The 115,343-nt window shown below is 69.2% G+C and carries 92 protein-coding genes, 5 pseudogenes, 1 CRISPR repeat array and 4 riboswitches (2 of these 102 running past the window's edge); of the genes and pseudogenes, 41 read left to right on the top strand and 56 right to left on the bottom strand.

Annotation, left to right across the window (positions count from 1 at the left end):
* On the bottom strand, positions 1-717 hold the 5' portion of the coding sequence (locus tag PFX91_RS08595; protein WP_285730705.1) for a CoA-transferase subunit beta. It extends 39 nt beyond the left edge of the window; 717 of the gene's 756 nt are visible here — the first part of the coding sequence; the start codon lies at positions 715-717; its stop codon lies off the left edge, out of view.
* Complete coding sequence (locus tag PFX91_RS08590; RefSeq protein WP_285730703.1) at positions 714-1,550, bottom strand: CoA transferase subunit A; 837 nt, start codon at positions 1,548-1,550, stop codon at positions 714-716. The genes PFX91_RS08595 and PFX91_RS08590 overlap by 4 nt, the downstream gene beginning before the upstream one ends.
* Before the next feature lie 174 nt (positions 1,551-1,724).
* On the opposite strand from PFX91_RS08590, the gene PFX91_RS08585 reads away from it, so the two are divergent.
* A complete protein-coding gene (locus PFX91_RS08585) occupies positions 1,725-2,531 on the top strand; it encodes an IclR family transcriptional regulator domain-containing protein (RefSeq protein WP_285730701.1) in 807 nt (268 codons plus the stop codon).
* A 204-nt stretch (positions 2,532-2,735) separates the two neighbouring features.
* Positions 2,736-3,614 carry an aldo/keto reductase gene (locus tag PFX91_RS08580; protein WP_285730700.1) on the top strand — a complete coding sequence of 293 codons (879 nt, stop codon included), beginning with the start codon at positions 2,736-2,738 and terminating at the stop codon, positions 3,612-3,614.
* A gap of 46 nt (positions 3,615-3,660) precedes the next feature.
* Here the strand turns inward: PFX91_RS08580 and PFX91_RS08575 are convergent, their stop codons facing one another.
* Positions 3,661-4,182, bottom strand: a complete 522-nt coding sequence (locus PFX91_RS08575; RefSeq protein WP_285730699.1) for a GNAT family N-acetyltransferase — start codon at positions 4,180-4,182, stop codon at positions 3,661-3,663.
* Positions 4,183-4,809: 627 nt separating this feature from the next.
* Here PFX91_RS08575 and PFX91_RS08570 point away from each other — a divergent pair.
* The gene (locus tag PFX91_RS08570) at positions 4,810-5,544 is read left to right on the top strand and encodes a class I SAM-dependent methyltransferase (protein ID WP_285730698.1); all 735 of its coding nucleotides are present in this window, start codon (positions 4,810-4,812) and stop codon (positions 5,542-5,544) included.
* Between the two features lie 199 nt (positions 5,545-5,743).
* Entirely contained in the window at positions 5,744-5,887 is a 144-nt protein-coding gene (locus PFX91_RS08565) for a hypothetical protein (RefSeq protein WP_285730696.1), read from the top strand.
* Between the two features lie 14 nt (positions 5,888-5,901).
* Here the strand turns inward: PFX91_RS08565 and PFX91_RS08560 are convergent, their stop codons facing one another.
* Positions 5,902-6,660 carry a thioesterase II family protein gene (locus PFX91_RS08560; protein ID WP_285730695.1) on the bottom strand — a complete coding sequence of 253 codons (759 nt, stop codon included), beginning with the start codon at positions 6,658-6,660 and terminating at the stop codon, positions 5,902-5,904.
* Positions 6,661-7,322: 662 nt separating this feature from the next.
* Positions 7,323-7,589 (bottom strand): hypothetical protein, encoded by a 267-nt coding sequence (locus PFX91_RS08555; RefSeq protein ID WP_285730796.1) that lies wholly within the window; start codon positions 7,587-7,589, stop codon positions 7,323-7,325.
* Positions 7,590-7,645: 56 nt separating this feature from the next.
* Here PFX91_RS08555 and PFX91_RS08550 point away from each other — a divergent pair, with 56 nt between their 5' ends.
* Positions 7,646-8,281: a hypothetical protein gene (locus PFX91_RS08550; protein ID WP_285730795.1), complete on the top strand. Its 636-nt coding sequence runs from the start codon at positions 7,646-7,648 to the stop codon at positions 8,279-8,281.
* 289 nt (positions 8,282-8,570) lie between these two features.
* Here the strand turns inward: PFX91_RS08550 and PFX91_RS08545 are convergent, their stop codons facing one another.
* Both PFX91_RS08545 and PFX91_RS08540 read right to left on the bottom strand, forming a co-directional pair.
* Complete coding sequence (locus PFX91_RS08545; protein WP_285730693.1) at positions 8,571-9,137, bottom strand: type I-E CRISPR-associated protein Cas6/Cse3/CasE; 567 nt, start codon at positions 9,135-9,137, stop codon at positions 8,571-8,573.
* A 375-nt stretch (positions 9,138-9,512) separates the two neighbouring features.
* Complete coding sequence (locus PFX91_RS08540) at positions 9,513-10,511, bottom strand: LacI family DNA-binding transcriptional regulator (protein ID WP_285730793.1); 999 nt, start codon at positions 10,509-10,511, stop codon at positions 9,513-9,515.
* Between the two features lie 199 nt (positions 10,512-10,710).
* Between PFX91_RS08540 and PFX91_RS08535 the strand changes: the two genes are divergently transcribed.
* The 11 genes from PFX91_RS08535 to PFX91_RS08485 all read left to right on the top strand — a co-directional run bounded on the left by PFX91_RS08535 (position 10,711) and on the right by PFX91_RS08485 (position 21,953).
* A complete protein-coding gene (locus PFX91_RS08535; RefSeq protein WP_285730691.1) occupies positions 10,711-11,994 on the top strand; it encodes an extracellular solute-binding protein in 1,284 nt (427 codons plus the stop codon).
* Positions 11,991-13,007: a carbohydrate ABC transporter permease gene (locus PFX91_RS08530; RefSeq protein ID WP_285730689.1), complete on the top strand. Its 1,017-nt coding sequence runs from the start codon at positions 11,991-11,993 to the stop codon at positions 13,005-13,007. The genes PFX91_RS08535 and PFX91_RS08530 overlap by 4 nt, the downstream gene beginning before the upstream one ends.
* The gene (locus PFX91_RS08525; protein WP_285730686.1) at positions 13,004-13,912 is read left to right on the top strand and encodes a carbohydrate ABC transporter permease; all 909 of its coding nucleotides are present in this window, start codon (positions 13,004-13,006) and stop codon (positions 13,910-13,912) included. The genes PFX91_RS08530 and PFX91_RS08525 overlap by 4 nt, the downstream gene beginning before the upstream one ends.
* Positions 13,913-14,084: 172 nt before the next feature.
* The gene (gene ribA, locus PFX91_RS08520) at positions 14,085-14,714 is read left to right on the top strand and encodes a GTP cyclohydrolase II (RefSeq protein WP_285730685.1); all 630 of its coding nucleotides are present in this window, start codon (positions 14,085-14,087) and stop codon (positions 14,712-14,714) included.
* On the top strand, positions 14,707-15,411 hold the full coding sequence (locus tag PFX91_RS08515; protein ID WP_285730684.1) for a CDP-alcohol phosphatidyltransferase family protein: 705 nt from the start codon (positions 14,707-14,709) through the stop codon (positions 15,409-15,411). Before ribA ends, PFX91_RS08515 begins: the two co-directional genes overlap by 8 nt.
* Before the next feature lie 129 nt (positions 15,412-15,540).
* Positions 15,541-16,521 carry a dehydrogenase gene (locus PFX91_RS08510; RefSeq protein ID WP_285730683.1) on the top strand — a complete coding sequence of 327 codons (981 nt, stop codon included), beginning with the start codon at positions 15,541-15,543 and terminating at the stop codon, positions 16,519-16,521.
* Positions 16,522-16,604: 83 nt separating this feature from the next.
* Positions 16,605-16,988 carry a 6-pyruvoyl trahydropterin synthase family protein gene (locus PFX91_RS08505; RefSeq protein WP_285730682.1) on the top strand — a complete coding sequence of 128 codons (384 nt, stop codon included), beginning with the start codon at positions 16,605-16,607 and terminating at the stop codon, positions 16,986-16,988.
* Positions 16,985-18,058, top strand: coding sequence for a glycosyltransferase family 4 protein (locus PFX91_RS08500; protein WP_285730681.1), 1,074 nt, complete (start codon positions 16,985-16,987; stop codon positions 18,056-18,058). Before PFX91_RS08505 ends, PFX91_RS08500 begins: the two co-directional genes overlap by 4 nt.
* Complete coding sequence (locus PFX91_RS08495) at positions 18,055-18,837, top strand: class I SAM-dependent methyltransferase (RefSeq protein ID WP_285730679.1); 783 nt, start codon at positions 18,055-18,057, stop codon at positions 18,835-18,837. Before PFX91_RS08500 ends, PFX91_RS08495 begins: the two co-directional genes overlap by 4 nt.
* 103 nt (positions 18,838-18,940) lie before the next feature.
* The gene (locus PFX91_RS08490) at positions 18,941-19,903 is read left to right on the top strand and encodes a lysylphosphatidylglycerol synthase transmembrane domain-containing protein (protein ID WP_285730677.1); all 963 of its coding nucleotides are present in this window, start codon (positions 18,941-18,943) and stop codon (positions 19,901-19,903) included.
* 502 nt (positions 19,904-20,405) lie between these two features.
* Positions 20,406-21,953 carry a pectate lyase family protein gene (locus tag PFX91_RS08485; protein ID WP_502888276.1) on the top strand — a complete coding sequence of 516 codons (1,548 nt, stop codon included), beginning with the start codon at positions 20,406-20,408 and terminating at the stop codon, positions 21,951-21,953.
* Positions 21,954-22,601: 648 nt separating this feature from the next.
* Here the strand turns inward: PFX91_RS08485 and PFX91_RS08480 are convergent.
* The 10 genes from PFX91_RS08480 to PFX91_RS08435 all read right to left on the bottom strand — a co-directional run bounded on the left by PFX91_RS08480 (position 22,602) and on the right by PFX91_RS08435 (position 31,464).
* Positions 22,602-23,921, bottom strand: a complete 1,320-nt coding sequence (locus tag PFX91_RS08480) for an MFS transporter (RefSeq protein ID WP_285730675.1) — start codon at positions 23,919-23,921, stop codon at positions 22,602-22,604.
* 119 nt (positions 23,922-24,040) lie between these two features.
* Complete coding sequence (locus tag PFX91_RS08475; RefSeq protein ID WP_285730674.1) at positions 24,041-25,159, bottom strand: CaiB/BaiF CoA transferase family protein; 1,119 nt, start codon at positions 25,157-25,159, stop codon at positions 24,041-24,043.
* Between the two features lie 47 nt (positions 25,160-25,206).
* The gene (locus PFX91_RS08470; RefSeq protein ID WP_285730671.1) at positions 25,207-25,983 is read right to left on the bottom strand and encodes an SDR family NAD(P)-dependent oxidoreductase; all 777 of its coding nucleotides are present in this window, start codon (positions 25,981-25,983) and stop codon (positions 25,207-25,209) included.
* On the bottom strand, positions 25,973-26,875 hold the full coding sequence (locus PFX91_RS08465; RefSeq protein WP_285730669.1) for an enoyl-CoA hydratase/isomerase family protein: 903 nt from the start codon (positions 26,873-26,875) through the stop codon (positions 25,973-25,975). Before PFX91_RS08465 ends, PFX91_RS08470 begins: the two co-directional genes overlap by 11 nt.
* 6 nt (positions 26,876-26,881) lie before the next feature.
* On the bottom strand, positions 26,882-27,871 hold the full coding sequence (locus PFX91_RS08460) for an amidohydrolase family protein (protein WP_285730667.1): 990 nt from the start codon (positions 27,869-27,871) through the stop codon (positions 26,882-26,884).
* Between the two features lie 31 nt (positions 27,872-27,902).
* On the bottom strand, positions 27,903-29,000 hold the full coding sequence (locus PFX91_RS08455; RefSeq protein ID WP_285730666.1) for an aldo/keto reductase: 1,098 nt from the start codon (positions 28,998-29,000) through the stop codon (positions 27,903-27,905).
* Between the two features lie 70 nt (positions 29,001-29,070).
* On the bottom strand, positions 29,071-29,502 hold the full coding sequence (locus PFX91_RS08450) for an NIPSNAP family protein (RefSeq protein WP_285730665.1): 432 nt from the start codon (positions 29,500-29,502) through the stop codon (positions 29,071-29,073).
* Positions 29,499-30,167, bottom strand: coding sequence for an RraA family protein (locus tag PFX91_RS08445; protein ID WP_285730664.1), 669 nt, complete (start codon positions 30,165-30,167; stop codon positions 29,499-29,501). Before PFX91_RS08445 ends, PFX91_RS08450 begins: the two co-directional genes overlap by 4 nt.
* Positions 30,164-30,802 carry an RraA family protein gene (locus PFX91_RS08440; RefSeq protein ID WP_285730663.1) on the bottom strand — a complete coding sequence of 213 codons (639 nt, stop codon included), beginning with the start codon at positions 30,800-30,802 and terminating at the stop codon, positions 30,164-30,166. The genes PFX91_RS08445 and PFX91_RS08440 overlap by 4 nt, the downstream gene beginning before the upstream one ends.
* Positions 30,799-31,464, bottom strand: a complete 666-nt coding sequence (locus tag PFX91_RS08435; protein WP_285730662.1) for an RraA family protein — start codon at positions 31,462-31,464, stop codon at positions 30,799-30,801. The genes PFX91_RS08440 and PFX91_RS08435 overlap by 4 nt, the downstream gene beginning before the upstream one ends.
* A 379-nt stretch (positions 31,465-31,843) precedes the next feature.
* Between PFX91_RS08435 and PFX91_RS08430 the strand changes: the two genes are divergently transcribed.
* From PFX91_RS08430 to PFX91_RS08420, 3 genes are all read left to right on the top strand, one after another.
* A complete protein-coding gene (locus tag PFX91_RS08430; protein WP_285730661.1) occupies positions 31,844-32,392 on the top strand; it encodes a TRAP transporter small permease in 549 nt (182 codons plus the stop codon).
* Between the two features lie 134 nt (positions 32,393-32,526).
* Positions 32,527-33,885: a TRAP transporter large permease gene (locus tag PFX91_RS08425; RefSeq protein WP_285730660.1), complete on the top strand. Its 1,359-nt coding sequence runs from the start codon at positions 32,527-32,529 to the stop codon at positions 33,883-33,885.
* A 49-nt stretch (positions 33,886-33,934) separates the two neighbouring features.
* A complete protein-coding gene (locus PFX91_RS08420; protein ID WP_285730659.1) occupies positions 33,935-35,158 on the top strand; it encodes a cytochrome P450 in 1,224 nt (407 codons plus the stop codon).
* A 164-nt stretch (positions 35,159-35,322) separates the two neighbouring features.
* Here the strand turns inward: PFX91_RS08420 and PFX91_RS08415 are convergent, their stop codons facing one another.
* From PFX91_RS08415 to PFX91_RS08320, 20 genes and pseudogenes are all read right to left on the bottom strand, one after another.
* Positions 35,323-35,691 (bottom strand): hypothetical protein, encoded by a 369-nt coding sequence (locus PFX91_RS08415; protein WP_285730658.1) that lies wholly within the window; start codon positions 35,689-35,691, stop codon positions 35,323-35,325.
* Positions 35,688-37,880: a CoA transferase gene (locus PFX91_RS08410; RefSeq protein WP_285730656.1), complete on the bottom strand. Its 2,193-nt coding sequence runs from the start codon at positions 37,878-37,880 to the stop codon at positions 35,688-35,690. Before PFX91_RS08410 ends, PFX91_RS08415 begins: the two co-directional genes overlap by 4 nt.
* Before the next feature lie 31 nt (positions 37,881-37,911).
* Entirely contained in the window at positions 37,912-38,892 is a 981-nt protein-coding gene (locus PFX91_RS08405; RefSeq protein WP_285730655.1) for a cyclase family protein, read from the bottom strand.
* Positions 38,889-39,902, bottom strand: coding sequence for a DODA-type extradiol aromatic ring-opening family dioxygenase (locus PFX91_RS08400; RefSeq protein WP_285730654.1), 1,014 nt, complete (start codon positions 39,900-39,902; stop codon positions 38,889-38,891). Before PFX91_RS08400 ends, PFX91_RS08405 begins: the two co-directional genes overlap by 4 nt.
* Before the next feature lie 50 nt (positions 39,903-39,952).
* Positions 39,953-41,230, bottom strand: coding sequence for a Rieske 2Fe-2S domain-containing protein (locus PFX91_RS08395; RefSeq protein WP_285730652.1), 1,278 nt, complete (start codon positions 41,228-41,230; stop codon positions 39,953-39,955).
* A 42-nt stretch (positions 41,231-41,272) separates the two neighbouring features.
* Positions 41,273-42,235, bottom strand: a complete 963-nt coding sequence (locus PFX91_RS08390) for a PDR/VanB family oxidoreductase (protein WP_285730650.1) — start codon at positions 42,233-42,235, stop codon at positions 41,273-41,275.
* Between the two features lie 235 nt (positions 42,236-42,470).
* Entirely contained in the window at positions 42,471-42,950 is a 480-nt protein-coding gene (locus PFX91_RS08385; protein WP_285730648.1) for a Zn-ribbon domain-containing OB-fold protein, read from the bottom strand.
* A complete protein-coding gene (locus PFX91_RS08380) occupies positions 42,947-44,152 on the bottom strand; it encodes a thiolase family protein (RefSeq protein WP_285730646.1) in 1,206 nt (401 codons plus the stop codon). Before PFX91_RS08380 ends, PFX91_RS08385 begins: the two co-directional genes overlap by 4 nt.
* Positions 44,149-45,141: a thiolase family protein gene (locus tag PFX91_RS08375; RefSeq protein ID WP_285730645.1), complete on the bottom strand. Its 993-nt coding sequence runs from the start codon at positions 45,139-45,141 to the stop codon at positions 44,149-44,151. Before PFX91_RS08375 ends, PFX91_RS08380 begins: the two co-directional genes overlap by 4 nt.
* Complete coding sequence (locus PFX91_RS08370) at positions 45,138-45,875, bottom strand: cyclase family protein (protein ID WP_285730644.1); 738 nt, start codon at positions 45,873-45,875, stop codon at positions 45,138-45,140. The genes PFX91_RS08375 and PFX91_RS08370 overlap by 4 nt, the downstream gene beginning before the upstream one ends.
* On the bottom strand, positions 45,872-47,470 hold the full coding sequence (locus PFX91_RS08365) for a class I adenylate-forming enzyme family protein (protein ID WP_285730643.1): 1,599 nt from the start codon (positions 47,468-47,470) through the stop codon (positions 45,872-45,874). The genes PFX91_RS08370 and PFX91_RS08365 overlap by 4 nt, the downstream gene beginning before the upstream one ends.
* Positions 47,471-47,622: 152 nt before the next feature.
* On the bottom strand, positions 47,623-48,777 hold the full coding sequence (locus tag PFX91_RS08360; protein ID WP_285730642.1) for an acyl-CoA dehydrogenase family protein: 1,155 nt from the start codon (positions 48,775-48,777) through the stop codon (positions 47,623-47,625).
* Between the two features lie 83 nt (positions 48,778-48,860).
* A complete protein-coding gene (locus PFX91_RS08355) occupies positions 48,861-49,379 on the bottom strand; it encodes a hypothetical protein (protein WP_285730640.1) in 519 nt (172 codons plus the stop codon).
* Between the two features lie 22 nt (positions 49,380-49,401).
* Positions 49,402-50,664 (bottom strand): TRAP transporter substrate-binding protein DctP, encoded by a 1,263-nt coding sequence (gene dctP / locus PFX91_RS08350; RefSeq protein ID WP_285730639.1) that lies wholly within the window; start codon positions 50,662-50,664, stop codon positions 49,402-49,404.
* A 619-nt stretch (positions 50,665-51,283) separates the two neighbouring features.
* Positions 51,284-52,075: an SDR family NAD(P)-dependent oxidoreductase gene (locus PFX91_RS08345; RefSeq protein WP_285730638.1), complete on the bottom strand. Its 792-nt coding sequence runs from the start codon at positions 52,073-52,075 to the stop codon at positions 51,284-51,286.
* A 512-nt stretch (positions 52,076-52,587) separates the two neighbouring features.
* Positions 52,588-53,373, bottom strand: a complete 786-nt coding sequence (locus PFX91_RS08340) for an IclR family transcriptional regulator (protein ID WP_285730637.1) — start codon at positions 53,371-53,373, stop codon at positions 52,588-52,590.
* 93 nt (positions 53,374-53,466) lie between these two features.
* On the bottom strand, positions 53,467-54,258 hold the full coding sequence (locus tag PFX91_RS08335) for an IclR family transcriptional regulator (protein ID WP_285730636.1): 792 nt from the start codon (positions 54,256-54,258) through the stop codon (positions 53,467-53,469).
* An 805-nt stretch (positions 54,259-55,063) separates the two neighbouring features.
* Positions 55,064-55,297, bottom strand: a pseudogene (locus PFX91_RS08330) (flavodoxin-dependent (E)-4-hydroxy-3-methylbut-2-enyl-diphosphate synthase); the annotation flags it as partial.
* A 62-nt stretch (positions 55,298-55,359) separates the two neighbouring features.
* Positions 55,360-55,631: a CRISPR direct-repeat array (repeat unit 28 nt; unit sequence GGTCCATCCCCACGTGCGTGGGGCTCAC).
* Positions 55,632-56,107: 476 nt separating this feature from the next.
* Positions 56,108-57,037 (bottom strand): alpha/beta hydrolase, encoded by a 930-nt coding sequence (locus PFX91_RS08325; protein ID WP_285730635.1) that lies wholly within the window; start codon positions 57,035-57,037, stop codon positions 56,108-56,110.
* Positions 57,034-58,431 (bottom strand): flavin-containing monooxygenase, encoded by a 1,398-nt coding sequence (locus PFX91_RS08320; protein ID WP_285730633.1) that lies wholly within the window; start codon positions 58,429-58,431, stop codon positions 57,034-57,036. Before PFX91_RS08320 ends, PFX91_RS08325 begins: the two co-directional genes overlap by 4 nt.
* A gap of 104 nt (positions 58,432-58,535) precedes the next feature.
* Between PFX91_RS08320 and PFX91_RS08315 the strand changes: the two genes are divergently transcribed.
* The 5 genes from PFX91_RS08315 to PFX91_RS08295 all read left to right on the top strand — a co-directional run bounded on the left by PFX91_RS08315 (position 58,536) and on the right by PFX91_RS08295 (position 63,533).
* Positions 58,536-59,210 carry a TetR/AcrR family transcriptional regulator gene (locus PFX91_RS08315; protein ID WP_285730632.1) on the top strand — a complete coding sequence of 225 codons (675 nt, stop codon included), beginning with the start codon at positions 58,536-58,538 and terminating at the stop codon, positions 59,208-59,210.
* A 205-nt stretch (positions 59,211-59,415) separates the two neighbouring features.
* Positions 59,416-59,618: riboswitch (cobalamin riboswitch) on the top strand.
* A gap of 54 nt (positions 59,619-59,672) precedes the next feature.
* Positions 59,673-60,593: a ferredoxin-like domain-containing protein gene (locus PFX91_RS08310; protein WP_285730630.1), complete on the top strand. Its 921-nt coding sequence runs from the start codon at positions 59,673-59,675 to the stop codon at positions 60,591-60,593.
* A complete protein-coding gene (locus tag PFX91_RS08305) occupies positions 60,590-61,255 on the top strand; it encodes a precorrin-8X methylmutase (RefSeq protein WP_285730629.1) in 666 nt (221 codons plus the stop codon). The genes PFX91_RS08310 and PFX91_RS08305 overlap by 4 nt, the downstream gene beginning before the upstream one ends.
* Positions 61,252-62,766 (top strand): precorrin-2 C(20)-methyltransferase, encoded by a 1,515-nt coding sequence (locus PFX91_RS08300; protein ID WP_285730628.1) that lies wholly within the window; start codon positions 61,252-61,254, stop codon positions 62,764-62,766. The genes PFX91_RS08305 and PFX91_RS08300 overlap by 4 nt, the downstream gene beginning before the upstream one ends.
* Entirely contained in the window at positions 62,751-63,533 is a 783-nt protein-coding gene (locus tag PFX91_RS08295; RefSeq protein WP_285730627.1) for a cobalt-precorrin-4/precorrin-4 C(11)-methyltransferase, read from the top strand. Before PFX91_RS08300 ends, PFX91_RS08295 begins: the two co-directional genes overlap by 16 nt.
* Here PFX91_RS08295 and cbiE read toward each other — a convergent pair.
* Positions 63,502-64,704 (bottom strand): annotated as a pseudogene (gene cbiE, locus PFX91_RS08290) (precorrin-6y C5,15-methyltransferase (decarboxylating) subunit CbiE); the annotation flags it as partial. The gene PFX91_RS08295 and the pseudogene cbiE overlap by 32 nt on opposite strands.
* Before the next feature lie 424 nt (positions 64,705-65,128).
* Positions 65,129-65,265: riboswitch (cobalamin riboswitch) on the top strand.
* Between the two features lie 28 nt (positions 65,266-65,293).
* Here cbiE and PFX91_RS08285 point away from each other — a divergent pair.
* The 4 genes from PFX91_RS08285 to PFX91_RS08270 are packed head-to-tail and all read left to right on the top strand — an operon-like array spanning position 65,294 to position 71,413.
* A complete protein-coding gene (locus PFX91_RS08285) occupies positions 65,294-67,369 on the top strand; it encodes a VWA domain-containing protein (protein WP_285730625.1) in 2,076 nt (691 codons plus the stop codon).
* Positions 67,369-67,983: a cob(I)yrinic acid a,c-diamide adenosyltransferase gene (gene cobO, locus PFX91_RS08280; RefSeq protein WP_285730623.1), complete on the top strand. Its 615-nt coding sequence runs from the start codon at positions 67,369-67,371 to the stop codon at positions 67,981-67,983. The genes PFX91_RS08285 and cobO overlap by 1 nt, the downstream gene beginning before the upstream one ends.
* A gap of 41 nt (positions 67,984-68,024) precedes the next feature.
* Entirely contained in the window at positions 68,025-70,457 is a 2,433-nt protein-coding gene (gene cobBC, locus PFX91_RS08275) for a bifunctional hydrogenobyrinic acid a,c-diamide synthase/histidinol phosphate aminotransferase CobBC (RefSeq protein ID WP_285730791.1), read from the top strand.
* Positions 70,454-71,413, top strand: a complete 960-nt coding sequence (locus PFX91_RS08270; protein ID WP_285730622.1) for a cobalamin biosynthesis protein — start codon at positions 70,454-70,456, stop codon at positions 71,411-71,413. The genes cobBC and PFX91_RS08270 overlap by 4 nt, the downstream gene beginning before the upstream one ends.
* Positions 71,414-71,429: 16 nt before the next feature.
* Here the strand turns inward: PFX91_RS08270 and PFX91_RS08265 are convergent, their stop codons facing one another.
* The 4 genes and pseudogenes from PFX91_RS08265 to cobN all read right to left on the bottom strand — a co-directional run bounded on the left by PFX91_RS08265 (position 71,430) and on the right by cobN (position 78,042).
* Entirely contained in the window at positions 71,430-72,149 is a 720-nt protein-coding gene (locus PFX91_RS08265; protein ID WP_285730790.1) for a cobalt-precorrin-6A reductase, read from the bottom strand.
* A 159-nt stretch (positions 72,150-72,308) separates the two neighbouring features.
* Positions 72,309-73,733 (bottom strand): annotated as a pseudogene (locus PFX91_RS08260) (cobyric acid synthase); the annotation flags it as partial.
* A complete protein-coding gene (gene cobF, locus PFX91_RS08255; protein ID WP_285730621.1) occupies positions 73,730-74,455 on the bottom strand; it encodes a precorrin-6A synthase (deacetylating) in 726 nt (241 codons plus the stop codon). The gene cobF and the pseudogene PFX91_RS08260, both read right to left, overlap by 4 nt.
* Positions 74,452-78,042: a cobaltochelatase subunit CobN gene (gene cobN / locus PFX91_RS08250; protein WP_285730619.1), complete on the bottom strand. Its 3,591-nt coding sequence runs from the start codon at positions 78,040-78,042 to the stop codon at positions 74,452-74,454. Before cobN ends, cobF begins: the two co-directional genes overlap by 4 nt.
* 35 nt (positions 78,043-78,077) lie before the next feature.
* Positions 78,078-78,193: riboswitch (cobalamin riboswitch) on the bottom strand.
* Positions 78,194-78,433: 240 nt separating this feature from the next.
* Positions 78,434-78,634: riboswitch (cobalamin riboswitch) on the top strand.
* A gap of 25 nt (positions 78,635-78,659) precedes the next feature.
* Here cobN and PFX91_RS08245 point away from each other — a divergent pair.
* The 3 genes from PFX91_RS08245 to PFX91_RS08235 are packed head-to-tail and all read left to right on the top strand — an operon-like array spanning position 78,660 to position 81,867.
* On the top strand, positions 78,660-79,709 hold the full coding sequence (locus PFX91_RS08245; RefSeq protein ID WP_285730617.1) for an ABC transporter substrate-binding protein: 1,050 nt from the start codon (positions 78,660-78,662) through the stop codon (positions 79,707-79,709).
* Between the two features lie 8 nt (positions 79,710-79,717).
* Positions 79,718-80,809, top strand: coding sequence for a FecCD family ABC transporter permease (locus PFX91_RS08240; RefSeq protein WP_285730616.1), 1,092 nt, complete (start codon positions 79,718-79,720; stop codon positions 80,807-80,809).
* Positions 80,806-81,867 (top strand): FecCD family ABC transporter permease, encoded by a 1,062-nt coding sequence (locus PFX91_RS08235; protein ID WP_285730614.1) that lies wholly within the window; start codon positions 80,806-80,808, stop codon positions 81,865-81,867. The genes PFX91_RS08240 and PFX91_RS08235 overlap by 4 nt, the downstream gene beginning before the upstream one ends.
* 342 nt (positions 81,868-82,209) lie before the next feature.
* Here the strand turns inward: PFX91_RS08235 and PFX91_RS08230 are convergent, their stop codons facing one another.
* Genes PFX91_RS08230 through PFX91_RS08220 form a run of 3 tightly spaced genes read right to left on the bottom strand, consistent with a single transcriptional unit; the run spans position 82,210 to position 91,564 of the window.
* Positions 82,210-83,097 carry an SDR family oxidoreductase gene (locus tag PFX91_RS08230; protein ID WP_285730613.1) on the bottom strand — a complete coding sequence of 296 codons (888 nt, stop codon included), beginning with the start codon at positions 83,095-83,097 and terminating at the stop codon, positions 82,210-82,212.
* A 59-nt stretch (positions 83,098-83,156) separates the two neighbouring features.
* Entirely contained in the window at positions 83,157-84,359 is a 1,203-nt protein-coding gene (locus PFX91_RS08225; RefSeq protein ID WP_285730612.1) for an FAD-dependent monooxygenase, read from the bottom strand.
* Between the two features lie 5 nt (positions 84,360-84,364).
* Positions 84,365-91,564: a non-ribosomal peptide synthetase gene (locus PFX91_RS08220; protein WP_285730611.1), complete on the bottom strand. Its 7,200-nt coding sequence runs from the start codon at positions 91,562-91,564 to the stop codon at positions 84,365-84,367.
* Positions 91,565-92,928: 1,364 nt separating this feature from the next.
* On the opposite strand from PFX91_RS08220, the gene PFX91_RS08215 reads away from it, so the two are divergent.
* The 3 genes from PFX91_RS08215 (at position 92,929) to PFX91_RS08205 (ending at position 96,287) form a co-directional block, all read left to right on the top strand.
* Positions 92,929-93,393 carry a helix-turn-helix transcriptional regulator gene (locus PFX91_RS08215; protein WP_285730610.1) on the top strand — a complete coding sequence of 155 codons (465 nt, stop codon included), beginning with the start codon at positions 92,929-92,931 and terminating at the stop codon, positions 93,391-93,393.
* A 50-nt stretch (positions 93,394-93,443) separates the two neighbouring features.
* Positions 93,444-94,784 (top strand): phthiocerol/phthiodiolone dimycocerosyl transferase family protein, encoded by a 1,341-nt coding sequence (locus PFX91_RS08210; protein ID WP_285730609.1) that lies wholly within the window; start codon positions 93,444-93,446, stop codon positions 94,782-94,784.
* Between the two features lie 90 nt (positions 94,785-94,874).
* Complete coding sequence (locus tag PFX91_RS08205; RefSeq protein WP_285730608.1) at positions 94,875-96,287, top strand: amidase; 1,413 nt, start codon at positions 94,875-94,877, stop codon at positions 96,285-96,287.
* A gap of 100 nt (positions 96,288-96,387) precedes the next feature.
* Here the strand turns inward: PFX91_RS08205 and PFX91_RS08200 are convergent, their stop codons facing one another.
* Entirely contained in the window at positions 96,388-96,963 is a 576-nt protein-coding gene (locus PFX91_RS08200; protein WP_285730607.1) for a TetR/AcrR family transcriptional regulator, read from the bottom strand.
* A 54-nt stretch (positions 96,964-97,017) separates the two neighbouring features.
* The gene (locus PFX91_RS08195; protein WP_285730605.1) at positions 97,018-98,598 is read right to left on the bottom strand and encodes an MFS transporter; all 1,581 of its coding nucleotides are present in this window, start codon (positions 98,596-98,598) and stop codon (positions 97,018-97,020) included.
* A 108-nt stretch (positions 98,599-98,706) separates the two neighbouring features.
* On the opposite strand from PFX91_RS08195, the gene PFX91_RS08190 reads away from it, so the two are divergent.
* Entirely contained in the window at positions 98,707-101,460 is a 2,754-nt protein-coding gene (locus PFX91_RS08190; protein WP_285730604.1) for an AfsR/SARP family transcriptional regulator, read from the top strand.
* 240 nt (positions 101,461-101,700) lie between these two features.
* Here PFX91_RS08190 and PFX91_RS08185 read toward each other — a convergent pair whose 3' ends face one another.
* The 3 genes from PFX91_RS08185 to PFX91_RS08175 are packed head-to-tail and all read right to left on the bottom strand — an operon-like array spanning position 101,701 to position 103,846.
* On the bottom strand, positions 101,701-102,099 hold the full coding sequence (locus PFX91_RS08185) for a EutQ-related cupin domain-containing protein (protein ID WP_285730602.1): 399 nt from the start codon (positions 102,097-102,099) through the stop codon (positions 101,701-101,703).
* A gap of 35 nt (positions 102,100-102,134) precedes the next feature.
* Positions 102,135-103,328 (bottom strand): acyl-CoA dehydrogenase family protein, encoded by a 1,194-nt coding sequence (locus PFX91_RS08180; protein ID WP_285730600.1) that lies wholly within the window; start codon positions 103,326-103,328, stop codon positions 102,135-102,137.
* A 26-nt stretch (positions 103,329-103,354) separates the two neighbouring features.
* Entirely contained in the window at positions 103,355-103,846 is a 492-nt protein-coding gene (locus tag PFX91_RS08175) for a flavin reductase family protein (RefSeq protein ID WP_285730789.1), read from the bottom strand.
* A gap of 279 nt (positions 103,847-104,125) precedes the next feature.
* Here PFX91_RS08175 and PFX91_RS08170 point away from each other — a divergent pair.
* A pseudogene (locus PFX91_RS08170) lies at positions 104,126-104,548 on the top strand (transposase); the annotation flags it as partial.
* On the opposite strand, the gene PFX91_RS08165 reads toward PFX91_RS08170, so the two are convergent.
* The 4 genes from PFX91_RS08165 to PFX91_RS08150 form a co-directional block, all read right to left on the bottom strand.
* Positions 104,545-105,018, bottom strand: coding sequence for a TetR/AcrR family transcriptional regulator (locus PFX91_RS08165; RefSeq protein ID WP_285730599.1), 474 nt, complete (start codon positions 105,016-105,018; stop codon positions 104,545-104,547). The pseudogene PFX91_RS08170 and the gene PFX91_RS08165 overlap by 4 nt on opposite strands.
* Positions 105,019-105,900: 882 nt before the next feature.
* Positions 105,901-106,557, bottom strand: coding sequence for a hypothetical protein (locus tag PFX91_RS08160; RefSeq protein ID WP_285730598.1), 657 nt, complete (start codon positions 106,555-106,557; stop codon positions 105,901-105,903).
* A 100-nt stretch (positions 106,558-106,657) separates the two neighbouring features.
* The gene (locus PFX91_RS08155) at positions 106,658-107,386 is read right to left on the bottom strand and encodes a creatininase family protein (RefSeq protein WP_285730597.1); all 729 of its coding nucleotides are present in this window, start codon (positions 107,384-107,386) and stop codon (positions 106,658-106,660) included.
* 36 nt (positions 107,387-107,422) lie between these two features.
* Entirely contained in the window at positions 107,423-107,944 is a 522-nt protein-coding gene (locus PFX91_RS08150) for an acyl-CoA-like ligand-binding transcription factor (protein WP_285730596.1), read from the bottom strand.
* Between the two features lie 276 nt (positions 107,945-108,220).
* Here PFX91_RS08150 and PFX91_RS08145 point away from each other — a divergent pair, with 276 nt between their 5' ends.
* From PFX91_RS08145 to bla, 3 genes and pseudogenes are all read left to right on the top strand, one after another.
* Positions 108,221-109,771 carry an MFS transporter gene (locus PFX91_RS08145; protein WP_502888282.1) on the top strand — a complete coding sequence of 517 codons (1,551 nt, stop codon included), beginning with the start codon at positions 108,221-108,223 and terminating at the stop codon, positions 109,769-109,771.
* 108 nt (positions 109,772-109,879) lie between these two features.
* Positions 109,880-110,848: pseudogene (locus PFX91_RS08140) on the top strand (serine/threonine-protein kinase); the annotation flags it as partial.
* Between the two features lie 146 nt (positions 110,849-110,994).
* On the top strand, positions 110,995-111,933 hold the full coding sequence (bla, locus tag PFX91_RS08135) for a class A beta-lactamase (protein WP_285730595.1): 939 nt from the start codon (positions 110,995-110,997) through the stop codon (positions 111,931-111,933).
* A gap of 286 nt (positions 111,934-112,219) precedes the next feature.
* Here the strand turns inward: bla and PFX91_RS08130 are convergent, their stop codons facing one another.
* A complete protein-coding gene (locus tag PFX91_RS08130) occupies positions 112,220-113,347 on the bottom strand; it encodes an NAD(P)-dependent alcohol dehydrogenase (RefSeq protein ID WP_285730594.1) in 1,128 nt (375 codons plus the stop codon).
* A 180-nt stretch (positions 113,348-113,527) separates the two neighbouring features.
* The gene (locus PFX91_RS08125; RefSeq protein ID WP_285730593.1) at positions 113,528-114,145 is read right to left on the bottom strand and encodes a LysE/ArgO family amino acid transporter; all 618 of its coding nucleotides are present in this window, start codon (positions 114,143-114,145) and stop codon (positions 113,528-113,530) included.
* Between the two features lie 72 nt (positions 114,146-114,217).
* Here PFX91_RS08125 and PFX91_RS08120 point away from each other — a divergent pair, with 72 nt between their 5' ends.
* Together PFX91_RS08120 and PFX91_RS08115 are read left to right on the top strand one after the other, a co-directional pair.
* Entirely contained in the window at positions 114,218-115,111 is an 894-nt protein-coding gene (locus PFX91_RS08120; RefSeq protein WP_285730787.1) for a LysR family transcriptional regulator ArgP, read from the top strand.
* A gap of 147 nt (positions 115,112-115,258) precedes the next feature.
* Positions 115,259-115,343: the start of an LLM class F420-dependent oxidoreductase gene (locus PFX91_RS08115; RefSeq protein ID WP_285730592.1), read on the top strand. The gene runs 782 nt beyond the window's last position; only the first 85 of its 867 coding nucleotides appear in the window; its start codon is at positions 115,259-115,261; its stop codon lies beyond the right edge, outside the window.

Genomic DNA, 115,343 nt, shown 5'->3' with positions numbered 1-115,343 from the left:
GGTGTCGGAGGGCTCGGGGGTGACCGTGAGGCCCTCGGCCACCTTCAGGTCCCATCCGGTCGCCTCCCGGACCGTGTCCACCTCCACCCCCGGGTGCACCGCGGTCAGGACGAGTTCGCGGGTGACGGGGTCGGGTTCGAGTACTCCCAGATCGGTGATCACCCGCACCGGACCGGCTCCGCGTAGACCCAGCCGCTCGCGGTCGCCGGGCCCCGAGCCGTGACCGACCGAGGTGACGAAGTCGACCCGCTCCACGAAGGCGCGGCGGCCGTGCCGCATGATCACGCTGACCTCACGGCAGGAGGCGGCGATCTCGGGCGCACCGCCGGCCCCGGGCAGACGCACCTTGGGGGCGGTGTAGTCGCCGATGACGGTGGTGTTGATGTTGGCGTACCGGTCGATCTGGGCCGCGCCGAGGAAGCCGACGTCGATGCGTCCGGCCTGTAGCCAGTAGTTGAAGACCTCGGGGACCGAGACCACGGTGTCGGCGGTCTCGGCGAGGATCCCGTCTCCGATGGACAGCGGGAGGTGGTCGGGGACGGTGCCCAGGGTGCCGGACTCGTAGATCATCCACAGCCCCGGCGCGTGGGTGCGGCGGGCCACGTTGGCGGCGGTGCTGGGCAGTCCGATGCCCACGAAACACGACATCCGGTCACGCAGTGAACGGGCCGCGGTCACGGTCATGATCTCGTCGGAGGTCCAGGGGGTGCCGGTCACAGGTTCCTCCCGGCGGATGTGGGAGCGATGGGGGCGTCCGCGCCGGTGAGCCCACGGAGCCAGGCGGAGAAGGCCTCACGGTCACGGCCGATGGCGTCCCAGGCGCGATAGGCCTCGTTGTCGCGCTCGTAGTAGCCGTGGGCGTAGGAGGGGGCCGCTCCTCCGGGCGCGACACTGATCCGGTCCACCACACGCGAGGGCAGGACGACCTGGCCGGGAACGGGTTCGAGCTCGTCCACGACCTCCTCCACGGTGACCAGGGCCCGGTCGGCGGCCAGGACAGCCTCCTTCTGGATGCCGGTGATGCCCCACAGCTGCACGTTGCCGCCGCGGTCGGCGCGCTGGGCGTGCACGATCGTGACATCGGGGTTGAGAGCGGACACCGCGGCCAGCTCCTGCCCGCTGAAGGGACAGGTGATGGTCTTGATGTCGGGATTGTGGGTGGCCAGGTCGGTTCCGCTGTAGCCGCGCAGGATGGCGAAGGGCAGTCCGGACGCGCCCGCGACGTAGCGGTTGGCCATTCCGGCGTGGCTGTGCTCCTCGATCTCCAGGGGTACGGGCCAGGACGCGGTGACGGCGTCGCGGAAACGGTGCAGCGACCCGACCCCGGGGTTGCCTCCCCAGGAGAAGACGAGCCTGCTCGCGCAACCGGCGCCGATGAGCTGGTCGTAGACGATGTCGGGCGTCATCCGCACCAGCGTGAGGTCGCGCAGACCCTGGCGGATGATCTCGTGCCCCGCCGCCACGGGGATGAGATGGGTGAACCCTTCCAGGGCGACGGTGTCACCGTCGTGGACGAGCTCGCGTACCGCCTCACCCAGGGGCACGATCATGAGACACTCCCGTTCGAATAGCGAATATATGTTCTTATAACGAACAACTGGGTACGACGGTAGCGCCGGCACCGAGCGGGGTCAAGGAAGAGCGAGAACCGACCCTCCTGTTCGGCATGAGAACATTCCCTGGGGTCCTGGCTCTGCCCCCCGTATCCGAACCAGGAAGGCCATATGACCACCGAAGAAGAACCGGCCCGCGGCGCCCATTTCGTCCAGTCCCTGGAACGCGGACTGACGGTCATCCGCGCCTTCTCGGCCGAACGGCGCTCCATGACGCTCAGCGAGGTCGCGCGGGAGACCGACCTGACACGGGCCGCCGCCCGCCGCTTCCTGCTCACCCTGGCCGACCTGGGGTACGTGCGCACCGACGGCAGACTGTTCTCGCTCACGCCCCGCGTACTGGAACTGGGCTACGCCTACGTGGCCTCCGCCGGGCTGCCGGACGTGGCCCGGCCCCACCTGGAGGACCTGTCGGCCCGGGTGCGCGAATCCGCCTCCGTGTCGGTCCTGGAGGGCGACGACGCCCTGTACGTGGCGCGCGTGGCGACCTCACGGATCATGGCGGTGGACATCAGAGTGGGGACGCGTTTTCCGGCCTCGGCCACCTCGATGGGGCGCGTGCTGCTGGCCGGACAGGACGACGACCGTCTCGACGACTACCTGGAGCGGGTGGAGCTTCGGCCCCTGACCCGCTTCACCATCACCGACCCCGACGAACTGCGCGCCGAACTGGGACGGGTACGCGAACAGGGGTACGCCATCGTCGACCAGGAACTGGAGGAGGGCCTGCGCTCCTTGGCCGCGCCCATCCGCGACGAGTCGGGCCGGGTCATCGCGGCGGCGAACGTCTCCGCACACGCCAACCGTTCCTCGATCCAGGACGTACGCCGCGATCTGCTGCCGGCGCTGCTGGAGACCACCGCGCGCATCGAGACCGACCTGGCCTCGGTGGCACGTCGCGACACCGGCTCCGGATGAGGCACGAAAGGACGCGACCCGGGGCCCACGCCACCGGACCCGCTTCCTCCACGAAGTCCGGTCCGGCCCCGTGGCGCCTTGCGGGTGTCCCCACCTCCTGAGATCCTGCCCGCGACACCGCCGGGGACGCGCACGCGCGGCCCGCGTGCGCGTCCACCCGCACGTTCTGAGCACACGGCCCCAGCGCCGTTCGGAAGGGACACTGTGAGCGAGCACCCCACACCACAGATCGCCGAGCTGTCGGGGACCCTCCTCCTGGGCGGCGACCTGCCGGTCCACCGCCTGGGTTTCGGGGCGATGCGCATCGTCGGTGAGGGCGTCTGGGGCCCGCCTCGGGATCGGGACGAGGCGCTGGCGGTCCTGCGCCGCGCGGTCGAACTGGGCATCACCTTCATCGACACGGCCGACTCCTACGGTCCACAGATCAGCGAGCACCTGATCCGGGAGGCCCTCTACCCGTACCACGAGGACCTCGTCATCGGCACCAAGGCGGGCTTCGCTCGCACCGGGCCGGCCCAGTGGCACCGACTGGGTCGACCCGAGTACCTCAAACAGCAGGCGGAGCTGAGTCTGCGCAACCTGGGCCTGGAGCGGATCGACCTGTTCCAGCTGCACCGCATCGACCCCGAAGTGCCCCTGGCCGACCAGCTCGGCGCCCTGGTGGAGCTGCGCGAGGAGGGAAAGATCCGGCACATCGGGCTGAGTGAGGTGACGGTGGACGAGTTGTCGGCCGCACGCGCCATCACCCCGATCGCGTCGGTGCAGAACCAGTACGCGCCCTCCTTCCGCCAGGCCGAGGACGTCCTGGACCAGTGCGAGAGGGAGGGGATCGCGTTCCTGCCCTGGGCACCGGTCGGGAGGGGCGAACTGGCGGGGCCGGAGTCACCACTGGCCGCGATGGCCGCCGAGCACGGGGTCACCCCGGTGCAGTTGTCCCTCGCCTGGTTGCTGCACCGCTCGCCGGTGATGCTGCCGATTCCGGGAACGTCGCGGGTGGCGCACCTGGAGGAGAACACGGCCGCCGCCAAGGTACGTCTGTCGGAGGAGGAGACCGAGCGCATCGGCCAGTTCCTGGGGACCTGAGGGGCCGCACGTTCGCGGCCCACCGGTGGGCCGCGAACGTCCAGGGTCAGGCCGGTCGCATCCGGAACACCTGCAAAGGCATCCCGTAGTACTTCTCGGTCTCACCGACCCATTCCATGCCCAGCCTGCGCGCCACGGCGATCGCCCGCTCGTTGTCGGGGCGTGCGACCGCGAAAACCTCCTCGATCCCCTGCTTGAACGCCCAGGAGATGATGGCCCTGCTCGCCTCGGTGGCGTATCCCTGGCCCCACACGTCCGGGCGCAGTGCCCAGGACAGTTCGAAGTCCTCCTCAAAGGGTGGGAGCAGTTTGAGCGACAGTCCTCCCACCAGTTCTCCGTCCTCCTGCCTGACGATGGCCCAACGCCCCGCAGGAGGAATCAGGTTCGGTCCCGCCTCGACCCAGGCGTGCAACACCAGACGCATGGCGTCGGTGTCGTTCACCGGGCGCCATTCCGGTGTCAGCCACTCGGCGACATCGGCGGCCCCGTAGATCTCCAGAGCCGCCTCTGCGTCGTCCAGCCGCCATTCCCGGATGAGGAGTCGGTCGGTCGGCAACTCAAGGCTCATCTGTCCACCGTAACCCGGGACCCATCGCCACGACAGGGGTGGAGGGCGCCTCCTGGAGGAGGATGCCCCGAGAACGCGCGCCTCCGCGTGAATCCGAGGTCGTATCCCTTTACAGCGTGTGCCTGAGTGACTATGGTGTACGCCATACCTGGGAGCGCTCCCAATGCCCCGCTCACGAAGGAGTGACCCCCATGGTCCGCACGCCCGCGACCGCCCCACAGGTCTCACGGCGCCGCAGCCCCACCCCCTGAGCGGTGTTCCCCTCGGAGGAACCGACAGTCTCCCGGCCGTGGGAAGTCGACGGTGAGGACTCCCGACCTCCCGCCACCGGCTCCCCGCGGCCGGGGATCGACCAGGTCGGCGGAAAGGGCTCGCGGCGCCCGACTCCCGCCTGCGATGCCGACCGTCCTGGACGGGCCCCGCCCTCATGGCGGGGCCCGGTCGTGTACCGATGGCCGAAGGAGCTGTTGGGCGCAGTGGGGATGTCAGGGGAAACGCAGCCGACTTGTCGGTGCTCGGCGCAGTGAAGATGTCAGTAGCCCGCCATGTCCTTCTCCCCGTCTCCGGGCGGACGATCCTGACGAAGAACTCTGGCGGAACGGGGGCGCCCGAGGACACACTGCCGCCATGTACTCCGACGCCGATGCGGCCGCCCTCTACGACATCCTCAACCCTTGGGGTCCGAGCGATGACTTCTACCTTTCCCACATCATGGCTTCCTCGTCCGTCCTCGATGTCGGCTGCGGTACCGGCATGTTGCTGCACCGCGCCCGCGAAAGCGGGCACACCGGACGGCTCTGCGGGATCGATCCTGACAACGCCTCGCTCGACCGGGCGCGTACTCGCGACGACGTCATGTGGGTGGAGGGCCGCGCCAAGGACATGGCGTGGGAGCGAGAGTTCGAACTCACGATCATGGCCGGCAATGCCTTCCAGGTGTTCGTGACCGACGACGAACTCCGCTCCGCGCTGGCCGCGATCCGGAGGGCGCTCGCCCCCGGGGGAAGGCTGGTGTTCGGTACCCGCAACCCTTTGGTCCGCGCTTGGGAGGGCTGGACCCCGGAGCACGCCACCGATGTGGTCGATCACCGGGGACGTGCCCTGAGGGTGTCGCACCATGTGGAGTCCGTGAACGGCGACGTGGTCGCGCTCACCGAGACCACCGCCACCCGCGAAGGCGAGACCCTCCGGGTCGACACGGGCAGCCTGCGTTTCCTGGACGCGGAGGACATCGACGGGTTCCTGTACGAAGCCGGGCTGGAGGTGGAGGTTCGCTACGGCGACTGGTCACGGGCTTCTTTTACGGCCACGAGCGACGACATCGTCACAGTCGCCCGAACACGACCCGGGACGGTGCTCTGAAGCCGGCACGGCTTGCCCGAGGACTTCCTGAAGACCGACGTCTTGACCGCGCCGAGCACTGACACCTTCGCTGCGCTGAACAGGAGCGTCCTGGAGTTCGTCCGCGACCCCACCACGACGGCTCGCCCGACCACGTGGTCGCCGAGGGCGGCCGGGCCGGGGGCACCTACCGGGTGACACCGAGACCGTCCACACCCGTGTGGTGGAGGACGGTGAGGTCCTCGTGTTCGAGGCTCTGCCCGTGCGGACCGTCGTCGGGACGGCCCACTTCCAGGTGCCCCGAGCAGGCGGGGCGAGCCTGCGCACGGACGATCCCGGCCACGTCATCGCCGTCGACCCGTGAGCACCCGCTCCCCCTCACCGGACGCGGGTCAGGGCGGCGTCGACGTCCTGGACGATCCTGGCGGCCACGTCCGCCAGGCGGCCGACGAAGTAGAAGTGGTCGCCCGGCAGCAGGTGCCTGGCGACCGGTCCCTCGACGTACTCGCTCCAGGAGGTGAGCCGCCCGGGAGGAACTCCCGCATCGTCCAGGCCACCGAAGACCGACAGCGGAACGCGCAGTGGCGGGAGGGCCGGTGTGGAACGCCAGGTGTCGACCAGTTCGAGGTCGGCCCGGATCAGCGGCTCCACCTCCCGCCATTGATCGGGGTCGGAGAGCGCGCCCATGGCGACCCCGCCCGTGCGGGCGAGGCCCTGACGCAGCCGCTCCGACGGCAGCAGGTGGCGGGGCTCGTCCCGTGGGGGTCCCGGGTCCGGGCTCCAGGCCGAGACCCCGAGCCAGGCGGGCCGTGCGGGCCCCTCCGCGACCAGCAGGTGGGCCAGTTCGTAGGCCAACAGCGCGCCCATACTGTGGCCGAAGAGACCGAAGGGCCGGTCCAGTTCCGCGTCGAGGCCCTCACGCAGTCGGCGGACCAGCGCACGGGCGTCGCGGAGGGGTTCCTCCGCCGCCGAGCGACCGCGGCCGGGAGCCTCCAACAGGCACACCTCCCAGTCGGCAGGGAAGTGGCGCACCCAGGGACGGTAACCGGCCGAGGAACCACCGGCGTGGTGCAACAGGAAGATCCGGAAGCGTGGCCGGCACACGGGCCGGGGCCGGGTCAGGAAGCCCTCGTGCACTGCTCTTCTTCCTCGCTGGCCGGGTCCGGTGACGGGGCGGGCCCGTCGGAACACGACAAACTTACCAGTCGGTAGTACCGCCGGTAACACTAGGTTCCGCTCTTCCCACACCCGGTCGAGCAGGCACGACCCACCCGCCTGGGATCCACACGACTCTCCTCATGGTCGCGGGCGAACGGTCCCTCCCGGGCCTTCATCACCCGACCACCGCGCGCACCGCCGCCCGTGGGAAGCGGCGTGCGGTGGGTCGATCGAAGGGCCGTTCGCCGCGCACGGCGGGACCGGTCCCCCGGCGGGAGTGTTCACCCGTCCGTCGGTCCTGCCGGGCCTCACCGCGACCGTGCCCGTTCGGCCGCCGTCGGTCGGTCGCTCCGTGACCGGAGCGGGCTCCATACCCTTCGGCGTCCACCGGCGCACCGCAGCGTGCCGCTGATCAGGAACCGCTCGACGCGGTGGTCGGCGTCGAGCATGTGGGGGTTCGGGCCTCGAACCGGCCGGCCCCATGGTGGCCGGCGCCCAGACGGAGACGGTCGGTGCTCACACGGTGTCGGTCGGCGTGGCCGTGGCCGGACTCCTCAGTACGTCGGTGCCGTCGTCCGTCCCCGGTGTCGTCCGTCCGGCCGCGCGACGGCTCCCTGAGGTCCCTTCGCGGGGCGGCCTCCTCAGGCGGCGTCGAGGCGACCACGCAACCATCCCAGCGCGGCCGCCCCCGAACCCTGGAGCGCCTTGGCGGCTCCGTAGACCCGTCGGCGCCACGAGGGCACCACCACGTTCTCCTCCTCCGGCGGCGGGCCGGCCTCCGTGTCCTCGGCCAGGGCCACGCGTTCGCGCAGCCGTTCCCTGACCTGCTCGGGGGTGTAGGCGCGGCGTTGTCGCTCGTCGCGGGCGATCACGACACCGGTGGCCGCGACGCCCACGAAAGCGGCCACTCCAAGGGCTTTCCACCAACGCATGCGTCTAGGCTAGCGGTGTGGCGCACACGAGCATGTCCCTGAGTCAGGCGCTGGAACTCACTCGTACCGGTGATCTGTGGGTTTTTCGCGGCAGCAGCAGAGCGGACCGTGCCATCCAGATCACCACCAACAGTCCCGTCAACCATGTCGGCATGTCGATCGTGGTCGATGATCTGCCCCCGCTGATGTGGCACGCCGAACTCGGCCGCTCCCTGCCGGACATGTGGACCGGCAGACACCAGCGTGGTGTGCAGTTGCACGATCTGCGCGACGCGGTCCTTGTGTGGGGGCGCAAGTACGGTCAGCGTGCCTGGCTGCGTCAACTCGAACCGGAGGCGACCGCGCCCATGGAGGACGCCGCCCTACGCGCGGTGGCCAGGCTCGACGGCACCCCCTTCCCCTCCAGCACTCGGCTGGCCGCCCGCTGGCTGCGTGGACGTTTCCCCCTGCGGCGTCTGCCTCTGGGCGGCCGGTCTCGTGAACGCGCCCTGGAGAGCGCCTACTGCGCGGAGGTCATCGCCCTGACCTACGAGGAGATGGGTCTGCTCCCGGCGGGAAAGCACCCGGGGTACTACGACCCGGGACGTTTCTGGAGCGGCGACGACCTGCGGTTGGAGGGCGGTGCCTCTTTGGGCGGGGAGATCGGGGTGGACCTTCCCCAGGACTGACCCGGTGGCCGCCGGGCCGGTCCTTCTTCCGGTGGGGCGGAACGACCCACCGAGGAAGGGGATCGCAACGTTTCACCCCGGGAGTCAGTGTGGCCGCCGTTCACGAAGGGGCACGCCCACGAACGTGTGCCGTTCACCCCGGATTCGGTGGTGCGGGGTTCCACGGCGGCGTTCCGAAGCCGAGCCGGGTCGGCCCGGTCCGACGGTCCAGCTCCTGTGCTCGGGATCGAGCATCGAGGTGAGGTCGGGGACGAGGGCGCCGCTCGAAGGCCCCGCGTGGCACCGCGACCTACCGCTGTGCCTGCGGGCCGACCAGGAGCATTCCGGCCCCCGTGGCCCTGCCCGCACCGACACCATCCAGGCACAGTTCCTGGAGCGCCTCGCTGTCCCGCACCACGCCCTCCCCGGTGAAGTGGTACCGGGCCGGTCTACCGCCCACCCGCTTCCACTTCACCGCGATGACGTCCATCGCTCCCGCCAGCCTGTCGGCCGACCAGTTCTCGAACTCCTCCTCGGCGAGAGGGACCCGTTTGCCGCGAGGGCGCGGCGTCTGCTCGGTGGGTTCCGTCCGGTGCTGCGCCGTGGGCGCGCTGATGAGCTCCCAGCGGACGGTCTCGCCTTCGGAGAATCTGGGCAATGGGCGGATCTCGGCGGAGACGGCGCCGGGGACCTTGCCCCAGGCGGGGGCCGTGTCGGAACCGATGATCAGCGTGTTCGGTGAGGTGCGCGCCCACAGCACACGGGCGTCGGAGTCGGGGGCGGGGTCGACCGCTCTGCGTACCGCCCGCCCCATGAGCGACCACTGGTCCATGCCGGGACTGCGTCTGGGGTCGAGGTTGACGCGGGACAGGTACAAGAAGCCATCCTTACGCTGTGTCCCCGCTCGGTCGGGGCTCGTGTCGGTCCGCGGTCCGTCGCGGGCCGCCCGAAGGCGGGTCCTCACACTGTACGAGGTGTCGGCTCCTGGTCGCCCCTTCCCACCCGTGGGCGCCGGGGCGCCCCGAGCCCGCGCGGACTCCGGCGCGGGACCTGCCCGGCAGCAGGGCAGGTGAACGGTCGCACGCCCGGCTTCGTCGGGGTCTCGGCCCCCACGAAGTCGTGAGAGAACCGAGGTGGAACGGGCCACGGCACCGCCGGTCAAAGGACCTTCGGAGTCCACGACGGGTGGGTCCTGCCGGGCGTTGCGCATTCCAGGCCCCGCCCTCGTGCCCCAAGGGGGTCCGGGGTCGGCTCACCCCTCGCGCGGCGGAGCGCTGCTGCGGCGCACCACCAGGTCCGTGGCCAGGTCCAGGCGCAGGTTGGGAGGGGTACCGCCGCGCGCCAGGGTGAGCGCCATCCTGGTGGCCTCCTCGGCCATCTCGGTGAGCGGTTGACGCACGGTGGTCAGCGGCGGACCCATCCAGCGCGCCACCGGCAGGTCGTCGTAGCCGACCACGCTGAGTTCCTCGGGGATGCGTATGCCCAGTTCGCGGGCGGCCTCGTACAGGCCCATGGCCTGGAGGTCGTTGCCGGCGAAGACGGCCGTGGGCGGGTCCGGCAGTCGGAGCAGCTCCCGGCCCTGGTCGCGTCCGCTCTCGACGTGGAAGTCGCCGTAGCGGATCAGCTCGGGGTCGGGATCGAGGCCGGCGGAGTCCAGCGCCGAGGTGTAGCCGTCGATGCGGGCCTTGCTGCACAGGACGTGGCGCGGTCCGCCGATCACGCCGATGCGTCGGTGGCCGAGTTCGAGCAGGTGACGGGTGGCGACCAGGCCGCCGTTCCAGTTGGCCGAGCCCACCGAGGGCATGTTGGGGCCCGGGTCTCCCGTGGGGTCGACCACCACGAAGGGGATCCCGCGGGCGGTCAGACGGGTGCGCTGCTCGGGCGCCAGATCGGAGAAGACCAGGATCGCGGCGGTGGACTGTCGAGCGAGCACGGCCTCGACCCAGTCGTCACGAGGCGTCTGGGCACCGCCGGACTCGGTCAGCACGACGCTGAGCCCCTCGGAGCGCGCCACCCCCTCCACACCGCGGATGACCTCGATCGCCCAGGCGCTGTCGAGCTCGTGGAAGACCAGGTCGATCATGGAGGAGCGGCCCCCGCCCGGGCCCCGGCGCCGCCGGTAGCCGTGGCGACGAATCAGCTCCTCCACACGTGCCCGGGTCTCACTGGCCACGTCGGCCCGCCCGTTGAGCACCTTGGAGACCGTGGGCACCGAGACGCCTGCGGCTTCCGCAATTTTCGAGATCGTCACCGGCTCCGAGGAGGATGTCCGCGCGGAACCGGGGGTGGGGTCTGCACTCACGATGCCTGATCCTACGTGGTTATGAGGTTGTTGTGGAGTTTGGGGTGACTCAGCTCTCACCTGAGTATTGACGCTCCCCGTGTCGCAGCGTACATTCGGGCGCAAATATTTCGAAATACTCTCCGATAGTTTCGAAAGAGGAGTCACCATGAGAACCCCCCGCCTGAGCTCCCTCGCCGGAGCCGCGGCGCTCTGCCTGCTCGCCACCACCGCCTGTTCCGGCGGAGAGGGCGGTGGAGGAGGAGACGACCGCATGCACGTGTGGATGTACCAGGACTCGCTGGTCGTGGTGCAGGAAGGCGCGGTCGAACGGTTCAACGAGGCCTCCGAGACCGAGGCCGTCATCGACCAGGTGCCCGGCGACAACTACGAGGAGCGCCTGCGCACCGCGATGGGCTCCAGCGAGCAGCCGGACGTGTTCTTCAACTGGGGCGCGGGCAGCATCGAGCCCTACGTGGAACAGGACATGCTCCACCCGCTGGACGACCTGCTGGCCGAGGACCCCGAACTGGCGGAGGCCTTCATCCCCTCCATTCTGGAGTCGGGCAAGGTGGACGGTGTCCAGTACGGAATCCCCCTGCGCGGCACGCAGCCGGTCATGATCTTCTACAACAACGCCGTGTTCGAGGAGGTCGGCGTCGAGCCCCCCGAGACCTGGGAGGACATCCTGGACCTGATCGACGCCTTCACGGAGGAGGACGTCATCCCCTTCGCCCTGGCCGGAGGCGACCCCTGGACCGAACAGATGTGGTTGCAGTACCTGGTGGACCGCATCGGCGGTCCCGAGGTGTTCGCCCGTATCCACGGGGGCGACCCCGAGGGCTGGCGCGACCCGGCCGTGCTGGAGGCCGCCGAGATGGTCCAGGACCTGGTGGAGAGGGGCGCCTTCGGGGACGCCTACGCTTCGGTGAAGTACACCGAGGGCGGGGCCTCCACCCTGCTGTCCGAGGGCCGGGCCGCCATGCACCTGATGGGCTCGTGGGAGTACTCCACGCACCTGGACCAGGCGCGCGAGTTCGCCGAGAACGACCTGGGCTACGTGGAGTTCCCGCCCATCCCCGGCGGCACGGGCGATCCCGCCAACGTGGTCGGCAACCCGACCAACTACTTCTCGGTCACGGCCGAGAGCGAGCACGTGGAGGCGGCGCTGGAGTTCTTGAAGTACACGTCGCAGGAGGAGTACGTGGCCGACATGGTCGAGAACGGCGAGGTGCCCACCACCGCCAACGCCGAGGAGGCGGTGGCCGACAGCCCCAACCCCGAGTTCGCCGTCTTCCAGTACGAGATGGTGCGCGACGCTCCGCACTTCCAGTTGTCCTGGGACCAGGCGCTCCCGCCGAACGTGGCCACGCCGATGGTCACCGAGATCGAGTCCCTGTTCAACGGCCAGATCACACCCGAGCAGTTCGTCGACGCTCTGGCGGCCCTGTGACCAGCGGTACCAGCAGTCCGGTCACCGGTGGCGCCGCTCGCAGCGGTCCGGCCACCGGTGCCACCGGCACCGGGGACTCCGGCACCGGAGTCCCCGCCGGTGGCTCGCGCGGCAGGTCCGCGCGGGCCACCGGCCCCCGCACCGGACGGCCGAGTGCGGTGTGGGCGGTGCCCGGACTGCTGTACTTCGGGATCTTCGCCGCTCTGCCGATGGTGCTGGTGGCCTACCTGTCCCTGACGTCCTGGGGCGGACTGGGCTCACCGGAGTTCATCGGTCTACAGAACTGGACACGGCTCGCGAACGACCCGCTGATGCACCGGGCCGTCTGGCTGAGCCTGCTGCTGACCGTCCTGACCTGGGCGGTGCAGACGCCCATCAGCCTGCTGCTGGGCGTGTGGGCCGCCGGTCCGCAACGCAACAGGGCGGTGCTCTCGGCACTGTTCTTCCTGCCGCTGCTGTTGTCCTCCGCGGCGATCGCGATCATCTGGCGCGCCCTGCTCGACCCCAACTTCGGCCCGCTGGCCTGGCTGGGACCGGTGTTGGGGATGCCCACGGTCAACCTGCTGGGCGGCTCCCACAGCGCCTTCCTGGTGATCGTCTTCGTCAGCTCCTGGCAGTTCATCCCCCTGCACATGCTGCTCTACCAGGGCGGTGCGCGGCAGATCCCGGCATCGCTCTACCAGGCCGCGGAGATCGACGGCGCCGGACGACTTCGGGCGTTCTGGCACATCACGCTGCCGCAGTTGCGGCACACCATCACCACCTCTTCGGTGCTGATGGTGGTGGGCGCGCTGACCTACTTCGAAACGGTGCTGATCCTGACCAACGGCGGTCCCGGCACCGACACCACCATCGTCCCCTTCCTGATGTACCGGGCCGGTTTCCGCAGCTGGGAGCTGGGTTACGCCAGCGCCGTCGCGTTCACCCTGGTGGTGGTGGCGACACTGGTCGCCCTGCTGTTGGTGCGCTTCACCGGTTTCGGCTCCATGCGCAGCACCAAGGAGGGCTTGTGACCGTCCGTCTCGCCGAGAGCCCCTCCCGGCCTCCCGCCCGGCGACGCCCCGACCCTCCCCGCACCGGACCGTTCCGTAGAAGGTCCGGGCGCGACCGCCCCAACGTCCTGGCGGGGATGGGCGTCGCGCTGTGGCTGGTGATCGTGGCCCTGCCGCTGTACGCGCTGCTGATAGCCACGGTGCAGCGCGCCGAGAACTACACCTCCTCGGGGCCCTTCACCCCACCGACCGACCCGACCCTGGGCAACTACGGGAAGGCGATCGAGAACGGGCTGCTCGGCTTCGTCCTCAACACCGCGATCGTCACCGCCGCGGTGGTGGCGATCGTGGTGGCGCTGGCCTCCATGACGGGTTTCGCCATCGTGCGCTCGCGCACCCGATGGACCACGGGCGTGTTCCGCGTGTTCCTGCTGGGACTGGCGATCCCGTCGCAGGCGGTGATCGTGCCGGTGTACCTGATCATCGTGCAGCTGGGGTTGTACGACACGTTGACCGCGATCGTGCTGCCCACCGCGGCCTTCGCCCTGCCGGTGTGCGTGCTGATCCTGGTGGGGTCCATGCGTGACATCTCCGAGGAGCTGTACGAGGCCATGGCGTTGGACGGTGCGGGGTCGGTGCGCACCTTCCTACAGTTGGTGGTGCCGATGTCGCGTTCGGGGCTGAGCACCATCGCCGTGTACGCGGCGCTCCAGGCCTGGAACGGGTTCCTGTTCCCGCTGATCCTGACCCAGTCGCCGGACAAGCGGCTGATCACCATGGGACTGTTCGAGTTCCAGGGCCAGTACCGCATCGACATCCCCGGTCTGCTGGCGGCGGTGGTGCTCTCGACCGTGCCGCTGTTCCTGGTGTACCTTTTCGCGCGTCGTTCCCTGGTCCAGGGAATGATGGGGGTCGGAGGCAAGTAACTCCCCTCGTTCCTCCGGCGGTCGCCCCACTCCCCTCGTACCCGGCGGCCGCGACCGCGCACACTCCCTCGCGGTTCCCCCACGGCACTCGGTGCCCGCCCTCCGTCAGGGTTTCACTCCCCGGAAGGTGGGCACCGGGCGTGTGTGGCCGCCGTCACGCGGGAGGGGATGGATGAGCGAACAGAGCATGGACCCGGACGCCGTGGCCGAATCGGTGTTGGCGACCCGGCGTGGAACGTTCCGCATGGTCGCCTTCCGAGACCGGGGAGACGGCCAGGAACATGTGGCCCTGGTGTTCGGGGACGTCCACGAGGGCGAGGACGTACTGGTCCGCGCGCACTCGGAGTGCCTGACGGGGGACGCGTTCGCCGCCTTGCGCTGTGAGTGCGGGGACCAACTGGAGGCGGCCCTGGAGGCGGTCGTGCGTGAGGGCAGGGGCGTGCTGGTCTACCTGCGCGGCCACGAGGGGCGGGGGATCGGCCTGGTGGACAAGGTGCGCACGCTCGCCCTACAGGACCGGCTGGGTCTGGACACCGTGGACTCGGCGACCGAACTCGGCCTACCGGTGGACACGCGCGACTACGGCCCGGCGGCGCGGGCGCTGCTGTACCTGGGGGTGCGATCGGTACGACTGATGTCCAACAACCCCGACAAGCTGCGCGCGCTGGAGGAGCACGGGATCAAGGTCGTGAGCCGGGTTCCGCTGCTGATGCCCGCCCGGGCGGAGAACATCGCCTACCTGACCGCCAAACGCGACAGGCTGGGCCACGACCTGCCGCACCTGGACGGGTCACGTGGATGAGCGCCGGGTCCTGGTGGCCGGCGCGTGCGCGCAGGTCCTCGTCCTGGCCACGCTCGCGTCGACGGTGGGACTCGGTGTGGTGGGCTGGACCGCCGGCGTCCTCTACCTGGTGTCGGGGGTCACGGTGCTGGCGTGGACGGCGCGCCGAACGCGACCGCGCACGTGGGGGCCCGCCGATCTGGTGACGCTCTGTCGGGCCTTGCTCGTCGGCGCGGTGACCGCGCTGGTGGTCGACGGCGGACACGGATGGCCGGTGGTGGTACTGGCGTCGATCGCCCTGGTACTGGACCTGGTGGACGGACCGGTGGCCCGCTGCACCCGCACCGCCTCCCCCTTCGGGGCGCGCTTCGACATGGAGGTCGACGCCTTCCTGCTCCTGGTGTTGAGCGTGCACGCGGCCTCCCTCCTGGGCCCCTGGGTGATCGCGATCGGCGCGATGCGGTACGTGTTCGCACTCGCCGGTCGGGCGGCGCCATGGCTGCGGGCCCCGCTGCCGCCCAGCCGGGCTCGCAGGGTCGTGGCGGGGGCACAGGGGGCGGCCTTGGTGACGGCCTCCTCACAGGTGCTCGCCCCCTGGGGGTCGGTGGCCGTGACCGGTGGGGCGCTGGCCGCCCTGGTGTGGTCGTTCGGTCGCGACGCCGTGGGTCTGTGGCGCGCCCGCGGAGGCGTTCGGCTCCCCGCCGTCGGCGGCGGATGAGCGGGATCGGGAGAGAGGGGCCGAGCGCGCCACGTCGGAAAAGGACCTTCGTCACGCCGGCCGTCCCGTACACGGATAGGTCTTCGACGACGGCCGACGACGGTCACCGCAACATGGACGAGGGGGAGCATGAGCGGTACGGCACGCGCTTTCTGGGTGAGGTCCCCCGGTGTGGGCGAGATCCGCGAGAGCGAACTTCCCGCCCCGGAGGAGGGTCAGGTACTGGTGCGCGCCCTGTACTCGGGGGTCAGTCGGGCCACCGAGGCCCTGGTCTTCGGCGGGGGCGTACCGCCCGGCCAGCACCGGCTGATGCGGGCGCCTTTCCAAGAGGGGAGCTTCGACGGCGCGGTCAAGTACGGCTACCTCAATGTCGGCGTGGTGGAGCAGGGTCCGCCCGAGCTGGCCGGGCGCACGGTCTTCGCCCTGTATCCGCACCAGACCCGGTACGTGCTCCCCGCCGAAGCGGTGCGGTGCGTGCCCGAGGACGTCCCGGCCGAACGCGCTGTACTGGCCGGAACGGTGGAGACGGCGGTGAACGCCCTGTGGGACGCCCCTCCCCTGGTGGGCGACCGCCTGACGGTGGTCGGCGCGGGGATGGTGGGCTGCTGCGTGGCCCGGTTGGCCGCCGGGGTCCCGGGGGTCAGGGTGCAACTGGTGGACACCGATCCTGGACGGGCACGGGTGGCCGAACGGCTCGGAGTGGACTTCCGTCTCCCCGAGGAGGCCGACGAAGGGCGCGACCTCGTCTTGCACACCAGCGCCACCGGGGCCGGGTTGGAACGGGCACTGGAACTGGTCGCCGCCGAGGGCGAGGTGATCGAGCTGAGCTGGTACGGGGACCGTCGGGTCGACGTACCGCTGGGCGAGTACTTCCATTCGCGCCGCCTGACCGTGCGCTCCAGCCAGGTCGGCGCGGTCGCACCCCGAAGGAGAGGGTCGCGCACCCACGCCGACCGTCTCGACCTGGCCCTGGACCTGCTTGCCGACCCGGCCTTCGAGGTCCTCCTCACCGGCGAGAGCCCCTTCGAGGAACTGCCGTCGGTGATGCCGCGCCTGGCCGACGGCACGCTGTCCGCCCTGTGCCACCGGATCGTTTACGGGCAGGGGTGAGACACCGGGGCGCGCGGCGTCCCGTCCGCCGGGGCCCTCCTGAAGGCCCCGGCCCCATGGCACGACGACCAAGGAGCACACCCTTGTACAGTCTCACCGTCCGAGACCACATCATGATCGCCCACAGCTTCCAGGGCGAGGTGTTCGGCCCCGCCCAGCAGTTGCACGGGGCCACGTTCACCGTGGACGCCACCTTCCGCCGCCGCGAGTTGGACGAGGACAACCTCGTGGTGGACATCGGCCTGGCCACGCGGGAGCTCAAGGCCGTGCTCGCCGAACTGGACTACCGCAACCTGGACGAGGTGCCGGAGTTCGCGGGGGTCAACACCAGCACCGAGTTCCTGGCCGGCGTGATCACCGACCGGCTGGTGAAGCGGCTCGACGCGACGGCACGCGGTCTGGACGGGATCACGGTGACCCTGCACGAGTCGCACGTGGCCTGGGCCTCCCACGAACGCGACCTGTGAACACCCTCCTGCTCGTCCCGCCCGACACGGTGCCCAGTGGCGGCAACGTCTACGGCCGGCGCCTGGCCGAGGCGCTCACCGCGCTCGGTCGGCCGATGCACCGGACCACCGTGCCCGGACGGTGGCCCTGGGCCGACGCCGACGAGCGCGCCGGGCTCTCACGTGCGTTGGCGCGGGCGCCCGACGGCTCGGCGGTGATCCTGGACGGGCTCCTGTCCTGCGGTGTGCCCGAGGTGGTCCTGCCCCACGCCTCGCGCCTGCGGTTGGTGGTACTGGTGCACCTGCCCCTGGCCGAGGGCGCCGGCCTGTCCCCCACCCAGGCCCGGGACCTGGACGAGCGTGAGCGCCGGGTGCTGCACGCGGCCCGGAACGTGGTGGCCACCAGTCGGTGGTCGGCACGGCGGGTGGCCGGCCACCACGGCCTGGGCCGGGTCCACGTGGTGGAGCCGGGAGTGGACCCGGCGCCGCCCACCCCCGTCGGGGACGGCACGCGGATGCTGTGCCTGGCGGCGGTGACCCCGCACAAGGGCCACGACCTGCTGTTGTCGGCGCTGGCGGACCTGGGCGACCTGGCGTGGGAGTGCACGTGCGCGGGACCCCTGGGTGACCTGTCGGCCGGGGAGGGGGAGGCGGCCGCCTACGCCGAGCGTCTGCGGGCCCTGTGCCGCGAGTACGGACTGCGGGACCGGGTGTCCTTCCCCGGCCCGCTGCGGGGCCGGGCGTTGCGGGAGGCTTACTCCCGCGCCGACCTGCTGGTTCTGCCCTCGCGCAAGGAGACCTACGGCATGGTGGTGGCCGAGGCGTTGGCTCGCGGTGTTCCGGTGGTGGCCGGTGAGGTGGGCGGGGTCCCCGAGGCCTTGGGACACGACCCCCACGGACGAAGGCCGGGCCTGCTCGTCCCCCCGGAGGACCCCGCCGCGCTGGCCGAGGCGCTGCGCCGTTGGTTGACCGACGCGACTCTACGCGGACGGCTGCGGCGTTCGGCCCGCCTACGGCGGGAACGCTTGCGAGGATGGGAGTGCGCGGCCCGGGACATGGCCGCGATCCTGGACCGGAAGGAGCCGGGTTGAACACCACCGAAGCCGCGTCGTCCATGCCGGAGTGGCTGGCGCTGCGTGAGGAAGCGGACGCACGGGCCCGCGCCACGGAACCGCTCACGGAGCTGCGCGACCACGCTCGCGTGGTGGCCGACCTGGGGTGCGGAACGGGTTCCCTGGGACGTTGGCTCACCTCCCGCCTGCCCGGCGAGCGGAGCTGGCTGCTGCTGGACCGCGACCCGGAACTGTTGGAGCCGGCCCGGGCCTCGGTGCCCGGTGCCGAGGTGATCGCCCGACGGCTGGACCTGGAGTCGCTGCGGGCCACCGACCTGGAGGGGGTCACTCTGGTGACGGCCTCGGCACTGCTGGACGTGCTCACACGGGCGGAGGTGCGTGCCCTGACCGGAGCGGTCGCGACCCGGGGATGCCCGGCGCTGCTCTGCCTGTCGGTGGTGGGCAGGGTGGAGTTCCTGCCCGCCGACCCGCTCGACGGAGCCTTCGGGGCGGCCTTCGACGACCACCAGCGGCGGCGCGGCCGGCTGGGACCCGACGCGCCCGGTTTCGCCACGGCGGCCTTCACCCGCCTGGGCTATGAGGTGCGTTCCTATCCCAGTCCGTGGCGGTTGGGGCCCGGCGACGCGGAGCTGACCCGGGCCTGGCTGCGCGGTTGGGTGAGGGCGGCCGTGGAACAGGACGGTTCGCTACCCGGGGAGGAGTATCTGCAACACCGACTGTCGGTGTGCGCGGGAGGGAACTGGCGCGTCGTCGTCCACCACACGGACCTGCTGGCGCTGCCCCGGGCGGCCCGGTGAGCCGTACGGTGCTGAGTCGGTGCGCGCCACATGCGGGGCGCACCGACCGCGGCGCCTGGTCCCCTCCTCCGTGGGTGGGAGCGGCCCGCGAGGTCTTCGGGCGATGAAGACCGGAAGGAACGGGATCGACCGGGCCGAGAATCCCGTGCGCCGCGCGCCTTCCCGATGGTCGGCGTGGGCCAGGGCGCTGACCGGACTCGCCATCCTGGGCGTGGTCGTGTGGTGGTACCCCCGGGAGGCCTTCACCGACGCCGTCGCGGCCGTCGACGTCCGCGCGGTCCTGGCGGCGTCGGGCATCGGCGCGGTCACCACCGTGCTGTCCGCCGCCCGTTGGCGGACGGTGGCGCGCGGGGTGGGGCTGCGGTTGCCGTTACGGCGCGCGGTGGCCGACTACTACCTGGCCGTGTTCCTCAACTCGGTGCTCCCCGCCGGGGTCCTGGGAGACGTCCACCGCGCGTTCGGCCATGGCCGCTACTCCGGCGACATGGGCCGCGGGGTCCGTGCGGTGGTCCTGGAACGCACGGCCGGACAGGTGGTGTTGGCCGCCTGCGGCGTCGCGCTGCTGTTCGCCCTTCCCACCGCGCTGCCGGGTCCGGGGCTGCGCGCGGCCGGGGTGACGTTCGGAGCGGTCGCGGTGATCGCCTTGGTGTGCGCGGTGGCCCTGCGCGTGGGCGGGGCGCGCCGGTCGCGGTGGTGGCGGGCCCTACGTCGCGCCGGGGCCGAGGTCCGCGCGGGACTGCTCGCGCGCTGGCCCTCGGTGCTGTTGTTCTCGGTGGCCGCGTTGGCCGGGTACGTGACCCTGTTCCTGCTCGCCTCCCACCTGGCGGGGGTCACCGCGCCCGTGCTCCGACTGGTGCCGCCGGCGATCCTGGCGCTGTTGGTGATGAGTCTGCCGCTGAGCCTGGGCGGCTGGGGTCCGCGCGAGGCGGTCACCGCCCTGGCCTTCGGTGCGGCGGGGATGGGCGCGCAGACGGGTCTGACGGTGTCGGTGGTCTACGGCCTGCTGACCCTGGTGTCCTCCCTGCCCGGCGCGGTGGTCCTGGTGGTCCGCCTGGTGCGTGGGTGAGGAGCCAAGGCCACGGCCGGCGACGCTCCGGGCGGGAGGTGTCGGGTGGGGCCGAAAAGGTCCGGCGAGGTGGTGGAGGGGCGGGCCTTGCGGCCCGGCTCGCCACGACGCTGCTTCGGGGAGCACTTTCGCCCCTCGACGGTGCTCCCCGAAGCGGCGTCGTCGTAGGCGAGACCTCCCACACTCGCTCGCACCCTGGGCTGAACACCGACACCGCACCACGGCACTCCCCGTCCCCGGCGGGGCTCCCGATCCCTCTTCGTCCTGTCGCACGGGAGCCGACTCAAGCGGTTGCAGCCTTTGAGGTACTCGCTTCCACTTTCGACAACACACGCCTGCAAAGAGGCAGGTCAAAGGAGCAAGAAGCGGAGCGGAGATCTTTTCCGACTACAAACGTTTGCACTACCCCTCTTGACATGGAAAGCGCTTTCTCTACTCTCGGGAAGTGCAGTCCACGTTCACCTCCCAGTCAACTCTCATCCGTCATGAGGAAAGGCGAGCAGTGAGAAGATCCCTCACGCGGCGACTCGCGTCGACGCTGGCCGCCACGGCCGTGGTGGCGGCCGGCCTGGCCCTGCCGATGTCCCCGGCAGCGGCACAGACCGGCAGCGCCACGGGTTACGCGACCCAGAACGGCGGGACCACCGGCGGCGCGGGCGGGCAGACCGTACGCGCCACCACCGGAACCCAGATCCACCAGGCCCTGTGCGACCGCCCCAGCACCAGCACCCCGATCATCATCCAGGTGGAAGGGACCATCAACCACGGCAACACCTCCAAGGTGTCGGGCCCCGGTTGTGACACCGCCGACGACGTGATCGAACTCAAGAAGATCAGCAACGTCACGATCGTCGGCACCGGCAGGGGAGCCGTGTTCGACCAGCTCGGCATCCACATCCGCGAGTCCCGCAACATCATCATCCAGAACGTGACCGTCCGGAACGTCAAGAAGTCCGGCTCGCCCACGTCCAACGGTGGCGACGCCATCGGGATGGAGAAGGACGTCCGCAACGTCTGGGTCGACCACGTCACCCTGGAGGCGTCGGGTGGGGAGTCGGAGGGCTACGACGCCCTCTTCGACATGAAGAACAACACCCAGTACGTCACCCTCTCCTACAGCATCCTGCGCAACTCCGGCCGTGGCGGCCTGGTCGGGTCCAGCGAGAGCGACCGCTCCAACGGTTACGTCACCTACCACCACAACCTGTACGAGAACATCGACTCACGTGCCCCCCTGCTGCGCGGCGGCATCGGGCACATGTACAACAACCACTACTCGGGACTCTCCAAGTCCGGCATCAACTCCCGCGCCGGGGCCCGCGCGAAGGTGGAGAACAACTACTTCAAGAACTCCAGGGACGTCCTGGGCACCTTCTACACCAACGAGAGGGGCACCTGGGAGGTCCGGGGCAACGTCTTCGACAACGTGACCTGGTCCAGCCAAGGTGACAAGAACTACCCGGCCGGACCCGACCCGCGCTCCACCACGTCGGTGAGCATTCCGTACTCCTACAGCCTCGACGACGCCGGCTGCCTGGCACAGGTGCTGGGGCAGACCGCGGGCGCGAACAAGGGCAATCGGGTCTCCGACGGCAACTGCCGAGCGGACGACCCGGCCCCGGGCGACCCCGGCCCCGGTCCCGACCCGGAGCCCGGTGACCCCGGTGACCCTCCCAGCGGCACCAACCTCAGCATCGGGGCCGGCGCCGACGGCTCCAGCAAGGGCAGCGGGACCAGCTACGGCAACGTCATCGACGGCGACATGAACACCTACTGGTCGCCGAGCGGATCGACCGGTCGCATCTCGGTCAAGTGGGGTTCCAACACCACGGTGTCCACGATCAACATCCGTGAGGCGTCCGGAGCCCAGGGCAACATCGGTTCCTGGCGGGTCGTCGACAACGACAACGGCACCGTCCTGGCCACCGGCAGCGGAGCGGGGGTCATCACCTTCTCCCCGACGACACTGCGGAAGATCAACTTCGAGATCACCGGTTCGAACGGCACACCGCGCGTGGCCGAGTTCGAGACCTACGCCGGCACACCGTAGAGCGGCCGAGGTCGACACCGACCGCCCTCGGGTGACGGGTCCTTCGTGACCCGAGGGCGGTAGGGACACCACCCCCGGCACCGTGCGGGCTCGGGGAACTCGATCGTCGGTCCGATCGCCGATACCAGCCATGCCATCGTGAGAGGGCCGAGCGGTGCGGCGGTGGTATCACCAGGTCACGGAAAAAGCGGGACGGACGGGAGTGTCGTGGTCGGCGACCTCTCCTCCGCTGACGGCCGCGGGGCCGGATCCTGTCGGGTGCGCTTCAGGAGCCCGTTCCATAGGGGGCGGTGAGGACCTCGCGCGAGGTCCTCACCGCGTTCGGGCCCTGTGTGCCCCCGTGTGCTCCGGGGTGCACACACTCCTCCCCGGTCGCCCACCTCCAGAGCCCTTCTCCCTCACATGACTCCGCCGCCCACGTCAGGGACGGCGACCCTGGTGCCGTCCACGCACACGGGCCGGCGACGCCCACAGGCCGTTCAGATCCCCTCGACCCGCCCCTACGCTCGGGGACCGTTCATCGTCGGCGCTCGGCGATCGGCCGGCCGCCATCCGCAGGGTCCGGGAACGGACGATCGGGCACAGTGGCCCGGGAGTCCGAGGACACGGCCCCACGAGGCCCGTGACATGTCACAGGGGGAAGGGCCCTCAACGAGCCCCTTCCTCCTGTCCCTTCTCGGACACGCCCTCAAGGCCGGCCCGAGGTCCTCCCGTGTCCGGTCGGCTAGCGATGCACGCGAGTGCGACCACGGCGAGGGCGACGATGTAGAGGCTGATCGACCAGCCCGCCCCACCGGTGGCGGCCAGAAGCGCCGTCGCGATGAACGGGGCCAGACCACCGCCGAGGATCGAGGCGAGCTGGTAACCCACCGAGAAACCGCTGTAGCGGACCGACGGCGGGAACAGTTCGGAGAAGTAGGTCGCCATCGGTCCACCGATGGCTCCGACCAGTGTCCCGAGCCCGAGCACGCCGACGACCACCAGGGGGCGGTCTGCGGTGTCCATCAGCGCGAACAGGGGGTAGGTCGCGACGATGACGGTCACAAGGCCCACCACGATGACCCGGCGGCGACCGAACGAGTCCGCCGCACGCCCGGCTGCCACGGCCGAGACCACCGAGACGGCGAGCGCCAGGGTGACGACCCCCAACGCGAACCCCTGGGTGAGCCCCACCGTCGTGGAGAGGTAGTTGAGGACGAAGACGGCCAAGAGGAACGAGGCCGCCGAGAAGACCGTGGCGACCCCTAGGACGAAGAGCACGGAACGCATGTTGTGGCGAAGGACGGTCAGCAGCGGGAACCTCTCCGTCTCACCACGCTCGGCGACCTGCGCGAACTGGGTCGTCTCGTCCAGCCGGCTGCGCACGTAGGCGCCGACCCCGACCAGGACGATGCTGATGAGGAACGGAATCCTCCAGCCCCAGTCGTTGAACTGGTCGGTGGTCAATACCGACGAGACCAGGAAGAACACACCGGTCGCGAGGATCCCTCCGAGCGAGAGCGACGCGATGACCATCGAACCCGATGTCGCGCGCCTTTCCGGTCGGGTGTTCTCCACCACCATGACCACGGCGCCACCGATCTCACCACCGGCGGCGAAGCCCTGGGCCAGTCGCAGCAGGACCAGGAGAAGCGGGGCGAGCAGCCCGACCTGGGCGTAGGTGGGCAGCAGTCCGATGAGCGTCGTGGACAGGCCCATGAGCAGGAGCGTGATCTGCAATGTGCGCTTGCGACCGACGCGATCTCCGAAATGACCGAACACGAAACCGCCCAAGGGCCGGGCGACGAAACCGGCGGCGAACGTGGCGAACGCCGCCAGGGTACCGGCCACGGCGGAGGACTCGCTGAAGAACTGCGGGCCGAAGATCAGTGCCGCAGCCGTCCCGTAGATGGCGAAGTCGTAGAATTCGACCGTTGTTCCGATGACTCCGGCGACGACCGTTTTTCGTTGACGTTGTGTCGATGCCACGAAAACCTCTTCCTTTGCGACGGCCCTTCGTGGTTATGCGAAGGCGAACCTGGAAAGAAATTTCCATGGACTGTGAGAGGGGCGACACACAGGATTCCACTGTCCGGAACCGGTTGTCCCTATCGCAACTCAAAAGGGGCGGGATCTTTTCGCCACCGTGCGACGGCCGCCTCGATCGTCATGACCCGCTCCCCCGAGGCCGCCGGGGAGCGCTTCCCGGCGAACCTCGGAGCCGGCGCCGCCGTCACGTCCCCGTTATCGGCGTACAAGGATCCTCGCGCTCTGACGTGGGGGTCCAGGGGCGCCTCCTCGAAGGTCAGCACCGGTGTGACACATGCGTCGGTTCCCGTGAAGAGTTCGGTCCACTCCTCCCGCGACCGGGTGAGGAACCGTTCCTGGAAGATCTCCGTCAGGGCGCCCCAGTTCTTCTTCTCCGCCCGGTCGGGGAGTTCGGAGGGGACGAGGTCGAGCATGCGGACGAAAAGTTCGTAGAACCGCTCTTCGACGGCCCCTACCGCCATGAAACCACCGTCCTGACAACGATAGGTCCGGTAATACGGGGCGGCCCCGTCCGCCATGTTGTCGGCACGTTCGTCGGACCACAGTCCTTGGGACCGAAGTTCCAAGATGGGTTGCACGAGGGCGCTCACCCCATCGACGATCGATGCGTCGACGACCGTCCCCTCTTTCGTCCTCTCGCGTTGGTAAAGCGCGGACAGGACACCGAACACCAGGAACATCGAACCGCCCGCGTAATCCCCCACCAGGCTCAAGGGGGGAAGGGGTTGCTCTTTCGGTCCGATGGCGTTCAGGGCACCGGTCAGGGCCACGTAGTTGATGTCGTGGCCTGCGGTGCGCGCCAAAGGACCGTCCTGCCCCCAACCGGTCATGCGGGCGTAGACCAGGCGCCGGTTCCGTTCACGGACCACGTCCGGTCCGAGCCCGAGACGCTCCATCACTCCGGGGCGAAAACCTTCCAGCACCACGTCCGCTTCGGTGAGCAGGTCCAACGCCAGGGAGCGTGTCCGCTCGTCCTTGAGGTCGGCCGTCACGAACGTGCGTCCGCGGAGCACGTGCCCGGGCGAGCCGTAGTCCCCCAAGGGGGAGTCGTTGGCACCGCCGCGACCGATACGGACCGTGTCGGCACCAAGGTCGCTGAGCAGCATCGCGGCGTGGGGCACCGGTCCGATCGAACCGAACTCCACGATCTTCAGTCCCCTCAGGGGTGTGTCCGTCACGTCCTGCATCTCCTCGTTCTCACGTTCTCGGCGGGCGGCCGGTGCGTTCAGGCCGACGCGCCGCCGTCCACGGGAAGCACCACGCCGTTGATCATGTGGGCCTCGGCCGAGCCGAGGAACACGACGGCCTCGGCGACCTGTTCGGCCGTCGCCGGGCCGAACGACGTACGAAACCGCTTCGCGACCCGCTCCCATCCCCCTTCGGGGTACTCTCCCGCGGCCGGCATACCGGTGGAGACACCTCCGGGTGCGACCGCGTTGACGCGGACCCCCGTCTCCCACAGTTCGACGGACAGCGACTTCGTCAGCATCAACAGGCCGCCCTTCGAAGCCGAGTAGGCGACGCCGTAGGGCATGCCCTTGATGCCCGCCAGGCTGGCGACGTTGACGATGTTCCCCTTGGCGGCGACCAGGTACGGTAGCGCGGCTCTCGCCGCGGTGAAGGGTCCGACGAGGTTGACGTCGAGGACCCGCCTGAAATCGTTCGGCGAGATCTTCTCGACCTCACCCACATGCGCCATCGCTCCGACGACCGCGAGGAGGTCGATTCCCCCGGCCCACTCGGCGGCTCGGGTCACGGCCGTCTCGACACTGTCGACGTCGCCGAGGTCGCAGGACAGGGCGAGCGCCTCGCCTCCGCTCTCCCGGATCTGCTCGGCGGCCTCCTCGGCCCCGGCCTGGTCGAGGTCGAGGCAGGCGACCGACGCGCCACGGCTCGCCAGCATCCGCACCGTCGCTCGGCCGATGCCGCGGGCCGAGCCGATGACCACCGCACGCCTTCCCCGCATGGCCCGTTCCACCTTCACCGTCTCCTCATTCGCCATCGTGTCCGCCCTTTTCCTCGTTCTTCGGGACCGTTGAGCCACGGCCGGACATGAAACGTTCGACTTCGTCGATGTAACCCGAGTCCTGGACCCGTGTCCCCACGTCCATGCCCTCGTGCATGAGATGCTCGACCAGGCTCCGATCCGGCAGGGCGTTGACGGCCTTCTTGATCTGACCGGCCAGCCCTTGTGGCATCTTCGTGACACGCTCGGCGATCGACAGCGCGAAACCGTCGACCTCCTCCTCCGGTACCACCCAATTCACCAGACGGGCCCCCTCCTCGGAGTCCACGTCGATACGCTCGTCCAGCAGACATATCTGCTTGGTCCTGCGCATTCCCAGACTCCAGTGGAGTTGCATGGGGATACCGGCGTCGGGCATCGAACCGAGACTCACCGTGGCGACCTTGAACCACGCGCCGCGCCCCGCGACGATCAGGTCGGCGGCCAGAGCCAGGCCCATCCCGGCTCCGGCCGCCACACCGTTGACCGCGGCGATGATCGGTTTCGGCATGTTGGTCATCGACTCGATGACGGTACTCACCGTGCGCATGCGCTGAATCGTTCGGGAGGCGCGTCTTTCCGGTGCGTCGGCGACCTCTGTTCCGAGGTCGCCGATGTCCGTACCGGAGCAGAAGGACCTTCCGTTCCCCTTGAGCAGGACAGCCCGGATCCCACGGTCGTACGTGATCTCACTGAGAACACGGGCGAGCTCGTCCCACATCGCGAACGAAATGGCGTTGTGCAGCTGTGGTCGATCCAGGGTGAGGATCAGGATCGGACCTTTGCGCTCGATGGCCAGGCCCTCGACCGTTCCTGGTCGTCTTTCCTCGGGGTGAACGTCGATCCGGTGTGTTCGCGCCGGCTTCCCGATCTCATTCGCTTCGGCCATGTACGGTTACGCCAAACGGGAGTAGACGCGACGCGCGTTGCCCTCGAAGATCGCGTTCTTGTCCTCTTGGGACAGGCTGGGGATCGCCTCGATCACCGGCTTGAGGTCGTCGAAGGGGTTGCCGCTACCGGGGCGTTCGGTTCCGAACAGAACGCGGTCCGCTCCGACCACCTTGACCAGAAGCTCGATGGCGTCCTGCGTGTAGAGGCACGTGTCGAACCAGAGACTGCGCAACGCCTCCTCGAACGGCGGGATGTCCGCCCCGGCCTCACGCGCCTTCATGTTCGCGGCCTTCCATCGTCCCAGCTGGTAGGGGATCGATCCGCCGCCGTGGGGCACGATGATCTTCAGGCCCGGGAACTGCTGCGGAATACGACCCCGGATCAGGGACAGGACCGCGAGGCTCTCCTCGCTGATGAAGTGCTCGCTGTAGGTCTCCCGGCCGTAACAGGCGGCGGGGTGGAGCAGGGCGGGAAGGTCGTGCTTTTGGAGCTTCTCATAGAGCGGGAACCAGTACTCGTCCTCCAGCAGCGGCGAGGTGCCGGCTCCCTCACTGGGGTCGGGGTTCAGCAGCACGCCCACGAAACCCAGTTCCAGGATGCGGTCGATCTCGTCGAAGGTGTCGGTGATCGGACGGCCGGCCGCTTGGGGCAGCGCCGCGACACCGTAGATCCGATCCGGCCGCTGTCGTGCCTGTACGGCGATGGAGTCGTTGTTCAACTCCGTCCACTGGTGGACGAGTTCCGCCGAGGGGTGCGAGTGCTTCAGAACGAACGGGCGAGGTGAGGTGAGCTGGATGTCGGTGCCCACCTGGTCCATGAGTTCGAGCTGGAAGGCCAACCCGTCGAGCAACTCCTCGCGGTCGGCGGGTGCAGGCTTGGCGCCGGCTCTCCCCGACGCCTCCATCACGGTCCACCGGGCCATCAGGCTGTTACCGGCGACCGCGGGTCCCTCGCCCCGGCCCGCGACCGAGTGGGCGTGACTGTCGATGATCATCAGGTTCTCCTTCGGTTCTTGCATGGTCGATTCACCAAGCCCGGGCCGGTGGGTTCGCCGGAGCGCCCGCCCACACCTGTTCGAGTTCGGCGAGCACCTGGTCCGAGAGCGGCCCTTGTTCGGCCGCGGCGACCGCTTGTTCCATCTGTTCGATGTCGGAGAATCCTCCGAGGACGGTGACCACACCCGGTGCCGACAGAGCGAAGCGGTAGGCCAGGTCCGTGATCGAGATCCCGGCACGTTCGGCGACGGGGACGAAGGCCGCGGCCCGGCGCAGTTCACGGCCGTAGTGGCCCTCGAAGGGGAAACGCGCCTCCCACTCGGAGACGGCGGGGGGCCGGGCCCCTGCCTGGGCCGCCGAGGTCAGTACACCGGCCGCCACCGGGCTGATGATCGACACGGCGCAGTCGTTGGCCTCGGCGAAGTGGAGGAAGTGGTCGTAGTCGACGAAGTTGGCTTCGACGTCGGCCAGAAAGCCCTCCCCCTCCCGACCGGTGACCGGTGTGGGGTTGAGCAGGTTCAACGGTTGGTTGACGATGTCGACCACACCGGCGCCGATGAGCGCTCTCATCAGATCGGCGTCGTTGTCCTGCCCGCTCAGCCCGAAGTTCTTGATCAGACCTTCGTCCTTCAACGCGGCGACGGCCTCCCAGACCCCGCCCTCCCCCATGATCTCGTCGAAGGTCAGGTGGGGAAGGTCCTGCATGGCGTGGTAGGGGCCCGAGGGGTCGGGGTCCAGCGGCGCCTCACGGGAGAAGTGCACGCCGTTGTGGACGAGCAGGACGTCGATCGCGTCGCGTCGTAGCCGTTCCAGACTGGCCGTCACCGACCTGCGGACGCAGTGTCCGATCGATCGGGTCAGAAGGTGTTCGGGGGTGATGGCGACCTTGGTGGTCACCACCGCGTCCTCGCCGATGCCTTCGAGAGCATGTCCGAGGTTGACCTCCGAGCAGCCCATGCCGTAGATCGGCGAGGTGTCGAAGGAGTTGATGCCCAGTTCCAGGGCCCGTTCCACCGCTGCCCGCTGTTTCGAGGGCGTCTCGTGGATCATGAGCCCGGCGGCCGTCCCCGCGCCGAAACTGATCTCGGAGAGCTTCAGTCCCGTACGCGGAATCCGAAGGTAACGCATGTGTGGTCCATTCCTGACCTATGTCGTCCAAAGCGTGCCTGTGGTGCCCCTATCGGCGGTCACACGGTTCTCACGTGACCTCCGAGGACACGCTCGCCCATGACTCCCCGGCGCGCCGATCCGCCTCTCGCAGGGCCTGCTCCGAGTGGTCGACGGCGGCGCCTCGGACACGGAACACCTCGACGGCTCCGCCCCGCAGGCCGTCCATGCCATGGCGCAGGCGCATCCGTGCGGCGCTGTGGAAGTGGTCCTCATAGGAGTCGAAGTCCCAGAACACCTGGTGGAGCCAGACCACGCTCGGGTCGGTCTCGTCCGGGACCACCGTCACCGTCCGGGCCAAGGGGTCGGGGTCGGCGCAGATCCGCCGGGAGTACTCCTCCAGGACCTCGATGACGCTGTCCCGTCCGCCTTCCACCACCGGTATGCGGTAGACGACGCCGATGTGCTCCACCGTCTCTCCTTCCTTGGCGGGGGCACCGCCCACGCCCTCGGGGTCGGTCATGACGGCACCTCCGTCGTGCGGCTCTGGAGCGAGTGGTAGGACACCTTCCGTCGTGCCTCGCTGAGCGGCTCGCCTGCCTGGACCGCCCGCCGGATCACGTCTTCCGCCTCTTCGATCCGCCGCACCGTCTCGATGACCTCGAACTCCACGGCGGAGGGGACCACGACGATGCCGTCCGCGTCCCCCAGCAGCACGTCCCCGGGGTGGACGAGGACCCCGCTCACGGAGACGGGGACATCGACCGCGGCCAGCATGACGCGGTCCTTGCCGGTGCGCATCGTCGTCCCACGGGAGAAGATCGGGTAGCCGACCTCCAGCGCACGGTCGCTGTCGCGACAGACACCGTCGATCACGGTCCCCGCGACGCCGCGCCGATGGGCGACCGCGGTGAGGATGTCGCCCCATACCGTGGCGTCCTGACGACCACCGTTGTCGAGGACGACGACGCTTCCGGGAGGAACGTCGTCGATGTAGTCGCCGACCGTTCCCCCGCCGACCCCGACCGGTTGGTAGAGGCCCGTGAACGCGCGGCCGACCAACCTGAAATCGCGTGAGAGCGGCTTGATGCCCAGGGCCTGGCCGTTGACGCCCAGCTTGTCGAGCGCGTCAGAGACCGCGGAGGTCGAATAACGGGACAGAATCGCCATGGTCGTAGGCGTGGTCATTTCGGCTCCTTCGGCAGATTGAGCAGGTCCACGGTGGTCTCTCCTCGACGCAACGCGGTCAGGATCCGGGCTTCTTCGGCCTCACGGGCCTCCCCGTCCACGACGATGTGCTCGGCACGATCCTGAGGAAGGATCACGACACCGTCGCCGTCCGCGACGACCAGGTCACCGGAGTGAACATCGACATCGCCGATCCGCAACGATCCGTGCACGGCGCCGTCGCCGTGGGGGTCCTTGTCGGTGCCACGGATGCACAGGCCTCGGGCGTGCACCGGAAAACCGAGGTCGCGCAGGGCGCTCACGTCCCTGACGCACCCGTCGATCACCAGTCCCACCAGGCCTCGGACCTGAGCGGCCACGGCCATGACCTCGCCCCAGTACCCGGCCTCGTGGTGCCCCTCGACCGTCACCACCATGACCTGGCCCGGTTCGGCTTGGAGCAGGCCACGGTGGAGCCACAGGTTGTCGGCGGCCGGTCCGCGCACGGTGAGTGCCGGCCCACCGAAGGCCGGGGCGTCCCAGACCGGCCCGATGGCCGAGGGGAGTGCGCCGATCTTGCCGGCGGCCTCGTGCAGGGTCGCCGTTCCCAGTCGAACGGCGCGTTCAACGGTGTCGCCCTTGGCGTCCGGTCTCATCGGTTCTCTTTCTGAAGCATCGATTCGTAAGGGGTACCGAGGACCTCGGTGACCGGGTCGCCCCGCTCCAGGAGGGTGATGAGCGCGGCCTCTCGTTCCACGAGTTCCCTGGCCACGCCCGCGACCCGCTCCGCGTCGACCGCCGGGACGAACACGACCCCGCTTCCGTCGGCGACCACCCAGTCGCCCGGGTTCACGGTGATCCCGCTCACCACGATCGGTCCGTTGGTCGACACCTCGTGGACCCGTCCCCGCGCGGTACGCGGCACACCCGCACGGCCGAAGACGGCGAAGCCCAACTCCCGGGCCTCGTCGACGTCGCGCACGGCGCCGTCGGTGACCACTCCGGCTCCCCCTGCCGCTCGCGCCGCCCGGCTCAACAGGCCTCCCCAGCTGCCCATGGAGACCCGCCCCTCGTTGGCGACCACGATCACCTCCCCTGGAGCCGAACTCTCGATCGCCCGGGCTCCCAGGTGTACGCCGGCCTTCTCCTCGGGGGGGTCGCCGGCCGCGAGTCGGACCGTGACCACCCGCCCGGCCAGTCGGGCTCCCTCCCACAGAGGACGCAGATCGTCCGCGACACCGCTGTCCAGGCCCAGGCGGTCCATGGCATCGGAGATGACGCACGTATCGAGCGCATCGAACAGGCCTTCGGTGGACATACACGGCTCCTCTGCCAGGGTCGACGTCCTCTCACGCCGAGAACGATGTCGAGGAAGCCACCGGTACGTCCATCGCCTGTTCCACGGTCCGGAATCACCTCACTTGGACCGGCACGGAAACGCATTCGAGCAGTCACTCTCGATACCGGTGTTCCGCCGATTGGAATGGGCGTTGACTGGCCAGGAAACACCGCTCACTATGATCTGCAACACATGACCTGCGACACACCAGTCCCCTCTTCGGTCATCCGCTCGTCCGACGTCGTGAGGAGACCGCTGGGCGGCACCGAGACACGACCGCCAAGAGCGCGGGTCTGTTGGGGCACACCGATGTCGCCTATGGCCCATGGGGCGCGGTGCGTCCCAGGAAGGAGACCGCATGAGCGGTTCATCGGACACACCAGTGGCGCGGCGCTATCTGTTGCCGGCGATCCAGGTCCCCGCGGTCATCGTGTTGGCGCTCATGATGACGCACGTCACGGCCAACGCCTTCATGCGTGCCTTCATGAACAGCCCGATCCAGAACACGACCGAGATCACGCAGTACATCTATCTCCCGATCATCGCGCTACTCGGCTTCTTGGCGGCACAGATACGCGGAGAGCACGTCGTCGCGGACCTTTTGAGCGGGGTCATGCACGGACTGGCACGCAGGGCCGTTCTCGCGTTCGGTCACCTCCTCGTCGCGCTCATCACGTTCGGGTTCGGTTTCTACGGTTGGGGTGAGGCACGCGACGCCCACGCCATCGGACAGACCGCGGGAGTATCCGATGTTCAGGCATGGCCCGTGTACTACCTGGTCCCCCTGGTCTTCCTCACCATGTCCGTACTGGCGTTGGCGAGTGCGGTCCGCTCCTTGCGTGACGTTCAAGGAATGACCCACTCCTCGTCTCCGACAAACCGGGAATCGGAAACCAAGACCCCATGACAGAACAACTCGGAGCGATCCGCTCCCCCCAGTCCCGCCGGCGACCGCATATCCCGGAAAAGGTCCGAGAGCACACGGTCGTACTCGGCGTTCTCGGTGTCGTGCTCTGTTCCGGCATCGCGATGTTCTTACCGTTGACCCCCATCGCCATCGGCGTCGTCGCGATCGTGCAGATGATCGCCTTGTTGCTGTTGCGGGTTCCGATCGCCATCGCGATGCTCGTGCCCTCGTTCATCGGCATGTACGTCCTGCGCGGCGAGCGGACCGTGACCAGCGCCTTCAGCGCGCTTCCCTACAACGAGATCTCCAGCTGGACCCTGAGCGTCATCCCGATGTTCGTGCTCATGGGCCTGCTGCTGTGGAAGTCCGGCTTCACCGGCAGCATCTTCAACGTCGCCCGGGTGTGGCTGTCCTGGATGCCCGGCGGTCTGGCCGTGGGGACGAACCTGGCGGGCGCGGGGTTGGCGGCGGTGAGCGGCTCGACCATCAGCACCACCCACGCCATCGGACGCATGTCCATCCCGGAGATGTTGCGTGCGGGATACGACAAGCGCCTGGCCATCGGGGCCGTCATCGCTTCGGGACTTCCCGGCCAGCTCATCCCACCGAGCATCCTGTTGGTCCTCTACGCGGGGATCGCCGAGGTCCCGGTCGGCGCACAGCTGCTCGCGGGGGTCCTGCCGGGGATCCTGGTCGCGATCCTGTTCAGCCTCATGATCGTGTTCCTGGCCAAGTTCGTGCCGTCGATGACCACCGCGTCCGACGACGCGGCCACGCCCCGGACTCTGTGGCGGGAACGCTTCGCCTCCTTGCTCTCGGTCTGGCCGCTGCCTCTCATCATCTTGATCATCGTCGGCGGCATGTTCAGCGGTTACTTCACCGCGACCGAGGCCGGTGCCGTCGCGGCGTTGTGCTCCGTGGCCGTGCTCCTGGTCTGGAAGCGCGGGTCGGGTGACACCCTGCGTTCGTTGGCCGACGGTTGCGTGACGGCCATCAGTTCGGCCGGGACCGTCTTCCTGCTGCTGGTCGGGGTCGCCGCGCTGTCACGCCTGATGACGCTGACCGGGATCAGTACCCGATTCGCCGACCTGATCACCGACCTGGGGCTCGATCGCATCCAGTTCCTGCTGATCATGCTCGTGCTCTATCTGGTCCTCGGTGCTTTCATGGACCCCCTGCCCATGATGCTGCTCACGGTCCCGGTATTGATCCCGACTCTGACCGCTTTGGACATCTCCCTGATCTGGTACGGGGTGTTCGTGGTGTTCATGGGCGAACTGGCGATGATCACTCCCCCCATCGGGGTTCTGTCGATGATCATCCATTCCATCTCCCGGGACCCCGAGGTCAACCTCGGCCGGCACATCGGTTTGAAGGACGTGTTCGTCGCCGTGGCCATCTTCATGCCGATGGCCATCATCATGGCCCTGCTCTTGATCTTCTTCCCCGATATCGCCACCTTCCTGGCTGATCGCTCCACAGGGGGTGGATGACCATTCCCCTCGATCGTGAAAAATCCGAATCAGAACGGAAGAGGTATCCATGACCACCAGTACGGAACAGGCGCACACCTTTCCGGTGTCCCGCGGTTCATGCCCCATGCACCCGCCGAGCGAATACGCCGACTGGCGTAGTGAGGAAGGGGGCATTCACCGTGTTCGTCTGTGGGACGGAAGACACGCCTGGGTCGTCACCGGCTGGAAGTACGCCCGAAAGCTGCTCAGGGACAACCGGTTGTGCGCCGACCGCATGGACCCGCGTTACCCCTCCGAAAGCCCCACGCACGCCGTCAAGGGGCCCTCACGGCGCGCGTTCCGGGCCATGGACGGCGAACAGCACACGTACTACCGTCGTCTGCTCGCCGATGAGTTCTCGGTGCGTACCGCGGATCGGTTGAGGCCGCGGATCCGTGAGGTCATCGCGGAGCTGTTGGCGAACATGAAGCGGAAGGGTCGTACGGCGGACCTGTTCGAGGACTTCGCTCTACCCCTGCCGATGCAGGTGACCTGCGAGATCATCGGGGTCCCCTTCGAGGACCAGGAGCACTTCGACACCCTCGTGAACCAGATGCTGGGACGCACGGACGATCCCTCGGTCTCGGAACAGGCCGGTCACGAACTCAGCGCGTACATCCTGGAGATGATCGACACGCGTACCAAGGAGCCCACCGACGACCTGATGGGTCGTCTGGTGTCGGGGCCCTTGGCACGTGGGGAGATCAGCCGGGACGACGTGTTGGTGACCACGATCATCCTTCTGCTGGGCGGGTACGAGTCCACGGCCTCCACCCTGGCCACCGGGCTCCTGGCGCTCATGCAGAACCCGGCACAGCTGGAGCGGGCCCGGGAGAACCTGCGCAACGGTGAGAAGCGGTCCGTGATCGAGGAGCTGCTCCGCTACACCTCGGTCACCGATGTCGGATTGAACCGGTTCGCGCTCGAAGACATCGAGATCGGTGGAAAGACCATCGCCGCGAACGAGGGCGTCATCATCCACCTTCCGAGTGTCAACCGGGACCCCGCCACCTTCACCGACCCCGACACCTTGGACGTCGACCGCGGCGGCCCCGCGCACGTGGCGTTCGGTTTCGGTCCGCACCAGTGCGTGGGACAGATGCTGGCGCGGGCCGAACTGGAGGAGGCGCTCCCCGCCCTCTTGGAGGCCCTGCCGAACCTGCGTCTGGCGGTCCCCGAGGAGGAGCTCTCCTACCGCACCGGAATGCTGGTCGTGGGGGTCAACAGCCTGCCCGTGGTCTGGGACGACTGAGAGCCCCCGGTCGTTCACCCGTGGCCGTGCGGCCCGCGCCCTTGCAGAAGGGCGCGGGCCGCACGCCATCGTTTCTCCTCCGAACGAAGAAGGACCTCTGGTGAGCGGGGTCTCCGCTTCACCAGAGGTCCGTTTCGCCACCACCGTTCCGATGGTCGCGCGCCTTACCGTGCGGGGTCCTCCACGACCGCGCACTGTTCGAAGACCCAGGTCGTGAGCCCCTCCCGTTGGACGGACCGCGCCAGGTCCAGGTCCCCGGCGGCGAACGCCTCATGGAGGGCCCGGACCGCCGCCTCCAGGTCACCCTCCACCTCGTACACGGCGAGGTGGTCACCGGGTGACTCGGCCCCCCTCTCGGCGGGTGAGGAGACGGCCCGGTGGAAGGAGGCGCGCACGAACCCCTCGATGGCGCAGACCTGGGGAAGGTGACGCTCCTGGTACCAGCGACGATAGTGCGCCTCCTGGCCGGGGACCGGCCGCGACAACGTCAGGATCAGGTGACGCCCGCCCTCTGTGGATTCGTCGTGTCTCATTGCACGGCCCCCGTCTCGTAGAGCTCTTCGATCCGCGCCGGCTCATAGCCGAGTTCGAGGAGGATCTGCCTGGTGTGCTCTCCCACTCGCGGCCCCTCCACCCGGACCCGCGACCCCTTGTCCACGCTCAGGTACGGCAGGCCGCCCAGATAGGTGGAGGTACCGGCGTCCGGGTCCTCGACGGTCACGACCGATCCGTCCGCGTGCGCCTGCGGATCCCGCGCCATCTCCCTCCATCCGTCCGTCACGCACGCGCTCGCCCACACGCCCGCCGTGTGGAGGACCTCCAGGGCCTTGTCGGTGGTGAGCGCGCTGATCCTCTCCGCGATCAGATCCCGCTCACGCTCGGCCCAGTCCCGACGAGGGCCGAGTTCGTCGGCCAGGTCCAGCGCCGTGGCGAGTGCCCTCGCCATGGAGTCGGTCGGAGCGACCAGGGCGATCCATCCGTCCTCCGTCTCGTAGAGCGACTCCCAGGGGTGGAATCCCCGCCGTGTGGAATCGAGGACCTTCGCACCGACGAACCGGCCGTCCTCGCCACGGACCAGCTCGGACATCATGAACATCGCGACGTTGTAGAGGCTCACCTCGAACTCGACCGAGCCGCCACCGTGTCGCTGTTCCAGGACGCCCAGGAGCATGGCGAGTGTGCCCATCACTCCCGCCCCGTAGTCGATGACGGGGTGGCGGTACGGTGCGGGAAGGTTCCCTCGTCCCGCGAAGTTGTGCTGAAAGCCGCAGATGGCCTGCATGACCGGATCGAAGGCGGGCGCCTTGACCTTGGGTCCGCGGGAGCCGTAACCGGGAGCCTCCAAGGTGACCAGTGATCCGTCGGGGCCGCGCAGGGACGCGGGATCGACCCCCAGGCGTTCGGCCACCCCCGCCCGGAAGTTCTGGTGCACGATGTCGGCCCGGTCGCACAGTCGACGGATGACCTCGAGCCCTTCGGGGGACTTGGCGTTGACGACGATGCTCCTCTTGCCGCGGTTGGCGGCGGCGAAGAAGTGCGGCGAACCGCGGTTGGGGTCACCACCCGGAGGTTCCACCTTGATGACGTCGGTGCCCAGGTCCGAGAGCAGCTTGGAGGCGAGCGGGCCCGCCACGTAGGCGCTCAGGTCGACCACGCGGAGCCGTTCGAGCCCCGCCGACTCCCCTCCCGACCGCTTGGACGCGGCCCCGCTCGGAGCGGGCACCCTTTTCTTCACACGGATGGGCGACCCGACGCGCTCCCACCCTCCGGGGGCGTCCTCGATGATCTCGTTGGCCTTGGTCTGTTCGTCGTCCCAGACCACGCCGGGCGGTTCCACTCGCTCCACGGCGATGCCCACCTCCCGCAGCACCTTCATCACGTGCCCGTGGGGAAGTTCGGCGATTCTCGTGGCCAGCCGGTCGAAGTCCGGGAAGAAGTAGTTCCGGACCCCGCGTGCGGCGTCGCCTTGGCCCACGCCCGTGTCGTCACCGTCCCAGGGAAGGTCCAGGGCCGCGCTCACCCGCGCGAACGCCCCCGGGACCCCCATCACCAGGTGCACGAACGCACCGTCCAGGCACTCGAAGACCAGGGGCTGGACACCGCGTGGCACCCGCTTGGTGATGCCGTAGGGGTCCTGGTCCACCGAGACCCAGTCCGAGACGCACCACAGCGCGGCGCCCTGGGACAGGCGGGCCCGGAGCACCGAGCCCCTACCGGTGCTCCGGCGCTCGATCAGCGAGGCGACGACGTCGACCAGGCCCAACATCGCGGCGCCATAGGTGGGCGCCGGGAAGGCCCACGGAACCGGGCGGTCATCGTACTGCTCGAAGCAGAGTCCGCTTCGCGCCTGGGCGAGGAGGTCGTGGGCGGGCAGCCCGTGGTCGAGGGCGTCCTGCTCGAAGTCCAGCACGATCGCCTTCGGGTTGGCCTTGACGACCTCGTCCGCGCTCACGAGCGGACGGACGTCGGGGTGGGACTCGCCCCCCAGCAGGCAGACGTCGGCACGCTCCAACCAGTGCGACAGCTCTGGGACGTCGGCTCTCTCCACGTCGGCGTACCAGGCCTCATAGGCCGGATGAGCAGACGTGAAGAGGTCGGTCGGGGCCGGTTCGATGCGTACGACGCGGGCTCCCAGCCCTCCCAGCACGCCACCGGCCAGCGCGGGCGCCATTCCGGATCCCAGGTCCAGGACCACCAATTCCGACACTGATTTCAAAGACACACTCATCACCTCGACCGATCGGGACGGGCCGTCACAGCACCGCCATGGGGTTCACCGGGGACCCCACCGCGTTCTCGAACGGCAAGGGGGGCGCGCTGAGCAGGAAGGTCGCCTGGTCCAGTCGAGCGCAGTCCTTCGCGAGCTCTTCGAGGTACCAGTACTCGCCCAGGTGCAGCCCCATGTCCCGCAGCGCCAGCATGTGGAACGGGCCTTTGAGCGCCGCCCCGGTTCCGAGGGCCTCGACGGCGGTGTTGTCGACCGCGATCGCCGCCACACCACGTTCGTGCAACCACTCGGCGCACCGGAAGTCCAGCCCCGGCTGTGGCCTGGCCAGCACGGCCTCCCACGAACCGGTCCGGGCCCACTCCGCGAACAGACCCGTGCGCACGACCAGGATGTCGCCCTCCTCCACGACGACGCCCGCCGCGTCACAGGCCCTTTGGAGGTCGTCCGCCGTCACCTTGTGGTCCGCGGGCAGTGTCGTGACACCGTACGAACGCGCGATGTCCAGAAGGACCCCACGGCTCACGAAGGAATCGGCCACCGCGTCGATCGCGTGGTAGCGGGCGCCGGCGGAGGTCACCGACGAGGCCGGGCGGCCGTTGTAGAGAAGGCCGTCGTAGTAGCAGTGGGACAACGCGTCCCACTGGGTGGCCGCCTGAAGGTGCATGACGATCATGTCGTCGGTGAAGTGCGCGCCACCGCCCAGACCATTGATCTCCTGCGGATCCGACCCGGTCGCCAGCATGGTGTGCACGGGGTTGCCGCGTGTCTGTGGAGGGCGCCACGCACCGGGGGCGGGCGGCGCAGGGATCTGCGGGCCGCTCGCCCCCAACGGCAGTGACAAGGAGTGCACGATCCCGTGCTCGACGCTTCGCGCCGCGGCGGCCCGCTTGTCGGGCGTGATCAGGTTCAGCGTGCCGCGCTCGTCGTCCTCGCCCCAGCGTCCCCAGTTGGAGACCCGGGAGGCGATGGCCTCCAGCTCCCGCCGTTCCTCTTCGAGGGTGCTCACGACCAGACTCCAAAGGCCAGACCCACACCGGTGCCCGCGGGGCTCCGGTAGGCGGGGACGTAGGACACCCACTGGGTGCTCAGGTGCTCCGAGGCACCGCCCACCGTGATCCAGTTGCGGATCTCCGAGGTGCCCGAGTCCAGGCGGTGTTCGGGCAGCGAACGCAACGCTTCGGCGTCCTGGGCCCGCATCGCCTCGATCACCTGGCGGTCGATCTCCTCATCGACCACGAAGTGCGACAGTCCACCCGAGCCGACGACGGCGACCCGGCGATCACCGGGAAGGTCGGCGACCGCGTTGGCCAGGGCCACTCCCAGGTCGTAGCAGCGGGCCGAGGTGGGCTGGTTGGGCGGGAAGTAGGTGTTGAGCATGATCGGCACGGAGGGCATCGTGGCCTCGGCCCAGGGGGTGCCGGTCAGCATCGGTCCGAGCGCCCAGCCGAACGCGTGCCCGAACTCCCGGTCACCCGGCAGCCCGTTCATGCTGGCCACGTCGAACCCCTGCTTGACCAGGCTCCGCACGATGTGCAGGCCCGCGTCGGGGTCCCCGGGGTGCGCCCGGCCGTCGCAGCCGAGCCAGGTGAGGAACTCGCGGATCTTGTCGGCCCGCTCCGGGGGGACGTCGTGCGGGACCTGGCCCGCGCTCATCTGGACCTTCTGTCCCATGAAGACGGCCAGCGCCGGTTGCAGGGTCTCGTAGAAGAGCTCGCGCTGGTCGTCTCCCACGATCAGCAACAGGTCCGGCTCCAGGGCGATGAGGTCATCGCGAATACGCTGGATCGCCGCCTGGGCCTCATCCCACTTGCTCTGCCACTGTTCGGCGCCCAGCTGGTCGTCGAAACGGCCATCGGCCTGGGCGAGCAGCTCGTCGTAGGTACGGGGCGTGCCTTGGGCATCGACCAGTCCGGTGTCGGTCTGGTCCTGTTCGGCCCTGGTGGCCCACAGTTCGTGGTGGCCGGGGGCCAGCATGATCGAGTGCGAGGTGCCGATTCCGGCGACAACGGATGACATGCCATTTCTCCTTTTTTAGGGTGACATCGCTGATGCTGTCGTGGGCCCGACTAGGTCGCGACGTGGTCCGACACCATGTCCCGCCAGTCCGTACCGGGAGGAAGATCGCCCGAAGCGGCGGTGATGGCGTGGGAGGGGGTCTTGCCGCTCTGCCACTGGGAAGAGGCGCCACCGGACAGGGCGGCCTTGGCCTCCTTGAGGAGCATGCGCCGGGTCCGGGAGATGACGATGTCGGAGGCGACCAGGTTCTCTCGGGAGCGGTCGAGGATGGGGCCCATGCCGACGGCCAACGCCGCGTCCTCGGCGGTGATCCCGGGAAGTCCGGTGAACGACTCCCCTGCCCGCATCGCGGCGCGGTCCTGCGGCCAGACGTTACGGCGGCCGATCTCGCCCACGGGCGGCATCACCGGGGCCATCCCGGTCATGTTCAGGATCTCCTCGGTCAGACCCCACATGTCGAGGCGGTGCTCGTGACCGGGGCCGGTGTCGAGGCGCTGTTCGGAGTCCCACCACAGGTTGTAGAACTTCGTGTGTGTGTCATCGATCGGCACCGGGATGAAGGCCATTCCACCGGAGGGGATGAAGGTGACGAACGGGGCCGCGTAGGCGGTGATCCGCACCTGGTCCATGTCCTCGGTGCTTCCCGCGTTGGCTCGAATGGCCGCGTAGTGCAGTCCGAAGTCGGTGCGCTCCATCTCCAACCGGGGCAGCAGTCCGCGCTTCATCGCATCGGCCTCGGCCCGCATCTTGGGCGGGAACTTCTTCAGGATGTCGGTGTGGAGGATGCCCGCGTGCGCGGAGTCGAGGAGGCCTTCCAGCACCTGGACCCAGTTGCAGTCCAGGTCCACGTCCACGACCAAAGTGTGCTCGGGCTTCTCGCTCTCCCAGGAGTAGACGGGGCGCGGGGGCGCCTCGGATTCGGGGCCCAGGTAGACCCAGACGAGCCCATGGCTTTCGACGGTGGGGTAGGCGTTGGCCTTCAGACCCTTGCGCAGAGAGGAGGCCTCGGCGTTCGGGGTCTCCAGGATGGTGCCGTCGGCGCCGATCTTCCATCCGTGGTAGAGGCAGCGGATCGCGCAGTCCTCTTGATTGCCGAGCACCAGGGGGGCGCCTCGATGCGGGCACGCCTCGTCGAGGAATCCGATGGTCCCGTCGGAACCGCGAAAGGCGACGTAGTTCTCACCGAACAGACGCACCCGGATCGGGTCCGAATCCTGCATCGGCAACCGCACAGAGGGAAAGGCCGGAACCCAGTAGCGGCGTACGACCTGTCCCATCGCGGTTCCGGGGCCGACGCGGCACAACAGCTCGTTGTCTTCGTGATTCATTACCGTATCTCCTGTCTTCTCCGAGAGCACCGATGCCTGTGGTCACAGGTCGAGTTCGAGTTCCTTGGTCAAAGCACGAGAGACGCAGATCATCATGGAGGTGTTCTCGGCCTTCTCTTCTTCGTCGAGGACATCGTCGCGATGGTCGGGGATTCCGCTGAGAACCGTGGTCTCACAGCTTCCGCAGATGCCTTGTTCGCATGATGTCGTTACCGGAACGCCCGCCTCTTCGACCTTTTCGAGAATGGAGGATTCGGGCGGCACCGTGAGTTTCATACCGCTCCGACTCAGCGTCACCTCGATCGTGGAATCGGGCTGGTCGCGCTCCGTCGTGCGTGCGACGAACCGTTCCACGTGCAGACGACTTCCTTGGGGAAGGCGACCGTCGCATCGTTGTTCGAGTGCGCTGAGCAGTGATTCGGGGCCGCAACAGTAGATCAGCCCTCCGGCCTGGACCGAATCGACCAGCGTCTCCAGGTCGAGCAGTCCCGTCTCGTCGGCCGGCCGCAGCTCGACGCGCTCGCCGTACCGTTCGGTGAGGTGGTCGGCGAAGGCCATCGACTCGCGATGACGACCGCCGTAGACCAACCGCCACGTGGCGCCCTCGGCCTCGGCCCGGCTCAGCATCGGAAGGATCGGCGTGATCCCGATGCCTCCCGCGATGAAGAGGTAGCTCGGGGCCGGGTGCAGCGCGAAGTTGTTGCGCGGACCTACGATCCGGACCCGGTCGCCGACGGACAGTCGGTCGTGGACGAAGACCGATCCCCCACGGCTCTCCGGTTCGCGCAGTACGGCGATCTTGTAGTGTCGACGGTCACTTGGAGCAGAGCACAGTGAGTACTGCCTGACGATCCCGCCCTCGAGAACAAGATCGATGTGGGCTCCGGGGGCCCATTCCGGCAGGAGACCCCCGTCGGGGTGGGTGAAGGTCAGGCCTACCACGTCTTTGGCGAGGTCCTCACGACCACCGACCACGAGTTCGAGCACATTCTCCGAAGACTCCATCCTCGATTCCACCCTCCCCGTATCCGTCATTTCAGCGGTCGAACGGTGCTGCCAACGACGCTACGGAGGATCGGTGCGTTACGCCCGCGAGTGTTCAGCAGGGCGGAATCGACCTTTCGGATGGGCCTCTCCGGCCTTGGCGGCGCACCCGCCGGCACGGGGAGGGCGGACAAGGAACAAGGTGCGCCCCTGGATGGAGCACACCTTGTTCGACGCCGTTCGATACCTTCCCTCGTCAGTCCCCGGCCGGTTCGAACCAGTAGTCCGCGGCCGTCCCCGTCGGCTCGTCGGCGAAGGCCACGACGACGCGTTCACCGATCGCCAGCCTGCGGACCGCCTCCTCGCGGTCGCTCAGATCCAGGCCCTTGACATAGCCGACCAGCGCGGTGTCCGCGCCGTCGAGCGTGACATAGGCCAGGGCGTAGGGCGGGTCGGGCAGGTTGCGGAACGGCTCGTAGACGACGGTGAACATCTCGATGACGCCCTCGTTGGCCACCTTGACCCAGTCCGTGGTCGGAGTGTGGTCACGGTCCGAGTACGAGCGCGGCGGTACCAGGACCCGGCCCGAGGCGGGGTCACGCCGCCCCCAGATCTCGCCCTTGGCCAGCCCGGCCAGGAAACGGGAGGTCGTCTCCCCCAGGGCGTGGCGATAGCTCAGGTCCCACGTCTGCTCGTAGAAGGCGGGGTCCGTCCCGGATTCGGCCTGCGCGGTCATGCGATCTCCTCAAGGTCAGAACTGAGCACCATGGTCGAATAGAACTGGTGGTCCCCACCGATCGCGCTCGCGACCGCCACACGGGCGTCGGAGACCTGGTGGGCACCTGCGCGGTTGAGAACCTGGTTGGCCGCCTCGGCCACCCGCACCGCTCCGGTCACCGCGATGGCGTTGGTGCACAGCACACCACCGGAGGGGTTGACGATCGTGCCGGGAGCGCCCAAGGCGAACTCGCCCTCGGCCAGGTGCTTGGGCGCCTGCCCCTTCTCGGCCAGGCCCGCGGCCTCGATGACGTGGAGTTCCACACTGGAGAAGGGGGCGTAGACCTCCGCGACGTCGATCTGCGAACGCGGATCGGTGATGCCAGCCTGCCGGTAAGCATGCCAGAACGCCTCTCCCAGGGCATCGGCGTCGGCGTGGTCGGAGACCACCTTGGGGCCGACCCGGTCGCCCATCCAGTAGGTCTCCGTGTTCTGTCCGAGCCCCCGGATCCACGCGGGCCGCAGACCGTGGGCCTTGGCGTAGCGCTCCGACACCAGGACCAGACCCGCCGCCCCGGTCGACGCCGGACACGCGTCGCCCAGCTTGATCGGCCAGGCCAGATCACGGCTCGCCAGGACCTCGTCGACCGTCACGGGCTTGCGCAGGTGGGCGTACGGGTTCAGCGCGGCGTGCGCGCGGTTCTTGACCGAGACCAGCGCCATGTCCCGTTCATCGCTGTCGTACAGGTGCATGTAACGAGCGGCCGACATGGCCAACATGGTGATGGTGTTCAGCGGAACGGGGCGCTCATAGCCCACGTCCCACATCTTGTTGAGCACCGACTGCGCCGAACCCGACTCCGACACCCGGTCCGCGCCGGCCACGAGCACGACGTCGAACATGCCCGAGGCGATGTGCGTCCAGGCCGTGATCACCGCGCTCATCCCGGTGGCACCACCGTTGTTGACCCGCATGAAGGGTTTGCCGGACGCCCCGACCGCCTCCACGCACCAACGCTCACCGTTGCCGACGCCGATCAGCGCGTCGGGGGCCAGGGGGAAGACGAACGCGTCGACTTCGTCGATCGGGATCCCGGCGTCGGCCAGGGCCAGATCGGAGCCCTCACGGACCAACTCGGGGAAGGTCACGTCGGTGCGGGTGGTGACGAATTTCGTCTGTCCCGAACCGAGTACGCCCACTGCTGGAATCTTCGACATCATCGCTCCTGCTCGCCGCTGAACACCATCACCGTCGCGCCCTGTCCCGCGAAACCGTGCAACCCCACGGCCGCGGCGTGGGAGGCCTCTCCCTTGCCGACCGCGTCGAGCGCGGCGAGCATCCGGCCCAGACCCGAGACGTGGGCGGGGGCCGGTCGTTCACGGAGGGAGCCCGAAGGGTTGACCCTGGCCGTGGCGGGCAGGTCCAAGGCCTCGGCCGCCCGCCGCACCGCCGGTTCACTGGCCGCCGCGATCTCGACCACGTCCCACGTCCGCGCTCGGGGTACACCCGAGATCTGTTCGATCTGAGCGAGTGCCTGTCGCAGCGGCGTGTTCTCGGTGAGGTCGCGGCTTCCCATGTCGTACTGGTCCGTCGACCAGCCCGCTCCCCTGATCCACGCGATCGGGCCCTCCGGGCCGACCTGGTCGGCCGTGGCCAGGACCGCCGCGTAGACGGCGTCCGCGTCGGCCGGCAGGTCCTCGGCGCCCAGAGGCCAACTCACCGGATCCTCCACCGGTGCGTCGGGGGTGTACCACCGCGATGCCTGGAGGGAGGCCGCGATGGTGTCGTTCATACCCACCGCGCGCAGGACGAAGGGCTCGGCGCTCACCGACTGCGAGTGCGCCAAGGACACGGACTCGCTCGGCTTGGACCAGCCGATGACCAGGACGTTCGATCCCTGGCCGGAGAGAAGACGCATCCAGCCGTAGACCAGGGCGTGGTCGCCCGAGGAGGCGATCATGGTGACGTCACGGCCCACTCCACCGGCCGGTCCGGCCGAGGGCATGCACGAGATCACCCGACCGTCGATCTGGTCCTGGCCCGACATCACCACGCCTTCGAGGGTGGAGTGGTCGAGCCCGGCCTTTTTCAGGACGGTGGAACTACAGGCGAAGATCATCTCCTCCAGACTCATGTGATCCTCGCGCGGTGCCACTAACTCGTGCGTGGCCAGGACGGCGATCGGGGCCGGTGCGGTTCTCGTGGTCATGGGGCATCACTTTTCGGGTCGATGGGCTGGTCGAGTAGGGCGTAGGCCCGCACGGGACTTCCCGAGGAGCCTTCGATGGGCAGGGGTGCGGCGCTGAAGAACGGCACGTCGAACGGCAGTGCGTCCAGGCCGCGAAGGTTCTCGATCACGTAGATCGGTGGGTCCGCCCGCAGGAAGTTCATGTGCGCGGGAGCACCGGGGACGTGGGGCGCGTCGATGCTCGGCGCGTCGATACCGACACAGCGCACGCCCTGGGCCCTCAGATAGGCGGCCGCGTCCTCGGACAGACCCATCGAATGGCCGTAGTAGCGCCGGGGGTCGGTGTCCAGCACATCGGACCAGCCGGTGTGCAACAGGACGATGTCGCGCAACGCCCGCCCCTGCGGTATCGCACCGACCAGGTCCTCCCGGTCCAACACCACGCGTGGACCGCGGTGGGTTCGAAGGTCCAGGCGACTGGCGGGGCCCACGCAGCGGGTCAGGTCCACACCCGCGGCGTCGGGGCGATCCCGGCCCGCGTGATAGGGCGCGTCGATGTGGGTCCCCGTGTGCCCGGAGATCACCACCTGTTCGTTGACGAACGACACGCGTCCGAAGTCCTCGTTGTCCCCCATCCATCGCTCGGTCATCCGGTGCGTCAACGTGCCGGACAGCACGAGAGGACTCCGCGGATGCATCGGATGATGGGACATCCCTTCCGACAGCGGCAGACTCAAATCGATGACATGTCTCATGCCGTCCCTCCCTCGAACAACGCGGTCAGATCGGAGCGACGCACTTTGCCGGTGCCGGTCCGGGGCAGCTCGTCTTCGGTGGTGGCGAAGAAGTCCACCGGGACCGCGTAGGAGGCGAGCCGCTCGCGGCAGTGGGCCCGCAGACCCTCGACATCGGCCTCGCCGTCCCAGACGATGACGGCGACCGGGAGCTCACCCCGTGAGGCGTCGGGTCTGCCCACCACGTGGGCGTGTCGAACGCCCTGGTATCCCAGGAGGACGTCCTCCACGCTCTGGGGTGAGACGTTGATGCCGCCGACCTTCAACATCTCCTTGAGCCGGCCGGCGTAGACGATCCTCCCGTCGGTCAGATGACCGAGATCCCCGGTGTCGAACCAGCCCTCGTCGGTGAACGCCGCGCGGGTCGCCGACTCGTCGCGGAAGTAGCCCGAGGTGACCCGGCCGCGGACCAGGATCGAGCCCACGGTCCCTGGTTCGACCTCCTCACCGGTCTCCGGTTCGACGATCCTGACCTCGAACCCCGGCAACAGCCCGCCCTGTGTCGTCGAACGCTCCTCCAGCGACGCGTGGGCGTCCGTCACGGCGCAGTTCCCGTAGGTCTCGGTCAGCCCGTACACGTTCGCGATCTGCGGTACGAGCTCCGCCGTCATACGGATGACCTCCGGGGGGCCGATGGTCAGTCCGGTGCGCAGACTGGGAAGCGAGGTCCCCAGACGCTCGCGCGCGTCGAGCAGGGCCCTGGTCATGTGGGCCATGCCGTAGTACACCGAGCACTGTTCGCGATCGATCAGCCGGACGGCCTCGGTCGGGTCGAAGCGCTCCTGGACGACCAGGGCCACCCCGTGCGTCAGCGCCGCCATGAGGGCGTTGGCCGAACCGAAGCTGAAGAACAGGGGGATGCCCAACCAGAGCCGGTCCTCGGGCGTCAGGTGTTGGCGCTCACCGATCTCCCAGCCGTTGTCGATGAGGTCACCGTGGTGCAACATGACGCCCTTGGGCGCGGCGGTGCTCCCGGACGTGTACAGGATCGCCGCGAGGTCGGAGGCACTCGGCCGCCGCTCCGACAGGTCCCGCACCGATGTGGCGGCCAGGTCCCGCCAGGCGACCTCGCCCTTGGCGGGCTCACCGATGACGACCACCTCGCGCACCGAGTCGACCTGTTCGGCCACCGCCCGAAGCACCGGTGCCAGTTCTTTGCCGAACAGGGTCTGGGCGACCACGATCACGCGCGCTTCGGAGTGCTTCAGGACGTAGGCGAAGTCCTGGGGCTTGTACCACGTGCTCAGACCCATGAACACGGCGCCGATGGAGGCGCAGGCCAGATCGGTGATGATCCACTCCGCGGAGTTCGCCCCGACCATCGCCACACGCTCACCATGGCCGACCCCCAGGTCCACCAGACCCGCCGCGACCGCGCGCACCCGCCGGTCGAGTTCGGACCAGGAGAAGCGTTGGTCGCCGCACACCAAAGCCTCTCCGTCGGGCCGCACGCGGGCCTGTTCCGCGACGAGATCCCCGATCGTGCGTGCCCGCGGACGTTCGACTCCGCCGATGTGCCCCTGTGACGTCGTGACGCCACCCTCGCCCGTGCTCATTCTGGCCTTTCTCCCCGCCTTCGAAAGCGATGGATCGATCGTCGCCGGTGCGGCGAGCGGCATCAACGCTTCGTTCCCGTCAGTGGAATCGTGCTCGTTCGGGTCGCACCCAGAAACCGCGATGCTCGACGTCGACCGCGGTTCCCGGCGTTCTACAGCGAACGTGCGATGGTCTCCTTCTGGATTTCGGTGGTCCCCGCGTACAGGCGGTGCAGCCTGCTTCCCTTGTAAAGCTGCGCGATCGGCATCTCGTCCATGAATCCCGAGCCTCCGAACAATTGCAGGGCGTCATCGATGACGCGTCCGGCCATCTCCGGGATCCACACCTTCAACATGGCGCCGTCGCTCATCGTGAAACGGTCGGCCCGGTACTTGCGGATTCCTTCATGAAGAAAGGCTCGACCGACCTCGATCTGGGTCTTCATGTCAGCGAGCACGAACTTCGTGTTCTGGAAGTCGAAGAGCGATTTTCCGAACATCTCGCGGGTCTTGGCGTGTTCGAGGGCCAATTCCATCGCCAGGTCCGCCTCGCCCAAGGCACGGGCCGCCATCTGCAACCGGTCCAGGGCGAAGGTGGACATCATCAGTTCCATCCCGCGCCCTTCGCCGAGCAGGAGGTTCTCGGCCGGCACCCGCACGTCGTCGAAGTACAGTTCGGCGAGGTCATAGGCGGGATAGCCCATCGTCTTCATCCGCACACGTGACAGTCCCGCGGGTTGTCCCTCCACCAGGAACATGCTCACGCCCGCGCCTCGCCGGGTGGGGTCGGTCTTGGCGGCCAGGTAGATCAGCTCGGCCTTGTTCCCGTTGCTGATGAAGGTCTTCGAACCGTTCAGGACGTACTCGTCGCCGTCACGTACCGCGTGCGTGCGCATGGCCAAGGCGTCACTACCGGCTTCCGGCTCGGTGACGGCGAACGCCGGGGTCAGGTCACCGGACATGATCCCCTTGGCCAGGCGGTGTTTGTGCTCCTCGGAGCCACCGCTCATCAACACGTGGGTCGCGCCGGGGTCGGCGGTGATCGAACTGCCGACGATCGCTCCGGCCGGGGACCTGCCCAGTTCGTAGGAGAGCACGACGCCGAACAGCGCCGACATCCCAGGGCCCCCGTACCGTTCGTCGATGTTGGCCCCGAGAACACCCGCCTCACCCGCGCGGCGCCAGAACTCACGCTCCCGGCTCGGATCGTCCACGAACAGGGACGCGACCGGTTCGAGTTCGCGTTGGAGGAAGGTACGGATCACCGCACGCGCGTCCTCCTCTTCTTCGGTGAAGGGTGAGTCCACCACCTCGTTCGACGACATCATGCGCCGCACTCCTTACGTGTCCATGGGGGTGCGGCGCACCGCACCCCCTGCTGTCCGTGGTCGTCCGATGTGGGACGACGGTGTCAGTCGTCCTTCTTCTCCGCGGCCAGGGCTTTCAGTTCCGCCTCTCGGGCCCGGTTGTGCGCGTCGAGCTTCTCCGCCGTGGTGTCACCGAAGATGTCGGTGTACTGCTTGAGCACGTCGGCGGTGGCGAACTCGATGTACTGACGCCCTTCGATCCACAGGCCCTGGAACTTGAACGGCCCATCGAAGTACGCGGTCGGCCAGCCCTCCCGGTCGGCGAGTTCGCGGATCCGCTCGAAGGAAACGGCGGCGCTGCACAGCGCGTGGTTGTAGGAGTACTGCTGCGTTGAGCCCGGAACCTCCTTGATGGTGGCCAGGCCACTCTCGTCCGGGTACTTGCAGGCGTCGATCGGGCCGACCTCGATCATCGTTCCGTGCTCGTCGAACAGGCAGACCCATCGCGCGCCCTCCTCATAGGGCGGGATCGGCGGAACGATGACGCTCCCACCCATGATCTCGGCGAGAACGGCCGCGACCTTGTCGGGATCTTCGGCGTTGAAGGACCAGTGGTGCAGCATGGCTCATTCCTTTCTCAACCGGTTATTCCGGCCTGCTCTCCAGGTGGATGGAGTCGAACATTTCACTGACGATCGGTTCGAGGTCGATCCGACCGGGCTCGAACCACTCACCGAATCCGTTGAAGTCGACCTCGTTCTCGTATCCGAGCTCGCTGACCTTCTCGTCCCATGCGGTGCTCAGGTCCGCGACCTGGGAGAGGAAGTCCTCAGGGTCGTCGAAGGCTTGGGAGGCCTCTTCGAGGAGTTCTTCGTTCACGCTCCCGATGGACTCACGCGCGTCCTCGTCCAGTCCGAAGAACTCTCCTCCGGCCTCCTGGATCTGCTTCGAGGCGTCGGCGGTGATCTCCCAGTTGACGTCGAGGTAGTCGGTCCAGAAGACGTCCATGCGGTCGATCAACAGTTGCTGGGCCACCAGTGGCAAAGACTCCCAGGTGTCGAGACTCATCGCCATGGCGCCCGCCATTCCCGCGAATCCGTTCTGGGGGTCGAGGGACACGTTGGGCGCCACTTCGGCGATCCCCGAGTTGGCGGCGGAGTTGAAACTGGCCAGTGCACAGTCCGCGACGCCGCGCTGAAGGCCTTCGTACAGCTCACTGAAGGCGATGGACACCGGAGAGGCACCGATCTGCTCCAGCTGGGCGACCTGCGAAGCGCCCCCCGCGGCCACGACCGTGTTCTCCAGGTCGCTCAAGGACGTCCTGGCCTCGGTGCAGTACAGGGCCGAGGCACCGGGGAAGTAGAACGGTGCGAGCGGTTTCATGCCGTTGTCCTCGAACTCCCCCAGGATCTGGTCGTTGGAGGCGGCCAGATCGAGGGGCCAGGCGTTCGCGGACAGCGCACCTTCGACGACGCTGGCGTCCGAGGCGACGATGGACTGGACCAGCGCGGTGTTGGCCGGGTACCTCTGGGGGGCGTAGGCGGGGTACACCTGGGCGATGTCCAAACGTCCGTCCGCCAGCGCGGCGTCGGTTTCGGTCGGCTCGGCCACACCGCTCGCGTAGACGACGTCGAAGGTGATCTTGCCTCCGGACCACTCCTCGACCGCCGCGTGGTAGGTCTCGATGTAGCGCCCGCTCAAGCTTCCCTGGGCATTGGGCGACTGAGCGTACAGAACGATGTCGTCCACGTTCTCGAACGCCGCCTGGTATTCCTCCATGCTCGCGCCAAGGGCGACGCCCTCACCCGAGCCTCCGGAACCATCCGCTGCGCTCTCGGCACAACCGGCCAGCAACACAAGGGCGGCCGTCGCGGCCGTGGCCCCCCTCAGTCTTCTTCCTGGTGCCATCGGACTTCCTTTCGGTAACACGTCTCACCGAAGTGCTGGAGCAGCCACTTCTTTCGAGAGTCATCAGGTGGTGAGGTACTTCTGTGGACCGCACCCTGACCACGTCCAAGGCCCCGTGTGCCGCGATCTCGGCGGGAGGAGGTGCGCCCGTCGAGAACCTTCTGCGCGAAATGGGAGGTCGAACGTGTCCTGCTTGGGGTCCAGGCTGCACCTTCGCGACGCGCCCCGAAACGGCGGGTTCCAGGGAGTGAAACGTCCTGGCCACAAGTGCCTTCTCACCTTGTGCCCCGGTGACGGAGCGTCAGCGAACCAGGCACCTACGCGACACCTCGAGCGGTGTGGGAGGCCTCCCGCCCTCGCTCGCACGCCGGTGCGTGAGACCGTCGTCCGGGCGTAGGTCGTGTTTTTTGCATCATTCCGGGCTCGCGTCCACCAGGCCGCCTCTCGCTACGCCTCTGCGCTCGTGAAGCACAACCAGGCTGAACTTCGCACATCGTCTTGCGAGAGATTGCCTGGACGGCCGCTCGCTGACCCGAAAGCCTTCTAAAAAACACTCCCTAGACCACTCCCCACCGGACCTTGTGCGCGAGCACGAACGGCGGGAGGCCCCCGGCGAAGCTCACGGAGCCGTCGACACCCCGCTGTTCACCGACCACGTCTGGCCGGTCACCGTCGAGCCGCCGTCTCCGAGGAGGAACTCGACCATTTTCGCCACATCGTCGGCCACGGACGGGAAGACCATCCTCTTCTGTAGCTTTTCGGCGAACTTGCCTCCCACCGCACCCGGGACCTCCTGCTTGTTCGTGACGATGTCGACCATGTCGAAGTCCGCCAACGGACCGACCGCGACCGTGTTCACGCGGACGCCGTAGCGTCCGACCTCGCGGGAGACGACGCGTGTCATCATCATGAGTCCGGCCGCGGCCCCGCCGAACACCGATTCGTGGGGTGTGGGGACCCGTCCTCCATCGGTGCTGATGTTGACGAAGCGCCCGTATCCGGCGGGAACCATGTGATCGAGGCAGGCCCTCAGCAGATACGCCTTGTTCAGCCAATGAGCGACCACGATGCCGACGAAGTCCTCGGTGGGCGTCTCGGTGAAGAGCTTGAAGGCCTGGCCTTCCTTGCTCCCGCCGGCTCCGCTGGAGACGACGTGATCGAGTCGACCGTGCTCCTCGACGATCCGTTGCGGCAGGGCGACGACCTGTTCGCGATCGAGCAGGTCCGCGACCTGCACGCTCGCGCTGCCCCCCGCCTGGCGAATCTGGTCCGCGACCACGCGTGCGCGTTCCTCCCGGTGGCTGCTCACCACCACGTGCGCGCCGGCCTCGGCAAGGCGGAGCGCGACGGCGCGACCCAGCCCCGAGCTCGCTCCCGTCACCAGTGTTACCGGCCTGTCCTCGGTCGCCATGATCCCGTCCTCATGTACAAGTCGGGCACCGTGACGGCATGCGGATCTCGCTCCACTCGGAACCTTCGATGACCGCGACCGGCTGTCTACGATGCCCTGCTTCGCGCCGCGAAAGGCGCTTTCCGTCAGGTATCAGCGTCCACGCACACCGACCGGCGTTCCAGGCCATGTTCCAGTATTCGGAAGGCTGCTTCCGTCTATGGCTGTTCTGTCCTCGGTCCAATGTCGCGGAGGCCTGATCCGGGCGCGGATCGGGGTAGTGGGCCGGTCTCCAGCGTCAGGGGCCGGATCGCTCCGGACGCCCTCGGCGTGGCCGTCGAGCCCGAGACATCGGCCGGCCACGACCGAGGAACTCCGCGCCCTCGTCCCGGTACCGCCGGTCGTCGAGCGCCGCGACGAGACCACGGGGGAAGATCTTCGACGGCCCTGAGCCGACAGGAAGCACAGGGCCCTACGGTCGAACCTGTCGCGGCACCTCATGAGCATGGGGGTCGTCTCGTTGGACGATCACCTCATCGGACCGAGGCGATCGCTTTCTCCCCGCCGAGTTCGAGCGACAGTCGTCGAGCCGCCGCACGTGCGCATTCGATAACGTGGTCCACGTTATCGGGCTCTTGGTTATTGATGACCGACACACTCAGTGCGGCGACCACTCTGGGACCATTGGCTCGAATCGGAACCGCTACCGATATGACACCCGGGTGGTTCTCCCGGTCGGTCATGGCCCAATCACGATGTCGCACCTCTTCGAGGCGCGACAGAAGAGCCTCAGGGGTGGTGATGGTGTGTTCCGTGTGCTTCGTCCACCGCAGGTTCGCCATCGTGTCCTCGCGCTCCTCAGGAGACATCATCGCGAGGAACAACTGACCTGCGGCAGTGGAGTGAAGATCCCGAGTGGAGCCGAGGCTGATGTCCAACCGCAGTCCACGTTCATGGCACACCCGATGGGCATAGTGCACTGCCCTTTCGTGACTGAATACCAGATAGACGTCTTCTCCGGTCTGCTCCATGAGTTCGGACATGATCGGTTCCGTGGCACCGATGAGCTGATTTTTCTCCACGATCCTGAAGGCCAGAGAAACCAGGGCGGGTCCGGGAGTGTAACGACGTTCCGGAGAAATCTGAACGAGTCCGACTCGGCACATTTCACCTAAGAGCAGGTGCACCGACGACGGCGGTGCGTCGATCTCTCGGGCCAGATCAACGAGACGTTGAGGTTCTTCGCTGTCCACCAAGGCCTCGATGATCCCCGAAATCCGACCTACCGCCCGGTAGTTCGTTCCGCTGGTCATGTCCATCTCCCGAAGATGATCGTCGCACAGGAGTTTTACGGCTACACGATACCCCTGATTCCGACTCCTCCGGCCACGGAATCAAACCGACCGCTGAAATCATTTATTCGACGTGTACCACACGCTTCCAGGAACTTCCTTCAGCTTTGCTTCCAGGACACGTGCCGCTCCACGCAGTGCGTTGATGAAATCGTCATGGCGGGCCGGAAAATCCGCGCAGCACAAGGATAGCGCGGCCACCGAGTAGCCTTCCCAACCCATTACGGGAACCGCGAGTGCCTGCAACTTGCTATCGACCCGCAGACGGGATACGCCCTCCGCCGCGACACGGTCCATTTCGGCTCGAAGACCTGGAGGGCAGTAGACGTTACGCAAGATCCGCTCCCGGACCTCAGGGGCCGCCATTGCCACCAAGGCCCGACCCGACGCGGTCTCCAGCGCACGACGCCTTCCCCCGGGCACCAACGCGTACCGCAACCCCGAACGCCCGGTCACCGCGTTGACGATGAACAGGTCATCGTCCTTGAGCACACTCAGGTGGGCCGCGCACTTGGTCACCGCGTGGAGTTCCGAGACCAGCGGCAGAGCGATATTCCTCAGGTCACGCGGCGAGGACGCGCGCATGCCGAGGTCGTACATCCGAAATCCCAGTCGATATCCGACGCCCACGCGCTCGACGACCCCTTGATCGATGAGCTGCGCGCAGAGCCGATGCAGGCTGCCCTTCGGGAGCCCCGTGCGTTCGGCCAGCCGCGCCAACGACACAGTCGTCGCGTCCTCACCGAGCGCGGCCAAGACCCGAAACGCACGACCGATCACGCTTCGGTCGTCAGGGGCTACCTCCCCGGCCTCACCCGCGGTCCTCTCCAGTGTGTCGAACTCGACCGACATGCCTCACCACTTTCTTCATAATGCTGAAGACACCTTCAGGATACCGAAAGGTGACTCGCCTCACAAGAGTTTGCCGAGGTCAGTGTCCGACAGGACGGGCTCCAGAGGGACGGTGGCCCCGGGAAGAGGGGCCGAGCGGGAAGGGACGAGGGGCCCAGAGGGGCGGTGGCCCCCGGGAGGAAGGGCGGGGGGAGAGACACAAGGAGCCTGGGAGGGAGACGGTGGACCCTGGGAAGAGCAGCCGGGCGGGAAGGGACGAGGGACCCAGAGGGGCGGTGGCCCCCGGGAGGAAGGGCGGGGGAGGAACGAGGGGTCCGGGAGGCGGCCAACGCCCGAGACTGACAGGCGGTTCGACTCCGCCGTACCGACACCGGCACCGAGGACGGAGAGTGCTCGGAGGAGGAGACGGGGGAACGCCGGCCCCGAGGACGAAGAGTGCTCGGGGCCGGTGCGGTGGTCATGGCGGTGCGGTGGTCATGTCCAGGCCATAGGGGATGACCGTAAAGGCGTGCTCCTTCCGCGCTCCCCCTCCTCGCCAGTGCTACTAAGAGCACTGCGAACCATTGAGGACGCTCCCAGCAACACCCTCACCCCGAACAGAACCCCATCCTTCACACCAGCACCACTTCCGGACACCTGAAGCAAGCCGCCACCACCGACGGCCCCTACCGCCCCCACACCCCACCCCTCCCCCGTGATCTTGCTCCCAGCGTCACCGAGAACGCCCGACAGTGACACCCCGAGCAAGATCACCGGGAAAAAGCGCGCCGCCCCGCTCACGGACGCAGCGAGCCGGAAGGAGGGCTCAGCCGGCCACGGAGACGGTGGGACCGCCCTCTCCGTCCACGGACTCGCCCATCTCCTCGGCGATGCGCATGGCCTCCTCGATGAGGGTCTCCACGATCTTGGACTCGGGCACGGTCTTGATGACCTCGCCCTTGACGAAGATCTGGCCCTTGCCGTTGCCCGAGGCCACACCCAGGTCCGCGTCGCGCGCCTCACCGGGGCCGTTGACGACACAGCCCATGACGGCCACGCGGAATCGGGGAGCAGGACTACCAACTCGCCGACGGCGGCCAGGCTCACCAGGCCGGCCGCCCCGGTCCATCCCCACGTGCGTGGGGCTCACCAGTCCTCGGTGTGGGGTTCATGCGCCCATCCCGGTCCATCCCCACGTGCGTGGGGCTCACGCCCACGTCGACGTCGGGGTCGGCAACGGCCACGGTCCATCCCCACGTGCGCGGGGCTCACGCCGTCCACCTCGACCAGGCCCGCCCACCTCGGGGTCCATCCCCACGTGCGTGGGGCTCACAGGTCCCCGGAGGAGAGTCCTTTATCAGGACGCGGTCCATCCCCACGTGCGTGGGGCTCACGCTTAACGACCTGCGGAAACATAGAGCGTTATCTTCCCGCAACTTTATTTTGAGCTTCCTTGCCAAGCCGCTTCACGAAGCAGATGTTACTTAACACCCGAACGTACAACCATGCTCACATCACCTTCGTGAGGAAGCTCTTCGCTCCCCCACCCTGGCCGTCCGCCCGTACTCCAAGACACGTCGTGGTCTGTGAGACGACCTGTTCGGCCGTCTCACAGACCACGGCCCCCGATGGGATGCGCTTCCCTGCCGAACCGGCAGGAGGAAACGCCTATGGTCTTGGTTCGCAGTCACCGCCCGGCACCCGCACCCTGGGCACCCGCGCCCGGGGAGCTTGGCTGTCGACGGCCGCCCCGTTCCCGTGACTCCGACCGGCGTCTCCACCTCCATCCACCAGGCCCCGTCCCAGCGGTGGTACCGGGTGCCCCGGCCCGGCCCACCACATGAGCCTTCAGCCTCCGACCACCGTCCCCCTACCTGCCCCCCGTAGACGGATCCCCCTGCGGTGTCACCGGTACGTGGCGGCGCAGGAAGTCGAGCTGATCGGTGACGACACGTTCGAAACCATCTCCGGCGTAGATGTCGAAGTGCCCGTCGGTGTAGACGGCCACCTCCCCGCGCGGGGCACGTGCGGCGAACCGTCGGGTGGGGACGGCGGGGGCGACCGAGTCGGGGGCGCAGATGGCGAACAGCACCGGGACTCGGATACGGCGGGTGTGGCGTCCGGGTCGGTAACCCAGAATGGCGAAGGCCGCGCGGGCGGCGACCTCGTTGCGAAAGTCGCTGTCGGGCGGGACCAGCCCGAGGTAGCCGGGTTCGGCGTCGGGTGCGGTCATGAGCGCGGCGCCACGAGGCGGCCCGGCGGTGGCGACCATGTACGGCTCCTTGCCCAGGCCGGAGCGCACCAGATCACGGACGGCGGCGGCCATCACCTTGGCGGTGCTGAGCGGGTGGAGGGCGAGCGCGGAGGCGACGCCGTCGGTGAAGGGCGACTGGGCGATCGCGGCGACCAGGCCCCGGGGGTGGTCGGCGGCGGTGGTGATGACGTGGCCGCCGGCGAAGGAGGTACCCCAGGCGATGATCCGGTCGCCGTCGACGTCCTCCATGCGGCGGACGTGGTCCAGGGCGGCGGCCCAGTCCTGAAGTTGCTCGGTCGGGGACAGCAGGTGTCGCGGGTGGCCCTGGCTGTCGCCGAAGTGCCGGTAGTCGAAGGTCAGGCAGGCGTAACCGGCGGCGGTGAAGCGTTCGGCGTAGGCGGCCAGTCCCATCTCCCGGACGGCGCCCAGGCCGTGGGCCATCACGATGACGGGCGGTCTGGGCGCGTCGGGACGCAGGTCGGGGAGGTACAGGGTGGCGGCGCAGCGCAGGCCGCCGCTGTCGAAGGTGATCTCGCGAGAGGTCATACGGCGGCTCCCGGTTCGGCGTTCTCCCTGGCCGCGCGGGCGGAGGCGCTGGCCACCGGGCGGTCCACGGGGGTGCGTCCGGCCGCGCGGCGTGCTCCCCGTCGACGCTCTACCCGTAGGGCGCGCATGTAGTCGTCGAAGTCGACCTGGATGGTGTGCCGTTTGGAGGCGACGTAGCGCTTGGCCTGGTGGCGGCGGTGCGCGTCGATCTCGCGTTCCATCTCCGAGGCGCTCGGCAGACGGTAGACGCCCTGTAGGTGGTCGGCGATCAGTTCGGCCTGGCGTTCGGCGATCGGCATGATCGCGCCCAGGGGTTGGATGAGGCCGACGAAGTACAGCCCCGGTGTGCTGGTGTGGAACATCCGCTTGTAGAGCCGGATCTCGTTGTCGCCGGAGGGGTCGAGGAAGTCGGGGTCGAAGAAGGGGAAGCTGATCTTGTAGCCGGTGCAGAAGACCACGAGGTCGGCTTCGACGCGGCTGCCGTCGGTGAACACCACCTCCTGGCCCTCGAAGCGGTCGATGTTGGGCTTGGGAGTGATCGCTCCGTGGGCCAACCGGTCCAGGATGCGGCTGGACATCGTCGGGTGGGCCTGGGCGAACTTGTGGTCGGGGCGGGGCAGGCCGTAGCGCTCCATCGGGCCGGTCACGGCGCCCATGAGCAGGCGGGCCAGCGGCCAGCGGATCCAGTGGGGCATCCGTTCGTGTCCGGCGATCTGGTCGTAGGGGCGTCCTCCCACGTACTTGGGGATCACGTGGACGCCGCGGCGCGCCGACAGGTAGGTGGCCTCGGCGTGGTAGGAGGCGTCGACCGCGATGTCCATGCCGGAGTTGCCCATGCCGACCACGACGACGCGTTTGCCGGTCAGTTGGGACTCCTCGGTGTAGGAGTGGGAGTGCATCAGTTCGCCGGTGAAGGAGTCCTGGCCGGGGAAGGCGGGTTCGGGCATGCGCGGGTCCCAGTGGTGTCCGTTGGCCACCAGGACCGCGTCGTACCACCGGGTCTCCCCGGTGGAGAGGGTGACCTCGAAGGTTCCGTCGTCCTTGGGGTCGACGTGGGTGACGCCGGTGCGGAACCGGATGCGGTCGGCGAACCCGAAGTGTTCGACGTAGTCGGCGAAGTACTGGGCGACCTGGTCGTGGCGGGCGAAGTCGGGCAGGTGGTCGGGCATGGGGAAGTCGCTGAACTCCATGCGCTGTCGTGAGGTGTTGATGTGCAGTGACCTGTACGCCGCCGACACCCCGTTGCTGTTGCCCCAGACCCAGTTACCGCCGACGCGGTCCGACAGTTCGTAGGCCTCGACGTCGATGCCGCGTTCGGCCAGGACCTTGATCGCCGCGATGCCCGCCGAGCCCGCTCCGATCACGCACACCTTGTATTTTCCGGTGTCCGCCAACACGTGCCTCCCAGAAAGTGACCACTGGTCATATGACCAGTGGTCACACCGTAGGATGTCGGTGGTCGACCGTCAATACCGGTCCGGTACACGAAGGGGAGCGCATGCCGACACCGACCTGGGATCGCCTGCCCGCAGCCAAACGTGACGCGGTGCTCGCGGCGGCCGAGGCCGAGTTCGGTGAGCGGGGGTTCAGCGGGGCCAGCCTCAACACCATCAGCAGGGAGGCCGGCATCTCCAAGGGCAGCCTCTTCCAGTACTTCGTCGACAAGGCGGACATGTACGCCCACCTGGCCGAACTGGCCAGCCTGCGCATCCGCGCGGCCATGGAGGCCGAGGTGGCGCGCCTTCCCGTGGACACCGACTTCTTCGGTTCCTTCGACGCCCTCCTCAAGGCCTGGGTCGGCTACTTCCACGACCATCCCCGGGACCGCGCCCTGACCGCCGCCACCAACCTCGAACCCGACGCGCTGGCCCGCGCGGCCGTGCGGGACACGGTCAACCGCCACTACCTGGAGGTGATCACCCCGCTGGTGGAACTGGCCCACGACTCGGGGCAGCTGCGCGCGGACACCGACCGCGACGCCCTGATCGCCCTCCTGCTGCTGCTCCTGCCGCACTTGGCCCTGGCCCCGCACGTGAACGGCCTCGACCCGGTCCTGGGCCTTCAGGAGGGGGACCGCGACCACGCGACCGTCCAGGCCCGCCGGATGCTGCGTCTCATCCTCGATCCGCACCGGCCGACCCCGAGGTCCCCCACCGCGGACACGACTTCCTGAGCCTCTTCGTCCACGGCCGGCGTCCCCCGAAAGGCCCCTGCCTCCTGCCGCCCCTGCTTCGCGTGCTCCCGAGCGGGGGCCTTCCCCTGACCACGGTCTCCGGGACTTCCACGGTCGTGCCCGGTGGGACCCCGAACACCGAAAGCGCGAAAGGCCCGTGAACCGCTTCGGGGCCCACCCCCCGGACCGTCACGGAAGGGAACCGGGTAACCTCGTCGGGCCAGTCGAACTCCACCTCGTGGAGCAGGGAACCCGGTGAGACTCCGGGACTGACGCGCAGCGGTGAGGGTGACGGGCGAGCACGTCCCGAGATCGTTTCCCGGGACAGCCACTGGAGCACCGCTCCGGGAAGGCGCTCCGCACCGATGGATCCCGAGTCCGAAGACCTGCTGGCACTGGCGGTGACGGGCCGCCAGGTCGTCCACGGGCCCCGCGAACGGGTCCTCGATCCGAAGGACACGCATGTCCCCCACCGGTCCCGCCCTTCCTGTGCGCACTCGACGTGACCGCTGCCCCGGAGTCCTGCGGCCCTGGCCCGCCGAGGACGGACTGTTGGTCCGCCTCCGGCTCGTCGGCGGCCGGCTTCCCGCCCGCTCACTGCGCGCCCTGGCCGCCGTCGCCGACGACCACGGCACCGGCCGCATACACCTCACCGGCCGGGCCAACCTCCAACTACGTTCCCTGCCCGGGTGCGGGGGACGGCTGGCCCCCGAGGTGCTCCACGCCCTCGAACGGACCGGTCTCCTACCCTCGCCCGCCCACGAGCTGGTCCGTAACGTGATGGTCTCCCCGCGTACGGGTCCGATGGGAGGGCGGACCGGAGCCCGGGGCGCCCCGACGCGGGTGGGAGGGCGGGCGAACCTACGACCCGTCGCCGCCGCCCTGGACGAGCTGTTGTGCGCCGATCCCCGCCTCGCCTCCCTCCCCGGACGTTTCCTGTTCGTCCTGGACGACGGACGCGGCGATCTGCTCCGACGCTCCTGCGATCTCGGCCTGGTCGCCCTCGACGAACGTGTCGCCCAGCTCAGAGTCGGAAAGGGATGGGGGCCGCTGATCTCGCTGGACCGCTCCCCTACCGCCCTCGTGGAATTGGCCGAGAAGTTCCTGGACGAGCGCGGCGACGGCCCCGCCGCACCGTGGCACGTCGCCGAACTCCCGTCGCCGCTGACCGACCCGGTACCGCCGGATCCACGGCTGCCGGCTCCCGCCCCGCCCCTGCCGTACGGTCCCCTGCCCGAAGGCGGACGGCACGTCCCCGTACCCGAGGAGGGCCTGGACCGACCGACCGCAGAGGCTCTGGCCGAAGAGGCGTTCGCGGCCGGGACCGGTGAACTGGTCGTCACGCCGTGGCGTGGTGTCCTCGTCCCGGGGGAGGCACGGTGACCGCTCCCCGCCGGCCGAACCGGCACTACGAGTACATCGACGACGGGCCCGCGATCTACGCCGACTCCTTCGCCACCATCCGGCGGGAGGCCCGGCTCGACCACCTGCCCGCCAACGCCGAGAGACTCGTCGTGCGGATGATCCACGGCACCGGCCAGGTCGACCTCGCCGACGACCTGGTGGTCCACCCCGAGCTGGTCCCCGCCGCACGCACCGCCCTCCGGGCCGGTGCGCCGATCCTGTGCGACGCCACCATGGTGGCCGTCGGTGTGACCGCCAGTCGCCTGCCGCGCGACAACCAGGTGCTCTGCCACCTCCGCGACGAGCGGGTGCCCGAGCTCGCCCGGGCATGGGGGACCACACGCACCGCGGCCGCGGTGTCCCTGTGGGAACCGCTGCTGGGCGGCGCGGTGGTCGCCGTCGGCAACGCGCCCACCGCCCTCTTCCACCTGTTGGAGATGCTGATCGACGGGGCTTCGCGCCCGGCCGCGATCATCGGCTGCCCGGTCGGCTTCATCGGCGCCGCCGAGTCCAAGCGGGCCTTGACCGAGCTCGCCGACCGGCACGGCATCGACGTCCCCTACGTGACCGCCCTCGGCCGCCGAGGTGGGTCCGCGATGACCTCCTCGGCGCTCAACGCACTGGCCAAGGAGGAGGAATGACCGGCCGTTTCCACGGCGTCGGCGTCGGCCCGGGCGACCCCGGACTGATCACCCTCAAGGCGGCCCGGCTCATCGCCGAAGCCGACGTCGTCGCCTACCACGCCGGTATCGGCAAAAGGTCCAACGCCCGCCGCATCGCCGCCGACCTGATCCCGGAGTCGGCGACCGAGGAACAGCTCACCTACCCGGTGACCACCGGCACGACCGACCACCCGGGCGGCTACCAGGGCGCCCTGGCCGACTTCTACGAGGAGTCGGCCGCACGGTTGGCCGCCCACCTGGACGCCGGCCGCGACGTGGTCCTGCTCTCCGAGGGCGATCCGCTGTTCTACGGGTCGTACATGTACATGCACGACCGGCTCTCCGGACGGTACCGGACGCAGATCGTCCCCGGGGTCCCGGCGTTCGGCGCCGCGGCGGCGGCCGTGGCGGATCCCCTGGCCCGGCAGACCGACGTGCTCACCGTGCTGCCCGGCACCCTGCCCGAACCGGAGTTGGCCCGTCGTCTGGCGGACACCGACGCGGCCGTGATCATGAAGCTGGGGCGGACCTTCCCGTCCGTGTACCGCGCCCTGGAGGCGGCCGGTCGGTTGGAGCACGCGGTGTACGTGGAACGCGCCTCCATGGAGGAGGAACGCCGGCTGCCGGTGTCGGAGGTCGACCCTCGGACGGTGCCCTACTTCTCCCTGGTGCTGGTCAACGGTGACAGCCGCAACGGCACACGGTCCCGACGGCGGGGCGAGACACAGCCGAAGGATCCGACTCCGGCCGAACCGGCGGCGGAACTGCTGGTGGTCGGCCTGGGACCGGGTCCCGACCGCTGGCTCACCTCCGAAGTCTCCACGGCGCTGTCGGAGGTGGACCACGTGGTGGGTTACGCCCCCTATCTGGCCCGGGTCGCGCAACGCCCCGGGCTCACCCGGCACACCTCCGGCAACACCGTCGAACTCGACCGTGCCCGGCACGCCCTGGACCTGGCCCTGCGGGGCGAGAGGGTGGCGGTGGTCTCCGGCGGGGACGCGGGTGTCTTCGGCATGGCCACCGCCGTGTTCGAGGCGGCCGAGGACCCCCGGTACCGGGACGTGCCGGTGCGGGTGTTGCCGGGTGTCAGCGCCGTCCAGGCGGTCGCGGCCCGGGCCGGTGCCCCCATCGGGGGCGACTTCGCGGTGATGAGTCTCTCCGACCGTCTCAAACCGTGGGAGGTGATCGAGCGGCGACTGCGCGCCGTCGCCGAGGCCGACATGGTGCTGGCCGTCTACAACCCGGCCTCCCGGACCCGCACCGAGCAGGTCGCCGCCGCCCGCCGGATCCTGCTGGAGCATCGTGACCCCGACACGGTGACCGTCCTCGGGCGGGACATCGGCCGAGAGGGGGAGTCCCTGACGGTCACCACCCTCGGTGAACTCGACCCCACGGCCGTCGACATGCGTTGCCTGCTGATCGTCGGCGCGTCCGGGACCCGCCTCTCCCCCACCGGTCGTGTCTGGACCCCGCGGTGGGTGAGACCGTGACCGTGCACTTCGTGGGAGCGGGACCCGGTGCCGCCGACCTACTGACGGTCCGCGCCACGCGGATGCTCGCCGAGGCCGACGTGGTGCTGTATCCGGGCACGTACCTGGACCCGGCGGTGCTCGCCCACTGCGCGGCCGACGCCGAACTGGTGGACACCCAGGGCCTGGACCTGGACCGCATCACCGCCCGCCTGGTGGCCGCGCACGCCGCGGGCCGGGACGTCGTACGGCTCACCTCGGGTGATCCGTCGCTGTACTCGGCGCTGACCGAGCAGACCCGCCGACTCGACGCACACGGCGTCCCGTGGGACGTCACACCCGGTGTGCCCGCGTACGCGGCCGCGTCGGCCCTGGTGGGGCGGGAGCTGACCGTTCCGTTGGTGGCCCAGTCCGTCGTGTTGACCCGGACCCGGGTCCGCTCGACCGCGATGCCCGAGACCGAGTCGTTGGAGGCGTTCGCCGCGACCCGGGCCACGTTGGTGCTGCATCTGGCGGTCACCCGGACACGGGAACTGATGGCGCGGATCGAACCCGAGTACGGTGCCCGGTGCCCGGTCGTGGTGGTCCACCGGGCCTCCCAGCCGGGGCAGGCGGTGCTGCGCGGCACGGTCTCCAGCATCGCCGACGCGGTGGAGGAGGCGGGTTTCCGGCAGGCCGCGGTGATCCTCGTGGGGTGGGCGCTGGCCCCGGAGTCGGGCGGTGAGTCCTACCTCTACGACCCGTCCCGTCCCCGGGTCAGTGGTCCACCCTCAGGAACCACTGGGTGACCGTGCGGGCGGGCGTCCAGCCGGTGAAGGTACCCAGAGGCGCGGCGGTCTCGACGGCGATGCGGGTCAGTTCGCCTCCATGGCGCCGGTAGGCGTCCGCGAGCAGGTGTTCGGTCTCCAGCGTCACTCCGTGCACCAGGAGTCGTCCGCCCGGCCCCAGTGCCTCCAGGCAGGCGTCGAGCACGCCCGGTCGGGTCGCGCCGCCACCGACGAACACCGCGTCGGGGGCGGGCAGCCCGGCCAGGGCGTCCGGTGCGCGGCCGGTGACCACGCGCAATCCGGGGACGCCGAGGCGGCCCGCGTTGCGGCCGATGCGTTCGGCCCGTTCGGCGTGCGCCTCCACCGCCGTGGCGGTGCAGGTGGGATGGGCCCGCATCCACTCGATGCCGACCGACCCCGAGCCGGCGCCCACGTCCCACAGGTGCCGCCCCGGCGAGGGGGCCAGACGGGCCAACGCCGAGGCGCGCAGGTCCCTCTTGGTCAACTGACCGTCGTGTTCGAAGGCGTCGTCGGCCAGCCCGGGGACCGCTCCGTTCCCTGGAGGACCGGACAGTTCCAGGGCCAGTACGTGCAGCGCGGGCACCTCCTGGGGAGGGGCCACAGGCCAGTCGTCCGCCGTGGTCTGCGACCTCGACTCGGAGTCCGAGCCCAGGTCGCCCAGCACGGTCATACGGCTGGCTCCGTAGCCGGCGCCGGCCAGCAGGGCCGCGACCGTCTGGGGCGTGTGCCTGTCCGAGGAGAGCACCAGGACGCGGTGACCGGGTGCCAGGTGCGGCAGGAGCAGGCGGGGGTCGCGTCCGACCAGACCCACCACCGTGCACCGTTCGGCGGGCCAGCCCATCCGTGCGCGGGCCAGGGCCACCGAGGAGACCGCCGGTTCCACCCGTACGGCGTCCGCGCCCAGCAGGTCGATCAGGGTGGTGCCGATCCCTGAGACGAGCGGGTCGCCGGAGGCCAGGGCCACCGTGGGAACGCCTTCGAGGGAGGCGAGCAGCGCCGGCAACCCCTCCCTCAAGGGTGAGGGCCAGGTCTGGCGGCGCTGCCCCGGCAGGTCCGGCAGCATGGTCAGGTGCCTGCGTCCGCCCACCACCGCGCCCGCGTCGAGGACGATCCGACGCAGTCGCTCCGACAGACCGGCCCAGCCGTCGGCACCGATGCCGACGACGGTGACCGTCGAGGGTGCCCCGACGCCCCGCGAAGCGGCCCCCGGGCGGTGGTGGGTGACGGAAACAGGAACCGCGCCGGAGGCGTCCGTTGAGGGTGCCCCGACGCCCCGCGAAGCGGCTCCCGGGCGGTGGTGGGTGACGGAAACAGGAACCGCGCCGGAGGCGTCCGTTGAGGGTGCCCCGACATCCCGCGAAGCGGCTCCCGGGCGGTGGTGGGTGACGGAAACAGGAACCGCGCCGGAGGCGTCCGTTGAGGGTGCCCCGACATCCCGCGAAGCGGCTCCCGGGCGGTGGTGGGTGGCGGGTGGGCGGTGGTCCTTCATGGCCTCGGCTGTGTCGTCCTCGGTGGGCGGGCCCCGGCGTGAGCCGTGGGCGGGGGTCCAAGCTATCGTGTCGGGCACAGGCACGAGGTGCCCCAACGGCCCAGCCATCGGAAACGGTGGGGACGGTCGGCGGGGAGAATCTGGGAAGCCCGGTGAGATTCCGGCACAGGCCCGCTGCGGTGAACCGAGCCTCCGTCAGGAGGACCCGGCAAGTCCGAAGACCGGCCTCGCGCCCGCCCCTTACGGATGGCGAAACGAGCGGGAGCCTCACATGCCATTGCGGTCATCGCACTATCCCTTCTCCGCGATCGTCGGTTGCGGTGTCGACGGACTCGACGACCTGGGTCTGTCCCTGGTCCTCGCCAGCGTCTCGCCGGAGATCGGCGGCGTCCTGGTGCGTGGGGAGAAGGGCACGGCCAAGTCCACCGCGGTCCGGGCCCTGGCCTCCCTCCTTCCCCCGGTCGACGTCTACCAGGGCGACCGGTTCTCCGTGGACCCGGCCGATGCGTCGCAGCGGTCACCGGACGGTCCCTTCGAGACCGGCGCCGTCGTGGAGAGTCGTCCCGTGCGGCTCGTCGAACTGCCCGTCGGCGCCACCGAGGACCGTGTCCTGGGTTCCCTGCACCTGGAGCAGGCGCTCGCACACGGCGAGGTCGCCTACGAACCGGGCCTGTTGGCCCGGGCCCACCGTGGGATCCTCTACGTCGACGAGGTCAACCTGCTCCACGACCACCTGGTCGACCTCCTTTTGGACGCCGCCGCGACCGGCCGGGCGACCGTGGAGCGTGACGGGTTCTCCGTGGAGCACGCGGCCCGCTTCCTGCTCATCGGCACGATGAACCCCGAGGAGGGCGAGTTGCGCCCTCAGCTCCTGGACCGGTTCGGGCTCACCGTGGAGGTCGCCGCGCCATCGGATCCGGCGCTGCGGGCCGAGGTGGTCCGCAGACGCATCGCCTACGACTCCGACTCCGCCGCGTTCACCGCGCGTTACCACGAGAGCGAGAAGGCCCTGGCCGCGCGTATCCTCGCGGCCCGGGACGCGCTCGGGCGGGTGCGGTTGTCGGAGGCCGCGCTGTTGAAGATCGCCCAGGTGTGCGCGGCCTACGAGGTGGACGGTCTGCGGGCCGACATCGTCACCGCGCGCACGGCGGTGGCGCACGCGGCCTGGGAGGGGCGCACCTCGGTCACCCGCGCCGACATCCGACGCGCCGCCATGCTCGCCCTGCCGCACCGGCGCCGACGTAACCCCTTCGACGCCCCGGGGCTCGACGAGGAGCTCTTGGACCGGATCCTGGGCGACGAGGAGTCTCCTCCCGACCCTCCGGAGCCACCGGGTCCGGGAGGGACCGACGCGCCCTCCGAACCCGACGGCCCCTCGGACACCGCGTCCCCTTCCGGGCCCGAGGTCCCCGTGGACGCCGACACCGCGCAGGAGGCCGCGCACGGTGGACCCGCGGAGGAGGAACGGCCCCTGGCCCACGCGTCCCCGGCTCCGGACGCCCCCGCGAACGGCGCTCCGGCGCCGGGCACCGCGGGGGATTCCACGGACAGGGCCGAGGTCCCCTACCGACCCCGTGTGTTCACGGTGCGGGGGGCCGGGGAGGGCGCCGACGGCAGGCGCAGTCGGGCCGTCGGCGCGCGAGGACGCCGAATCGGTGCCGTCCCGCCAGGGCGGGGGCCCGGCACCACGCTGCATCTGGTGGAGACCGTGCGGGCCGCCGCGCTGCGGCCGCGGGACGGCGGACGGCTGCGGCTGCGCCCCCGCGACCTGCGCGTGGCGGTCCGTGAGGGTCGGGAGACCAACCTGATCCTGTTCTGTGTCGACGCCTCCGGCTCCATGGCGGCGCGCAAGCGCATGAGCGAGGTCAAGACCGCGGTCCTCTCCCTCCTCCTGGACGCCTACCGGCGCCGTGACAAGGTCGGCCTGGTCACCTTCCGAGGACGGCACGCCGAACTCGCGCTGCCGCCGACCCGCTCCGTGGACATCGCCGCGGCACGTCTGGACGACCTGCCCGCGGGAGGACGCACACCCCTGGCCGAGGGCCTGTGGGAGGCGGCCCGTGTCCTTCGACGTGAGCGTCTGCGGGACCCGCGACTGCGTCCGCTCCTTCTGGTGGTCACCGACGGCCGGGCCACCGGCGGGCGTGGCGCCGTCGACCGTGCGATGAGGGCCGCCGACCACGTCGCCGGGCTGGGAGTGACCACCGTCGTGGTGGACAGCGAGTCCGGTCCGCTGCGTCTGGGCCTGGCCGCCACCCTCGCCACCCGCATGGGCGCCGACCACCTGCCCGTGGGCGGGGTCAGCGCGGACGCGCTGAGCGGCGCCGTACGAGAAAGGGCCGCCTGATGCCTCAGGGCAAACCGCTCGTCGTCCCCGACGACGGACTCACCACACGACAGCGCCGTCACCAGCCGTTGCTGGCCGTCCACACCGGTGACGGCAAGGGCAAGTCGACCGCGGCGTTCGGGCTCGCCCTACGCGGCTGGAACCAGGGGTGGCGGATCGGGGTGTTCCAGTTCGTCAAGTCGGCGAAGTGGCGCATCGGTGAGCAGACCGTGTTGGAACGCCTGGGACGTCTCCATGAAGAGACCGGTGAGGGCGGTCCGGTGGAGTGGCACAAGATGGGGTCGGGCTGGTCGTGGATCCGTAAGCAGAGCGACACCGAGGATCACGCGGCGGCCGCCCGGGAAGGCTGGGAGGAGGTCAAGCGGCGTCTGGTAGACCAGACGCACGACCTGCTCATCCTGGACGAGTTCACCTATCCGATCGCCTGGGGTTGGATCGACGTCGACGACGTCCTGTCCGCCCTTGGCGACCGGCCCGGCCGCCAGCACGTGGTGATCACCGGTCGCCGCGCCGATCCGCGTTTGTTGGAGGCCGCCGACCTCGTCACCGAGATGACGAAGGTCAAGCACCCCATGGACGCCAGCCGCAAGGGTCAGAGGGGGATCGAGTGGTGACCGTCCCGCCCGGGGTGGGGTCGACGCACCTGCCCCGGTTGATGATCGCCGCCCCCATGACCGGGCAGGGCAAGACCACCATCGCGACCGGGCTGATGGCCGCGCTCCGCGACGCCGGACACGTGGTGAGCGGTCACAAGGTGGGACCCGACTACATCGATCCCGGCTACCACTCCCTGGCCACCGGGCGTGCGGGTCGTAACCTCGATCCGCACCTGGTGGGCGAGGAACGGGTCGCCTCGCTGCTCCTGCACGGGGCCCGCGGAGCCGACGTCGCCGTCGTCGAGGGGGTGATGGGCCTGTACGACGGTCGGCTCGGCACCGACGGTTTCGCCTCGTCCGCGCACGTGGCGGCCCTGACCCGGACTCCGGTGGTGCTGGTCGTGGACGTGTCAGGGGTGTCCCGTTCGGTGGGCGCCCTGGTGGCGGGCATGGCCTCCTACGACCCGGCCGTGGAGGTGGCCGGGGTGATCCTCAACCAGGCCGGATCGACGCGCAACGTCACCGAGATCGTCCGGTCGATACGGTCTCCCGTCCTCGGTGTGGTCCGACGTGACGAGCGGCTGGCCGTCCCCTCCCGTCACCTGGGGCTCGTTCCGGTGTCCGAACGGCGGGAGGCGGCGCGGGCGGTCGAACGGCTCGGAGAGCACGTCGCCGACCAGGTGGACGTGGACGCGCTGCTCGCGCTGGCCCGCCGCGCACCCGCCCTTGACGTGCGTCCCTGGGATCCGGCACGTGAGGTGGCCGCACCCTCCACGTCCAGGCCGGTGGTCGCGGTGGCGGACGGCCGGGCCTTCGGTCTGCGTTATGCGGAGACCGAGGAACTGCTCACCGCCGCCGGGTGCGAGGTCGTCGGTTTCGACCCGCTCCGCGACACCGCGTTGCCCTCGGGTGCACGGGGCGTCTACCTCGGTGGGGGCTTTCCCGAGGCGCACGCCGACCGGCTCGCCGCCAACCGGGGCCTGCTGGCCGAGTTGCGCGACGCGGTGCGGGGCGGGATGCCGACCGTCGCCGAAGGCGCGGGACTGCTCTACCTCTCCGAGTCGCTCGACGGCAGGGCGATGGTCGGGGCCGTCCCGGCACATGCTCGGATGTCGGAGCGGCTCACCCTGCGCTACCCCGAGATGCTCTCGCCCGAGGACACGTTGCTGACCCGGGCCGGGGAGAGAGCCACCGGGCACGAGTTCCACCGCACCCGCCTGGTCCCCGGCTTCTCCGCCGACGGACCGGCGTGGGAGGTCGACGGCGCGGCGGAGGGCTTCGCCTCCGCGACCCTGCACGCCTCCTTCCTCCACGTCCACTGGGCCGGCCACCCCCGCTTCGCCGCCCGCTTCGCCGAGGCCGTACGCGCCGCCACGGCCCCCGGAACGGTCGGCACCGCCGTCGACGGGCGCCTTCGGGACGGTGCCGGCCCTCCGTCGCCCGCCACGACCGACACGGCCGCCACGGTGGTCGACCCTCTGCGGCACCACGGCGACGCCGAGACACGCGAAGGGCTGCTGGACCTGGCCGTCAACGTCTACGCGGGCGAGCGTCCCTCCTGGCTCGACCGGGCCCTGCGCGAGAGTCTGGACCACGTCTCCTCCTATCCCGATCCGGGGCCGGCACGGACGGCGATCGCGCGAAGGCACGCACGGCCGGAGGCCGAGGTCCTGCCGACCGCGGGCGCGGCGGAGGCGTTCACGCTGGTCGCACGCCTGCGTCCGTGGCGGCGTCCGGTGGTGGTGCACCCCCAGTTCACCGAGCCCCACGCCGCCCTGGAACAGGCCGGGCACACCGTCACCACGGTGCTCTGTGCGGCCGAGGACGGTTTCGCGTTGGATCCGGCGTCGGTCCCCGACGACGCGGACCTGGTGGTGGTCGGCAACCCCACCAACCCCACCGGTGTCCTGCACCCGCGCCGGGTCCTGCGCCGGTTGTGCCGACCCGGACGGCTGGTCGTCGTCGACGAGGCGTTCATGGACGCCGTGCCGGGGGAACCGGAGTCCCTGGCAGATGAGCGTGTCGAGGGACTGGTGGTGCTGCGCAGTCTGACCAAACACTGGTCGATCCCGGGCGTGCGGGCCGGCTACGTCGTCGGGGAGGAGGGCGTGGTGCGTGAGCTGGGTCGGTCGCAGACTCCGTGGTCGGTGTCCACGTCCGCGATCGCCGCCACCGTCGCCTGTATGGGCGAGGCCGCCGTCCCCGAGGCGCTGGAACGGGCGCGAACACTGGACCGTTGGCGTGGGTTCCTCGAAGCCGGGTTGCGGGAGGCGGGTCTGGAGTTCGTGCCCTCCCGTGCGCCGTTCGTCCTGGTGCGGGTGGGCGTGGGCGTCCACGCGCTTTTGCGTGAACGGGGTGTCGCGGTGCGGCGGGCCGACACCTTCCCCGGCCTGGACACCTCCTGGGTGCGTGTGGCCGTACGGCCCCCGGAGACCACCCGGTATCTGCTCGCCGCCCTGGCCACGGCACGTGGAGCGAGGGAGGGTTCGTGAGGCGTCCGTGGTGGGATCCCCGGGCGGCCGGGCTTCTGCTGGGGTACGCCGCCGATCGGTGGTGGGGTGATCCCCGCCGGTTCCATCCGGTGGCCGGTTTCGGCGCCGCCGCGTCGGCGTTGGAGGAACGCCTGTACGCGGACTCCCGGCCACGCGGTGTCGCCCACACGGCTCTGTTGGTGGGCGCCGCCGCGGGTGTGGGGATCGTCCTGGAGAAGGCCACCGCCTCTCACCCGGTGATGCGGACGGCCGTCACTGCGCTGGCCACGTGGACCGTGCTCGGCGGGCGTTCGCTGGAACGGGAGGCGACTGCCGTGGGGGATCTGTTGGCCGCGGGAGATCTTCCCGGGGCCCGTGGGCGGCTCACGTCCCTGGTGGGCCGTGACACCAGCGTGCTGGACGCCTCCCAAGTGGCACGGGCGGTCGTGGAGTCGGTGGCGGAGAACACCTCCGACGCGGTGGTCGCCCCCCTGGTGTGGGGGGCCGTGGCGGGAACGCCCGGGCTCCTGGTCCACCGCGCGGTGAACACGCTGGACGCCATGGTCGGCCACCGCGACACCAGGTATCTGCGGTTCGGCTGGGCCTCGGCCCGTCTCGACGATCTGCTCAACCTGCCCGGCGCCCGCCTCACGGGGGTGTTGGCGGCCTTCGCCCTTCCCGGGCGGACGGGGGCGGCCCTGCGGGCGTGGTCGCGTGACGCCGGGTCCCACCCCAGTCCCAACGCGGGTGTGGTGGAGTCCTCCTTCGCCGGGGCCCTGGGCGTCCGCCTCGGTGGGACCAACCGGTACGGGACCCGGATCGAACACCGGCCGACCATGGGCGAGGGGCGGCCGGCCGGACCGTCCGACATCCCGCGTGCCACGGCCCTGGCCCGCCGTGTGGGTCTGGGCGCGGTCCTGGTCGCGGCGGGTGCCGCCGCCGCTGCCGCGGTGATCGGCCGGTCCGACGGGCGATGAACCCGCGGCCGGGACCTCACCTCAGGGCGCCCACCCAGGCGAAGGCGGCCTCCACGTCGTGGACGACGGGGACCCCGGTGGGTCCGGGCGGGCGCCGCACCACCACGACGGGGACGCCCAGTGACCGGGCGGCCTCCATCTTCGGCCAGGTGTAGGTGCCGCCGGAGTCCTTGGTGACCAGGACGTCCGCACGGTGTTCTTTCAACAGTTCCCGTTCACCGTCGAGGTGGTACGGTCCCCGGCTGGTCACGATCCGCCAGGAGGCGGGCGGCTGGAGTTCGGGGACGTCCACCACCCGGGCCAGGACCGACCGCCGACGCAGCGCCGGGACGAAGCGGGCCAGTTCCTGGCGGCCCACCGTGAGGAAGGGACGTGTACCGAGTCGCGCGGCCTGCTCGGCCGCCTCCTCGTGGGTGTCCACGTAGTGCCAGGCCGGGTCGGGGTCCCAACCCGGTCGTTCCAGCCGCAGCAGGGGGACATCGGTGCAGGCGGCCACCGCGTTGGTGGTCATGCCCAGGGCGAAGGGGTGCGTGGCGTCCACCACCGCGTCGTAGTCGGTGAGCGCCGCGCGCAGGCCGTCCACTCCCCCGAAACCGCCGACGCGGACCTTGCCCACCGGCAGGCGGGGTCTGGCCACCCGACCGGCCAGGGACGTGGTCACGTCGACACCCGCCTCGACCAGGAGGGAGGCGAGTTCGCGGGCCTCGGAGGTGCCACCGAGAAGCAGCAACCTCAGGGGGGCGGGACCGCGGCGGCGGCCCTCGTCGTGGGCGGCGGGCGAGGGGGCGGTGGCGGCGGGGGCCAGGTCGGGCAGAGCCGCCGGGGGTCCCTGACGGGCCAGGTCCAGGAGCGCGTCGACGTCCAGGTGGCGCTCGGCGAGGTCGGCGAGCAGGTCCAGGCGTCGTTCGCGGGCGTGCCCGAAACGTGTACCGGACGGTTCGCGACCCAGCGTCTGGGCGAGGAAGGCGGCGCGGAAGGCGTCACCTTCCAGACTGCCGTGCCACATGGTGCCGAAGACGTTCCCCGCACGGGCTCCGCCCAGGAACTCCTCCGCGCCGTCGCCCACCGTGACCTGGCCGTGGTGGATCTGGTAGCCGTGCGCGGGTGCGCCGAGCGCCCTGCCATGGGGCAGGGCCAGGGTTTTCTCGGCGGTGAAGTCGGTGTGTACGTCGAGCAGTCCGAGGCCGTCCGCGCGTGCGCCCGGTTCGGCCTCGACCCCGGTCGGGTCGGTGATGGTCCGGCCGAGCATCTGGAATCCGCCGCCGACGCCGAGCAGCGGCCGGCCACGGCGGACATGGTCGATGATCGCCCGGTCGAGTCCGCGTGAGCGCAGCCACGCCAGGTCGGCGAGGGTGGAGCGGGTACCGGGCAGGACGACCAGGTCGGCGTCGGACAGGTCGCGCGGGGCGGAGACGAAGACGACGTCGAGTCCGGGTTCCAGGCCCAGGGCGTCTACGTCGGTGAAGGCGCCGATCCGGGGCAGGCGCACCACCGCCACGCGTCGGACCGTCCGCGGATCATGTCCTTCGGCTCCGCGCGCCCCCAGGTCGAGGGCGTCCTCGGAGTCCAGCCACAGTCCGGGGTCCCAGGGCAGGGTGCCGTACACACGGCGTCCGGTGAGGCGTTCGATCCGGTCCAGGCCCGGTTCGAGCAGGGCGAGGTCTCCACGGAACTTGTTGATCACAAAGCCCGCGACCAGCTTCTGGTCGGCGGGTTCCAGCAGCCCCACGGTGCCGTACAACGCGGCGAAGACGCCGCCCCGGTCGATGTCCCCGACCACCACCACGGGCAGGTCCGCGTGCCGGGCCAGACCCATGTTCACGTAATCCCCCGCCCTCAGGTTGATCTCGGCGGGACTGCCCGCGCCCTCGGCGACGACGACGTCGTAACGGCGGGTCAGGTCGTCGTAGGCGGCGTGCGCGGCCTCGGCCAGGTGGCGGCGGCCCGTCTCCCAGTCGACCGAGGACACCTCCCCCGCGGGGCGGCCGAGCAGGACGACGTGGCTGCGCCGGTCGGTGCCCGGTTGGAGGAGCACGGGGTTCATGGCGGGCTCGGGTTCGGCGCGGGCGGCCAGCGCCTGGACCCACTGTGCGCGACCGATCTCGGCCGGGAGGCCGTCGGGGTCGTGGCAGACCATGGAGTTGTTGGCCATGTTCTGCGCCTTGTACGGGGCGACCCGCACCCCGCGTCGCGCGAAGGCCCGGCACAGGGCGGTGGTGACCACGCTCTTTCCCGCGTCGGAGGTGGTTCCCGCGACCAGCAGCCCTCTCGCTCGTCGTGCGCCATATTCGACGGACCTCTTGTGTCCGGTCACGCTCATGCCGGTCTCCGAAGCAGTGCGGTGTCCATCACCCAGCCGGCCCGGGAACGGGCCCGTTCCCGGGCCGTGCGGATCGCGGGCAGCACGTCGCCGACCCGCCCGGCGACCAGTTCCTCGGTGTCGGTCCCCATGTTGGCGCCCCACCAGACCGACCATCGTTCCAGGCCCTCGAAGCGGGGTTCGGAGCCCAGCATGACGACGATGTCGTCGTGTGGGGCGGTGACGGCCTCGTGCAACCGTCGTGCCGGTGTGACGTGGACCGGCCGACCCACCTCGTGCAGCACGATCCGGTGACGTGCGGCCAGGAGTTGGGGGGCGCTGACGCCGGGGAGCACGTCGTAGGTCAGGGGGACGACCCCTCGTTCGGCGATGCGCTCCACGATCCGCAGGGTGGAGTCGTACAGGGCCGGGTCGCCCCAGACCAGGAACGCCGCGGTGCCGCCACGCTCGCCGAGCACCCGCTCGTAGGCGGCCGTCCTGGCCAGGTGCCAGTCGGCTACCGCCGCCGGGTAGTCGGCGGGGTCGTCACGGTCGCGTTCGGGGTCGGGCACGGCGACCAGGGGGAGGCCGTGCGCGTCGCAGACGGCCCGGCGCAGGGCGAACAGGTCGTCGTTTGCGCGTTTGCGGGCGGCCACCGCGTAGTCGCAGCCGTGCAGGGCGTCGGCGACCTCCCGGGTGAGGTGCCGCGGCCCCATGCCGATGCCCAGGATCCGTACTCTCATTCCGACCGGTCCTCCAGCTCGCCCTCGACCTCCAGGTAGACCTCCGTCAGTGCCTCCATCGTCACCGGGTCCGGTTCGACCCACAGGCCCCGCCGGGCGGCCTCGTGCAGCCGCTCGACGATGCCGTGCAGCGCCCACGGGTTGGAGCGGCGCAGGAACTCCTGGGTGTCGGTGTCCAGCACGTACTCGGCCGCGAGTCTTTCGTACATCCAGTCGTGGACGACGCCGGCCGTGGCGTCGAAGCCGAAGAGGTAGTCGACGGTGGCGGCCAACTCGAAGGCGCCCTTGTAGCCGTGGCGTCGCATGGCGGAGATCCAACGCGGGTTGACCACCCGGGCCCGGAAGACGCGGGCGGTCTCCTCGGCGAGGGTGCGGGTGCGGACCGCGTCGGGTGTGGTGGAGTCACCGACGTAGGCCTTGGGGTCGGCTCCGGTGAGCGCCCGGACGGTGGCGATCATGCCTCCGTGGTACTGGAAGTAGTCGTCGGAGTCGGCGATGTCGTGTTCGGCGCTGTCGACGTTCTTCGCCGCGACCTTGATCCGACGGTAGTTGGTGCGCATGTCGTCGGCCGCGGGGACCCCGTCGAGGCCGCGCCCGTAGGCGAAACCGCCCCAGGCCGTGTAGACCTCGGCGAGGTCGCGGTCGTCGCGCCAGTTGCCCGACTCCACGAGTTGGAGGATCCCCGCCCCGTAGGAACCGGGCGCGGAACCGAAGATCCGTGTGGTGGCGCGGCGCCGGTCGCCGTGCTCCTCCAGGTCGGCACGGGTGTGGGCGCGCACGAAGTTGCGCTCCTCGGGTTCGTCGAGGTCGGCGACCATTCTCACCGCGTCGTCCAGCATGGCGACCACGTGGGGGAAGGCGTCGCGGAAGAAGCCGGAGATGCGCACCGTGACGTCGATGCGCGGGCGGCCCAGTTCCTCCAGTGGCACCACGTCCAACCGTGACACCCGACGGGAGGCCTCGTCCCACTCGGGGCGGACTCCGAGCAGGGCCAGTACCTCGGCCACGTCGTCGCCGGAGGTGCGCATGGCGGAGGTGCCCCACACCGACAGGCCCACCGATGCGGGGTAGGAGCCGGTCTCCTCCTTGTGGCGGCGCAGCAGGGAGTCGGCCATCGCCTGTCCGGTCTGCCAGGCGAGCCGGGAGGGGATCGCGCAGGGGTCGACGGTGTAGAAGTTGCGACCGGTCGGCAGCACGTTGACCAGGCCGCGCAGCGGGGATCCGGAGGGGCCCGCCGGGACGAAGCCGCCCTTCAGGGCGTGGACGACGTGGTCGAGTTCGTCGGTGGTCCGGGCCAGGCGGGGCACCACCTGTGCGGCGGCGAACTCCAGGACACGGTGGACGTCGGGGTCGGCGTGCAGGTCGGGCACGGCGGCCGGGTCCCAGTCCGCGGCCTCCATGCGTTCGACCAGGTCGCGAGCTCGGGACTCCGCCCGGTCGACCTCCTCGGTGGGCGCCCCCTCCTTCAGACCGAGGGCGGAGCGCAGGCCGGGCACGGCATTGCCCGTTCCGCTCCACACCTGGGCGGCGCGCAGGATGGACAGGGTCAGGTTCACCCGGACCTCCCCGTCCGGTGCCTGGCCGAGTACGTGCAGGCCGTCGCGGATCCGGGTGTCCTTGATCTCGCACAGCCAACCGTCGACGTGGAGCAGGAAGTCGTCGAACTCCTCGTCGTCGGGTCTTGCCTCCAGGCCGAGGTCGCGGTGCAGTTCGGCCGCACGCATCAGGGACCAGATCTCGCCTCGGACCGCGGGCAGCTTGGCCGGGTCCATGGCCGCGATGTTGGCGTGCTCGTCCATGAGCTGTTCCAGGCGGGCGATGTCGCCGTAGGTCTCCGCGCGGGCCATCGGCGGAACGAGGTGGTCGATGATCGTGGCGTGGGCGCGGCGTTTGGCCTGGGCCCCCTCCCCGGGGTCGTTGACCAGGAACGGGTAGACCAGCGGCAGGTTCCCCAGCGCCGCGTCGGTGGCGCAGGCGGCGGACAGCGCGGCGTTCTTGCCTGGCAGCCACTCCAGGGAGCCGTGTTTGCCCAGGTGGACGATGGCGTGGGCGCCGAAGCCGTGCTCCAGCCAACGGTAGGCGCCCAGGTAGTGGTGGCTGGGGGGCAGCTCGGGGTCGTGGTAGACGGCGATCGGGTTCTCACCGAAGCCGCGCGGCGGCTGGACCAGGACGACCACGTTGCCCGCGCGCAGCGCCGCCAGGACGAGTTCGCCCGCGTCGTTGACGTACAGTTCGCCGGGGGCGGCCCCCCATGTCCGGGTCATCGCCTCCTTCAGGGGCGCGGGCAGGTCCCGGGTCCAGGCGTCGTACTCCTGGGATGTGATGCGCACCTGGGCGTCGGTCATCTGTCCGGAGGTCAGCCAGTCCTCGTCTTGACCGCCCGCCGCGATCAGGGCGTGCATCAGCGCGTCGCCGGCCTCCGTGTCGTCGGTCAGGTCCAGTCCGGGAAGGTCGCCGGGTTTCCCCAGGTCGTAGCCCTCCTCGCGCAGTCGACGCAACAGGCGGACCAGGGAGCGGGGTGTGTCGAGTCCGACGGCGTTGCCGATGCGGGAGTGCTTGGTGGGGTAGGCCGACAGCACGACCGCGATCCGTTTGTGTGCCGGGGGCAGGTGTCGCAGGCGGGCGTGGGCGACCGCGATCCCGGCCAGGCGGGCGCAGCGCTCGGGGTCGGCGACGTAGCGGGGCAGCCCGTCGTCGTCGATCTCCTTGAAGGAGAAGGGCACGGTGATGACGCGGCCGTCGAACTCGGGGATGGCGATCTGGCTCGCCGAGTCCAGCGGGGTGACGCCGTCGTCGGAGGCCTCCCAGTCTGCGCGGGAGGTGGTCAGGCACAGCCCTTGGAGGACGGGGACGTCCAGGGCCGCCATCCGCTTCACGTCCCACGCCTCGTCGTCCCCTCCGGCGCTCACGGACGCGGGAACGCTGCCGCCGGCCGCCAGGACGGTGACGATCAGCGCGTCGAAACCGCCGAGCGCCTCGTAGAGTTCGTCGGGCGCCGAACGCAGAGAACCGGTGAACACGGGGACGCCCACGGCCCGCCCGGTCGCGTCGACGGCGTCTGCCAGGGCGTGCGCGAAGGCGGTGTTGCCGCTGGTCTCGTGGGCCCGGTAGTAGAGGATGCCCACGCGCGGTAGTGCGGGATCCCGTGGCCGGTCGCGTTCGGCCAAGCCCCACAGGGGGACGGGAACCGGTGGATCGAACCCCTCGCCGGTGAGCAGCAGGGTGTCCGACAGGAAGGCGTGCAGGCGTTCGAGGTTGGCCGGGCCGCCTTCGGCGAGGTAGCGGTGGGCGTCGGTCGCCACTCCGGCCGGGACGGTGGAGTGTTCCATCAGTTCGGCGTTGGGCTGTTGTTCTCCGCTGAGGACGACCAGCGGGGTGCCTCGTTCCCGGACCGCGGCCAGGCCCGGCCACAGGTCGTGCGGGGAGCCGAGCAGTCGCACCACGACGATGTCGGCGTCTTCGACGGCGTCGGTGAGCTCCGGATCAAAGGCGCGGGACGGGTTGGCCCACGCGTACGCGGCGCCGCTGGCCCGTGCAGAGAGCAGGTCGGTGTCGGACGTGGACAGCAGCGCGATCCGTGCCGTCATGGCCGGATTCCTCCCTCGGGGTTCTCGCCCCATCGGCGGTCGGACTGCCCGAGGCCAGTGTCTGGCTGAACTCCCATGACGGGGGTCTCACAGTGGCGGAACCGCCCCGGAATCGCACCGGGTTCCTGCAACCACGAGCAAAGGATTCCTACTCTAACCGGCCGTCCGTGCGCCCCTTCCCGCGGGGCGGAGGTCCTCGGGCCGTTCCCCGCCGCCCCGTGGTCGTGGGTCGGCCGTGGAGGGCACCACGTTCGCCGTCGCCCTTCGGGGGCCGCCTCCCGCGTGCGGTCGCCCCCGTGGCTGGAGGAGCGTGACCTGCGCTTCCACCTCGCCCCTGGGCGCGAAGCGGGAGCGGGCCTGGTGGGGGGAAGTCCCGTGTACTACCGTGAACCCGTTCATTGTCGACATCAGTTCCATGTCGTCGACGTCGCAGTGCTCGGGAAGCCGGTGGGAATCCGGCGCGGTCCTCGCCACTGTGACCGGAGGGCGCCTTCCGTATGCCACTGGGCCGACACGGCCTGGGAAGGAGGGGGGCGCGGGGCCAGAGCCCGGCTCCGGGAGCCAGGAGACCGGCTGCGATCGTCCACGTCACCAAACCACGAAGGATGGTTTGTTCGATGAAGCCCACCGCCGCTCGGGCGGCCCTGCGTCCTGCCCGTTTCGCCGCCCTCCTCGCCCTGGCCTTGGCCGCCACCGCCTGCGGGGGCGGTGCCGCCTCCCCCGCCCCCGCCGAAACCGCCGGTGAGACGATCCGCAACTGCGACGTCGACGTGGCCGCGGAGAATCCGCCGGAGCGGGTGTTCGCCGCCTACCAGCCCGGCATCGAGATGGCCCACGCGTTGGGCATCGGCGACCGTCTGGTGGGAACGGCGTTCCTGGACGCCGAGGTCCTGGAACCCTACGTCCAGGCCCAGGCCGAGCAGGAGTACCACCCGAACCTGCCCAGCCGCGAGGAACTGCTCGGCCACGCCCCCGACTTCGTCCTGGCCGGGTTCAACGGAGTGTTCACCGACGAGGGCTTCGGAACGCGGGCCTCCCTGCGTGAACTGGGCATCGAGAGTTGGATCCTGTCCCCGCTGTGCCCGAGCGAGGACGGCCGCAGCGACGAGACCATCGACCCCGCCACGGTGACGATGGACAACGTCTACTCCGACCTGCGGGACCTGGGGACCCTGTTCGACGAGCGGGAGCGGGCCGAGGAGGTCATCGCCGACATGGAGAGCACCATCGAGGAGGTCTCCCGGGCCCTGGACGGTCACGTGTCGGAGGAGGACCGGCCCACCGTGATGATCGGTCGTCCCGGTGACCAGGGGTTTCGGGTCGCCGGCGGACCGGACTTCTCCACCGAGATCCTCGGACTGGCCGGCGCGGTCAACGCCTTCGCCGACCTGGAGGGAAGACGTAACCACGAGGTCTCCACCGAGGACGTGATCGCACGCGACCCCGACTTCGTCCTGGTCGACGTGTGCTGCGACGCGCAGATGACCTCCGCCGACGCCGCCCCCCAGGTCGAACAGATCATGTCCGACCCGGCCCTGGCCAACCTCACCGCGGTCACCGAAGGCCAGGTCAGGGGGTTCACCTTCGCCGACCGCTCCGCGGGCGTGCGCAGTGCGTACGCGGTGGAGAAGATCGCCCGGATCATCCACCCCGACCTGTTCGCGTAGGCCGACCGATGGCCGAACACGTGGCCGGAAGGCCCGCTTCAGTGGTGCTCGCCAAGACCCGCCGACGGTTGCGGACCGCGGCTCGGGGCGCGGGGCTGCTCAGCGGTCCGGGAACCCGCGGCCTCGGGTTGTTGACGGCGCTGGTGGTGCTGGCCGGAGCGTTGTTGGCGTCGGTGTTGATCGGTTACCAACGGCTGTCCGTGGCCGAGGTGTACGCCGCCTACGCCGGTTTCACCGGTTCCGACACCGACCTGGTCGTGCGGCACCTGCGGGTGCCGCGCACGCTCGCCGGACTGGCCGTCGGGGTGGCCCTGGGCGTGTCCGGGGTCCTGGTACAGGGGATCACCCGTAATCCCCTCGGTGATCCGGGCATCCTCGGTATCAACGCGGGCGCGGCCCTGGCCGCGGTCGTCGCGATCAGCGTGCTCGGGGTGACCGCCCTGCTGGGCTACGTCGTCTTCGCCTTCGTGGGCGCGGCGGTGGCCGCCTGCGCGGTCTACGCCGTGGGGTCGCTGGGACCGGGCGGGGCCGCCCCGGTCAAGCTCGCGCTCGCCGGTGCCGCGCTCTCGGCCCTGCTGGGTTCGGTGACCTCGGCGATCGTTCTGCGTGACCGGGCGAGCCTGGAGGAGTACCGGTTCTGGATCGTGGGTTCCCTGGCGGGCGTCGACGGCACGGCACTGCTCCAGGCGCTGCCGTTCCTGGCCGCCGGCCTGGTGTTGGCGGTGGCGTCGGCGCGCCCGTTGAACGTGGTGGCGCTCGGTGACGAGCTGGCCCGCTCTTTGGGGACCCGGTTGTGGCTGGTACGCGGGACCGGTGCCCTGGCCGTGGTGTTGCTGGCCGGAACGGCGACCGCCGTGGCGGGCCCGATCGGTTTCGTGGGGGTCGCCGTGCCGCACGTCGCGCGTGCCCTCGTCGGCCCCGACCACCGCTGGGTGCTGGCCTGGTCGGCGGTCCTCGCGCCCCTCCTGTTGTTGGTGGCCGACATGCTGGGCCGTGTGGTGGCGCGTCCCGAGGAACTACAGGTCGGCATCGTCACCGCTCTGGTCGGCGCGCCGCTGTTCATCCTCATCGTGCGGCGTCGGAAGGTGGCGGGGCCGTGACGAGGCGCTCCGGAGTGCCGGGGCCGGGCACCGGGGTGGTCCGTCACGGCGGCCTGTCGGTGCTGGTGTACGTGCCCGCGGTGCTGCTCGGTGCCCTGTTGAGCGCCGTGGCCCTGGTGGTCGCGCTGTCGTCGTTGGCCGTGGGCGACTTCACGATGGGCCTGGGCGAGGTGGTGGGCGTGTTCACCGGACGTGCCGATCCGATGATGACGCACGTGGTCGTGGAGATGCGGCTGCCGCGTGCCCTCACCGCGCTGGGGGTGGGGGCCGCGCTGGCGCTCTCGGGTGCCCTGCTGCAACGGTTGGCGCGTAACCCGCTGGTCAGTCCGGACGTCATCGGGGTCAGCGCCGGCGCCGCGACCGCGGCGGTGTTCGCCGTCGTCGCCCTCGGCGGGACGGCCCCGACCATCGCGGTCAGTGCGTTGGTCGGGGCCGTGGTCACCGCGCTGTCGCTGTACCTGCTGGCCTATCGGCGTGGTGTCGACGGGTACCGGTTGGTCCTGGTGGGGATCGCGCTCACCGCGATATTGAGCGCGGTGACGTCGTACCTGTTGACCCGCACCGAACTCACCACGGCGCAGCGCGCCATGCTCTGGCTCACCGGCAGTCTGGCCAACCGGGACTGGCCGCACGTGGTGACGATCGCGTCGGCGCTCGCCGTGTTGATGCCGATCGCGTTCCTTCTGGCCCGTCCTTTGGCACTGTTGCAACTGGGGGAGGACACCGCGACGGCCTTGGGCGGCCGGGTCCGGCTCTGGCGGGCCGTTCTGCTGTTCACCTCGGCCGCGCTCGCGGCCATGGCCACCGCGGTGGCCGGCCCCATCGCCTTCGTCGCGTTGGTGGCCCCACAGATCGTGCGGCGGTTGCTGCGGGAGCGCGCCGCCGGGCTGGTGGCCTCCGCGGCCTGTGGCGGGTTGCTGGTGACCGGAGCGGACCTGATCGCGCGCACCGCCTTCGGAGGGAGTGAGGTACCGGTCGGAGTGGTCACCGGGATCCTGGGAGCCCCGTACCTGCTGTATCTGCTGGTGCGCGGTAACAGTGCGGGACGGGGCGGGTGAGCTGAGAAAAGGGTCGGGAACCCGCCTGTTCTCGCCGGGGAGGCGCGAGATCGATCCTCCCCGGCGGAAACGGACACCGCAGCGTCGCCTCCAGACCTCACCCGAGGCCGGTGGGGGACGGTCCCGTCCGGACACCGGCCCTGGCGTCGCCACGGCATGTCGTGGCGCATGCGGCGGCCGGGGCGGTCCCGGTCTTGGATCGGGACCGCCCCGGCCTCGACATCGTGGAGCGGCGCGTCGAGCCACTGGGCAGAACCGGGCTGCGGCGGACCGGTCGGCGTACGGCCCACCGCATCCGGACCGTTCCCTCGGTCTCGGTCCGGGGAGGCTCGAGAACAGTTCTCAGTCCGTATGTCCATCCAGGCTCGGGGCGGCGTCGGCCCCCTGCCAGTCCTTGCTGGTGGGGGATATCCCAGCGAAGCGCCTGTCGAGCAGCCGATCGGGAAGGATCCGGGACAGGATGTCCGCGCTTCGGGCATCGGGGCCGACCCGATAGCGGGTCCGGGGAGCGGGATCGGTCAGGGCCCGGGCCACCGCGGCGGCGAACTGCTGAGGAGTCGTGGCACTGTTCGCGGCCGCGTCCGCGTTCGCCTTGAGGAAGGAGGAGAAGGAACTCCGGTAGACCGCCGCAACCGCCGGTGGAGCCGAGCTCAGGGCCTCGTCGGCGAGGGAGGATATCTTGTCCCAGATGGGTGTCATGATCGCCCCGGGCTGTACCACCGATACCCGCACGCCGCTGTCGGCCAGCTCCCGCCTCAACGCATCGCTCAGAGCCTCCTTCGCGAACTGGGCCGCCGAGTAGGCCCCAAGGTAGGGAACCGCCACCCGGCCCAGACCGGAGGTGATGTTGACGATGCGCCCACGCGACCGCCGCAAGTGCGGAAGGTGGGCGCGGATCATCGCAAGCTGTCCCACGACGTTGGTCTCCAATTGGCGCCGCAGGGTTGCGCTGTCGACACACTCCAGCGGGGCGGACACTGCGATCCCCGCGTTGTTGACCAAGCCCCGCAGTCCCGGGTATTGGGATCGGACGAGCTCGGCGGACGCCGCGACGGACTCCTCATCGGTCACGTCGACGAGCGTGTACTCCAACCTCCTGTGTGAGGATCGCGCGACCAGCTTCTCCCCGTCTTCGACCCGGCGCACACCGGCGAGAACCTCGAACCCTCGCTGTTCCAGATCCAGGACGCATTCCTGTCCGAGTCCCGATGAGGCGCCTGTGACCAGCACCGGTCCCCCTGACGTGTCCGTGGCGTCCCCGCCCCTCGGGTTCCACCATGCTCTCCTGCTCAACGGTGCTCCTCTCCATAACCTACGTGGATGGTGCCTTCCAGCCCGGGGCCCGGGAAAGTGAGGGCGGGTTCGAGACGGCCGACCAGCCCCGCGTGCGACATGTACCGGAAGTAGGCGTCCCGAAGCCGACGCCGGACGGGTCCCTCGGACTGCTCGAAATCGCTGATGGCACGTGTGGCCTCCACGATGCCGCGAGTGCGTTCCCGGCGGGCGTCCTCATAGGCCCGCAGCGCGAGTGGGCCGTTCGGCTGCGCTCTCAGGTGGTGGGCGAGGACGACCGCGTCCTCGATGGCCATGGCCGACCCCTGTCCCAGACTGGTGAGCATGGGATGGGCCGCGTCGCCGAGCAGGGTGACCGGGCCCGTCCCCCATTCCTCCAGGAAGGGACGGTCACGGGAGGTCACCGCCAGGAGGTTCTCCTCCGGCGTCACCCTGATGGCGCTACGAACCTCGTCGGGCCACGCGGCGTACGCGTCCAAGACCTCGGCCTTGCCGCCGCTCCAGGCAGCGGACCGTTTTGCGGGCATGTTCTTCGTAGCCCACCAGTACAGCCGCCCATGGCCGATGTCGACCAGTCCGAACCGCATTCCGTCGCCCCAGAAATGGATCACCGAGCCAGGGGCGAAGCGGGGATGGGAGTACTCGGTGATACCCAGCCAGACGATGTAACCACTGTCGTGGGCCGGCTCGCCGGGGCCGGCGATCTGTCGCCGAACAGCCGAGTTGAAGCCGTCCGCGCCGATCAACAGGTCGGCCTCCTCGTCACCGTCCGCGAAGTGGACGCGGACGCGGTCGCCGTCCACCGTGAAGCCCTTCGCCTCTCTTGCCAGCGTGGTGGGGATCCCGGCGGCCTCTTCCTGGAGAGCGGTGAACAGGTCGGGGCGTCCGATACAGACGCAGGGCACTCCCAACCGCTCGACGATCTCCGGAAAGGGGAACTCCCTGATGAGACGTCCCGTACTCGATTTCACCAGATAGCGGTCAAGGGTGCTGCCGCGCTTGTCCAGCCCTAGGTCGATACCGAGCGAGTCCAGGGCGGCGATGGCGTTGCTCATCACCGACAGTCCGAAACCCTGCGCCCTGATCCGCGGTGCTCGCTCGTATATCCGCACGTCCACACCGATCCGGCGCAGGGCGATGGCCGCGGTGAGGCCCCCGATACCGGCCCCGACGACGATGGCTCTTCTCGTGGTGGCCATGCCCTTCACTCCTTCTCCCCACCGGTTCGTCCAACGGCCTCCAGCACCGCGGCCACGACATCCGACACGTACGGCTCCTCCATGATGGTGAGGTGGTCTCCCTCGACCTCGACCACCGAGAGGCGGCCCGAGGTGCGCTCTCGCCACCCGTTGACGGTGTCGGCGTGCATGCTGCCGATCGCCGTGTGCATCGACATCAGCACGTCCGGAAGCGGTTGCCGGGCGAGCACCAGGACCATGTCCTGGTCGACGACCTCGGGCCAGTACTCGAACGCCGAGCGCCAGTTCGCCTCGTAGAGGCGGAAGAGACGGCGCACGATGATGTCCGTACTGCCCGGGGGCAGGACGCCTTCGGCCACGGCCAGGCGGGTGATGTACTCGAACTTCTCATCGAGGGTCCGAGCCGAGTCGGGGATGACCGCCTCGGGGGAGTCACCCCCGCGTTCCAGCCAGAGCAGCTCCCAGAAGAACCACGCGATGAGGGCGTCGTCGTCGACCCAGCCGCTACGGTCGTCTCCCAGGGCGGTGGTGTCCAGCACCACGAGAGAGCCGACCTCTTGGCCTGCCGCGCGGAGCTGGCGGGCCATCTCGAAGGCCACGAAGCCGCCGAAGGACCAGCCCCCGATGTGGTAGGGGCCTTCGGGCTGCACCCGTCGCATGGCCTCGATGTAGCGGCGAGCGATCTCCTCCATACCGCGCACCGGTTCCGTTCCCGCGTCCGCGCCGAAGGCTTGGAACGCGTAGAGCGGCTGGTCGTCAGGCAGGTGCTTGGCGAACTGCACGTAGCACAGCACGTTGCCTCCCATCGGGTGAACGTAGAACAGCGGTGCAGCGTCTCCGTCCCCGCGAATCGGCACCAACGGGTCGAAGTCGCCCTCGCCCCGTCCCTCACCCGCCTGGACCGATGGCAGCTCACGCGCCAGTTCGGCGATGGTGGGCGCCGCGACGAGCCGGGACAGTGGCATCGGCGCGCCGAAGCGTTGCTCGATGAGGACCGCCAAGCGCATCGCCGTGATCGAACTGGCACCTGCGTCGAACAGATTCTCGTGGACTCCGATATCCCGACGGCCGAGCAGCTCGGCCAGCATCACGGCGAGAACGCGCTCCTCGGCTGTGCGCGGCGGAGTAACGGGACCACGCGCAAACGTTGTGAGTGGGCGACGGACGAGCGCCGCGTCATCGCGCTTGCCGCTGGGTGTCATCGGCATCTCGGAGATCCACTCGAAGTGAGCGGGGACCATGTACTCGGGCAGGATCGACCTGAGCCGTCGCCTGAGTCCCTCGATGTCGGGCTCCTCATCCCCGGAGACCAGGTAGGTGGCGAGGAACGTCTCGCCCGAGTCCCGGCCGCGGGCCACAACCGCGACCTCGGCCACGTCGGTGCCGATCCGGGCCGCCACCTCGGCGATGGCGATCTCGATCTCCGCCGGCTCCACCCGGTACCCGCGTACCTTCACCTGGCGGTCTGAGCGGCCCAGGCACACGACCTCTCCGCCGGGCATCACCATGCCGACGTCGCCGGTGCGGTAGAGGCGTTCGCCCTCCCTGACCGGGTCGGCGACGAACCGCTCCCCGGTCAGGTCCGGCCGTCCCACGTACCCCGAGGCAAGGCAGACTCCGCCGAGGTATATCTCGCCCTTACCGCCGACGGGGGAAGGACGCCCTTCGGAGTCGAGGACCACCACCCGGGCACCGTTGATCGGACGGCCGATGGGCGGCAGGGCCGGAAAGAGGCCGGGGTCGCCCGTCAGCGTATGCGCCGTGACGACATGGCTTTCCGTCGGACCGTATTGGTTCTCCAGGATCGCGTCGTTCCCCAGGGAGCGGCAGAGGTCACGGATCTCCTCGGTGATCCTCAGCTGTTCTCCCGAGGAGATGATCACCTTGAGCGTGCGAGGCGCGGCGTTCAGGGCCGTCGCGGCTTCCGCGAACCGCTGCAGGGCGACGTAAGGCATGTGAACACGCTCGACGCCCACCTCCTCGATCCTGTTGAGCAGACGGGGCATGTCACGACGCAGCTCCTCGGAGATCACCACCAGGGTGCCACCGCCGCACAGGGTGGTGTACAGCTCCTGAAAGAAGACGTCGAAACTGAGCGGGGCGTACTGCAGCGTGCGTCCCCCGACAGCCCCGCTGGGCACGCTGTTCTGCCAGGCGACGAGGTTGGCCAAAGAGCGGTGCGGCATGGACACGCCCTTGGGCTCGCCGGTGGAACCCGAGGTGAACAACAAGTAGGCCTCGTCCCCCGGGGACACGTCCAACGGCAGAGCGAGGGTACCCCGCCGCTGGGACGCGGTCCCGTCGAAAAGCGACTCGGCTGGAAGCACCACACTCCCGTCATCGATCAGGTGTTCATGCTCCTCCCCGACGATCACGCGCTCAGGGGAGCCCTGCTCGACCATGGCCCGGATCCTTTCTGCCGGATAGGAGACGTCCAGCGGCACAGCCGAGCAGCCGGCGCGCGCAACCCCGAGCAGAACGGCGATGGCATGGGGTCCGCGCTCCATTGCGATACCGACCCGGTCTCCAGGGCTCACCCCCACCGAGAGCAGGGTGCGTGCGATGCGCTCGGAGAGGTCGGCGAGTTCCGCGTAGGCCCACGAACCACCGTCGAAGACCACGGCCGTGGCCCGGGGCGTGGCCCTCGCCCTCTCCTCGAAGACACGCACCACACTCATGGGCTCGGCCGACCGCGACGGTGGGGATGAGAGCTCCGGTGCGAGGAACGACAGATCGACGCTCTTCAGCGGTGTGCTCACGATCCGACGCAGGATGGCGGTGTAGGTCACCGCGAAGAGGTCGGCCTGGTCCGCTGTGAAACTCTGGCCGGCGAAGTCCATCCGTAGTCGGACGCGGCCGTCCACGGGGTCGGTCATGGCGTTGACCAGCAGGGAGAAGTTGGTCTCCTCCCAAGCGGTGAAACCACGGTCTTGCACCCCGGAGGTTCGGAAGACCGCGCTCAGCTGACGGAAATGGATGTAGTTGAAGGCCGTGTCCACCAGGGTGTTCCCGCCGAGGTCCTGCTGGATCACCTCCAGCGGCACCCGGCGGTGGGGGTAGGCCTCGCGTTCGGCCTCTGCGGTATGGAGCACCGCTTCCAACCAGGTCCTCCGCCCGGGAGCGAACCGCAGGGGGAGCGTGTTGAGGAAGAGCCCGCAAACGTGTTCCCCGTCCTCGACATCCGGACGCCCATGGGAGACCAGCCCGGTGCAGAGGTCGTCCTGGCCGGCCATCGCCGACAGGGTGAGCGCATGCGCCGTGAAGAGCACGGACTTGACCGGGATACGGTGCTCCGCGACCAGCGCGCCGAGCGCGTCGGTGAGGTTCTCCGGAAGCGTCACCTCCCGTACGATCAGCGCCTCGTCTCCGACGGGCTCGTGGGCCCGGAAGCCCTCCAGGCTCGGTGGAGCCGCTCCACTGAGTCGCTCCCGCCAGAAGGCGCGGCTCTCCTCGGAGGCGATTGCCGCGCGCTCGTCCGCCGCGTGCAGGGCCGGACTCGGCGGGATCGTGTCGTCGACCGGTTCGATGTCCAGCCCACAGGCGTGCAGGTGGTCCCGGAGCAGCTCGCTCACGAGGTTGGCGACGCTGCCGCCGTCGAGAAGTGCGTGGTGGAACGAGAGCACCAGTTCGACCGTCTCGTCCCTGACGAAGACGTGGAAGAGGTACAGGGGCGGCTGGTCGAACGCGTAGTCGTGCAGGCGTCGTTCATGCATGTGCGCGAGAACGCGCTCCTCGGCGTCCTTCCCAGGGGCACCTCTCAGGTCCGTGATCTCCAGACCGCCGGAGGGCATCTCATGGTCGATGATCTGGAGTGGCTCGGAATAGGTGGTGAGGTCGAAGGACGATCGCAGGACACAGTGGCGGACGCCCAAGCGGGCGAAGGCCGTGCGGAAGTGCCGCTCGTCCCACGGCATCTCAATGCTGTACCGGAAGACGTCCTTGTAGACAGCCGACTCCCGACTCCTCCGACTGTGGAACAGCAGACCGAGCTGCAATCGGGTGAGAGGGAAGGCGTCGGCGCGCCCTTCCAGCCGAGCCCGGTCGATGTGGGAGACGAGCGCGAAGGGCTCCTGTTCCTCTCTGTCGTGGGTGGAGACGCCGCCGCGTCGGTCGATCACCTCCGCCAGCCCGCGGACCGTGGGGGAGCGCACCAGGTCGGAGAGGTCGAATCCGATACCGGCACGTTCGGCGAGGGCACGGATCCTGAGCATGGTGATGGAGTCCCCGCCCAGTGCGTAGTAGTCATCCTCCACCCCCACTCGCTCCAGGCCGAGGACCTCACCGATCACCGCCGCGAGCGCGACCTCAGTGGGTGTTCTGGCCGATTCTCCTCCGGAGGGGGCGGTGGTCGGCCGGGGCAGCGCCCGCCGGTCGGCCTTGCCGTTGGGGGTGAGGGGAATCCGGTCGAGCCGGACGTAGTGGGCCGGGATCATATAGTCCGGCAGGGAACCGCCCAGCCGGGCAGAGATCTCGGCCGGGGCCAGCTCGGTGTCGGCCACGTAGTAGGCCGCCAGAGAGGTTCCCCGCCCGGGCGGGGTGTGGTCGATGACCACTGCGTCACGCACTTCGTCCAGGGCGACCAGAGCGTTCTGGACCTCCCCGAGCTCAACGCGGTTGCCGCGGATCTTCACCTGGTCGTCGATGCGGCCGAGGTACTCGATGTTCCCGTCGGACAGCAGCCGGGCCAGGTCTCCGGTGCGGTAGAGTCGGCCTCCCGGGGAATAGGGGTCCTTGACGAACTTCTCCTCTGTGAGCTGGGGTCGGCCGAGGTAACCGCGGGCCACCTGTACTCCGCCGATGCACAGCTCCCCGGGGACACCGACGGGCTGGAGTCCGCCGTGTGCCCCGAACACGTACAGGCTGGTGTTCTGCACCGGACTGCCGATGGGCACCCGGTCCAGCGGCCCGGCGTCGGCTGGGGGGCAGTCGTAGCGGGTGACATCGACCGCGGCTTCGGTGGGGCCGTACAGATTGACCAGGAGCGGACCGTCTCCCCTTCGTTGCGCTTCGGCGAAGACGCCGTTGAACCGGTTGACGCGGTCGGCCGGCAGTGCCTCGCCACTACAGAAGACCCAACGCAGGCCCTCCGCCCTCGCAGCGGCCTCAGGGTCGTTCTCCAACAGATCCAGGAACGGGCCGAGCATGGAGGGGACGAAGTGGAGGGCGGTCACGCCACGGCCGCTCACAGCGTCGAGGATACGTCTGGGGTCCTTCTCCCCTCCGGGCGGCAGCAGGGACAACCCCGCGCCCTCGACAGCCCACCAGAAAAGTTCCCACACCGACACATCGAAGCTGGTGGGCGTCTTTTGAAGAAGGGTGTCGCCTCTTCCGATCGGATAATGGCGCTGCATCCAAGCGAGCCGGTTGACCACCGAGTGGTGCTCGACCATCACACCCTTGGGACGTCCGGTGGATCCGGAGGTGTAGATGACGTAGGCGATGTCGGTGGACTCCGTTGTGGGCTCTAGCGGCCGGTCGGAGCCGTGGTACATGTCGGCGACGCGGTGGGCCGGACTGTCCTCGGGAATGCGTTCGGGATCGGTTCCTTCACCGAGGAGTACGGCTACGGGGGCACAGTCCTCCAGGAGCAGGCTGATCCGAGCCTCGGGATAACCCGGGTCGACAGGCACGTAGGCGCCCCCGGCCTTGAGGACACCGAGAAGTCCGGGCAACAGGTCGGGGCCACGCTCAGCCATGATCGCCACCCGAGTCCCGGGGCCCACGCCTTGCTCGCGCAGGTGCCGGGCGACCTGATTGGATCGCCGGTCCAGTTCGGCGAAGGTGAGCGTGGTCCCGGTGGCGATGTCGTGGACAGCCGTACGGTCGGGAGTACGCGCCGTCTGTTCCTGGAAGAGGCCGTGGAGCGTCTTCTCGCACGGGTAGCGGACGTGCTCTCCCTGCCGACTGCGCAGCAGATCCTCGTACTCCTCGGCGGTCAGCATGGACAGCGCCGAAGTGGGAAGCTCGGCCAGCTCCAGGCCCTTGACGACGAGTTCGGCGATGTGCCCGGCGAACGCCTCCGCCGTGAGCTCGCCGTCGAAGACGTCGCGTGCGTAGTCGAGGTCGACGCGTAGGTCGTCCTCGTCCTCGAAGGCGTGGACCATGACCGACAGGGCGTTGTCCTCGTGGACGGGGGCCATGACGGTGGTCGTCCGCTCGATTCCGTTCCCGAGCACCGAATGCGGGTAGCGCATGTAGGAGAGGGTCACGTCGAAAGGCCGGCGCGCGCCGGCAGAGGTCGGCGGCATCTCCTTCACGATCTCACCGAGCGGAAGCCGCTCGTGGTCGCGCATCTTCCTGAGACGCCGACGAGTGTGGTCCGCGGCCTCCAGGAGCGACTGGCCCTCGTCCAGTTCCAGGCGGAGCGGCAGGTTGTTGGCGAACTGGCCGACGACCTCGCGTTCGGTATCGGTTCTCCGGTTGAGGAAAGGAACGCCCAACACCACGTCGGAGGTGCGCAGCACTCGGCCGAGCCAGATCCCTACAACGGTGGCCAGGTAGGCGAACGGCGAACTGCCCGCCTCCAGGATCCGTTGCACGGTCTTGCCGTCGATGACGAAGGAGTGCCGTCCACGCCGTGTTCGGCCCGTACCGCCACGGGGGAATAAGGCGGGGGTGAAACCCGCGAGGTTGTCCCGGTGGAACCTGCGGTCGCTCTCATAAGAGGACGACCGCAGGTAGTCCCGGGATCGGGCCACCTCGCCGGCGAACGACGGCGGTCCGGGTTCGGGGACCGATCCGCCTTCGAGACGCCGTTGGTAGTCGGCCAGGATCCTCGCGGAGAGCCGGTTGAGAGCCCACGCGTCAGCGACGATATGGTGCGCCTTCACGTGCGCGTGGACGGTCGATGCACTCTCGACGAGCAGGACCGCGCGGAGGAGAGGACCACCGCGTAGGTCCAAAGGCCGGTACAGGTCCCGCTCCTGCCATGCTCGTACCGCCTCTGCTGGGTCGTCTTCCGCGGAGAGATCCACGATCTCCACCGTGTCACCCGGGTCCCCGGGGGCCTCCACTCTGAGGAACGGGACCCCGCCCTCCTCGTGAAACCTCATGCGAAACGCATCGCATTCGCGCAGTGCGTGCTCCATGGACGCTTTCAACAGCGCGAAGTCGATCCCGCCGGCCAACCGCTCGTGCAGGACCACGTTGAACTGGGGGCCGCCGGGGGTGCGTTCCTCTGAGGCCCAGATGTCCTCCTGGTACATGGTAGGCCGAACCTTGTCGAACGGGCGTTCAGGAAAGTCATGCTGTGTACGAAAGCGGTTCACCGAGCATCCCACCTGGTTTCGGATGTTTTTCCTGGCTCTTCGGCCTCTCCCTGGGAGCGCCCTTCTGATTCAGCGCCGGCAAGACCTTGAAAAGAAGTTAGGGGCAGCTCCACCGGCCTTACCACTGCGCAATCAAGTAGGCACCCGAAAGACTCGGACAAGTTCACTGGCCAGCGAACACACCACCACCAACCCATGAGGATTTCAGGTTTTTTCTCATGTTCACTATTGACCAGCGCAAATCACAGGAGCACCCCGCCGACCATTGGCCCCACCTGAATGCATGCATGAAGAAAGGAACCGAATATCCAATGTGACACAGATCACATTACGCCACCCCGCCCCATGCTGCACAATAAAAGAAGTGGGACGTTCGTACAGGTTTCATGCCCGAGACACTGAAGTCACCACTCGGACTCCAACAGGGAATTTCCTACTCGACCAGGCCACGGGCACCGACGCCACAAGACTGCGCGAACAGGACCTCGTCATACCTGAAAAGGAGATAGAAAATGCTGGCTTCCATCGAACTTTCGAAAGCCAGGGATATTTCTTCCAGGGAAGAGAATCCCTGTGGCGATCCCCTCACGACAACAAAGGAACATCCTGTGCCCGTCGCCAGAGGAGAGGAATTGGAAGACATTCTCTGTGTGCTTCGGGATACACGCGCCTCCGGCCTGGCCGTCCAGATCTCCATCGAGGGTCCGCCGGGCTCGGGGCGCGGCGTGTTCGCGGCCGAGTGCCTGCGAGCGGCTCGTGAGCTCGGCCTTCGGACCCAAGGACCGGTGCGCTGCCCCGGCCGGGAGCATCGTCTTCCCTCCCCGGCAGGCCTGTGCCCAATCTGCCGGGGCGGCGGACCGTGGACGCGCGTCAGCGTTGACACTGCTCTCGACCTTGCTCTCCACACCTCCCCTGACGTGGGGTTATGCCCCGCTTCGGGGCGAGTATGGCTGCGAGCCTCCTCCGAGGGAGCGGCGTCGTCTCGCGCCCACCCCGGGGAGCGGGTCCACCGAGTCCTCCTGAGGCCTCTTCCTCACGCGGCCGTTCTGCGAGCGGCCGAGGAGATCATCGGGGCGCCGCCGGGCGAGTCCCTGTCCGCGTGCCTGGCACGGGCCGGCGGCCACCCCACCCTGGTCCGGGAACTCTTGCTCGGCCTACAGGAGGAGAGTTCGTTCATGCACCGGGAAGGAGCAGTCGATATCCGCGTTGACTACCTTCCGAGGCGAGTACATGTCTGGGTGGACGACGTCCTTCGTTCAGTACGGATCCCGGTTGACAAGTTCCTTGTCACGTGCGCATCGATGGGCGATGAGTTCGAATCCCTAGAACCGGTCCAAAGAACGATGGAGATCACCAGGAGCCAGGCTGAGGAAATGAGTCGTGCCTCAGCCGAACTCGGGTTCCTCCAGATAGACGGCTCTTTTCGATTCCAAAGTCCGATGGTGCACGAGATCTTCTGGTCGAAGATACCAAGACGCTTCCCGTCACTCATCCGTCTCGCTTCCCTGTCTATCCCCTCCCTCGACACGTATGTCTCCAGCGAAACCAAATCCGACCTCACCGCGCAGGAAAAACGTCTGATCCTGTTGGCTTCGGAAGGTTTCACGAACCGGCAAATAGCACGTCGCTTGAAAATCTCCCAGCACACCGTTAACTATCACCTCAAGAAGCTTTTCAAAAAATACGGCGTGAACTCGCGTGTCCGATTGGTCCGCACCGCACTCAAGGACACCATGATCGTCCGTATGAATGAAGGTTCTCGTTGATGGCGATACCGATACACGGCACCGGATGTCTTCGATCTGCTGGAGGAAATGTGCACCGCCCACTCAGCCCTCTGGAACGCTGGTATTGGATCGCCGACCGCCTTTCCCCGCTCAACGTCGTCGGCAGGATGACCGTCAAAGGACACCTGGATCGGACCGCTGTGCGGACCGCCCTTGGCCTTCTCCAACAGCGCCATGCGGCATTGAGGACCGCCATCGCCGAGGACACGGAGAGCGGACCGGCGTTCATCCGGTCCAGTCACCCGATCCCGCTGACCCACCGGGAGGAGTCACCCGAGCGACTTGCCTCGAGTGCCCGGTGGGCCGATGACGCCGACCACCGTCATCTGGCAGAAGGCGTCGACTCGCGTACCGGTCCACTCGCCCGCGCAGAGGCCGTCAGTGCGATCGATGGCGGCGGCCGAGAAATCCACGAACTCGTCCTCGTCCTCCATCACGCCATCGCCGACGGAACGACGGCGATCTCGCTCGTTCGCCAATGGGCCGAATACGCCGCGACGATCGGTTCTGCGAATCAAGCCGACGAGTCGCAGGTGACCGAGGAGCACACCCTCCCCCCAGCCACAGAGGACCTCTTCCCCCACGATCATCGCTCCGGCCGAGGCGACACGGCCACCGCGGAGAAACGCCGGCGCGACGCCGAGGAGGTCTCCCGATCGGCACCGGTGCGGGTCCCGCGCCAGAAAAAGGTCCCCTTCGGGGAACGCAGGACGCGTCTGGTGCACCGGCGACTGGACACCGCGACCACCCGCGCCCTCGTCTCGGCCTGCCGAGCGCACGGCGTCACCGTGCACGGCGCCCTCGCCGCAGGGTTGGTGGAGGCCGTGCACCAGGACGCGGGTACCCCCCCGGGCACGAGATTCGCGATCGGCTCGCCGGTCGACTTCCGCGCGGAACTCGATCCCCCCGTCGGCACGGAGAGGGCCGGGACGTTCGTCGCGACCCTTCCCACCATCGTCGAGGGCGGGGCCGACTTGTGGGACACGGCCCGGGCCGTCAATACCGACCTCGCCCGGCGACGGGCCCGCGGCGAACACTTCTCCATGATCAACGACCTCGCCTCACGTGTCGGTCTCGATATCGGGCAGAGCATCGGGCTCATCGAGTACATGGATCACGAAGGACCCATCAACCTCTGCCTCACCAACGTCGGTGTCATACCGCTGCCCGAGTGGATCGGCTCTCTGCGCGTCATCGATGCCGACTTCGCCGCCGGCATCTCTGTGACGGGTGTGCTGGTCGCCGCCGCCACGACCGTCCACGGCCGCCTGAGCTGGAACCTCACCTATGTCGACGGTCTGGTCTCCCGAGATCGCGCAGACCGTTTGGCCTCCGCGTCGCTGGACCGCTTGGTCGAACTGCTCCATTGAGCCACAGCTCCTCCGACGTACCGCAGGGTCCTCATGACCGCTCCGACGCCACGACGCCGGATCCACCGCATGCCGAACAGGAAGTGGGAAATGACGAACAAGCACGAGACGGCCGACCAGATCCGTGAGAGGGCCGTCAGGGACGGGGCCGAACAGGTGATCCGCGACTATTTGGTGAGGCTCCACACGCTGGAACCCCGTATCAACGCGATCGCGAGCCTGCGTGAGGAGGCGGCTCTGGAGGACGCACGCCGGATCGACACCGATCCCGATCTTCGGAAAGGGCCCCTTGCGGGCGTTCCCGTCCTTGTCAAGGACGTCCACGAAGTCGCGGGCCTGACGATGTCCAACGGCTCTCGTGCCTTCGCCTCCTACACCCCTGACTTCGACAGCGAGGCCGTCAGCAGGCTGAAGCGTGCGGGGGCCGTCATCCTCGGCAGCACGGTGATGCCCGAGTTCGGATTACGGGCCACCACCGACAACCTGCTCCACGGTGCCACCCGCAACCCGTGGAAGCCCGAGTTCGGCCCGGCCGGCTCCAGCGGCGGAGCGGCCGCCGCCGTTGCCGCGGGACTGGCTCCACTGGCACTGACCGGGGACGGGGCGGGATCCGGACGTGTCCCCGCTGCTGCCTGCGGCATCGTCGGGCTCAAGCCCACCCGCGGGCGCATCCCCTGGGGACCCGGCACCCATGAGCACTGGGCCGGTCTGGCGATCAGCAGTCCGATGGCGCGCACCGTACGCGACACCGCGCGCCTGCTCGACGTCGTGTCCGGCCCGATGACCGGTGATCCCTACGGTCTACCTGCAACGCCACCGAACCACTTCCTAGAAGCGTGCGACCGCCGGTCGGGGCCGCTGCGCGTCGCCTGGACGCTGACGCCCCCGCACGGCCAAGTCGACGAAGGGATCGCCGCCGCAGTCCAGAGCACCTTGGAGGTCTTCGATGATCTGCCGCACTCCCTTGTCGAGGACTCCCCCGACCTCACAGGGATGAGGGATCCGCTACTGACTATCATGGCGGGCAACGTGGGAGCTCTGGTACAGCTGGTCGGGCCCACCGGACTGGGCGCCGTGGAGGCCCCGTCCCTCGAGATCGCCCGTCAGGGAGAGCGGATGACGGCGTCGGACTACGTCGCCGCGGTCAACGCCTGCCGTGCCCTGGCCGCCCGGGTCCTAGAGTTCTGGAAGGAGCACGACGTGTTGGTCACCCCCACGTCGACCCGCCCTCCGCTCCGCGTCGGGGAGGCTCCCAAAGGGGATTCCTTCGTCGAGCGGTGGTCCTTCTACGCGGACGTCTTCGCATTCGGTTATCCCTTCAACATGACCGGCCAGCCCGCCATCACCGTTCCCTGCGGATTCGACGGAAACGGGATCCCGGTGGGCCTGCAGCTCGTGGGCCGCCCGGGCGCAGAAGACGTGCTGCTGGACCTGGCCGCGCAGATCGAGGAACTGCGTCCGCTGGAGCGGGTACCGGAGCAGGTTCTCTCAGATCGAGCGTAGAAAGCGCACCGAACCTCCCCGGGAGCAGGGAGGATACACGGCACCCCGTTCAACGGGGTGTCTGCGGCCCGCCACCGGACGGTGGCGGGCCCGTCCTCGCCTAGAGCTCCTGGTGCGGCAGCAGGATCTGCTCGATCCGCTCCAAGACGTCGCGCGTCCGCAGCCTCTCCGATCCGATCACCGCACGTAACCGGAGCCCTTCGATCTCATCGGTGGCCCGCATCACGGCCAAGGGCTCCTCCGTCATATCCCGCACCGTACGGGCCAGAAGCCTCGGCCAACCGAGGTCCGGTTCCACCAGGTGCATACCCCGAGCAGCCAGCAGCGCCAGTTCGTACTCCACCAGGACGCGACGCCTGCTCGCGCCCGATGCGTCCGCGATCACCGCCGCCAACATCTCCAGACGGTCCGCCACCCCCGCCGTGACCTCACTGACCCTGGCTTCGAACTGGGCCGCCGTATAGCGCGACAGGGAGTCCAAGAGCACGGCCCGGTCGGAGAAGTGGTACCCCACCAGGGAGGGGGCGGCACTGCTCTCCCTGGCGACGGAACGCAGCCCGACCTCGGCCACCCCCGAGTTCTCCGCCACCCTCAGGGCCGCCGAGAGCAGGGCCGCCCTGCGCTTGACCCCCCGAGAGCACCGACCATCCTCCCGGTTCACGGAGTCTCTCGTCATGACCGCCTCCCATGGCCTTTTCCCGGGTCGGGACCGGGAAAAGAGTCCGGTCCCTCATCTCGCAGAGTCGTCGACGGGGTCTGACCGGATCCCGTCTTTCCCCACCGTTTCGTCTCCGGATTCTTCGGCCTCCGCCACACCGATGTGCCGAAGCATCATCGCGGTCGTCACGGCCAAGGCGAGGATGACCACGGCACCTGTCCACCCCGCGATGTTCAGGCCCGCGATGAACGCCTCCTTCGCCTGGTCCAACACCCGCTCGGGAATCTCTCCGGCGACGGAGGAAGCCCCGGACAGGCTGTTCTCCACGATCCGCGCCGTGTCGTCCGGAAGGTCGGTGAGCGCCTCCTCCCGCATCCTGCCGGTGTAGACGGCGGCGGACAGACTTCCCACCACGGCGATGCCGACCGCCAAGCCGAGTTCCTGCACGGTCTCCGACATCGCCGAGGCCGAACCGGCCTTCTCCTGCGGCGCGGCCCCCACCACCAGGTCGGTACCCAGCGCCGCGATCGCGCCGAGCCCCAGATAGACCAAGGAGAAGGCGGTGATCACCAGGAACAGCCCGCCGGACATCCCCACCAGGCCCATCAGCACATAGCCCACGGACGACAACGCCAGCACCCCCGCCACCACGTATCCGGGGCGGATCCACCGGGTCAGGACCGGCGCCAGAATCGAGGAGAGCATCATCATCAACGCGGGCGGACCGAACCACAGGCCGGCGACCAGAGGCGAGAGCTGTTCGATCAGCTGCAGGTACTGCGTGGTCAAGAACATGGTCCCGCCGACACCCACCAGACCGATGAGCATCATCCCCAGGGCGACGCTGAAAGCGCGGTTTGCGAACAGGGTCACATCGAGCAGAGGGCTGTCGAGGACGAGCTGGCGCCGCACGAAAACGACAAGGAAGACCACACCGACCGCTGTGGCGGCGAACACACCGGCGCCCGGTCCCGTCTTGGCGAACTCCTTGAGCGCGTAAACGACCGGCAGGATGGCAGCCAGCGACAGGAACACGCTCGGCAAGTCGAAACGGCCGCTCTGTGGGGCGCGGTACTCGGGCAGCAGCAACGGCGCCAGAACGAGCATGACACCGATCATCGGGACCGCGAGCAGGAACGCCGCACCCCACCAGAAGTGCTGCAGCAACACGCCGCCGACCAGTGGACCGGCCGCCATACCGCCGGCGAAGAACGTGGCCCACAGACCGATGGCGAGCGCACGCTGCCGTGCGTCGTGGAACATGTTGCTGATCAGCGCCAGCGTGGAGGGCATCAGCGTTGCTCCGGCCACACCCAACGCGGCTCGGGAGGCGATCAGCACCTCGGGTGTGGGCGCGTAGGCGGCCGCGAGCGAGGCGACGACGAAGGCGACACCGCCGATCATCAAAAGCCGCCGTCGCCCGATCCGGTCCCCGAGCGTTCCCATGGTGATGAGGAAGCCGGCGATCAGGAAGCCGTAGGCGTCCACGATCCACAGCTCCTGGGTGGCACTGGGCCGCAGGTCCGCGGCCAGTGAGGGTAGGGCCAGGTGCAGCACGGTGAGGTCCAGCCCCAGGAGGACGGTCGGCAGGGCGAGGACGGCCAGGCCCGCCCACTCCGCCGGGCCTGCCCTGCCATTGCTCGGGCGAGTCATGTCACGACTCCTTTCATCATCGGAACGGCTCCAGCTTTGGACAGAGCACGCACGCCGCACGCACGCCGCACGCACGAGAGCCGGGGCGCTGACTTGTATGCTGGGGACATGCGTTTTGGGGTGCTCGGCTCGCTCACCGTGTGGGACTCCAACGGAAGCCAGGTCCCGATCACCGAAACGAAGGTCCGGGCGATCCTGGCCAATCTGTTGGTGCACCACGGCCACCCCGTATCCGCCGACCAGCTCATCGAGGACCTGTGGGAGGGGCACCCACCCGGTCGGCCCCTGAACACCCTGCAGACCAAGATCTCCCAGCTCCGCAGAGCCCTAGGGGCCGAACGTGTCCTCCGTTCCTCGGCCGGCTACCGGATCCGTCTCGACGACGGCGAACTCGACGCGGCCCGGTTCCGCCGGGACGTCGAGGCGGCCAGCCGGACCGAAGACCCCGACACCCGCGGTCGCCTGCTCGCGGGGGCGTTGGGGCTGTGGCGAGGACCGGCCTTCTCCGACTTCGCCGACGCGGCTTTTGTCCGCGCCGAGGCCGTACGACTGGAGGAGTTGAGGGTCGAGGCGACGGAACGCCTGGCCGAGGCGCGTATCGCGACCGGTGAGGGGGCCGAGGCAGTCGCCGGACTACGAGAAGTGGTCGAGGAGCACCCGCTACGGGAACGGCTGCACGGCCTGTACATGCTGGCCCTGTTCCGGGCCGGCAGGCAGGGGGACGCCCTGCGGACCTTCCATGACCTGCGTACCAGGCTCCGCGATCAGCTGGGAGTCGAGCCCGATCCGGCGATCAGCGGACTGTACACTTCGATCCTGCGCCAGGAGCCGGAGTCGGCCGTGCTTCCCCACGTTGCGGCCCGTCCAAGGAACAACCTGCCCAGCCCTCCGACCACGCTCATCGGCCGCGAGTCCGAGAGCTCGCACGTCCGCGAGGTGCTCTCCGCGCCCCGCGGCGACCGCCTGGTGACCCTGACCGGCCCGGGGGGCGTGGGCAAGACCCGCCTGGCGATCGCCGTCGCGCGGTCGCTGGCCGAGGACTTCCCCGACGGCGCGTGGATCGTGGAGCTGGCGGGGATGGACCGCGGTGTGACGGCCTCTGACCTCGCCGAGCGGGTCATTGCAGCGCTGGGCCTTTGTGAGGGGGTCGCGGACTCTGCGTTCGACCTGTTGGAATGGCTCTGCGGAGCCCTGGAGGGCCGGCGAACCCTCCTCGTCCTGGACAACTGCGAGCACGTGGTGGCGCAGGTCGCCGACCTGGTGACAGAGCTACTGACCGTTGACGGGGTCCGCATCGTGGTGACCACCCAGGAGGCGCTCAACGTCCCCGGAGAGACCGTCTTCCCACTGGCGCCGCTCACACTCCCCGAGCAGGACCACGACCCGGAAGGGATGATCGCCTCCTCCAGTGCGGTACGGCTCTTCGTCGAGCGGGCTCAGGCCGCCTCTCCCGGCTTCGCGCTGACCGTGGAGAACGCCCCCGCCGTCGCTGCCATCTGCCGCCGTCTGGACGGTGTACCCCTGGCAGTCGAACTGGTCACGGCCCGGATACGCGCCCTCACGACCAAGCAGATCGCCGCGGGCCTGGACGACCGCTTCGCCCTGCCGACAGGGCCGGAACGCGGTCGCCCGGTCCGCCAGCAGACCCTGCGGTCGATGATCGACTGGAGCTGGCACCTGTTGAGCGCCAGGGAACGCAGGGTTCTGCGTCGTCTGGCGGTCAACAGGGACGGGTGCACACTCGAAGGGGCCCGAGCCGTCTGCGCCGACGCGCACGACCTGATCGATGTGCTCGACGTGCTGTCCCGCTTGGTCGACCGTTCGCTCGTGGTACGCAAGGGCGAGCGGTACAGGCTGTTGGAGTCTGTCGCGGCGTACTGCGTCGAGCGGCTGGCGGAGGCCGAGGAGCTGGAAGGGACCCGCCGCAGGTTCATCGCCTTCCACGTCCAGGAGGCCGAGCGCAGGGATCCGCTCCTGCGGGGCGCCCGGCAGCGCGAGGCCCTGGCATGGCTCGACACCGAGACGGTCAACCTGCGCCACGCGCTGGAATTGGCGATCCGTGGGAAGGACGCCGATTCGGCGCTGCGACTGGTCAACGCCTTGGCGTGGTACTGGCGGCTGCGCAACCGAGGGGCCGAGGCGCGGCGCTCGTTCGAAGCCGCGTTGCGGCTCCCCGGCGGCTCATCGCCTGTACGGTGCGTTGCCGAGAGCTGGCTCGCGGCCTTCGAGGGGCGCCCGCAGCACAAGGACGGCGTCACGGAGGACGCGGCGCTTCGACTGCTCTGGTCCGCGGGAGCGGTTCTCTACCACGGCGGTGACCGGGAGGCCGGACGTGCCCTCGTCGAGGAGGCCCTGGCCCGGGCGAGGGAGGTCGGCGACCGCTGGGTGGAGGCCGCGGCCCTGATGGAGCGCGCAGGGCACCGCCTCGACGATGGGGACGTGTCCACCGCCCGCACCGATGCCCGTCACAGCGCCGACATCTTCCGGCACCTGACGGATCGTTGGGGGGTGCTGCGTGCGAACGCGACGCTGGCACGGGCGGCGGAGACCGACCTCGACCACCTCGGTGTCACCGACCTCCTGGAAGAGGATTTGTTGGTCGCCGAGGAGTTGGGCCTGTGGATCGATGTCGTCGAGACCCTGTTCCGCCTCGGTCGCCTCGCAGCCGCACGTGGCGAGCGCTCCCGCGCACGCCACTTCCACGAGCGGGCGCGCCGGGTCGCCGACGAACGCTCCTACACCTCCGGTGTGGTGGAGGCCGACACCTGGCTGGCCCGGGCGGAACACGTTCCGGTGGAGGGGCGGGCCGACCGGCGACCCGCCTCCCTCACCGGCGAGGGCTCCGGCACCGGCCGGCCCTGAGGGCCGCGGATGTCGGTGGCGTCCATCTGAGACGGCACGGACGCAGGACCCTCGACAGCGGTGTCGACGTCTACACGGTGTCCTGCCACCACACTCCGAAAACGGCGGAAACGGAGCCCGGTCCGGCCGTTTCGGATGCCCAGGGCCGACAGCCGAGACCGTCCCGCGGTCGGGCCCACGCCGAACGGCGTGGAGGGTGGGGCCCGGCCCCACCCTCCACGCGCCCGGTTCCGCGCCGTGTCAGTCCGAGGGCGGACCGTCCACAGGCTGAAGGGCCGCGGTCTGCGCCCTCGACTCCGGAGTGGAGTCCCAGATCGGATGAGTGGCGAAGGCGATCCAGGTCTTCTCCCGGCCGGCCCGGAAGGTCACGGGGATGCTCGCCTTCACCCAGACCAGCTCACCAGGACCAGCGGTGGTGCTACCGGACTCGGAATCGACCGTGAACTCCCCCGATTGCACGACGATGACCTCGTCATAGCTCGGGGTCCACGTCATGGCGGACTGGGGCAGGAAGCAGGCGAAGCCCCCGCCCATCGACGTCGAGTTCTTCTCGTGCAGCACGTTGCCGATGTAGACCCCGGCGTCACCGAACCGGATCCACGTCGCGTCGTCAGGGGTGAATTTGCTGATGGACATCATTGCCTCGTTCCTTGGGGGGAGGGGTTACGGGCCGCTCAGACCATCGGTGAGATCCTCTCATCCACGCCGAGCAGCGCCTTGCCATAGATCTCTTTTCCGATGGACGGTTGGACCACGGCGTGCCGGGCGGCCACGTGGGCGTCACGCCACACACGCTGGAGCGGATCGGTTTCGGCGAAGCCCCCCGAGCCGTGAACGTACATGAGACCGTCGATCGCCGCCGTCGTGTTCTCGACGACGTGACCGAGGTCCGCGCGGACCTGTGCCCGAGTGAGGAGGTCCGGATAACCCCCTTGAGAGGCGGCCCGGTCGACGGCTTCGGCCACGCGGTAGGCGTGCAAGTGGGCGGTGTCGATCTGCAGAGCGGCCTCGGCCACGGCGATCTGGTACGCCACCGAATCGGTCTGCTTCTCGAAGAAGGTGAAGGCGATGGCCTTGTCTTGGGCCCTGCTGGTGACCGTCTCCAACGCGGCCCGGCCGAGGCCGAGCAGCGGCCCGACGATCACCGTCGAGACGAAAGGCGCGAAGGCCGATCGGTACAGGGATGTCTCCCCCTCCTCGACCTTGTGTGTGCCGGCGAACAAGGGTGGGACCGAGAGAACACGGTGGTCCGGCACGAAGACGTCCTCCGCCACGAGAGTGTTGCTGCCCGTCGCGCGCAGGCCCGCGGTGAACCACGTGTCCTCGATCGTGTAGTCAGAGGCGGGTATCAGGACCAGACCCTGGTCGATCACCTCACCCTCGACGTCAGTGAGCGGGACGCCCAACACCGCCCAATCGGCGTGCCAGGACCCGGAGTTGTAGTTCCAGCGCCCGGTCACGACGAAACCGCCATCGACGCGGCGCGTCTTCGAGGTCGGGGCGACGACGCCCGAGACTATCGGGCTGTCGCCGGAACCGAACACCTCGTCCCGGGCCCGCTCGGGGAACAGGCTCGCCATCCACGTGCAGGAGTTGCACACCGCCGCCAGCCACCCGCTCGCACCGTCACCCTCCGAGAGCGTCGAGGTCACGTCGAGGAAGGTCCGCAGAGAGGTCTCGTACCCTCCGTAACGCCGTGGGAGGAGAAGCTTGAACATGCCCTCCTCATTGAGCGCCTTGGCTGCCTCGTCCGTGAGCCTACGGTCCCGCTCCCCCTGGGCCGCGTTGGCCCGGAGAACCGGGATCAGGGCTCGGGCCCGGTCCACCGGGGTGGCGGAAGGAGCAGGAGTCGGCTGTTCGGTGTCCATATATGCCCCAATCGATGACGAGCGCCTCAGCGGCGCGTGAAGGCCGAGATGTGGTCGGTGAGGACACGCGGCATGCGGGCGTACTCGGAGTGGGTTCCGAATTCCCGGTTGCCGTAGACCAGCGGGGCGGCGCCGGTGCTGCCTGCATGCACCACCAACCCCATGAGCAGGACGTGGTCGCCGCCGGGGACCGCGCGTTCGAGTTCGCACACGGCCCATCCCGCGACGCCGTTCAGGCGCGGGAGCCCGTGGTCGGAGTGCCACGGGGTGCGGAGGAAGCGCTCCTCCCGTCTTCCGACGAATACCCGGGCGACCTCCGCGTCCCCGGCTCCCAGAACATTGACTCCGAAGCGGCGCGTCCTCAGAATCCATTCGAGAAGCCGGGATTCACGGCCCAGCGCCGTGGTGACCATCGGTGGCCGAAGTGAGAGAGAACTGAAAGAGCTGACGGTCGAGCCGTGAGGTATTCCTTTGTCCATCGCCGTCACCACCGTGACAGGGGCGCAGACACCGGCCATCAGATCTCGAAACGCGTCTTCGGTCAGCATGGGCGCTCCCTGAGTCGTCCTGGGAACCACGGGCGGGATCTGCCTCGCCCCGGTCGGTGATCTGCGGTACGGCGCCGTGGCCGCTGGACTGCGACTGTGGCCCCGTCCGTCGGATCGTCTTGGTTTCCGAACGTAATCGGCCGGTGCGGTCCGGGGCCAGAGAAGCCTCTCGTCACTACTCGAACACGCAGCGGCCGACCGACCGTGGGAGAGCCGTGCTCGCGACCCAGAACCGCCATGGGCGCGGCCACGGGCACGGTGGTCGGGCCGCTGCACCGCCGCCACCGCGCCGAGGAGTTCAGGAAGTCCTCGAACAAGCTCGACCGCGAGGTGTCCGAAGGTCTGGAGGTGCACCTGATCTGCGACAACCACGCCACCCACAAAACCCCCGCGATCAAGCGGTGGCTGCTGACCCACCCCAGGTTCCACATACACTCCACTCCGACCAGTGCTTCCTGGTTGAACCTGGGTCGAGCGGTGGTTCGCCGAGCTGACCTCCAAGCGGCTGCGGCGCGGGGTGCACAAGTCGGTGCAGGCTCTGGAGAAGGACATCCGTTCCTGATTCAGACGTGGAACGAGGACCCCCGGCCGTTCGTGTGGCGCAAGACGGCCGAGGAGATCCTCGGCTCCCTCGCCCCGTACTGCCGACGAATTAAAGACTCAGGACACTAGGGGTCTGGAAGGAGATCCTTGAGGAACCCCTCGAACTCGTCTGCGCTCGGCTTCTGGTCGGTCAGCAGGCTGTGCAGGAGCAGCCCGTCGATCGCTCCTGCGACGACGCGGGCCCGAACAGGGTCGTCGGTGTAGCGATGGGCGAAAGCCCTGACCGCCGCCAGCCATCCGTCGGTGGCCTCGCGCAAGTGCGGACGGCGAGCGGCAAGGAGGAAGAGTTCGTACTCGGCCAGGAGTCGGCCTGGCTCCTTGACCACTTCGGAGAGAAGGACGGCGAGGTCACGCCGACGATCGCCTCCGGAGGAGAGACAGCGCATTCGCTGGGAATCCTCCTCCATGACGCTGGTCAGGGCTGCGGTGAGCAGGTCACCCAGGCTGGAGAAGTAGTACGTGGTGGCCGAGGTCGGCAATCCTGCTTCCTGGGAGACGATCCGGTGGCTGACCCCCGCCACACCGTCTCGCTCGATCACGCGAAGGGTCGCCTCGATGAGTGCGTGCCGACGGCGTAGACCCTTGAGCCTGCGCCCGTCCGTGATGGGTTCGTTCAGTACTCCTCCTCAGGTCGAGTGGGCCCCTGCACGCGTACGGCCGCGTGTGCGGGGATGGGAGTGCCGCGGTCTAGTCCTGCATCACGCTGGAGCCTCACTCCACGGGCCGCTCCACCTCCGGAGACATCTTCACACATTCGAGCCATTTGAAAGCGCCGCCTCCTTCTTGCCGAAACCTTCGACAAAGCAGGGTTTTCTCTGCCCGCAGGGGACCGCCCCGAAAAATGGTGTGGAGGACACCCGCAGTGGGCTCCGGGCTCCGTCGAAGGAACCCATCACTCGCGCGGCATCGGGAGCACGGGATACGGGAAACTCTGGCGGACGGCCTCGGGCCTGAGGGGCGCCCCGAACACGCACGGCGCGGAAGGGGCCATCGTAATTCCGACGCCCCCTGATGCCGTGTTCCACAGGAGTGCGAGCCGCGATCCCCTCTTGCGTTCTTTTCCCTCGGCCCCTCACAGGCGAAAAGCGAGGATCATGAAAACCCTTGTGTCCGGATCTGAACAGCCTTCTCCCCTCGACCCTGCCTAGTTGTACTGACCACCGCCCCTCCGCCAGGCACTTCTCGATGAACGCGCCGACGCACGTCGACCACCCTCCGCGGTCCGCGACGACGGACGGTCCCCCGAACGCCGGCCCAAGGGCCGGCACACTCGGGAACGCCGGATCGTGTACAGGAGGCCAAGAAGCCCTTTCCAGGGCGTGGGAGATTCCTGGAGGGCGCGCATCCCGCCCACCCTCTCCCACGGCCGCGCGGGTCCCGGCAGGATCACCGGATACCGCGCGGACGCGGGTCCGAGCCGGTCATGACGGTGTGGGGACAGGGGAACGGCCCATCTTCCGGGCGGTGAGCGCGAGCCCGGTGATGAGCGCGATCTCGCCCAGGTTCCCGACCGCCAGCGGCGCGTCGGGCACGGCCGAGGCCGCGAGCATGAGCGCCGCCCCCAGCAGCATCCATCCGGTGCGCGCCCGTACGAGCAGGGCCGCTCCGACCACGAGCAGCACCACGATGGTCACCACCGACGGGATCGGTGCGACCGACTCGGCGGCCGTGTAGCGCAGCGCGTCGCCCTCGCGCTCGGGCACCAGGGTGAGGCCGACGAGGTCGGCCACGACACCGTAGACGATCAGCGCGGCCGTGAGCAGCCAGAACCCGGCCTGGACCATGCGGCGACGCGCCCAGGTCAGGCCGAGGTCACGGGCCGCCCCGAGCGCGAAGACGATCAGGAGCGGGGTGGCCAGGGCGTGCACGACGAAGCGCGGCAGGCTCAACGCGAGCAGCGGTTCGCCTGGGCCCAGGGTGGACCCCAGAGCCACGACCCCGTTGTCGTAGACGAGCCCGGCGGCCACGGCCACCACCGGCCAGATGAAGGCGGAGCGTCGGACCAGGGCCAGACGCACGAGCCAGACGGTCAGACACAGGTGCAGCAGGCTGAACACGGCGAAGACGAGGGAGACCATCGGCACCTTCCAGTGCGTCGACCGAAGGGCGCCCCGTCAGACGCCCCTGCCTTCGCAGCTGCCCCGCCCGGCACTCGGCATGCGCGGGCGTGGCCCGGCACTACCGGGCGTCGGTGCGGTGCGGTCCGTCCAGTGCCGTCAGGTAGCCGGTGAAGGAGTCGACGAGCGCGGCGAGCAGGGCACGCCCCTTGGCGGGCGTGGCCTGGGAGGGGAGGCCGACCACTCCCGAGGGCGCGTAGGGGGCCAGGCCCACGGTGAGCATGTGGTCGCGGGCGCCGGTGGTGTGGTCGGCCTGCTCGTACCCGGGCCGCACCAGCGACGGGTGGGTGTGCAGCAGGACGGAGGTCTCCAACTCTCCGGCGTGCATGTCACGGTCGTTGTCGGTGGTCATTTTGGCGGTGAGCCGTGCCGCCTCCCAGTCGTGGGGGCCGGGGAAGAGCGCCATGCGCCCGCCCGACTCCTGGACGAGGTTGGCCAGCACGTGGTTGCCTCCGTGCCCGTTGACCAGCACCAGCCTGGTGTCGCCGAGGGAGGTGGCGATGTCCTTGACCATCGCGTACAGCGTGGGGGCGGAGACGCTCACGGTCCCGGGCCAGGCCGCGTGCTCGTGTGAGCAGCCGAAGGTGATCGGTGGAAGCAGGCGTAGGGGGTGGGCGTCGGCCAGGGCCCGGGCCAGGTCGCAGGCGATGACGGTGTCGGTGATCAGGGGAAGGTGGGGACCGTGCTGTTCGAGGCTGCCCACGGGCAGCAGCGCCACCCGGGCGGCCCGCTCTCCTTCCTGGGCGCTGGTGGTCAGGGGCAGCAGGGACAAGGTGAGGTCGTCGTCCATGGGGCCCAGTATCCCCACAGCGGCCGTGAGCGGCCCTCAGCCGCCGAAGGGGGTCTCGACCTCGTCCATGATCTCCTCGACCACTTCCAGCAGGTCACGTGTCTCCTCCTCGTCGATCCACGTGTTCAGGCCCACACGCAGAGCGGACAGGAAGACGTCGACCAGCAGGCCGGACCGCACCCCTCCGGGGTTGTGTCTTCCGGCCACGGCCCGCTCCAGGTCGCGGGCGAACGCGGCGTGGTTGGCCAGCTGCTGGGCCATGAGCGAGGGGTGCTCGCGGGCCAGGCGTGTGCGCAGCGCCCACTCCCGGTCGGGCTGGGTGTCCCAGGAGGAGTAGAGGCCCCGCACGGAGGAGCGAAGAGCGGTCCAGGCCGACTCCGCGTCGGGCCGCTCCCGCAGGGCCCGTAGCAGACCTTGGTGGTGGAGCTGCTCACCGTGCAGGACCGCGTCCTCCTTGCAGGCGAAGTAGTTGGAGAAGGTGCGGCGGGAGATGTTGGCGGCCTGGGCGATGGCGTCGATGGTGACCCGGTCGAAGCCGTGCTCCACGGTCAGACGCATGGCGGCGGAGTGAACCGCTCGCCGAGTGTCGTCTTTCTTACGCTCTCGGAGGCCCTGAATCGCGTTCACAATGTTATTCTACATGGAGTGCAAAAATGCCTGAGATGCATTTTTGCCTGGCAAGCACACTTCCACGGCAGTCCCCGCGGCCCGTCGAGGCCGCGTCGTCCTTTCTCCAGAGGTCAGTCCTTGAGCACTTCGCGTCCCCTTCCGGCCACCGAGCGACCATCACTTCTTCGCTCCCTGAGCGGTCTGCTCACGGTGTTGGGTGTGACCATGCTCAGCAGCACGATCGTGTCGGTCGCCCTTCCGCAGATCGTCGGCGCCCTGGAGGGCACCCAGTCGCAGTACACCTGGGTGGTGACGGCGACGCTGCTGGCCTCCACCGCCTCCACGCCGATCTGGGGCAAGCTCGCCGACCTGTTCGACAAGAAGAAACTGCTCCAGCTGTCGATCCTGCTGTTCGTCCTCTCCTCGCTGCTGTGCGGTCTCGCGCAGAGCACCGGCCAGCTGATCGCGTTCCGCGCCGTCCAGGGCCTGGGCATGGGCGCCTCGCAGGTCCTGGTGCAGGTGATCATCGCCTCGCTGGTCAGCCCCAAGGAACGCGGACGCCTCAACGGCTACATCGGCGCGGTGATGGCCGTGGCCACCGTCGGCGGACCGCTGATGGGCGGTCTCCTGGCCGGTCTTCCGTTGCTGGGCTGGCGTTGGTGCTTCCTGGTCGGCGTTCCCTTCATGCTCGTGGCCCTGGTGGTGCTCAGCCGCACCCTGAAGCTGATCGACGTGCGCCGCCCCGAGACCAAGGTGGACTACGCGGGCGCCGCGCTCATCGCCTCGGGTGTCAGCCTCCTGTTGTTGTGGGTGACCTTCGTGGGCGGTGAGTTCGCGTGGATCTCCTGGCAGTCGGGGGCCATGGTCGGCGGAAGCCTCGTCCTGCTCGCCCTCGCCGTGTGGGTGGAGGCGCGCGTGTCCCAGCCGGTCGTGCCCCTGCACCTGCTGCTGCGCCGTGAGACGGTCATCGCCATCCTGGCCAGCTCCGCGGTCGGCATGGCGATGTTCGGCGGCGCGGTCTTCCTCGGCCAGTACTTCCAGCTGGCGCGCGGCTACTCCCCGGCCGAGGCCGGGCTGCTGACCGCCCCGCTCATGCTGGGCACGATGGTCTCCTCGACCGTCGCTGGGCGCATGGTCTCCCGCTCGGGTCGGGTGAAGTCCTACGTGGTCACCGGCATGGTGACCCTGACGCTGGGTTTCCTGGTGCTGTCCACCATCGACAAGAACACCTCCCTGTTCATCGTCTGCTCGGGCATGCTGCTGATGGGCCTGGGGGTGGGCATGTCCATGCAGAACCTGGTCCTGGTGGTGCAGAACTCCGTCCCACTGCGCGAGCTCGGCGCGGCCAGCGGGACCGTGACCTTCTTCCGCACCCTGGGCGGCACGATCGGCGTGTCCGTGCTGGGCGCCTTCCTGGCCAACCGGGTCTCCTCCAAGATCGCCGACGGCGTGGCGGCGGCGGGCACCAGCCCGACCGCCGGCGGTGGGGACGCCGGCACCCTGGACCTGGCGGGCATGCCGCCGTTGCTGCGCTCGATCGTGGAGGACTCCTACGGTTCGGCCACCGGTGAGTTGTTCCTTGTGGCCACCGGGATCGCCGTCTTCGGTCTCCTGCTGTCGCTGTTCCTGCCCAGGGTCCGCCTGCGGGACACCCTCGACCTCCCCGGAGAGGACGAGCGGGCCGAGGAGGCGTCAACGGCTCCCGAAGCCGCGCCGAACACCCCCGAGGAGCCCGTGAAGGCGTCGAGCGGCGAGAAGAGGTCCTTCACAGGCTGAGCCCGTCCCCCCGCGAAGTGGGGCCCTCCCCGGCGGTCACCCCGGGGAGGGCCTTGTCGTTGCCTCGACCGGCCCGGTGAGACTCCTCCGACCGGGTACGTCCCGGGCCCCTCACTGGAACGGACGGTGCGCGACCACGGACCCTTGGAACCACCGGCTCTCCATGCCCTGGCGGCGGGGCTCGCCGAGGGGCTGGAAGCCATCCACTCCTGCGGGCTCACCCACCGCGACCTCAAGCCCGACAACATCATTCTGGGCGCGGACGGACCGCGCATCATCGATTTCGGTATCGCCCGTGCCCCCGACGCGATGAGGGTGACACGCACCGGTACGCCGGTGGGGACCCCGTCCTACATGTCCCCCGAGCAGACCGAGGGCGTCCCCGTCGGTCCCGCCTCCGACATGTTCTCGTTGGGGACGGTGCTCGCCTACGCCGCCACCGGCGCCAATCCGTTCGCCGGCCCCTCGTTGGCCTCGGTCGTGCGACGCCTGATCGGTCCGATGCCCGACCTCGAAGGCGTCCCCACGGAAGAACTGCGGTCCCTGGTCCTCTCCTGTTGGCACCACGATCCCGACCGACGGCCGAGCCCCACCGAGGTGCTCTCCCGCTTCGCGGACACCGACCTCAGCGACGCCTGGCCACCGGCCCCGCCGGCTGCCTTCGCCGTGGGAGCGACGAAGCCCATGGCCACCGAGGTGCTCGCGCCGCTACCTCCGACCCTGGTCGTCACCGCCGTTCCCGGTACCGGTTCCACGACGGCCCTCGCCGCTCTGGCGCGAAAGGCGCGAAGAGCGGACGAGGCGGAGGAACCCAGGGCCGCACTGCTCGCTCACCGTGCCCTCGCCGCCGACAACGCCCGCGTCCTGGGGCCCCACCACCCCGACACCCTGCTCTGCCGACAGAGCACCGCTTTCTGGCTGGGCAGGGCCGGAGACCTCCGGGGCGCGGTCGACGCCCTCCGCGACCTGGAGGAAGAGTGCTCCCGCGTCCTCGGATCCGACCACGAGAGCACCCTCAAGGCGCGAGAGGATCTGGCCTACTGGAAACAGGCGGCGTTGGAGACCCCGCCGTTGTGAACCCTCAAGCGGGTTTGAGGACCCCCTCCGGGATCGGCACACGATGGGAGGGCGCGCGCCGTACCGTCATCATCGTCGACAACGGGTCCACCACCCGCAAGACTACGTGGAGTGATCGATTCCTCGCGGAGGGAAGGTGTCTCACGGTGCCATGGTCCACGATGCGCCGAGCCCGACCCGCGGCACTGGCCTCCGTCGCCCTGGTCGCGTTCGTCGGCTGCTCGTCTCCCCAAGCCCCCGCCGTCTCTCCCCCGCCGGCGGAGGACGTCACGACCGCCCCTTCCACGCAGCCCTCCGAGCCGATCCGCAAGAACGCCGAGTTCGCCGGTCTGGAGGAGGAGTTCGACGCCCGCCTCGGCGTCCACGCCGTCGACACCGGCACGGGACGAACCGTGGAGTTCCAGGCCGACGAGCGGTTCGCCTACTGCTCCACCTTCAAGGTCCTGGCCTTCGGCGCGGTGCTCGCCCGCACACCGGTCGACGAACTCGACCGGATCGTCACCTTCTCCGAGGAGGACCTGGTCTTCCACTCCCCCATCGCCCAGGAGCACGTGTCCACCGGTATGACGCTGCGCGAGATCGGCGACGCCGCGCTGCGCCACAGCGACAACACCGCCTCCAACCTGCTCCTCGCCGAACTCGGCGGGCCCCAGGGGTTGAACGAGGCTTTGCGGGAGATCGGCGACGACGTCACCAGCGTGGACCGGCTCGCCCCGGAGATGGCGGAGGCGGTGCCGGGCGACGTCCGCGACACCAGTACCCCGCGCGCGATGGCCACCGGCCTGCGTCGGTTCGTGCTGGGCGACGTCCTGTCCGAGGACAAACGCGACATCCTCGTCGACATGATGCGCACCAACACCACCGGCGACGACCTGATCCGAGCCGGGGTCCCCGAGGGCTGGGAGGTCGGTGACAAGACGGGTGCGTGCGGTCACGGCACCCGGCACGACATCGGTGTGCTGTGGCCACCGAAGGGCGCCCCCATCGTCCTGGCCGTCATGTCCGGCCGAGACGAGGCGGGCGCGGAGTACGACGACGCCCTCATCGCGCGGGCCACCGAGACGGCGGTCGACGCCCTCTTCTGAGCCCCGCCGTGGAGCCGACTCACCCCCGGGGAGTCGGAGGGCACGCGTACGGCTCGCCGAGCGTGGCCGCACACACGCGCCTTCCCGGCCGGGGGAACGGGGCCCGGGAACGGGGCCCGCCCGCGCAAGGAACCGACCGGCGCCCTCCAGCGAACACCGACGACGCCCAGACCGGACACGGGCCGCGGGGTGGACTCCCGTCGGGCCGCGCCCGGTCCGGGCGTCGTATCCGTGCCGTCCTTGCGTCCTCCTCCTCGGGACGGACCGCGTACCGCCTGGAGGCCCCCTATCCGATGCGGACGATCGGTTTGACCACGGCACCGGACTCGGTGTCGGCGGCGGCCTGCTCGATCTGATCGAAGTCGTAGAAGCGAACCAGCCGGTCGAAGGGGAAACGGCCCTGCATGTACAGGTCGAGGATCTGGGGGACCAGTACGTCGGGCACGCTGTCACCCTCCACGATCCCCATGAGGCTCTTGCAGCTCTGCATGAACGTGTTGGCCGGGAGTCGGATCATCGCGTCCGGCTTCGAGGCCCCCAGGATCGCCGCGCTCCCCTTCTGCCGCAGCCCTTCGACACATTGCTCGATGAGGGCGGGTACCCCCGTGGTGTCGAGCGCGTAGTCCACGCCGCCGCCGGTGACGCGCCGGATCTCGGCCACGGTGTCGGTCTCCTTGCCGTTGATCACGTGGGTGGCGCCCAGTTCCCGGGCGAGCTCCAGGCGGGCGGGGACCACGTCGACCGCGATGATGGTGGTCGCGCCGGCCACCCTGGCCGCCATGACCGCGCTGAGGCCGACCGCTCCGGCCCCGGTGACCGCGAAGCTCGCTCCCGCTCCCACGCCCAGCCCACGCCACACCGTGCCCGCACCGGTCTGGACACCGCAGCCCAGCGGTCCGAGGAGTTCCAAGGGGGCGTCCTGTCGGACCTTGACGGTGTTGTCCTCGTGGGCGATCGCGAAGGTGGCGAAGGAGGACTGTCCGAAGAAACGGTCGTGGAGGACGGTGTCCTGGTCGGGCAGGGAGAGCGCGTGAGAGCCGTCCTGGCGCTGTCCGGCGAAGTTGAGGTCGTTGAAGTGGGCGCAGGCGGCCGGGGAGCCGTCGAAGCACGGTCGGCACTGGCCACAGTTGAGGAAGCTCAGGGCCACGTGGTCGCCGGGTTCGACCTTGGTGACCGCGCTTCCCACCTCCTCCACGACCCCTGCCCCCTCGTGCCCGAGGACGACGGGAAGCGGTACCGGATAGACCTGGTCGCGGACCACGAGGTCGGTGTGGCACAGGCCCGTCGCCACGACGCGTACCAGGACCTCGTCCGGGCGCGGGGGTCGCAGGGACACGGGGCCGAGTTCGAAGGAACCCTTCTCCCGAACGACTGCTGCGGTGATCTCGCGGGTGGCCGTCGACTGGGCGGACATCGCCGTCTCCTCTGTTCGCACATCGTCATCCGTTACTTCGGCACTACCCCGAGACCTCCCGCGTCACCATCGTCACGGCGAAGACGACGGTCCGCCTTCGCCTCACGACGCACGCACCGGCGGCGGCCGGCGGGAGAGGGTCTCGCACGCCCTCTCCCGCCGTATCCGGCGCCGACCGTCTCAGCCCAGTGCCATGCGTACGCCCAGGGTGAGCATGAGGCCGGCGATGAGGGCGTCCAGGACACGCCAGACACCCGGCCTGGCGAAGACGGGGCGCAGCGACCGCGCGCCGAAACCGAGAGCGAGGAACCAGGTGAGACTGCCCGTGACGGCGCCCGCCGCCCACCACCAGCGGGCGTCGCCGTCCTGCTGATTGGCCAGGGAGCCCAACACGAGCACCGTGTCCAGGTACACGTGCGGGTTCAGCCAGGTGAGCACCAGCGCGGTGGCCACGGCCGCCCGACGTCCCCCGGTCGAGGCCCCGCCGACCACGAGCGTGCCCGGACGCAGGACCCGGCGTACCGCGAACAGGCCGTAGGCGATGAGGAATCCGGCCCCGAGCAGGCGGACCACGTGGAGCGTGAGGGGAGCGGACTCGACGACCACGCCGACCCCCAGGACCCCGGCCGTGATGAGCACGACGTCGGACAGGGCGCACACCATGACGACGGGCAGGACGGTACCCGCCCGTCCTTCGATACCGATGCGCAGAACATGGGCGTTCTGGGCTCCGATGGCCACGATGAGGGCGAGTCCGGCGCCGAGTCCGGCCAGGGCGGGAAGAAGGGTCGTGTTCACCTTCCGTACGTTAGGGCCGCCCCCGCATGCAGTAAAACTAATCTTTCTTACGAACCCGAAGAGAGGCTCATGATGCCCTTCCAGTTCGACCATCTGCGCACCCTGACCGCCCTTGTGGACGAGGGCACCTTCGAGGCCGCCGCGCGGAGACTGCACGTGACCCCCTCGGCGGTGTCCCAGCGGGTCAGGGCGATGGAGCAGACCGCGGGAAAGGTACTGGTGCAGCGCACGCATCCGGTGCGCACCACCGAGGCCGGGGACGTCGTGCTGCGCTACGCCCGCCAGGTGCTGTTGTTGGACGAGGACACCATCGCCGAACTCCGCTCGGACGAGCGGGAGCGGGGACGGGTGTCGGTGCCGTTGGCCGTCAACGCCGACAGCCTGTCCACCTGGTTCCTGGAGGCGTTGGCCACGCGGTCCGACCTGGGAGCGGTGTTCGAGATCCACCGTGAGGACGAGGAGCACACCACCTCTCTGCTGCGCTCGGGAAGGGTGATGGCCGCCGTGACCTCCACCCCCGAGGCGGTCCAGGGGTGCACCGTGACCGGGCTCGGCACGATGCGCTACCGCGCCGTGTGCAGCCCGGAGTTCAACGAACGACACCTCGGGGGCCGGGCGGACCCGGACCTGCTCCGGCAGGCCCCCGTGGTCGACTTCGATCGCAGGGACGAGTTGCAGAACCGCTTTCTTCGCCGGTTCGTCGGAAGCGAGCCCTCCGGCCCTCGTCACCACGTTCCGGCCTCGGAGGACTTCGCCCGCGCGGTGACGCTCGGATTCGGCTGGGGGGTGCTCCCCGAAGCCCACTGTTCGGCGCGGATCGGCTCCGGGGAGCTGGTGGAACTGGCCCCGGGGCATCCTGTGGACGTACGCCTGTACTGGCAACGGTGGAACCTGCGCTCACCCGTACTGGACCGGGTCTCCGAGGCCGTGCGCGCGGGGGCCGCGACCCACCTCCACCGGCTCTGACCGTTTCCGCCGTGGTCGCCCCAACGGGAAACATCACCCTAGGGCACTGGCGAATCACCCCTGGTGAGGATCGTTCGCGCGAGGGTAGGACACCCTTGGTGTCCGTCCCACGGACCACTGCGATGATCTCCGCGAGAAAGGCCTTCTGTGAGCGCGCACGCCACCCCCGTCGATCTGGGGACCTACGGGGTCTGGATCTCCAGGTCCGACCTGACCGCCGACGTGGCCGCCG

It is taken from the genome of Nocardiopsis sp. ATB16-24 (genome assembly GCF_030271535.1).
GTDB lineage: Bacteria > Actinomycetota > Actinomycetes > Streptosporangiales > Streptosporangiaceae > Nocardiopsis.
Note: the sequence above shows the minus strand (reverse complement) of the source record. Positions and strands in the feature narration are given on the sequence as shown.

Bases quoted from the DNA above. Each gene is read 5' to 3' on its own strand.
- PFX91_RS08590 (WP_285730703.1), bottom strand. From the start codon at position 1,550: ATGATCGTGCCCCTGGGTGAGGCGGTACGCGAGCTCGTCCACGACGGT.
- PFX91_RS08585 (WP_285730701.1), top strand. From the start codon at position 1,725: ATGACCACCGAAGAAGAACCGGCCCGCGGCGCCCATTTCGTCCAGTCC.
- PFX91_RS08575 (WP_285730699.1), bottom strand. From the start codon at position 4,182: ATGAGCCTTGAGTTGCCGACCGACCGACTCCTCATCCGGGAATGGCGG.
- PFX91_RS08570 (WP_285730698.1), top strand. From the start codon at position 4,810: ATGTACTCCGACGCCGATGCGGCCGCCCTCTACGACATCCTCAACCCT.
- PFX91_RS08550 (WP_285730795.1), top strand. From the start codon at position 7,646: ATGTCCCTGAGTCAGGCGCTGGAACTCACTCGTACCGGTGATCTGTGG.
- PFX91_RS08535 (WP_285730691.1), top strand. From the start codon at position 10,711: ATGAGAACCCCCCGCCTGAGCTCCCTCGCCGGAGCCGCGGCGCTCTGC.
- ribA (WP_285730685.1), top strand. From the start codon at position 14,085: ATGAGCGAACAGAGCATGGACCCGGACGCCGTGGCCGAATCGGTGTTG.
- PFX91_RS08510 (WP_285730683.1), top strand. From the start codon at position 15,541: ATGAGCGGTACGGCACGCGCTTTCTGGGTGAGGTCCCCCGGTGTGGGC.
- PFX91_RS08490 (WP_285730677.1), top strand. From the start codon at position 18,941: ATGAAGACCGGAAGGAACGGGATCGACCGGGCCGAGAATCCCGTGCGC.
- PFX91_RS08470 (WP_285730671.1), bottom strand. From the start codon at position 25,983: ATGGCGAATGAGGAGACGGTGAAGGTGGAACGGGCCATGCGGGGAAGG.
- PFX91_RS08465 (WP_285730669.1), bottom strand. From the start codon at position 26,875: ATGGCCGAAGCGAATGAGATCGGGAAGCCGGCGCGAACACACCGGATC.
- PFX91_RS08460 (WP_285730667.1), bottom strand. From the start codon at position 27,871: ATGATCATCGACAGTCACGCCCACTCGGTCGCGGGCCGGGGCGAGGGA.
- PFX91_RS08455 (WP_285730666.1), bottom strand. From the start codon at position 29,000: ATGCGTTACCTTCGGATTCCGCGTACGGGACTGAAGCTCTCCGAGATC.
- PFX91_RS08450 (WP_285730665.1), bottom strand. From the start codon at position 29,502: ATGACCGACCCCGAGGGCGTGGGCGGTGCCCCCGCCAAGGAAGGAGAG.
- PFX91_RS08445 (WP_285730664.1), bottom strand. From the start codon at position 30,167: ATGACCACGCCTACGACCATGGCGATTCTGTCCCGTTATTCGACCTCC.
- PFX91_RS08440 (WP_285730663.1), bottom strand. From the start codon at position 30,802: ATGAGACCGGACGCCAAGGGCGACACCGTTGAACGCGCCGTTCGACTG.
- PFX91_RS08435 (WP_285730662.1), bottom strand. From the start codon at position 31,464: ATGTCCACCGAAGGCCTGTTCGATGCGCTCGATACGTGCGTCATCTCC.
- PFX91_RS08430 (WP_285730661.1), top strand. From the start codon at position 31,844: ATGAGCGGTTCATCGGACACACCAGTGGCGCGGCGCTATCTGTTGCCG.
- PFX91_RS08420 (WP_285730659.1), top strand. From the start codon at position 33,935: ATGACCACCAGTACGGAACAGGCGCACACCTTTCCGGTGTCCCGCGGT.
- PFX91_RS08415 (WP_285730658.1), bottom strand. From the start codon at position 35,691: ATGAGACACGACGAATCCACAGAGGGCGGGCGTCACCTGATCCTGACG.
- PFX91_RS08400 (WP_285730654.1), bottom strand. From the start codon at position 39,902: ATGTCATCCGTTGTCGCCGGAATCGGCACCTCGCACTCGATCATGCTG.
- PFX91_RS08395 (WP_285730652.1), bottom strand. From the start codon at position 41,230: ATGAATCACGAAGACAACGAGCTGTTGTGCCGCGTCGGCCCCGGAACC.
- PFX91_RS08390 (WP_285730650.1), bottom strand. From the start codon at position 42,235: ATGGAGTCTTCGGAGAATGTGCTCGAACTCGTGGTCGGTGGTCGTGAG.
- PFX91_RS08385 (WP_285730648.1), bottom strand. From the start codon at position 42,950: ATGACCGCGCAGGCCGAATCCGGGACGGACCCCGCCTTCTACGAGCAG.
- PFX91_RS08380 (WP_285730646.1), bottom strand. From the start codon at position 44,152: ATGATGTCGAAGATTCCAGCAGTGGGCGTACTCGGTTCGGGACAGACG.
- PFX91_RS08375 (WP_285730645.1), bottom strand. From the start codon at position 45,141: ATGACCACGAGAACCGCACCGGCCCCGATCGCCGTCCTGGCCACGCAC.
- PFX91_RS08370 (WP_285730644.1), bottom strand. From the start codon at position 45,875: ATGAGACATGTCATCGATTTGAGTCTGCCGCTGTCGGAAGGGATGTCC.
- PFX91_RS08365 (WP_285730643.1), bottom strand. From the start codon at position 47,470: ATGAGCACGGGCGAGGGTGGCGTCACGACGTCACAGGGGCACATCGGC.
- PFX91_RS08360 (WP_285730642.1), bottom strand. From the start codon at position 48,777: ATGATGTCGTCGAACGAGGTGGTGGACTCACCCTTCACCGAAGAAGAG.
- PFX91_RS08355 (WP_285730640.1), bottom strand. From the start codon at position 49,379: ATGCTGCACCACTGGTCCTTCAACGCCGAAGATCCCGACAAGGTCGCG.
- dctP (WP_285730639.1), bottom strand. From the start codon at position 50,664: ATGGCACCAGGAAGAAGACTGAGGGGGGCCACGGCCGCGACGGCCGCC.
- PFX91_RS08345 (WP_285730638.1), bottom strand. From the start codon at position 52,075: ATGGCGACCGAGGACAGGCCGGTAACACTGGTGACGGGAGCGAGCTCG.
- PFX91_RS08340 (WP_285730637.1), bottom strand. From the start codon at position 53,373: ATGGACATGACCAGCGGAACGAACTACCGGGCGGTAGGTCGGATTTCG.
- PFX91_RS08335 (WP_285730636.1), bottom strand. From the start codon at position 54,258: ATGTCGGTCGAGTTCGACACACTGGAGAGGACCGCGGGTGAGGCCGGG.
- PFX91_RS08325 (WP_285730635.1), bottom strand. From the start codon at position 57,037: ATGACCTCTCGCGAGATCACCTTCGACAGCGGCGGCCTGCGCTGCGCC.
- PFX91_RS08315 (WP_285730632.1), top strand. From the start codon at position 58,536: ATGCCGACACCGACCTGGGATCGCCTGCCCGCAGCCAAACGTGACGCG.
- PFX91_RS08310 (WP_285730630.1), top strand. From the start codon at position 59,673: ATGTCCCCCACCGGTCCCGCCCTTCCTGTGCGCACTCGACGTGACCGC.
- PFX91_RS08300 (WP_285730628.1), top strand. From the start codon at position 61,252: ATGACCGGCCGTTTCCACGGCGTCGGCGTCGGCCCGGGCGACCCCGGA.
- PFX91_RS08285 (WP_285730625.1), top strand. From the start codon at position 65,294: ATGCCATTGCGGTCATCGCACTATCCCTTCTCCGCGATCGTCGGTTGC.
- cobO (WP_285730623.1), top strand. From the start codon at position 67,369: ATGCCTCAGGGCAAACCGCTCGTCGTCCCCGACGACGGACTCACCACA.
- cobBC (WP_285730791.1), top strand. From the start codon at position 68,025: ATGATCGCCGCCCCCATGACCGGGCAGGGCAAGACCACCATCGCGACC.
- cobF (WP_285730621.1), bottom strand. From the start codon at position 74,455: ATGAGAGTACGGATCCTGGGCATCGGCATGGGGCCGCGGCACCTCACC.
- cobN (WP_285730619.1), bottom strand. From the start codon at position 78,042: ATGACGGCACGGATCGCGCTGCTGTCCACGTCCGACACCGACCTGCTC.
- PFX91_RS08245 (WP_285730617.1), top strand. From the start codon at position 78,660: ATGAAGCCCACCGCCGCTCGGGCGGCCCTGCGTCCTGCCCGTTTCGCC.
- PFX91_RS08240 (WP_285730616.1), top strand. From the start codon at position 79,718: ATGGCCGAACACGTGGCCGGAAGGCCCGCTTCAGTGGTGCTCGCCAAG.
- PFX91_RS08225 (WP_285730612.1), bottom strand. From the start codon at position 84,359: ATGGCCACCACGAGAAGAGCCATCGTCGTCGGGGCCGGTATCGGGGGC.
- PFX91_RS08220 (WP_285730611.1), bottom strand. From the start codon at position 91,564: ATGTACCAGGAGGACATCTGGGCCTCAGAGGAACGCACCCCCGGCGGC.
- PFX91_RS08215 (WP_285730610.1), top strand. From the start codon at position 92,929: ATGGGCGATGAGTTCGAATCCCTAGAACCGGTCCAAAGAACGATGGAG.
- PFX91_RS08205 (WP_285730608.1), top strand. From the start codon at position 94,875: ATGACGAACAAGCACGAGACGGCCGACCAGATCCGTGAGAGGGCCGTC.
- PFX91_RS08200 (WP_285730607.1), bottom strand. From the start codon at position 96,963: ATGACGAGAGACTCCGTGAACCGGGAGGATGGTCGGTGCTCTCGGGGG.
- PFX91_RS08195 (WP_285730605.1), bottom strand. From the start codon at position 98,598: ATGACTCGCCCGAGCAATGGCAGGGCAGGCCCGGCGGAGTGGGCGGGC.
- PFX91_RS08190 (WP_285730604.1), top strand. From the start codon at position 98,707: ATGCGTTTTGGGGTGCTCGGCTCGCTCACCGTGTGGGACTCCAACGGA.
- PFX91_RS08185 (WP_285730602.1), bottom strand. From the start codon at position 102,099: ATGATGTCCATCAGCAAATTCACCCCTGACGACGCGACGTGGATCCGG.
- PFX91_RS08180 (WP_285730600.1), bottom strand. From the start codon at position 103,328: ATGGACACCGAACAGCCGACTCCTGCTCCTTCCGCCACCCCGGTGGAC.
- PFX91_RS08175 (WP_285730789.1), bottom strand. From the start codon at position 103,846: ATGGCCGGTGTCTGCGCCCCTGTCACGGTGGTGACGGCGATGGACAAA.
- PFX91_RS08160 (WP_285730598.1), bottom strand. From the start codon at position 106,557: ATGGTCTCCCTCGTCTTCGCCGTGTTCAGCCTGCTGCACCTGTGTCTG.
- PFX91_RS08155 (WP_285730597.1), bottom strand. From the start codon at position 107,386: ATGGACGACGACCTCACCTTGTCCCTGCTGCCCCTGACCACCAGCGCC.
- PFX91_RS08150 (WP_285730596.1), bottom strand. From the start codon at position 107,944: ATGCGTCTGACCGTGGAGCACGGCTTCGACCGGGTCACCATCGACGCC.
- PFX91_RS08145 (WP_502888282.1), top strand. From the start codon at position 108,221: ATGCTCAGCAGCACGATCGTGTCGGTCGCCCTTCCGCAGATCGTCGGC.
- PFX91_RS08130 (WP_285730594.1), bottom strand. From the start codon at position 113,347: ATGTCCGCCCAGTCGACGGCCACCCGCGAGATCACCGCAGCAGTCGTT.
- PFX91_RS08120 (WP_285730787.1), top strand. From the start codon at position 114,218: ATGCCCTTCCAGTTCGACCATCTGCGCACCCTGACCGCCCTTGTGGAC.